General features: G+C 62.5%; 89 protein-coding genes, 2 pseudogenes and 1 riboswitch. Of the genes and pseudogenes, 39 read left to right on the top strand and 52 right to left on the bottom strand.

Features of this window, described 5'->3' with window-relative positions; genetic code table 11:
• The first annotated feature begins 80 nt into the window (after positions 1 to 80).
• From QD408_RS20830 to QD408_RS20820, 3 genes and pseudogenes are all read left to right on the top strand, one after another.
• Positions 81 to 833, top strand: a pseudogene (locus QD408_RS20830) (IS5 family transposase).
• 49 nt (positions 834 to 882) lie between these two features.
• Positions 883 to 1,215 (top strand): GIY-YIG nuclease family protein, encoded by a 333-nt coding sequence (locus QD408_RS20825; RefSeq protein WP_414140606.1) that lies wholly within the window; start codon positions 883 to 885, stop codon positions 1,213 to 1,215.
• A 1-nt stretch (position 1,216) separates the two neighbouring features.
• Complete coding sequence (locus tag QD408_RS20820) at positions 1,217 to 1,678, top strand: hypothetical protein (protein WP_414140602.1); 462 nt, start codon at positions 1,217 to 1,219, stop codon at positions 1,676 to 1,678.
• Between the two features lie 39 nt (positions 1,679 to 1,717).
• Here QD408_RS20820 and QD408_RS20815 read toward each other — a convergent pair whose 3' ends face one another.
• Positions 1,718 to 1,975 carry a YjhX family toxin gene (locus QD408_RS20815; protein WP_088680908.1) on the bottom strand — a complete coding sequence of 86 codons (258 nt, stop codon included), beginning with the start codon at positions 1,973 to 1,975 and terminating at the stop codon, positions 1,718 to 1,720.
• A gap of 311 nt (positions 1,976 to 2,286) precedes the next feature.
• Between QD408_RS20815 and QD408_RS20810 the strand changes: the two genes are divergently transcribed.
• On the top strand, positions 2,287 to 2,796 hold the full coding sequence (locus QD408_RS20810) for an N-acetyltransferase family protein (protein WP_414140601.1): 510 nt from the start codon (positions 2,287 to 2,289) through the stop codon (positions 2,794 to 2,796).
• Between the two features lie 4 nt (positions 2,797 to 2,800).
• Here the strand turns inward: QD408_RS20810 and QD408_RS20805 are convergent, their stop codons facing one another.
• Entirely contained in the window at positions 2,801 to 3,112 is a 312-nt protein-coding gene (locus QD408_RS20805) for a DUF1294 domain-containing protein (protein ID WP_414140600.1), read from the bottom strand.
• Between the two features lie 147 nt (positions 3,113 to 3,259).
• On the opposite strand from QD408_RS20805, the gene gatB reads away from it, so the two are divergent.
• The 5 genes from gatB (at position 3,260) to QD408_RS20780 (ending at position 6,800) form a co-directional block, all read left to right on the top strand.
• Positions 3,260 to 4,762 carry an Asp-tRNA(Asn)/Glu-tRNA(Gln) amidotransferase subunit GatB gene (gatB, locus tag QD408_RS20800; protein ID WP_088680905.1) on the top strand — a complete coding sequence of 501 codons (1,503 nt, stop codon included), beginning with the start codon at positions 3,260 to 3,262 and terminating at the stop codon, positions 4,760 to 4,762.
• A gap of 3 nt (positions 4,763 to 4,765) precedes the next feature.
• Entirely contained in the window at positions 4,766 to 5,269 is a 504-nt protein-coding gene (locus QD408_RS20795) for an N-acetyltransferase family protein (RefSeq protein ID WP_414140598.1), read from the top strand.
• A gap of 4 nt (positions 5,270 to 5,273) precedes the next feature.
• Positions 5,274 to 5,747: a GNAT family N-acetyltransferase gene (locus QD408_RS20790; protein WP_414140597.1), complete on the top strand. Its 474-nt coding sequence runs from the start codon at positions 5,274 to 5,276 to the stop codon at positions 5,745 to 5,747.
• Positions 5,748 to 5,850: 103 nt separating this feature from the next.
• Positions 5,851 to 6,249 (top strand): NADH:ubiquinone oxidoreductase subunit NDUFA12, encoded by a 399-nt coding sequence (locus tag QD408_RS20785; RefSeq protein ID WP_088680902.1) that lies wholly within the window; start codon positions 5,851 to 5,853, stop codon positions 6,247 to 6,249.
• A gap of 110 nt (positions 6,250 to 6,359) precedes the next feature.
• Positions 6,360 to 6,800 carry a DUF2155 domain-containing protein gene (locus QD408_RS20780; RefSeq protein WP_414140596.1) on the top strand — a complete coding sequence of 147 codons (441 nt, stop codon included), beginning with the start codon at positions 6,360 to 6,362 and terminating at the stop codon, positions 6,798 to 6,800.
• 113 nt (positions 6,801 to 6,913) lie between these two features.
• Here QD408_RS20780 and QD408_RS20775 read toward each other — a convergent pair whose 3' ends face one another.
• From QD408_RS20775 to QD408_RS20750, 6 genes are all read right to left on the bottom strand, one after another.
• Positions 6,914 to 7,843, bottom strand: a complete 930-nt coding sequence (locus QD408_RS20775; protein WP_088680900.1) for a DUF2167 domain-containing protein — start codon at positions 7,841 to 7,843, stop codon at positions 6,914 to 6,916.
• A gap of 77 nt (positions 7,844 to 7,920) precedes the next feature.
• On the bottom strand, positions 7,921 to 8,535 hold the full coding sequence (gene aat / locus QD408_RS20770; RefSeq protein WP_414140595.1) for a leucyl/phenylalanyl-tRNA--protein transferase: 615 nt from the start codon (positions 8,533 to 8,535) through the stop codon (positions 7,921 to 7,923).
• Positions 8,536 to 8,542: 7 nt separating this feature from the next.
• Positions 8,543 to 9,898 (bottom strand): acetyl-CoA carboxylase biotin carboxylase subunit, encoded by a 1,356-nt coding sequence (accC, locus tag QD408_RS20765; protein WP_190237374.1) that lies wholly within the window; start codon positions 9,896 to 9,898, stop codon positions 8,543 to 8,545.
• A 4-nt stretch (positions 9,899 to 9,902) separates the two neighbouring features.
• On the bottom strand, positions 9,903 to 10,373 hold the full coding sequence (gene accB, locus QD408_RS20760) for an acetyl-CoA carboxylase biotin carboxyl carrier protein (protein ID WP_088680898.1): 471 nt from the start codon (positions 10,371 to 10,373) through the stop codon (positions 9,903 to 9,905).
• Between the two features lie 20 nt (positions 10,374 to 10,393).
• Positions 10,394 to 10,831 (bottom strand): type II 3-dehydroquinate dehydratase, encoded by a 438-nt coding sequence (gene aroQ / locus QD408_RS20755; RefSeq protein ID WP_088680897.1) that lies wholly within the window; start codon positions 10,829 to 10,831, stop codon positions 10,394 to 10,396.
• 159 nt (positions 10,832 to 10,990) lie between these two features.
• Positions 10,991 to 11,749, bottom strand: coding sequence for a DsbA family protein (locus QD408_RS20750; protein WP_414140594.1), 759 nt, complete (start codon positions 11,747 to 11,749; stop codon positions 10,991 to 10,993).
• A 204-nt stretch (positions 11,750 to 11,953) separates the two neighbouring features.
• Here QD408_RS20750 and QD408_RS20745 point away from each other — a divergent pair, with 204 nt between their 5' ends.
• Positions 11,954 to 13,111, top strand: a complete 1,158-nt coding sequence (locus QD408_RS20745) for a pyridoxal phosphate-dependent aminotransferase (protein WP_414140593.1) — start codon at positions 11,954 to 11,956, stop codon at positions 13,109 to 13,111.
• A gap of 41 nt (positions 13,112 to 13,152) precedes the next feature.
• Here the strand turns inward: QD408_RS20745 and QD408_RS20740 are convergent, their stop codons facing one another.
• Together QD408_RS20740 and QD408_RS20735 are read right to left on the bottom strand one after the other, a co-directional pair.
• Positions 13,153 to 14,490, bottom strand: coding sequence for a tlde1 domain-containing protein (locus QD408_RS20740; protein WP_414140592.1), 1,338 nt, complete (start codon positions 14,488 to 14,490; stop codon positions 13,153 to 13,155).
• 208 nt (positions 14,491 to 14,698) lie between these two features.
• The gene (locus QD408_RS20735; protein WP_414140591.1) at positions 14,699 to 16,546 is read right to left on the bottom strand and encodes a PHA/PHB synthase family protein; all 1,848 of its coding nucleotides are present in this window, start codon (positions 16,544 to 16,546) and stop codon (positions 14,699 to 14,701) included.
• A 149-nt stretch (positions 16,547 to 16,695) separates the two neighbouring features.
• On the opposite strand from QD408_RS20735, the gene QD408_RS20730 reads away from it, so the two are divergent.
• The 3 genes from QD408_RS20730 (at position 16,696) to QD408_RS20720 (ending at position 19,939) form a co-directional block, all read left to right on the top strand.
• Complete coding sequence (locus QD408_RS20730; RefSeq protein ID WP_088680892.1) at positions 16,696 to 17,109, top strand: hypothetical protein; 414 nt, start codon at positions 16,696 to 16,698, stop codon at positions 17,107 to 17,109.
• A gap of 222 nt (positions 17,110 to 17,331) precedes the next feature.
• Entirely contained in the window at positions 17,332 to 18,549 is a 1,218-nt protein-coding gene (locus tag QD408_RS20725; RefSeq protein ID WP_088680891.1) for an LL-diaminopimelate aminotransferase, read from the top strand.
• Between the two features lie 64 nt (positions 18,550 to 18,613).
• A complete protein-coding gene (locus tag QD408_RS20720) occupies positions 18,614 to 19,939 on the top strand; it encodes a homoserine dehydrogenase (protein ID WP_414140590.1) in 1,326 nt (441 codons plus the stop codon).
• A gap of 33 nt (positions 19,940 to 19,972) precedes the next feature.
• On the opposite strand, the gene QD408_RS20715 is transcribed toward QD408_RS20720, so the two are convergent.
• The 6 genes from QD408_RS20715 to QD408_RS20690 are packed head-to-tail and all read right to left on the bottom strand — an operon-like array spanning position 19,973 to position 29,172.
• The gene (locus QD408_RS20715; RefSeq protein WP_414140589.1) at positions 19,973 to 21,124 is read right to left on the bottom strand and encodes a glycosyltransferase family 2 protein; all 1,152 of its coding nucleotides are present in this window, start codon (positions 21,122 to 21,124) and stop codon (positions 19,973 to 19,975) included.
• Positions 21,125 to 21,128: 4 nt separating this feature from the next.
• Positions 21,129 to 22,880, bottom strand: coding sequence for an ABC transporter ATP-binding protein (locus tag QD408_RS20710; RefSeq protein WP_088680888.1), 1,752 nt, complete (start codon positions 22,878 to 22,880; stop codon positions 21,129 to 21,131).
• Positions 22,877 to 23,962 carry a glycosyltransferase family 2 protein gene (locus QD408_RS20705; RefSeq protein WP_414140588.1) on the bottom strand — a complete coding sequence of 362 codons (1,086 nt, stop codon included), beginning with the start codon at positions 23,960 to 23,962 and terminating at the stop codon, positions 22,877 to 22,879. Before QD408_RS20705 ends, QD408_RS20710 begins: the two co-directional genes overlap by 4 nt.
• Positions 23,959 to 26,961: a glycosyltransferase gene (locus QD408_RS20700; protein WP_414140587.1), complete on the bottom strand. Its 3,003-nt coding sequence runs from the start codon at positions 26,959 to 26,961 to the stop codon at positions 23,959 to 23,961. The genes QD408_RS20705 and QD408_RS20700 overlap by 4 nt, the downstream gene beginning before the upstream one ends.
• Complete coding sequence (locus QD408_RS20695; protein WP_088681034.1) at positions 26,955 to 28,133, bottom strand: glycosyltransferase family 2 protein; 1,179 nt, start codon at positions 28,131 to 28,133, stop codon at positions 26,955 to 26,957. Before QD408_RS20695 ends, QD408_RS20700 begins: the two co-directional genes overlap by 7 nt.
• 13 nt (positions 28,134 to 28,146) lie before the next feature.
• Complete coding sequence (locus QD408_RS20690; RefSeq protein ID WP_414140586.1) at positions 28,147 to 29,172, bottom strand: NAD-dependent epimerase/dehydratase family protein; 1,026 nt, start codon at positions 29,170 to 29,172, stop codon at positions 28,147 to 28,149.
• Positions 29,173 to 29,260: 88 nt separating this feature from the next.
• Between QD408_RS20690 and QD408_RS20685 the strand changes: the two genes are divergently transcribed.
• A complete protein-coding gene (locus tag QD408_RS20685) occupies positions 29,261 to 29,608 on the top strand; it encodes a hypothetical protein (RefSeq protein ID WP_414140585.1) in 348 nt (115 codons plus the stop codon).
• 258 nt (positions 29,609 to 29,866) lie between these two features.
• Here QD408_RS20685 and QD408_RS20680 read toward each other — a convergent pair whose 3' ends face one another.
• A complete protein-coding gene (locus QD408_RS20680) occupies positions 29,867 to 32,650 on the bottom strand; it encodes an EAL domain-containing protein (RefSeq protein WP_414140584.1) in 2,784 nt (927 codons plus the stop codon).
• A 256-nt stretch (positions 32,651 to 32,906) separates the two neighbouring features.
• On the opposite strand from QD408_RS20680, the gene QD408_RS20675 reads away from it, so the two are divergent.
• The gene (locus QD408_RS20675; RefSeq protein ID WP_414140583.1) at positions 32,907 to 34,940 is read left to right on the top strand and encodes an AAA family ATPase; all 2,034 of its coding nucleotides are present in this window, start codon (positions 32,907 to 32,909) and stop codon (positions 34,938 to 34,940) included.
• A gap of 280 nt (positions 34,941 to 35,220) precedes the next feature.
• Here the strand turns inward: QD408_RS20675 and QD408_RS20670 are convergent, their stop codons facing one another.
• The 5 genes from QD408_RS20670 to QD408_RS20650 all read right to left on the bottom strand — a co-directional run bounded on the left by QD408_RS20670 (position 35,221) and on the right by QD408_RS20650 (position 41,913).
• Positions 35,221 to 37,353, bottom strand: a complete 2,133-nt coding sequence (locus QD408_RS20670) for a beta-galactosidase (RefSeq protein WP_414140582.1) — start codon at positions 37,351 to 37,353, stop codon at positions 35,221 to 35,223.
• Between the two features lie 17 nt (positions 37,354 to 37,370).
• Positions 37,371 to 38,516: an ABC transporter ATP-binding protein gene (locus QD408_RS20665; protein ID WP_414140581.1), complete on the bottom strand. Its 1,146-nt coding sequence runs from the start codon at positions 38,514 to 38,516 to the stop codon at positions 37,371 to 37,373.
• A 37-nt stretch (positions 38,517 to 38,553) separates the two neighbouring features.
• On the bottom strand, positions 38,554 to 39,405 hold the full coding sequence (locus tag QD408_RS20660) for a carbohydrate ABC transporter permease (protein ID WP_414140580.1): 852 nt from the start codon (positions 39,403 to 39,405) through the stop codon (positions 38,554 to 38,556).
• Positions 39,405 to 40,289, bottom strand: a complete 885-nt coding sequence (locus QD408_RS20655; protein ID WP_414140579.1) for a carbohydrate ABC transporter permease — start codon at positions 40,287 to 40,289, stop codon at positions 39,405 to 39,407. The genes QD408_RS20660 and QD408_RS20655 overlap by 1 nt, the downstream gene beginning before the upstream one ends.
• A gap of 349 nt (positions 40,290 to 40,638) precedes the next feature.
• Positions 40,639 to 41,913, bottom strand: coding sequence for an ABC transporter substrate-binding protein (locus QD408_RS20650; RefSeq protein WP_088685301.1), 1,275 nt, complete (start codon positions 41,911 to 41,913; stop codon positions 40,639 to 40,641).
• Between the two features lie 203 nt (positions 41,914 to 42,116).
• Here QD408_RS20650 and QD408_RS20645 point away from each other — a divergent pair, with 203 nt between their 5' ends.
• From QD408_RS20645 to QD408_RS20635, 3 genes are all read left to right on the top strand, one after another.
• Positions 42,117 to 43,328: an ROK family protein gene (locus tag QD408_RS20645; RefSeq protein WP_414140578.1), complete on the top strand. Its 1,212-nt coding sequence runs from the start codon at positions 42,117 to 42,119 to the stop codon at positions 43,326 to 43,328.
• A gap of 679 nt (positions 43,329 to 44,007) precedes the next feature.
• Positions 44,008 to 44,274, top strand: a complete 267-nt coding sequence (locus QD408_RS20640; protein ID WP_088685303.1) for a DUF2277 domain-containing protein — start codon at positions 44,008 to 44,010, stop codon at positions 44,272 to 44,274.
• A 120-nt stretch (positions 44,275 to 44,394) separates the two neighbouring features.
• On the top strand, positions 44,395 to 44,781 hold the full coding sequence (locus QD408_RS20635) for a cupin domain-containing protein (RefSeq protein ID WP_414140577.1): 387 nt from the start codon (positions 44,395 to 44,397) through the stop codon (positions 44,779 to 44,781).
• 12 nt (positions 44,782 to 44,793) lie between these two features.
• Here QD408_RS20635 and QD408_RS20630 read toward each other — a convergent pair whose 3' ends face one another.
• Positions 44,794 to 45,600 carry a dienelactone hydrolase family protein gene (locus QD408_RS20630; protein ID WP_414140605.1) on the bottom strand — a complete coding sequence of 269 codons (807 nt, stop codon included), beginning with the start codon at positions 45,598 to 45,600 and terminating at the stop codon, positions 44,794 to 44,796.
• 471 nt (positions 45,601 to 46,071) lie between these two features.
• Positions 46,072 to 47,703 (bottom strand): globin-coupled sensor protein, encoded by a 1,632-nt coding sequence (locus QD408_RS20625; RefSeq protein WP_414140576.1) that lies wholly within the window; start codon positions 47,701 to 47,703, stop codon positions 46,072 to 46,074.
• A gap of 483 nt (positions 47,704 to 48,186) precedes the next feature.
• Here QD408_RS20625 and QD408_RS20620 point away from each other — a divergent pair, with 483 nt between their 5' ends.
• On the top strand, positions 48,187 to 49,617 hold the full coding sequence (locus QD408_RS20620) for a hypothetical protein (RefSeq protein ID WP_414140575.1): 1,431 nt from the start codon (positions 48,187 to 48,189) through the stop codon (positions 49,615 to 49,617).
• A 61-nt stretch (positions 49,618 to 49,678) separates the two neighbouring features.
• Entirely contained in the window at positions 49,679 to 50,293 is a 615-nt protein-coding gene (locus QD408_RS20615) for a 3'-5' exonuclease (protein WP_414140574.1), read from the top strand.
• 78 nt (positions 50,294 to 50,371) lie between these two features.
• On the opposite strand, the gene QD408_RS20610 is transcribed toward QD408_RS20615, so the two are convergent.
• Both QD408_RS20610 and QD408_RS20605 read right to left on the bottom strand, forming a co-directional pair.
• Complete coding sequence (locus QD408_RS20610; RefSeq protein ID WP_088685363.1) at positions 50,372 to 50,821, bottom strand: DUF4168 domain-containing protein; 450 nt, start codon at positions 50,819 to 50,821, stop codon at positions 50,372 to 50,374.
• A 173-nt stretch (positions 50,822 to 50,994) separates the two neighbouring features.
• Positions 50,995 to 51,858, bottom strand: coding sequence for a DMT family transporter (locus QD408_RS20605; RefSeq protein WP_414140573.1), 864 nt, complete (start codon positions 51,856 to 51,858; stop codon positions 50,995 to 50,997).
• 162 nt (positions 51,859 to 52,020) lie between these two features.
• Between QD408_RS20605 and QD408_RS20600 the strand changes: the two genes are divergently transcribed.
• Entirely contained in the window at positions 52,021 to 53,433 is a 1,413-nt protein-coding gene (locus QD408_RS20600) for a PLP-dependent aminotransferase family protein (RefSeq protein WP_414140572.1), read from the top strand.
• Between the two features lie 220 nt (positions 53,434 to 53,653).
• Here the strand turns inward: QD408_RS20600 and QD408_RS20595 are convergent, their stop codons facing one another.
• From QD408_RS20595 to QD408_RS20580, 4 genes are all read right to left on the bottom strand, one after another.
• A complete protein-coding gene (locus QD408_RS20595; protein WP_088685310.1) occupies positions 53,654 to 54,055 on the bottom strand; it encodes a response regulator in 402 nt (133 codons plus the stop codon).
• Between the two features lie 10 nt (positions 54,056 to 54,065).
• A complete protein-coding gene (locus QD408_RS20590) occupies positions 54,066 to 55,811 on the bottom strand; it encodes an ATP-binding protein (RefSeq protein ID WP_414140604.1) in 1,746 nt (581 codons plus the stop codon).
• A 334-nt stretch (positions 55,812 to 56,145) separates the two neighbouring features.
• Positions 56,146 to 56,778, bottom strand: a complete 633-nt coding sequence (locus QD408_RS20585; RefSeq protein WP_414140571.1) for a PQQ-binding-like beta-propeller repeat protein — start codon at positions 56,776 to 56,778, stop codon at positions 56,146 to 56,148.
• Positions 56,779 to 56,804: 26 nt separating this feature from the next.
• Positions 56,805 to 58,025 (bottom strand): helix-turn-helix domain-containing protein, encoded by a 1,221-nt coding sequence (locus QD408_RS20580; RefSeq protein WP_414140570.1) that lies wholly within the window; start codon positions 58,023 to 58,025, stop codon positions 56,805 to 56,807.
• Positions 58,026 to 58,139: 114 nt separating this feature from the next.
• Here QD408_RS20580 and QD408_RS20575 point away from each other — a divergent pair, with 114 nt between their 5' ends.
• The 4 genes and pseudogenes from QD408_RS20575 to QD408_RS20560 all read left to right on the top strand — a co-directional run bounded on the left by QD408_RS20575 (position 58,140) and on the right by QD408_RS20560 (position 61,935).
• On the top strand, positions 58,140 to 58,934 hold the full coding sequence (locus QD408_RS20575; protein ID WP_414140569.1) for a DUF899 domain-containing protein: 795 nt from the start codon (positions 58,140 to 58,142) through the stop codon (positions 58,932 to 58,934).
• 5 nt (positions 58,935 to 58,939) lie between these two features.
• Positions 58,940 to 59,262, top strand: a pseudogene (locus QD408_RS20570) (hypothetical protein).
• Between the two features lie 358 nt (positions 59,263 to 59,620).
• Entirely contained in the window at positions 59,621 to 60,643 is a 1,023-nt protein-coding gene (locus tag QD408_RS20565) for an LLM class flavin-dependent oxidoreductase (protein ID WP_414140568.1), read from the top strand.
• 383 nt (positions 60,644 to 61,026) lie between these two features.
• Positions 61,027 to 61,935 carry a LysR family transcriptional regulator gene (locus QD408_RS20560; RefSeq protein WP_414140567.1) on the top strand — a complete coding sequence of 303 codons (909 nt, stop codon included), beginning with the start codon at positions 61,027 to 61,029 and terminating at the stop codon, positions 61,933 to 61,935.
• On the opposite strand, the gene QD408_RS20555 is transcribed toward QD408_RS20560, so the two are convergent.
• Positions 61,932 to 63,164 carry an MFS transporter gene (locus QD408_RS20555; RefSeq protein WP_414140566.1) on the bottom strand — a complete coding sequence of 411 codons (1,233 nt, stop codon included), beginning with the start codon at positions 63,162 to 63,164 and terminating at the stop codon, positions 61,932 to 61,934. The genes QD408_RS20560 and QD408_RS20555 overlap by 4 nt on opposite strands.
• Positions 63,161 to 63,811, bottom strand: coding sequence for a helix-turn-helix domain-containing protein (locus QD408_RS20550; RefSeq protein WP_414140565.1), 651 nt, complete (start codon positions 63,809 to 63,811; stop codon positions 63,161 to 63,163). Before QD408_RS20550 ends, QD408_RS20555 begins: the two co-directional genes overlap by 4 nt.
• Before the next feature lie 153 nt (positions 63,812 to 63,964).
• Between QD408_RS20550 and QD408_RS20545 the strand changes: the two genes are divergently transcribed.
• The gene (locus QD408_RS20545; RefSeq protein WP_088685319.1) at positions 63,965 to 64,648 is read left to right on the top strand and encodes a class I SAM-dependent methyltransferase; all 684 of its coding nucleotides are present in this window, start codon (positions 63,965 to 63,967) and stop codon (positions 64,646 to 64,648) included.
• A 19-nt stretch (positions 64,649 to 64,667) separates the two neighbouring features.
• Here QD408_RS20545 and QD408_RS20540 read toward each other — a convergent pair whose 3' ends face one another.
• The 6 genes from QD408_RS20540 to QD408_RS20515 form a co-directional block, all read right to left on the bottom strand.
• The gene (locus tag QD408_RS20540) at positions 64,668 to 65,753 is read right to left on the bottom strand and encodes a trypsin-like serine peptidase (RefSeq protein WP_414140564.1); all 1,086 of its coding nucleotides are present in this window, start codon (positions 65,751 to 65,753) and stop codon (positions 64,668 to 64,670) included.
• Positions 65,754 to 65,835: 82 nt separating this feature from the next.
• Positions 65,836 to 66,645 carry an ABC transporter ATP-binding protein gene (locus tag QD408_RS20535; RefSeq protein WP_414140563.1) on the bottom strand — a complete coding sequence of 270 codons (810 nt, stop codon included), beginning with the start codon at positions 66,643 to 66,645 and terminating at the stop codon, positions 65,836 to 65,838.
• 7 nt (positions 66,646 to 66,652) lie between these two features.
• On the bottom strand, positions 66,653 to 67,645 hold the full coding sequence (locus QD408_RS20530) for a FecCD family ABC transporter permease (protein WP_414140603.1): 993 nt from the start codon (positions 67,643 to 67,645) through the stop codon (positions 66,653 to 66,655).
• Positions 67,646 to 67,686: 41 nt separating this feature from the next.
• A complete protein-coding gene (locus QD408_RS20525) occupies positions 67,687 to 68,691 on the bottom strand; it encodes a FecCD family ABC transporter permease (RefSeq protein WP_414140562.1) in 1,005 nt (334 codons plus the stop codon).
• Positions 68,692 to 68,710: 19 nt separating this feature from the next.
• The gene (locus QD408_RS20520; protein ID WP_414140561.1) at positions 68,711 to 69,700 is read right to left on the bottom strand and encodes an ABC transporter substrate-binding protein; all 990 of its coding nucleotides are present in this window, start codon (positions 69,698 to 69,700) and stop codon (positions 68,711 to 68,713) included.
• A gap of 99 nt (positions 69,701 to 69,799) precedes the next feature.
• Positions 69,800 to 70,897, bottom strand: coding sequence for an adenylate/guanylate cyclase domain-containing protein (locus tag QD408_RS20515; protein ID WP_414140560.1), 1,098 nt, complete (start codon positions 70,895 to 70,897; stop codon positions 69,800 to 69,802).
• A 186-nt stretch (positions 70,898 to 71,083) separates the two neighbouring features.
• Between QD408_RS20515 and QD408_RS20510 the strand changes: the two genes are divergently transcribed.
• Complete coding sequence (locus QD408_RS20510; RefSeq protein WP_088685325.1) at positions 71,084 to 71,308, top strand: hypothetical protein; 225 nt, start codon at positions 71,084 to 71,086, stop codon at positions 71,306 to 71,308.
• An 80-nt stretch (positions 71,309 to 71,388) separates the two neighbouring features.
• On the opposite strand, the gene QD408_RS20505 is transcribed toward QD408_RS20510, so the two are convergent.
• Together QD408_RS20505 and QD408_RS20500 are read right to left on the bottom strand one after the other, a co-directional pair.
• Positions 71,389 to 71,700 (bottom strand): GCG_CRPN prefix-to-repeats domain-containing protein, encoded by a 312-nt coding sequence (locus QD408_RS20505; protein WP_088685367.1) that lies wholly within the window; start codon positions 71,698 to 71,700, stop codon positions 71,389 to 71,391.
• Positions 71,701 to 71,884: 184 nt separating this feature from the next.
• A complete protein-coding gene (locus tag QD408_RS20500; RefSeq protein WP_414140559.1) occupies positions 71,885 to 72,331 on the bottom strand; it encodes an SRPBCC family protein in 447 nt (148 codons plus the stop codon).
• Positions 72,332 to 72,827: 496 nt separating this feature from the next.
• A riboswitch (FMN riboswitch) is annotated at positions 72,828 to 72,970 on the top strand.
• A gap of 80 nt (positions 72,971 to 73,050) precedes the next feature.
• Between QD408_RS20500 and QD408_RS20495 the strand changes: the two genes are divergently transcribed.
• On the top strand, positions 73,051 to 73,485 hold the full coding sequence (locus QD408_RS20495) for a 6,7-dimethyl-8-ribityllumazine synthase (protein WP_011425937.1): 435 nt from the start codon (positions 73,051 to 73,053) through the stop codon (positions 73,483 to 73,485).
• Positions 73,486 to 73,597: 112 nt separating this feature from the next.
• Here QD408_RS20495 and QD408_RS20490 read toward each other — a convergent pair whose 3' ends face one another.
• Positions 73,598 to 74,374, bottom strand: a complete 777-nt coding sequence (locus tag QD408_RS20490) for a DUF1194 domain-containing protein (RefSeq protein ID WP_088685327.1) — start codon at positions 74,372 to 74,374, stop codon at positions 73,598 to 73,600.
• A gap of 413 nt (positions 74,375 to 74,787) precedes the next feature.
• Positions 74,788 to 75,327: a Pycsar system effector family protein gene (locus QD408_RS20485; protein WP_088685328.1), complete on the bottom strand. Its 540-nt coding sequence runs from the start codon at positions 75,325 to 75,327 to the stop codon at positions 74,788 to 74,790.
• 129 nt (positions 75,328 to 75,456) lie between these two features.
• Between QD408_RS20485 and QD408_RS20480 the strand changes: the two genes are divergently transcribed.
• Both QD408_RS20480 and QD408_RS20475 read left to right on the top strand, forming a co-directional pair.
• Positions 75,457 to 79,227 carry a FecR domain-containing protein gene (locus QD408_RS20480; protein WP_414140558.1) on the top strand — a complete coding sequence of 1,257 codons (3,771 nt, stop codon included), beginning with the start codon at positions 75,457 to 75,459 and terminating at the stop codon, positions 79,225 to 79,227.
• Positions 79,227 to 81,194, top strand: a complete 1,968-nt coding sequence (locus QD408_RS20475; RefSeq protein WP_414140557.1) for a CHASE2 domain-containing protein — start codon at positions 79,227 to 79,229, stop codon at positions 81,192 to 81,194. Before QD408_RS20480 ends, QD408_RS20475 begins: the two co-directional genes overlap by 1 nt.
• A gap of 445 nt (positions 81,195 to 81,639) precedes the next feature.
• Here the strand turns inward: QD408_RS20475 and QD408_RS20470 are convergent, their stop codons facing one another.
• Positions 81,640 to 82,221, bottom strand: a complete 582-nt coding sequence (locus tag QD408_RS20470; RefSeq protein ID WP_414140556.1) for a TetR/AcrR family transcriptional regulator — start codon at positions 82,219 to 82,221, stop codon at positions 81,640 to 81,642.
• Between the two features lie 140 nt (positions 82,222 to 82,361).
• Here QD408_RS20470 and QD408_RS20465 point away from each other — a divergent pair, with 140 nt between their 5' ends.
• Both QD408_RS20465 and QD408_RS20460 read left to right on the top strand, forming a co-directional pair.
• Positions 82,362 to 82,919, top strand: a complete 558-nt coding sequence (locus QD408_RS20465; protein WP_414140555.1) for a DUF308 domain-containing protein — start codon at positions 82,362 to 82,364, stop codon at positions 82,917 to 82,919.
• 148 nt (positions 82,920 to 83,067) lie between these two features.
• Positions 83,068 to 84,048, top strand: a complete 981-nt coding sequence (locus QD408_RS20460) for an SDR family oxidoreductase (protein ID WP_414140554.1) — start codon at positions 83,068 to 83,070, stop codon at positions 84,046 to 84,048.
• Positions 84,049 to 84,447: 399 nt separating this feature from the next.
• Here the strand turns inward: QD408_RS20460 and QD408_RS20455 are convergent, their stop codons facing one another.
• The gene (locus QD408_RS20455) at positions 84,448 to 85,200 is read right to left on the bottom strand and encodes a nucleotidyltransferase domain-containing protein (RefSeq protein ID WP_414140553.1); all 753 of its coding nucleotides are present in this window, start codon (positions 85,198 to 85,200) and stop codon (positions 84,448 to 84,450) included.
• Between the two features lie 377 nt (positions 85,201 to 85,577).
• On the opposite strand from QD408_RS20455, the gene QD408_RS20450 reads away from it, so the two are divergent.
• Together QD408_RS20450 and QD408_RS20445 are read left to right on the top strand one after the other, a co-directional pair.
• Positions 85,578 to 86,273 carry a fumarylacetoacetate hydrolase family protein gene (locus QD408_RS20450; protein WP_414140552.1) on the top strand — a complete coding sequence of 232 codons (696 nt, stop codon included), beginning with the start codon at positions 85,578 to 85,580 and terminating at the stop codon, positions 86,271 to 86,273.
• 10 nt (positions 86,274 to 86,283) lie between these two features.
• Positions 86,284 to 86,814: a gamma carbonic anhydrase family protein gene (locus QD408_RS20445; protein WP_414140551.1), complete on the top strand. Its 531-nt coding sequence runs from the start codon at positions 86,284 to 86,286 to the stop codon at positions 86,812 to 86,814.
• Positions 86,815 to 87,066: 252 nt separating this feature from the next.
• On the opposite strand, the gene QD408_RS20440 is transcribed toward QD408_RS20445, so the two are convergent.
• The 5 genes from QD408_RS20440 to QD408_RS20420 all read right to left on the bottom strand — a co-directional run bounded on the left by QD408_RS20440 (position 87,067) and on the right by QD408_RS20420 (position 90,958).
• A complete protein-coding gene (locus QD408_RS20440; RefSeq protein WP_414140550.1) occupies positions 87,067 to 87,768 on the bottom strand; it encodes an isoprenylcysteine carboxylmethyltransferase family protein in 702 nt (233 codons plus the stop codon).
• A 163-nt stretch (positions 87,769 to 87,931) separates the two neighbouring features.
• Positions 87,932 to 88,333 (bottom strand): hypothetical protein, encoded by a 402-nt coding sequence (locus QD408_RS20435; protein WP_088685339.1) that lies wholly within the window; start codon positions 88,331 to 88,333, stop codon positions 87,932 to 87,934.
• Positions 88,334 to 88,801: 468 nt separating this feature from the next.
• Positions 88,802 to 89,200, bottom strand: a complete 399-nt coding sequence (locus QD408_RS20430; protein ID WP_004679676.1) for a Fur family transcriptional regulator — start codon at positions 89,198 to 89,200, stop codon at positions 88,802 to 88,804.
• Positions 89,197 to 90,009 carry a zinc ABC transporter permease subunit ZnuB gene (znuB, locus tag QD408_RS20425; protein WP_414140549.1) on the bottom strand — a complete coding sequence of 271 codons (813 nt, stop codon included), beginning with the start codon at positions 90,007 to 90,009 and terminating at the stop codon, positions 89,197 to 89,199. The genes QD408_RS20430 and znuB overlap by 4 nt, the downstream gene beginning before the upstream one ends.
• Positions 90,002 to 90,958, bottom strand: coding sequence for an ATP-binding cassette domain-containing protein (locus QD408_RS20420; RefSeq protein WP_414140548.1), 957 nt, complete (start codon positions 90,956 to 90,958; stop codon positions 90,002 to 90,004). Before QD408_RS20420 ends, znuB begins: the two co-directional genes overlap by 8 nt.
• Before the next feature lie 101 nt (positions 90,959 to 91,059).
• Between QD408_RS20420 and znuA the strand changes: the two genes are divergently transcribed.
• The 3 genes from znuA (at position 91,060) to QD408_RS20405 (ending at position 93,601) form a co-directional block, all read left to right on the top strand.
• Positions 91,060 to 92,112 (top strand): zinc ABC transporter substrate-binding protein ZnuA, encoded by a 1,053-nt coding sequence (gene znuA / locus QD408_RS20415; protein ID WP_414140547.1) that lies wholly within the window; start codon positions 91,060 to 91,062, stop codon positions 92,110 to 92,112.
• Positions 92,113 to 92,225: 113 nt separating this feature from the next.
• A complete protein-coding gene (zigA, locus tag QD408_RS20410; RefSeq protein ID WP_414140546.1) occupies positions 92,226 to 93,431 on the top strand; it encodes a zinc metallochaperone GTPase ZigA in 1,206 nt (401 codons plus the stop codon).
• Positions 93,428 to 93,601 carry a hypothetical protein gene (locus tag QD408_RS20405; RefSeq protein ID WP_414140545.1) on the top strand — a complete coding sequence of 58 codons (174 nt, stop codon included), beginning with the start codon at positions 93,428 to 93,430 and terminating at the stop codon, positions 93,599 to 93,601. The genes zigA and QD408_RS20405 overlap by 4 nt, the downstream gene beginning before the upstream one ends.
• A gap of 248 nt (positions 93,602 to 93,849) precedes the next feature.
• On the opposite strand, the gene QD408_RS20400 is transcribed toward QD408_RS20405, so the two are convergent.
• Positions 93,850 to 94,173, bottom strand: coding sequence for an RcnB family protein (locus QD408_RS20400; RefSeq protein WP_414140544.1), 324 nt, complete (start codon positions 94,171 to 94,173; stop codon positions 93,850 to 93,852).
• A 344-nt stretch (positions 94,174 to 94,517) separates the two neighbouring features.
• Here QD408_RS20400 and QD408_RS20395 point away from each other — a divergent pair, with 344 nt between their 5' ends.
• Complete coding sequence (locus QD408_RS20395) at positions 94,518 to 95,849, top strand: hemolysin family protein (protein ID WP_088683318.1); 1,332 nt, start codon at positions 94,518 to 94,520, stop codon at positions 95,847 to 95,849.
• Here the strand turns inward: QD408_RS20395 and chrA are convergent.
• Positions 95,846 to 97,267 (bottom strand): chromate efflux transporter, encoded by a 1,422-nt coding sequence (gene chrA / locus QD408_RS20390; RefSeq protein ID WP_414140543.1) that lies wholly within the window; start codon positions 97,265 to 97,267, stop codon positions 95,846 to 95,848. The two genes, QD408_RS20395 and chrA, sit on opposite strands and share 4 nt — an antisense overlap.
• Before the next feature lies 1 nt (position 97,268).
• Positions 97,269 to 98,084 (bottom strand): chromate resistance protein ChrB domain-containing protein, encoded by an 816-nt coding sequence (locus tag QD408_RS20385; protein WP_414140542.1) that lies wholly within the window; start codon positions 98,082 to 98,084, stop codon positions 97,269 to 97,271.
• A gap of 608 nt (positions 98,085 to 98,692) precedes the next feature.
• Here QD408_RS20385 and QD408_RS20380 point away from each other — a divergent pair.
• Positions 98,693 to 99,007 (top strand): hypothetical protein, encoded by a 315-nt coding sequence (locus QD408_RS20380; protein ID WP_088683315.1) that lies wholly within the window; start codon positions 98,693 to 98,695, stop codon positions 99,005 to 99,007.
• Positions 99,008 to 99,249: the final 242 nt, after the last annotated feature.

Genomic DNA, 99,249 nt, shown 5'->3' with positions numbered 1-99,249 from the left:
CGATCGACATTCAGGATTCCCAAATCAGTTGATGACTGATTCATAGCGCACCGTGTTGAGCACGGAGACCTTTGATGGGTGTGAAGCGATACGAGTTGAACGAGGCGCAGTGGTCGAAGATTGTYCTTTTGCTGCCGGGCAAGGCCAGCGATCCAGGTCGGACAGGTGCGGATAATCGTCTATTCGTGAATGGTTGTCTGTGGGTTCTACGCTCAGGCGCACATTGGCGGGACCTGCCTGAGCGCTACGGCAAATGGAAAACAGTGCATCGCCGCTTCAGCCGCTGGTGCCATGCCGGCGTATGGGAGCGGGTCTTCGACGCACTCACAGCGGACCGGGATAACCAGTATCTGATGATCGACAGCACCATCGTCCGCACTCATCAGCAGGCGGCGAGCGGAAAAGGGGGGCCAAGGATCAGGCGCTGGGGCGTTCCAGAGGTGGATTGACGACCAAGATCCATATGCTGGCCGATGCGCTCGGCCGCCCCCTGCGCTTTGTCGTGACGGCCGGCCAGGCCGGTGACATCACGCACGCCCCGGCTCTGCTCGATGGTCAGATAGGAAAGGCTGTGCTCGGCGATAAAGCCTATGACGGCAACGCCTTGCGCGAGACGATCAAGGCTATGGGCGCCGAGGCAGTCATTCCATCAAAACGCTCCCGCAAGATCATCATTCCGCATGATCCTGTCGCCTACAAGCATCGCAACCGCATCGAACGCTGCTTCAATCGGCTCAAGGCACTTTCGACGCTTCGCCACCCGCTACGAGCGTCGAACCATTCATTTCACTGGATTCATCCAACTCGCCGCTATCATGATATGGCTACAATGAATGTCGATCGGCCCTAGTTGGCGGGCCAGAAGGTAAGGTTGCCGGAAAGCTGGCGCTTAAAGCTGGTGAAAATCTTGTTTATCGTGCGGTGAATTTGGCTGGAGAGGTGAAGTACGTTGGCATCACAAACAATCTGGAGCGGCGGGCCGCCGAGCACTTGAGTTCCAAAGGCATTGCCATTGAAGCGATCCCAGGGCTGAGTAACCTTTCTAGGATAGATGCCAAGGGTGTTGAGCAAGTTCTTATTGAGAAGTACGGTTTGGCCAAAAATGGTGGATTGATGAACGTGATTAACAGCATCGCAAAATTAAACCCCGCATCTGCTGGAGCATCGCAACGCGGGGCCGATCTGTTGAAACAAGTTGGCTATCCGGGGTACTAAAATGGCGACGCTGAGAATCGGCGATATTATCGAGATCAACACTGCGAAAGGACTCGCTTACGCGCATTACGCGCACAAGCATAAGCAATATGGTGCGTTGCTTCGGGTGTTCGGGAAATTTTTTGATGCTCGGCCCGACAGTTTTGTCGATTTAGCAAACAGCCGGCCGGTGTTTATGTGTTTCTTTCCGCTAAGCGCAGCGGTGGATCGAGGTATTGTGTCAATTGTTGGCAATGTGCCGCTGCCATCTGACGCCACGAAATTCCCGACGTTCCGCGCCGGTGTCATAGATCCGGCTACGCGGAAGGTGGGCGTTTGGTGGCTGTGGGATGGTGAAAAGGAATGGCGGATCGGACAGTTATCCGCTGAACAGCGTCAGCTGTCGATTCGTGGGGTGTGGAACGATACGTTGTTGGTCGAGCGGATTGAATCTGGTTGGACACCGGAAACAGATTCGGCCTAACCGCGCCGTTGAACGCGCGATCAGGGTTGGTTGCCCGAACTACCTATTGTCCAGCTGTGATCTGACCAGCCTCAGCCCCCGTTCGGTGATCCGGTAGGGCTGGCCGCTGGAAGACTTGATTGCCTTGAGGCGCTTCAGCCTGCGGAAGAGATCGAGGCCGACGCCGGGATAGAGCCAGCCGTCGCGGGTGAAGCAACTGACGTTCTCGATCTTTCTGTTGTCGTCGCGGGTAATTTCGATGCGGCCACCTTGGGCCATGAGATGCAGGATGCGCTGCTCCGTGCGGGAAATATCCATGTTGTGAGATCCGGTATCGCGCCCGGCAGGGCGCACAAAAACGATCTGGCGCTCGTTCGAACGTCAGGGCTTCGTTTTTTCGGGCCCGCGCGCGCAAGAAAACTTGCGGGCAGGGCCTTTACCGGGTCTCAGGCAGGCTCAACATAAAACACCTCGATAAGACTTATTATTCAGCCCGGAAAAAGCGGTCAAGAGCGTGGCTACCGCTCAAAACCAGTCGAAAACCGCGCTTTCGTGCCCATCATCCCTTTGGAGGCACTGGTAAATTCCGCGACTCAATGGTCTAGTTGAGGGGTAACGCGGAGGTGTCGTTGATCCACATGCGCAATGCCCGCGACGGGGAAGCGGAACTGTTGAGCGAGATCGGGCTGAGGGCCTGGCAAATTGCGATGGCGTCGATCGGCGAATCGGACGCGATGATCGACGCGGCGCGCAGCGCTTTTCGCAACTTCGTGGAAAATGACTGGCTGACCATCACCGTCATCGAGCAGAACGGCCAGGTCGCAGGCTGGGCGGCGCGCGAGGGATTGGATGAAACCATCTCTGACTTCTGGATCGATCCCATCTTTACGCGCCAGGGGCTTGGTTCGGCTCTTCTCGAACGCATCGAAAAGGATATCGCCGAACAGGGCTTCGAGAAGGCGGCAATGCAGACCCATTCCGGCAACAACGAGGCGATCGGCTTCTTCCGCAAGCATGGCTATGGCATCCACTGGCTCTCGGTCGCCTATAATCCGAAGCTCGATCGCGACGTGCCCTCTGTCGGGCTGACGAAACAGCTCATTTCGGACGGCCAAGGCGGATATGGGCAGGAGTTCTGACGTTTCAGAAATCCTGAAGGAGGTGCAGGCTCCATTGCGGCGCGAATGCCAGCACTGTCGCCAGTGCGCCGTGCAGAACCAGGATACCCGCCAGGATTGACCGGAAAGGCTCCTTTCTCGTCTTGTGCCGCAGGATCTGCTGCGCTGCCACTGCGCCGAGGCTGCCGCCTACCAGCGCAAGTGTCAGAAGCGTGCGCTCGCTGATGCGCCGCCGGCCGTCGCGCGCCGCCTGCTTGTCGAGGAAGTAGATGGAAAAAACGAAAAGATTCAGCGCCAGAAACAGCGCGGCCAATGTGATGATACCAAGCGTCGTCATTCGCGAACCCTATCGGGCCTGCGTTAACGGGTGGCAAATGCTGCCGAAGGCCTCAAACGGCGATGCACCCCATGGCGAAAGTCTTGCACCGGCACGTCATTTCCTTTACCTCACGGGTGGAAAAGAACAGCCTGCAAAGAGCATCAGATGACCCTTGTCGACGTCCGCACGCCCGATCCGAAACGCTTCATCCCCGGCGCCACCGGCGACTGGGAAGTCATCGTCGGCATGGAAGTCCATGCCCAGGTCCTGTCCAATTCGAAGCTCTTCTCCGGCGCCTCGACGGAATTCGGCAAGCCGCAGAATTCGAACGTGTCGCTCGTCGATGCCGCCATGCCCGGCATGCTGCCCGTCATCAACGAGGAATGCGTCAGGCAGGCCGTGCGCACCGGTCTCGGCCTCAAAGCCCAGATCAACAAGCGCTCGCTCTTCGACCGCAAGAACTATTTCTATCCCGACCTGCCGCAGGGCTATCAGATCTCGCAGTTCAAGGATCCGATCGTCGGCGAAGGCAAGATCGTCATTTCGCTCGGCCCGGACCGCCAGGGTCAGTTCGAGGATATCGAGATCGGCATCGAGCGCCTGCACCTGGAGCAGGATGCCGGCAAGTCGATGCACGACCAGCACCCGACCATGTCCTATGTCGACCTCAACCGTTCTGGCGTCGCGCTGATGGAGATCGTCTCCAAGCCCGACATGCGTTCGTCCGACGAAGCCAAGGCCTATATGACCAAGCTACGCTCGATCGTGCGCTATCTCGGCACCTGCGACGGCAACATGGACGAAGGTTCGATGCGCGCCGACGTCAACGTCTCCGTTCGCCGTCCGGGCGAAGGTTTCGGCACGCGCTGCGAGATCAAGAACGTCAACTCGATCCGCTTCATCGGCCAGGCGATCGAATACGAAGCCCGCCGCCAGATCGGCATTCTGGAAGATGGCGGCGAGATCGAGCAGGAGACGCGCCTCTTCGACCCGAACAAGGGCGAGACGCGCTCCATGCGCTCCAAGGAAGACGCGCACGACTATCGCTACTTCCCCGATCCGGATCTGCTGCCGCTCGAATTCGACGATGCCTTCATCAAGGCGCTCGAAGCCGATCTGCCGGAATTGCCTGATGACAAGAAGGAACGCTTCGTGCGCGAGCTCGGCCTGTCGGTCTACGATGCCTCCGTGCTCGTCTCCGAAAAGGCGATCGCCGATTATTTCGAGGCCGTGGCCGCGGGCCGCGACGGGAAGACTGCGGCAAACTGGGTGATCAACGACCTGCTCGGCGCGCTGAACCGCACCGGCAAGGACATCGAGCAGACGCCGGTCTCGCCGGCACAGCTCGGCGCCATCATCGACCTCATCAAGGCCGGGACCATCTCCGGCAAGATCGCCAAGGACCTTTTCGAGATCGTGCTGACCGAGGGCGGTGATCCCACAGAGATCGTCGAATCGCGCGGCATGAAGCAGGTGACGGATACCGGCGCCATCGAAAAGGCCGTGGACGAGATCATCGCCGCCAATCCCGAACAGGTCGAGAAGGTCAAGGCGAAGCCGACCATGGCGGCATGGTTCGTCGGTCAGGTGATGAAGGCGACCGGCGGCAAGGCCAATCCGCAGGCCGTCCAGGCGCTCGTCAAGGCGAAGCTCGGCATCGAGGAATAAGCGGTGTATTTCGTCCGCACCGCCGGAGAGCGCGACCTGGAGAAGGTGCGCGCCCTTCTGGTGGAGAGCTTTCACGCCACTTATGACGGCCTTCACGGCAAGGCCAGGGTGGACGAGCTGATCGCCCATCTTCTGTCGCCGGCGGCGTTGAAGGCGCGGCTGGCGCGCAAGGATGCGGAATTTCTCGTCGCCGACGACGGCCGCAACATCGGCGGCATGGGCTACGCGGTGAGGTCGCAGGAATTGACGAAAACCGTCATGCTGCATCTGCTCTATGTCAGCCCGGCGCTGCAGCGCCAGGGCATCGGCCGGGATATTTTCGCCGAACTCGAAACCTGCTTTTCCGATGCTGAGATCATGCGTCTCGAGGTCGAGCCGCGGAATGCGACGGCGATAGCCTTCTATCAGGCGCATGGTTTCACCGAGGTCGGCCGCAATGAGAACAGCGCGCCCGGGCAATCCGGCATACCGGCGCTGATTTTCGAGAAACCGCTCGAAGGCCATTGAGGTCGTGACGGTCGAATTGCCTGATATTCTCATTCGCGAGGCGCGCAGAGACGATCTGCAGGCCCTCGTGGCGCTGTTTGCCGCCGACGCGCTCGGCGGCCACGGCGATACGACGGATGCCGGGGCTTTTCCCGATTATGCCAGGGCCTTCGCCGTCATCGAGTCCTCGCCAGAGCAGACGCTCTATGTCGCAGAGCGCGGCGGCGAAGTCGTCGGCACGTTCCAGACGATGCTGACGACCTCTCTGACCGGCCGCGGTTCCTCGGCGATGATCATCGAGGCCGTGCAGACCCGGGCCGACATGCGTGGACAGGGGATCGGCGCGCTGATGATCGAATTTGCCATTGCCGAGGCAAAAGGCCGCGGTGCGCGGCTGTTGCAGCTGACCTCGAATGCGGTACGCAAGGATGCCCAGCGTTTCTATGAAAGGCTCGGCTTCAAGCCCTCGCATCTGGGCTTCAAGATGGTTTTGAAATGACCTGCTCTTCTCGTGGAATCGCTGGACAATTCGGCTTGGCGACGGCATAAGCAGGGAAAGAATTGTGGTTTGGCTCGCGTCCCGGCGAGCGCAAGGAAAAGACATGTGGAATCTTCTGGTTCAAACCTTCACCTGGTGGAACAGTCAGACGATGGGCACGCGTTTTGCGACCTGGCGTTTTGGCAAGCGCGTCGGCGAGGATGAATTCGGCAACGTCTATTATGAAGGCGGGATGTCTTCCTACGGCCTGCCGAAGCGCTGGGTGATCTACAAGGGTTATGCCGAAGCCTCCGCGATCCCGCCGGGCTGGCATGGCTGGATGCATCACCGCACCGATGTTCCGCCGTCCAAGGAAAACTACACCGCCAAGGAATGGCAGAGGCCGCATCGTCCCAACCTCACGGGTTCGCCGCAGGCTTACCGCCCGCCGGGCTCTCTTGCCGCTTCGGGTGAGCGGCCGCGTGTTACCGGCGATTACGACGCCTGGACGCCGGGCAACTGAGACGGCTCGACCGGGTGATCCCAAGCCCGGCTTTTGGCCACAATTGACCTTTACCCGCAGGTTGGCCGCGCTTGACCGCGGCCGTAGTTGAAAATTCTGGAGACGGGTACATGAAGCTCTTCACGCGGAACATCGTCCTGCGTGCCGCCGGATCGCTGCTGGCGCTCTCGGCCCTGCTTCCGACGGTTGCGGCAAATGCCGCCCGCATCGACAATCCGGTTGCCGTCTTCTCCGGCCTCGACAAGATCACCGGCCGCATCACCACTTTCGACGTCTATGTCAACGAGACGGTACAGTTCGGTGCGCTGCAGGTGACGCCGAAGGCCTGTTATTCCCGCGATCAGGCCGAAGCGCAGAAGATCGACGGTTTCGTCGAGGTCGACGAAATTACCCTCGACCGCAAGATCCGCCGCATCTTCACCGGCTGGATGTTCGCAGACAGCCCCGGCCTCAACGCCGTCGAGCACCCGATCTATGACGTCTGGTTGAAGGATTGCAAGACGACCTCGGACGTCCCGGCTCCAGGTAGCGCCAAAGCGCCAGCCCGCTGAGCACATCACCCAAAGGTGACGCGGAATCGACACGACGATAGGCATGCAGCCAATATTGGCAGCGCGGCGCACTAAGCTTGACCGGTGCGACGCGCCTCGGCTTGGCCGCGAGCCTATGCCGCGGGTGTTTTATTCCTGTTGAAAAGGCCTTTGGCGAAACGGAGCACAGCGGCGAACGCGACGAAGACGAGGATGCCGGCCTTTTTGAAGAAGGCGAGGGCAAGGGCCAGTAGCCCGACTTTCGCGGCAACCTTGGCGCCCGCGCCGGCCGCAATCATTCCCGCCATGCCATAAGCGGCGATCTTGTCGCCTTCGACATAGTCGGTATAGGCCACTCCCTTGTCGAACTGCACGAGCTTCGTGACGGTGGGAATGACGTCCTTGATCTCGTTCAGCTGCTCGAGCCCGGCAACGAAATTGAATTGAAAAACGCCCTCGCGGCCGAGCACGCGCACGGAATAGTTCAGCGTGTGCGGCACCTTCGGATCGTCACCGAACATCAGGTCGCGGGCCCAATGCAATGCATGCGCAGATGTGTCGTAATGCGGGGGCGAAGCCCAGCCGACAAGCGTGATCTTCTCGAAACCCTGCTTCTCGCGTTCGACGTTATTTTCCCGGATCGCATCCTTGATGCTCTGCAGCAGTTCGTCGTAATCCGTCGTGGCGGCGTCGGCGTCCGAGACGTAGCCGTCGGCGCTGTATCCCACGATGGAACCCCAGGACTCCGCATCGGTCGGCGCATATTTCGCCGGGAAAATCATCCCGAGTGTGCCTTCCGCCGTTTCCGCCGGATTTCCCCAGATGTCGACGAGCACCTTCTTCGTGTCGGCGGGATTGAGATAATAGAAGTCGGCGGGCACATTCAACGTCGCCCTCGCTTCGGGCAGCTTGATCGCACCCTGCTGAAAATCGAGTTTTTCCAGCAATGGCTTTTCCGCCTCGGAAAAATCGGTCCGGTTCGCAAACATCTCCTCGTAAGGACGTGCGTCGGCCTGAGCCGTAAACAAGGCGAGAAGGATCGCCGCGGCAAAATATCGTTTCAAAATTCTATCCCCCGTTGCATTTTCGATCCCTATTGAAATCGGTCAGAAAAATCAACGTACGGGCGAAACGATCGTGTTTAAAACTTAAGATGTGGTGATTCGGCCGCCGCCGCCAGCATCACGGCATAATCGGCCTTCGGAACGTCGATCGCCCCGAATGTCTTCAGGTGCTCGGTGGTGAACTGCGTGTCGAGCAGGGTGAAGCCCCTTTCCCGCAGCCGGCCGACGAGATGCACGAGGCAGATCTTCGAAGCGTCCGTCCGCCGCGAAAACATGCTCTCGCCGAAGAAGGCCGAGCCGAGCGAGACGCCGTAGAGGCCGCCGACCAATTCGTCGCCGTCCCAGGCCTCGACGGTATGGGCGTGGCCCATGTCGAAGAGCGTCGAATAGAGCGACCGGATCGTACTATTGATCCAGGTGCTCGGGCGACCCGATGTCTCTTCGGCGCAGGCCGCGATGACCGCATCGAAGGCGTGGTCGAAACGGATCTCGAAGGGCTGCCTACGCACGGTCTTGGCCAGGCTTTTCGACACATGGAAATGATCGAGCGGCAGCACGCCGCGCAGTTCCGGTTCGACCCAGAAGATCTCCGGGTCGTCTGCGGATTCGGCCATCGGGAAGAGGCCGATGGAATAGGCGCGCAGGAGGATTTCAGGGGTAATGCCTGGTGACTTCCTGCGCGGTCCTGCCATTCCTGTCCTATGCCGCCGGTGTGTTGGCGAGATGATGTTCCAGCCAGTGGATATCGTAATCGCCATTGGCGATATCCTGGTTGGAGACGAGTTCCTGGAACAACGGCAGCGTCGTCTTGATGCCGTCGACCACGAATTCGTCGAGCGCGCGGCGCAGGCGCATCATGCATTCGACGCGGGTGCGCCCGTGCACGATCAGCTTGCCGATGAGGCTGTCGTAATAGGGCGGGATCTTGTAGCCCTGATAGGCGCCGGAATCGATGCGCACGCCGAGGCCGCCCGGCGCATGGAAATGCGTGATCGTGCCGGGCGAGGGCACGAAGGTGCGCGGGTCTTCCGCATTGATGCGGCATTCGATGGCATGGCCGGAGAAATGCACCTCGTCCTGCGTCACCGAAAGACCGCCACCGGAGGCGACGCGGATCTGTTCGTGCACGAGGTCGATGCCGGTGATGGCTTCCGTGATCGGATGCTCCACCTGCAGGCGAGTGTTCATTTCGATGAAATAGAACTCGCCGTTCTCGTAGAGGAATTCGATCGTGCCGGCGCCGCGATATTTCAGCTTCTTCATGGCGTCGGCGCAGACCTGGCCGATCTTCATGCGCTGCTCGACGTTGAGCGCCGGCGAGTTTGCCTCTTCCCAGACCTTCTGGTGGCGGCGCTGCAGCGAGCAGTCGCGCTCGCCGAGATGGATGGCATTGCCTTCGCCGTCGCCGAACACCTGGATTTCGATGTGGCGCGGCTTGCCGAGGTATTTTTCCATGTAGACGGCGTCATTGCCGAAGGCGGCTGCCGCTTCCGTGCGCGCCGTCGACCAGGCTTCGATCAGGTCGGCTTCGCTCTTGGCGACCTTCATGCCGCGCCCGCCGCCGCCGGCCGTCGCCTTGATCAGCACCGGATAGCCGATTTCGGCAGCTGTCCTGAGCGCATCCTCTTCGGTCTTCACTTCGCCGTCCGAGCCCGGAACGACGGGAATGCCGAGTTCCAGGGCTGTCGTCTTGGCGGTGATCTTGTCACCCATGATGCGGATGTGATCCGCTGTCGGCCCGATGAAGGTGATGCCGTGGGCTTCGAGGATATCGGCGAACTTGGCATTCTCGGACAGGAAGCCGTAGCCCGGATGCACGGCGTCGGCGCCGGTGATCTCGCAGGCGGCGACGATCTGGTGAATGTTGAGATAGCTCTCGCGCGAGGAGGGCGGGCCGATGCAGACACTTTCGTCGGCAAGGCGCACATGCATGGCATCGGCGTCGGCGGTGGAGTGAACCACGACGCAGGCGATGCCGAGTTCCTTGCAGGCCCGGAGCACGCGAAGGGCGATTTCCCCGCGATTGGCGATGAGGATTTTCGAAATCATGGGCATCGGCCTATTCGATGACGACGAGGGCTTGGCCGTATTCGACGGGATGACCGTCATCGACGAGGATCTCGGTCACCTTGCCCGACTTGGGCGAGGGGATCTGGTTCATCGTCTTCATCGCTTCGATGATGATGAGCGTCTGGCCTTCCTTGACCGTCGCGCCGACCTCGATGAAGGGACGCGCGCCCGGAGCCGGCGCCATGTAGACGGTGCCGACCATCGGCGCGTTGACGACATTGGCCGGGTTGCGGCCGGGAGCCGCGGCCGGGGCGGCTGCTGCCGCCGGAGCGGCGGCTGCGGGCGCGGCATAGGCCGGTGCTGCGATCGGCGCCTGGACATATTGCGGCGTGCCGGCGCGGGATACGCGGATGCGCAGGTCGTCCTGCTCGACCTCGATCTCGGTCAGATCCGTGTCGTTGAGGATATTGGCGAGATCGCGGATCAGTGCCTGATCGATACCCGATTTCTTTTCAGCCATGGTGTTGCCCTGTCTTCTTCTTATGCCGTGATGTTCTTCAGCGCGTGGAGCGCCAGGATGTAGCTGTGAGGCCCGAAGCCGCAGATCACGCCCTTGCATGCCGGCGCGATCATCGACTTGTGGCGGAATTCTTCCCGTGCATGCACGTTGGATATGTGGAGCTCGACGACGGGAATTGATATAGCGCGGATCGCATCATGCAGCGCGACCGATGTATGCGTATAGGCGCCCGCATTGATGGCAACGCCGGCAGCCTTCTCGTCCGCCTCATGGAACCAGTCCACGAGCGTGCCTTCGTGGTTGCTCTGGCGGAAGTCGATATCGAAGCCGAGTTCGCGGCCGGCGGCCTTGCAGTCCGTCTCGATGTCCTTGAGAGTCTTGCCGCCATAAATGCCGGGCTCTCGTTTACCCAGCATGTTCAGGTTGGGGCCGTTCAGGACAAAAATCGTTTGCGTCATCGAATGTTCCGTAAAATGCACGACGGCAACCTATAGACTCCGCGACGGCCGAATGAAAGCCCTTACGACTGGCCAGCAGGAATCGCGCCACATTTGTCCACATGGCTGAAACGCTTTGATTTTGTCGATTTGATGAGCGGCCGGCCGGCGCCCGCTTGCTCAGCAGGCGGTCTTGCCGCAACTGCGCATGTTCTTGACCTTGGCTTCGAGGTCATCGATCCCAACGGCGCCCGGCACCAGTTCGTTGCCGATCACATAGGAAGGCGTGCCGCTGATGCCGAGGCTGGAGGCGAGCTGGTAGGTCGTCTGAACGATCCCATCGTTCGGGCTCTTTGCCATCTCGGCGCGGATCTTGTCTTCGCTGACGCCGAGAGAGCCTGCAACCGTGATCGCGCTTTCTTCCGAGGCGCGGCCTTCACTGCTGAGAAGGGCGACGTGGAAATCGGCATATTTCTCGGGGGCAAGCTTGCGGAAGGCATCGGCGACCTTGTGGGCGGCGACCGAATCCGGCCCGAGGATCGGGAATTCCTTGAGAACGAAGCGGACGTTCTTGTCCTTCTTCAGCATCGCCTGCATGTCGGGAAGCGCATGACGGCAATAGCTGCAATTATAATCGAAGAACTCGACGACGGTGACATCGCCCTTGGGATTGCCGAGCGTGACGTCGTCCTTCGATTCGAAGATGCCGGCGCTGTTTTCTTCGATTGCCATATTGGCCTTCACCAGGCGCTGGGCTTCCTGCTTCTTCTGCAGGGCATCCTGGACATCGAGCATGATCTCGGGATTTTCGATCAGATATTGCTTGATGAACTCGCCGAACTCCTTCTTCTGCTGGTCGTCGAGCGCTGCCGCCGGAAAGGGAAGGGCGATCGAAGCGGCAAGCGCCACTGCGGTGAAGGTTTTCGAGAAGAAGGCCATGATATCCTCGTCATCGGCGGTGCGGTCCTGGTCGCAAAGACCGTCGCCGGGTTATGGACTTGAACGCGTTGCGTCAAGGTACGGCGCGTCGGGTTCTGCTCAAACAGGAATTTTCATCCCCGCGCGACCCTCGCGGGATTGTGATGAGCCGATTAATGCGGCAATTGTCTGGCCGTCATCGAAGAAGCCGAGCGAGAAGCAAACTTGTTTTCCATATCGAAACGCAGCGAAGTCGAGCCTTTTCACGCCATGGATGTCCTGGCGGAGGCGACGAAGCGGCGGGCAGGCGGCCATCCCGTGATCTCCATGGCCGTCGGCCAACCCTCCCATCCTGCCCCCGAGACTGCCCTGAAGGCGGCCCGCGAAGCGCTTGCCGAAGGCAGGATCGGCTATACCGATGCGCTGGGGACGGCGCGGCTGAAATCGGCGCTTGCCGGGCATTACAGGGATCGGCACGGCCTGGAGATTGATCCCACGCGCATCGCCGTCACCACAGGTTCCTCGGCCGGTTTCAACCTCGCCTTCCTCACGCTGTTCGATGCCGGCGATGCCGTGGCGATCGCAAGACCCGGCTATCCCGCCTACCGCAATATCCTCGGCGCGCTGGGCTTGAAGGTTGTCGAAGTGCCTGTGACGGCCGACACCCATTTCACGCTGACGCCTGAAAGCCTCGAGGCGGCACAGAAGGAAAGCGGTGTCAGCCTGAAAGGCGTGCTGCTCGCAAGCCCCGCCAACCCCACCGGCACTGTGACCGGCCGTGATGGGCTGAAGGCGCTTGCAGACTACTGCGCTGCCCACTCCATCGCCTTCATCTCGGATGAAATCTACCATGGACTGACCTTCGCGGGAGAAGAGGCAAGCGCCCTGGAGCTGACTGACGAGGCGATCGTCATCAACTCCTTCTCCAAATATTATTGCATGACCGGCTGGCGGATAGGCTGGATGGTGCTGCCGGACCGCCTGGTGCGGCCAATAGAGCGTGTGGCGCAGAGCCTCTATATCTCCCCGCCCGAGCTTTCCCAGATCGCCGCCACGGCCGCTCTCGATGCAAGCGAAGAGCTCGATCGCGTCAAGGCAACTTATGCCGCAAACCGCGAACTGCTGCTCGACAGACTGCCCAAGATCGGCCTTGCGCCCGCTTCGCCGATGGACGGCGCGTTCTACGCTTATGTCGATGTTTCGCGCTTCACCAATGACAGCATGGGTTTTGCCAAACGCCTGCTTGCGGAAATCAATGTCGCGGCAACGCCGGGCCTGGATTTCGATCCGCTGGAAGGGCACCGAACCCTGCGTCTGTCCTATGCGGGATCGCAAGGAGAGATCGCCGAAGCGGTGGAGCGAATCGCAGCCTGGTTGAAGTAGGGCTTCGCGGGCAGGCGGCTGCTGCCCGCCTGCTAGTTAAGTCAGCTTCGCGATGAAAATAGCGAGGCGAGCGTCGAAGCCGGCTTGTTGTTCAGCCGTGGCACCACCACGAGCTGCTTGATCTCGCCGCGCTTGAAGGCGGCCAGGAAGCGCTTGTAGTCCTTGAAGGAGACGCAGCCGTTGGAATCGCCGTTCTTGCCGAGCATGTAGGTGTGGGCGAGCAGGCCGACGCGATCGAAGATGGCGTCCGAACCCTCGAGGGGCGTCAGCCGGATCGCCGCGACGCCATGGAAAAGGCTTTCGCGCATGGTGAGGGCGTAGGTGTGTGGCGGCGTCGGTCCGCGCATCTTTTTATCCGCGAAACGCGGCTTGTCGCGCATCTTGCCGAGGCCGGAATGGGCTTCCAGCCGTTCGCCGTTCGGCAGGTAGACGGTGCTGTTCTCGATGTCGTAGATCGCCACACCTGCGCGCAGCTTCGGCGAGAAGACCGGCTTGTCGTAGCGAGGCACTGCATCGTCCTCGTCATCCTCGATCGGCGAATTCGGCTGGGCATAGGCAAGCGCCGGCTCGGCCGAGCGCTGCGCGCCCTTGGCGACCGGCGCGGGTTTGCCGACCAGTCCATCGGGACGCGCCATCGGCAGCGGAACCGATCCGGCGTCCGGCGCCAGCACGAGATCGAAGGGCTGCTGCTCTTCGGCCTCGGCCACTTCTACAGGCGCGGTTTGCGGCAGCGACGCCGTCTTGGGGGCGGGTGCTGCCGGCTCGACCGGGGTCGGCGCAATCTGCTGCGGCCCGGCATCGGCAAGTGCGAGCAGGGCAGGGAGTTCGACGGCCGCGACGGTCTCCTTGGAGGGAATGATGATGCGGTCGTCGCTCTCTGCTTCCGTCTGCGCCTGGGCAAGCTCGACCGGCGGCGCGACGATATCGTCCTTGGCGAATTTGGCGGTGTCGGAAGGTGCGGCGGCGGCAACGGCGACCGGCGTTTCGTCAGGCGCGACGAGACGATTGTTTTTTGCAAGCGCCAGCGATGCCGCGGCGGCAGCATTGGTCTTTCTCGCATGCGAATGGATGAGGTCGGCCGTCAGGATGACGACCGGCTTGGCATCGAAAGCCGTCAGGCGATCGGCCTTGCCGACATGGATCAGCCGTTCAGGCTTCGCCGCCGGTTTGGGCTTCATCGACACGACCTGCGTGAAATTGTCGGATGGGGAAGCGGACCCGCCCATGGAATGCATCGTCGCAAAGGTCGCGACAAGCCATGTGGAGGTCAGAAGTCCGGCGCCGACGACACCGTAAAGAAAACCGCGAGATCTGCGCGAACGCAGAGCAGATCCGCTAAGAGGGGCGACGTTATCCAACGTCCCGACCGCAAACGCCATACTACACTCGTCTTTCAAACTCGCTACGCAGGCCGGCGGCACTGACTGACTAAACTTCGCCGGGGCCGGTAAAGGTGCAAATGGGCCGAATTTGGACCAAGTGCGACTTGCCGACTGTTTCGCAAGGATGACGAATTATGGTTTCTAATTTGTTTACGCGCGGACGCTGTTTTTCCCAGCGTCTCAAAAAGAGACGCGGACGCGTTTGTCAGGCGCGTTCCATCACATAACTTCCCGGTGCTTCCTCGATCGCGTTCAGCGCATCGCCGCCGGGTTTGCGCGCCGGCACGCGCCTGCCGTCATGCGTCTCGATCCAGGCCTGCCAGTGTGGCCACCACGATCCCGGCGTCTCGCTCGCCTGCTCGATCCAGGTCTCGTAATCCCCCTTGGCCGGGCCGCCCGTCCAGTATTGATACTTCTTCTTATCGGGTGGATTGACCACGCCGGCGATATGTCCCGAGCCGGTGACGACGAATTCCACCTTGCCACCGAAGAACTGGCTGCCGACGAAGACGGACTTGGCAGGGGCGATGTGATCCTCACGGGTGGCGAGGTTGTAGATCGGGATCTTCACATCCTTCAGCGACACGGATTTGCCGTCGAGGATCATCTCGTTCTGCGTCAGCGCATTCCGCAGATAGCAGTTGCGCAGGTAGAAGGCGTGGTTGGCAGCCGCCATGCGGGTCGAATCGGCGTTCCAGAACAGAAGGTCGAAGGGCAGGGGCTCCTGGCCCTTGAGATAGTTGTTGACGAAATAGGGCCAGATCAGTTCGGAGGCGCGCAGCATGTTGAAAGCCATCGACATCTTCGAGCCGTCGAGATAGCCGGCTGCCTTCATATGCTCTTCGAGCGCTGTGAGCTGCTCCTCGTCGACGAACACCTTGAGATCGCCGGCATGGGTGAAATCGACCTGGGTGGTGAAGAGCGTGGCCGTCTTGATACGCTTGTTTTTCTCCTTGGCATGCAACGCCAGCGTTGCCGCGAGCAGCGTGCCGCCGACGCAATATCCGACGGCATTGACTTCCTTCTCGCCGGTTGCCTTCTCGATCGTCGCAAGCGCGAAGTCGATGCCCTCGCGGGCATAGGCGGCCCAGTCCTTCTCGGCGTGACGCGCATCCGGATTGACCCAGGAAATGACGAAGACGGTCTGGCCCTGGTCCACGCACCATTTGATGAAGGATTTCTGCGGGTTGAGGTCGAGAATATAGAACTTGTTGATCCAGGGCGGGCAGATCAGCAGCGGCCGCTTCAGCACCGTTTCGGTCGATGCCTCATATTGGATGATCTGGCAGATATCGTTCTGGGCGATCACCTTGCCCGGCGTCAGCGCCATGTCCCGGCCGACGGCGAATTTCGTCATGTCGGTCTGGCGCAGGCGAAGATCGCCGTTTCCGGCAGCGATGTCCTCGGCAAGCATCTTCATGCCCCGCACCAGGTTTTCGCCGCTGGTTGCGATCGTCTCACGGTAAAGCTGCGGATTGGTGGCGACGAAATTGGTCGGTGAAAGTGCTGCGGTGATCTGCTTCACATAGAAACCGGCCTTGTGTTTGGTATGCTCGTCGAGGCCATCGGTCTCCGACACCAGCTTTTCGGCCCAGTCTGATGTGACGAAGTAGGCCTGGCGCAGAAAATCGAAGAACGGGTTCTTCTGCCAGTCGTCGTCCGCGAAACGCTTGTCCTTGCGGGTGTCCGGCTCGGCAGGCGTCGGCTCGCCTTGCATGCGCTGCATCGAGCGCATCCAGATGCCGAAGAACGATGACATCAGCTGCGTCTGCGCCTCGAAGGTCCGGCGAGGGTCGGAAATCCAGTATTCGGTGACCTTGGAGAGCGTCTTGACCATATCGGTCATCGGATCGACCACCGTGTCGGTGATCTCGCCGCGTTCGCGCGGCTCGAGCCATGCCGAGGCGGCCTTCCCGAGATTTTCGAGCGCTCGGGCAAAGTTCACCGTCATGGCCTCGGGATCCTTCAACAGATAAGGATCGAGATCGGTTGTGTCGAAACCGGTCTTGCCGCCATTTTTCTGGCTGCCACTCTCCTGCTTGCTGTCGGTCACCATTTCCTCCGGCGGCAGCACTGTTTTTATCCATTCGTTGTACATCGTGATCGAACGAGAAAACAAGTTCCACCCGCATCGGCTCGTGCTATTGCTTTGTGGCTGCGACAAATTTAACAGTCGACGCAGTCAGAATTGGATTTTGAGGCATGACGAATAACGGCATCCGGCGCATCGCAACCTTCAACCGCACCGCACTGATCTGCGCCGCGGCAGCGATGGCGCTTGCCGGATGCAACCTGACGGCGGAAGAGAAGGCCGCAGCCGCCGCCAAGCGAGCGGCGCCGACCGCCGTCGTCATGCCCGCCACGAAGGGCGAGGCTGTCGAAGGCGGCCTGGCGAAGTCGCCGGACGGCTATCCGAATTTCGGCGCGCCGCTGACGGCCGCCAATGTCCAGATGAGCGACGAGCAGGCGGCAGAACTGCAGCATCAGCTGACGGCCCTTGCCGCCCGGCGCAAGGCTGGTACGATCTCGGACGCCGAATATCAGGCGAAGGTCGCCGAAATGCGCCGCTTGGCCGCCGAGCATGGCGCACAGACGCTCTCCGAAATCTCCAAATAAGCCTTGCCTTTCAGGCAATTTGGACGCAAAGCCTTCCGGATGGATCGGAAGATGCGATTTTCCCGATAATGCGTGGTTGCACGGCCTTTCCGTCAAAGATTTGCCGTGTCGCTTGGGTCTGATGAATACGGCGCTGCGATTCTGAAGTTCGTGTCGCAGCCGCCGGGAGACGGAACGAACTTCGACTGCGGCCCAAAATGCCGCCTTTCCATGGGGAATTAAATGGAAGAGTTTCACAAAGTCCGGCGTTTGCCGCCTTATGTTTTCGAACAGGTCAACCGTTTGAAAGCAAGCGCGCGAGCGGGCGGCGCCGATATCATCGATCTCGGCATGGGAAACCCTGACCTTCCCACTCCCCAGGCGATCGTCGACAAGCTGTGCGAGGTCGTGCAGGACCCGCGCACGCACCGTTATTCCTCCTCGAAGGGCATTCCCGGTCTGCGCCGCGCCCAGGCCGCCTATTATGCCCGCCGTTTCGGCGTCAAGCTGAATCCGGATACGCAGGTGGTCGCCACCCTCGGCTCCAAGGAAGGCTTCGCCAACATGGCGCAGGCGATCACCGCGCCCGGCGACGTGATCCTCTGCCCAAACCCGACCTATCCGATTCACGCCTTCGGCTTCCTTATGGCGGGCGGCGTGATCCGCTCGATGTCGGTGGAGCCGGACGAGACCTTCTTCCCGCCGCTTGAGCGCGCGGTCCGGCATTCGATCCCGAAGCCTTTGGCGCTGATTCTCAACTATCCCTCGAACCCGACGGCCTTTGTCGCGACGCTCGATTTCTACAAGGACGTCATTGCCTTCGCCAAGAAGCACGACATCATCGTGCTGTCCGACCTTGCCTATTCGGAGATCTATTTCGACGACACTCCGCCGCCGTCGGTTCTCGAAGTGCCTGGTGCAATGGATGTGACGGTCGAATTCACCTCCATGTCGAAGACCTTTTCCATGCCCGGCTGGCGCATGGGCTTTGCCGTTGGCAACGAGCGGCTGATCGCTGCGCTCACCCGCGTCAAGTCCTACCTCGATTACGGCGCCTTCACGCCGATCCAGGTGGCGGCGACCCACGCGCTGAACGGCGATGGTTCCGACATTGCCGAAGTCCGCAACGTCTACAAGCGCCGCCGCGACGTCATGGTCGAAAGCTTCGGTAAGGCCGGCTTCGAAGTGCCGCCGCCGGCCGCCACCATGTTCGCCTGGGCAAAGATCCCGGAAAAGTTCCGTCATCTCGGTTCGCTTGAGTTCTCCAAGCTGCTGGTCGAGAAGGCCGACGTCGCCGTTGCTCCGGGCATCGGCTTCGGCGAGATGGGCGACGACTACGTTCGTCTGGCGCTCGTCGAGAACGAACACCGCATCCGCCAGGCTGCGCGCAACATCAAGAAGTTCATGTCGACGGCTGACGAGACGATGCACAACGTCATCTCGCTCAACGCCCACCGTTAATTTCAACCTCGAAGACAGCCGCAGACCTGCGGCTGTCTCTCATCAGACATTTCAGGATCGATCCATGGCAGATGCCCTCAAAATCGGCATTGCGGGCTTGGGCACCGTTGGCGCTTCGCTCGTCCGCATCATTCAGCAGAAGAGCAACGAGCTTGCCGTCACCTGCGGGCGTCCGATTACGATCACCGCGGTCTCCGCGCGCGACAAGACGCGGGACCGAGGCGTCGATCTTTCTGCCGTCACCTGGTTCGATCGGCCTGAGGAACTGGCTGAAAAGGGCGATATCGACGTCTTCGTCGAGCTGATGGGCGGCGCCGAAGGGGCTGCCAACGTCTCTGTGCGCGCAGCGCTCCAGCGTGGTCTCCATGTGGTGACAGCCAATAAGGCGCTGCTTGCCTACCACGGCGTCGAGCTTGCGACGATCGCGGAAGAGAAGGGCTCGCTGCTGAATTTCGAGGCGGCGGTCGCCGGCGGTATCCCCGTCATCAAGGCGCTGCGCGAATCGCTGACGGGCAACGCCGTCTCGCGCATCTACGGCATCATGAACGGCACCTGCAATTACATCCTGACCAAGATGGAGAAGGAGGGGCTTTCCTTTTCCGAATGCCTCAAGGAGGCGCAGCGGCTGGGTTATGCCGAAGCCGATCCCGCCTTCGATATCGAAGGCAACGATACCGCCCATAAGCTCGCCATCCTGACGACGCTCGCCTTCGGCAATCGCATCGCGGCCGACGACATCTATCTCGAAGGCATCACCAATATCTCGATCGAGGATATCCACGCCGCAGCCGAACTCGGCTATCGCATCAAGCTGCTCGGCGTTGCCCAGCGCACCGATACCGGCATCGAGCAGCGCGTGCACCCGACCATGGTGCCGGTCGATTCGGTCATCGCCCAGGTCGACGGCGTCACCAATGCGGTGGCGATCGAATCCGACGTGCTCGGCGAACTGCTGATGGTCGGTCCCGGCGCCGGCGGCAATGCGACGGCTTCGTCGGTACTCGGTGATATCGCTGATATCGCCAAGAGCCAGCCGGGCGCCCAGCGCGTTCCGGTGCTCGGCCATCCCGCCAAGGCGCTGGAGCCCTACCGCAAGGCGCAGATGCAGAGCCATGAGGGCGGTTATTTCATCCGCCTGACCGTGCTCGACCGCACCGGCGTCTTTGCAAGCGTCGCGACCCGCATGGCCGAAAACCACATCTCACTGGAATCGATCGTCCAGCGCTCCAAGCAGCACCTGGCGCCGTCTCACCACCAGACGATCATTCTCGTCACCCACGCGACGACGGAAGAATCAGTGCGCAAGGCCGTGGCCTCGATCAAGTCGGAAGGTTATCTCTTCGGCGAACCGCAGGTGATCCGGATCGAGCGGCCGAAAGAGGAAGGCTGAGTCCAGTCGGAAGCGGACGAACCCGCCCCGACGTCAAAGGGCGAATGGGTCGCCGTTTCCAAGCGGCGCGTTATTGGTAAAAGACATCTCGCTTCTCCGTTGGTGATGCGAGATGTCGAGCGCCCGATCGACTTCGGACAGCCGCTTCAACAGCTTTTCCGTTCGAAAGCTCGACAGGCCGCCGCCCAAGGGCGCCTGCGGATCCACCTGTTCAAATTTCATCAGATTATTCTTGGTCGTTACCAGCTTCGACCATGCTCTGCGTGCGGCTCTGCGCAATTTGGACAGGATTAAGCCGAAGAAGACGATGCCGGCGAGACGCGGGCTGAAACGGAAGATTTGCTTCAGTGAATTGGCCGCGTTTTTCCAATTTTTCGCGGCGATAAATTTCGAAAAAGCGTAGAGATGGACCGATGCGAGCGCGCAGTCGACGACCCATCGGGGAAGCTGCAGATTGCGGGCTATGGCGCCTTCATATACCGCGAGGAGCGATCGAGCCATTCTGGAACTGTCGGAAGACATGGCGGCCGAATGGATCCGGTATCCCACCAGACCAAGTGGGACAGCCTCGATCTTGAACGCCTCGGCGACCCGCAGCTCGTAATCCAGATCCTCACACCCGCCGATCCCGTGTTCTGCATAGGCAGAATCATAACCGCCGATCTCGTCATAGACCGCGCGGCGGATCATCAGGCCGCTGCCGTTTCCGACAAAACGAAAGATGAGGTGACGGGCAAGCACCGTCCCTCTCGCACTCAGGCCGGAGCTGGCTCTCGTGCAATAGCCCTCGGAATCAATGATGCGGTGAAGCGCATAGACGGCGCCCCAGTCGGGGGGCAGGGGATGAAGCGCCGACAGCAAGGTCTCGACATAGGAAGGATGCCAGAGATCATCCGCGTCGACGAAGGCGATATAATCTGATGTCGACGCCTCGATCCCGATGTTGCGCGCCGCGGCCACCCCTCGATTTCCCATGGAAATGATGCGGATTCTGGGATCGTCTGCTGCGATCCGACGACAGATATCGGGGGTTTCGTCCGTAGAACCGTCGTCGATGATCAGAATTTCGAGATTCGCATGTGTCTGCCCGGTGACCGACTGAAGCGTAGAGGCAATGTAGCGGCCCGCGTTATAGGCGGGAATGATGACCGAAACCTGTACTTCCGAGAGAGAGGTATCGCCCATCGCACTACTCCTCCCCAACCGCAGTCGGATGAAGGCGGATCTGGTTCTTCATCAATGCGGTGGTTGCCGATCTGTGGCTGACGATGATCAGTGTACGGGATTCATATTCCTTGAGCAGGAGGGAAAGCACGCGCGCTTCGGTCGGTTCGTCGAGCGCGCTGGTGGCTTCGTCCAGCAGCAGGATCTCCGGACGGCCCGCGAGCGCACGGGCCAGGCCTATCCGCTGCCGCTGGCCGCCTGAAAGCCTTATCGCCTCATCTCCCAGCCATTCGTCGAAACCATAAGGCAGATTCTCGATGAATTCGGTGGCGCAGGCCATATCCGCGGCCCGGCGGACCTCCTCCTCGGAAATATCGCGACGGAAGCGGATATTATCGAGGACGGTGCCCTCCATGAGCTCGACATCCTGGCCGGCGACCGCGAGCAGCCGCAGCCAACTGGAGCGCTCGATTGTCGAGAGAGCCTTGCCGTCAATCGTGATGTGGCCTTCGGTCGGCTGAATGAGATCGAGAAGCATGTTGATGATCGTCGTTTTACCGGAGCCACTAGGTCCGGTCAGAGCCGTCGTCTCGCCGGCCTTGATCGAGAAGCTGGCATGGTTCACGGCCGGCATCTTGGCTGCCTCGTAGAAGAAGGACACATCATGGAAGACGATCTCCCGCTTGAGATGCGAAACGTCGTCTCCGCCTGCGATGTTCCTGGCGTCGTCCTGTTCAGCAGTCAGCGCCAGCACGTTTTGCAGAGAGGCTTCGATTTCATGCAAGCGCAGCAGCTGTGAATCGAACTGCTTGATATGCGGCTGGAGCCTGTAAAGAAGGATGGTGGCCGACAGGGCGGCCTGGAAATCCACCGGCAGGACCTGCGAGGACAGGATGATCGTCAGGATCACGCCGAATGTCAGCGTCTCGCTCAAGAGCGAGGTCGCTGCCCCCATCCGGTCGGAGCGGCGCCAGGTTTCCCCCACCTTCCTGGACAAGGTCTCGAATAGACCCTTGTAACGATCTTCCAGCCCGAAACTCTTCACCGCTTTCATCGTTTGCAGCGTGGTCCAGGTCACATGGGTAAGCTCTTCCACTGCTGAAAGGCTGGTGGCCCCGAGACGCCGATAGGCGGCGGCAAACAAGCCGAGGCTCAGATTGTGGATGACGCCGAACACCACCGCGAGCACGGCGATCGGCCATGCCATGACAAGCATTCCAATCCCGAAGATTACAATGGTGCCGAGATTGACGCCAAGCCGCACGAGACTGGCGTGAGCCGAGGCCACCGAATAGGATTCGGTTGCGATCACATTGATCAGGTCGCTGCGCTCATAGTGCTGAAATCGCTGGAAGGGGATCGTCAGGATCTTTGCATAGAGCCGCTGACGAATGCTCTCGCTGATCTGATGGCTGACGGTGCTTGCGACGATCTCGTTGACGAAGCCGAGAACGATCCTGAGGATGATCGCGCATACGAGGATGGCGACCAGCATCGGTTTCGTCAGGGAGGATTCGAATCCGCCGAAGACGGCCGGAAGCCAGGCGACGGCCGAGCCGGAAAAAGGACCTTGCTGACTGAGCACGAAAACCAGGCTGACCAGCAAGGTGATCCCCACCATTTCCGACAGGCCGGTCAAGATGCCGGTGACGATCAGGATCGAGGTCTTCAGCCGGAGCGAGGGAACGAGTTCCAGAAGCTCGCGAAACCGCGCCGCGACAATGATGTTGAATGCGCTCGCCGATCTGCCGCCAATGGGTTTCCGTAGCTTCGTCATAAACGATCCGCCCGGGGCTCGCTGAAATGGCCGGCCCGTCCGGCTGACTTCGCTGCGACAAGCTCATAAAACGACGTGCCGCTGGCGGGGAGCGCAATGCTCATCGGTACCGCCCCTTTCGGCGGGGCGGGCGATTTGCCGGAGATACGCTTGACCAATCGCCTGCGTTGGCGTTTTGCCGCCCGCCAGAGATCCCTGGCCGTGCGGATGGCGAGCGTTGAAGGAAACCTCCTGATGAGGAGGGGCGCGAGTTGCATGGCCTGTGCGTAATCGCCGCCGTAGAACGACTTCTTGAAATACCAGCGTGCCGTATCGAATTCCGCCAGGGTCGCCGTTTCGGCGAGACCGGGATGGCGCTGCTTGATATCGGCCATCACAAGGCCGTGCGATTTCAGCATACGCGAGGCATTGCTCGACATGTTGCCGGCGGTGAAGCGATATCCGGTCAGGAAATCAGGAACCAATGCAAAGGGCAACCTTTCTGCCAATGCCAGATAAAGCTTCAGGTCCTCGCATCCTTCGGCTCCCTGGTCGCGCAGGCCGGCATCATAACCGCCACACGCCAGCACCTCATCACGCGGCATAAGCGGCGTGCTGCCATTGCCGATGAAATTTTCCCTGACCATCGCTTCGAAGACGTCACCCTCATGGATCACAGGTCTCGAATGGCCGAAAATCACGTCGCTGCCGTCAATTGCCGCATACCAGTTGTAGGCGACGCCGCGGCCCATGGGGAATTTCCCGAGCGCCTGAACCTGCATCTCGATTTTTCGGGGGTGCCAGAGATCATCGGCATCGATTGGTGCGACGTAGCTGCCTCTTGCCTCTCGGACGCCGTGGTTGCGTGCGCGCGCAACGCCTCCGTTCTCCTGGCGGAGAAGGCGGACGCGGGGATCGGAAAGGCCGTACTCCTTTGCCAATTCGAAGGTTCCGTCCCGGGAACCATCATCCACGACGAGTATCTCCAGCTGTTCATAGGTCTGGGCCGACACGCTTCGCAGCGTTTGCGCCAACGTCTTTTCCGCGTTGTATGCGGGGATGACGACGGTAACCAAAGGGGAACTGGTGGTCATGGCGCTCATCCGATGAAGGCGTCGGGTTGACCCATCATTTCGGCAAAAGCCTTGATGGGTAAGTCGCCGCGAACTTCCAGCCGCGGAAGGGAGAGCAGCTTGTCCGAAAACTCCGCCTTGGCCGGCTTCGTGGTAAAGCCGATCTCATAACCAGCCTCCGCCAGGATGCCCGGAACGCGGAAATCCGTACTGCCGTAGGGAAGTGCGATGGAGGTCGCGGCAGCGCCGAGACGGTTCTCCAGCGTGTTGCGGGAAAGGACCGCTTCGGTGAGCAATGTGCGGTTATCAAGCGCGCTTGCTGGCCGGTGAGACGCCAGATGAGAGCCGAACCGGATGCCTTGTCGATGGAGATCCTCGATATCCTGCCACGACATCAAAGGCGCCGGCTCACCGTAGGAGGCATCCCAGTCCGATCGGCCCCCCACCTTGTCCGTCACCACGAAAACATCAGCCCCGAAGCCGTTCTCGGCAAGGATGGGAGAGGCATGGGTGAGGAAGTCGACATAGGCGTCGTCGAACGTCAGCACAACAGGTCGCCCCTGGATTGGTTTTCCGGCCCGAAGCAGTTGGAGCAGAACATCCGTCGTCAGCGTGTAATAGCCCTGCCGTCGCAGAAACTGCATCTGCTGGCGGAATATGTCAGGTGCGATCCGGTAACGCCGCAGCCGATCCGGGCCGTCGCCAGCGACCCTGTGATACATCAGCACCGGAATCGACGTCGTCGTCTCATTCGACCACGCCGCCTGTCGATCGACGCCGGCGGGTCCCCAGATAATGTGCTTGGCCACATCGGTTTCCAAAGGAACCCCATGCTTTTCGACCCGCATCGTGTGGGCGGATGTCTCGCGCTTGCGGAACCGGTGAATGGCGTAAAGCTCGGTCTCGATCGTTTCTTCCAGCGTCAGTTCCGGCAGGTTTGAAAGCACTTTCCTGATCGTGCCGATGCCGAACGGATTGCTCCAATCGAAACCGGTTCTATCAGGCTCGTCACGCCGAAGATGAGCGTGAGCGGAGATCAGATATCCGTCCGGCTTCAAGGCCGCGGCGATCTTTCGGCAGACCCGTTCCAGGGCTGCTTCGTCATCCATGTAATAGAGGACTTCCGAGCACACGATCAGATCCTGCCCGCCCGGAATGTCGTCGCCTGCGAAATCAAGGACACGAAACTCGGCGTTGCGGCTCTCCCGGCATCGTTCGGATGCCCTTTCGATTGCGCGCCTGGAGATATCCGTGGCCGTCAGCATCCCGACCTTCTGCGCGAGCTTTGCGGAGAATATTCCCTCCGCACAGGCAAGCTCCAGGGCCTTGCCTATGCCATCAGGCACCAGGCTCAGCGTCTGCTCGTATTTGACCTGTTCATAGATGGAGAGATAATTCCAGGGGTCAGGGTGCTCGAAGACGCGCTCCCAATATTCTTCCTTGGAAATGGCCTCGGAGGGAACGGCTTCTTTTCCAGTTTGTTTTTCGCGGTGCTCGGCCGCGACGGCGTTATGCAACGGCTCACTGCCCGGCTCTGCCTTCGAAAAGGAGGGGCCATTGTTTTTCCCGCCGTCCGCGGACGATTTTACAAGGGCATTCTCGCGTGTCGAGCGCACGAGGCGGCTGAGCCGCCCCCGCCGCCTTCCTCCCCGCCGAAGGATTCCAAGAAAGCCTCTGTAGTTGCGCAGCGCTTCGGAAGACCAACGGCGCGCATAGGCGAATGTCATTGGCGTGGGCAGCCGGTCGCCCGCATACATTTCCCTGACGATCAGATGCACTTGTGCGCCGATGGACAGATCCCCCCAGAGCGGCCCGACATGGGTGCCGACGTGCTCCTGACCGGCCGAAAGCTGGAAGAGCAGCGTATCGGCTTCGGCTGCCTTAGTAATCCCGGCGAGCCGGTTGACGTCGACGCCGGCCGTCTGAACACGCCCGAGTTTGAAAGAACGCGAGACCGCTTCCGACGACAATCGCCAGGCAAGAAGCTGCTCTATCTTTCGTGCGGTTCCGGGAAGCGAATGGCGTTCGATAAGGCTGAGGAGGTGAGAAACTGCCGGCGCCCAGGAGTCGATGACGTCAATCAAGTCGGCGGTATTCTGGACCAGCCGCCCCGTCCTCAACCCATGAAGGATCACCAAGGCCATAAGATCTTCGGAGCCTGAAGCATCGGGAAATTCCGGCAGAAGTTCGGCCAGTTTCGCGAGATCGGCTTCCGGGCAAAGATTTGCCGAAGCGACCCAGACCAGCATGCGAAGCTGGCTGAGGGCCGGGGTCAGCCAAGCGGCGTCCTCATGCTGCGTCGGCAAGCCGCGCTCCGATTGCAGAGCCTCAGCCCTTTTGGTGACGAAAACCGCATCCCGCACCATCTTAATCGGGTCAGCCGACAGGGAGCCCGCTTTCATGCGGTAGAAGGCGAGGCATTTGCCCACTCGTTCGAAACGGGCTCCGGCAAGCGCCATGCGAAGCCAGAGATCCCAATCCTCGCAGGTTTGCAGCGCGGCATCCATACCGCCAACCTGCTTGAAAAGGCTGCGCGGAAAGACCGCCGTGTGAATGGCCAGCGCACAGAAAGACGACAACTCCTGGATTGCGCGATCGCCCATGAGATCGGGCGCGTCCTCGATCTTCAGCATCCGGCCATCTGATGTAACGCGGCGATAGCTACAATGGGCTATGACAGGCTGAGACTGGTCCTTGGCGACCGGCATCATGCTCGCGATGAATGTGGGGTCCAGCCAATCGTCCGCATCGAGCATGCAGAGCAGGGGGGCAAGCGCAAGCTCGGCGGCGGCGTTGCGCGCCGCGGCGGCGCCGGCGTTTGGCTGGCGGTGGATCGTGATGCGGCTGTCTGCCCCGGCAAGGCTTTCGAGCACCTCCCAGGTTTCGTCGCGCGAACCGTCGTCCACCACGACCGCCTGCCAGCTTGTGACCGTCTGATTTTTCAGGCTGCCCAGGCAGTCTTCCAGCGTGGCAGCGGCATTGAAGGCCGGGATGAGAAATGAGATTGCAGGCTTCGGCGCAGTCACCATGGCTGCATTTTCCAGCGGCTGAGAAGATAAAAAGCGCCATGTAGGCTGCCGAGAACCTCTTCCTTCAGAAAGAAGTCGTGCGAAGTCGCTCCCTTTCTCAGCCGCTTTTTCCACCTTTTGAAATAATACTGGGGAAGTGCGACCAGGATGCGGCGCAAATTGCCTCGATTGCCGGTGTTCTGGTACTGGACCAGCAGCGCCGCCACATGGCCGCTCATATATTGATGGATCTGCTTCGCCAGTCCTTCCATCTCCTTACGATGGAAATGCCACGAGACCGCCGTCGGTTCGTAACGACAGGTCTGGCCGTGATGGAGGAGGCGATTCCAGAATTCGGAGTCGCCGGAACAGCCGGCCGCTCCCATGTCCAGCCGGACATCGAACAAGCCGGAATCATCGAATACCTTCCGGCGAAACGCCTGACTTGCTCCCGCACCGACCAGCCAGACCGGTGCTCCATATCGTTCGTTCTGGCGATAGAAGTGCTGATCGAAGTCCTTGCGGCGATAACCCCGGCCGAACCCCCAATGGGTTTCGAATATCAGCTGAGCGGGCGTGGAAAGCTCTCCGGGAAGGACAAGGCCGGTGACACATCCGATTTCGGGCGCATCGAACGCTTTCATCAGATTTTCGAGCCATCGTTCGTGAAGCACCACGTCATCATCGGTGAATGCGACAAATTCGGTCTTTGCAGCGCGCACGGCAGCATTGCGGGCATAATCCAGCCCGATCCTGTCTTCTCGGACATAGGTGGCGCCGGCCGCCTCCACGACGCGACGCGTGGCATCGCCGGCCGATGCGTTGTCGACCACGATGATTTCGACCGGAGGAAGGGATTGCTTCGGCACGGATGCCAGGCACCGGGCAAGTTCCTCTGGCCGATCCTTGGTGCAGATGAGAACGCTGACATCGCGGTTCACGATCGGCGCCTGCGTGACCCGCCGCGCATGTTCGATAATGTCAGGCTGCACGGTCTTTGCAGACAATGCAGCCGGATCTTCGGTCGTTTCGACATAGGCCTGGCCCATGGGAAGACCTTCGGACATGAAAACCACGAGCCCGGCGCCGATCGCCGGAGCATCCGCACCGGCATCATACGAGGAGAGATCCAGGTAGTGGGTGGGCATGGGAAAGACGACGTCTTTCATGTCGCGCGGGATCGTTCCCCTCATCGGCACGCTCATCTCATAGGCTGGAGAAACCGCTCAGTTGCACGGATTTACCCTGGCGCGCGCGGTGGGCGACGATTGAACTGGATTTCGGAGCGCGCGGCTTCATCTCCTCCCTGAACCAGTCGAGGGTCTTGGCGACGCCTTCCTCATAGCTGATCTTGCAGGACCATTCCGGCATCACATACTTGGCGTTGGTCAGGTCCGGCCGCCGGTTCGTCGGGTCCTGCGGGGGCGACGGCTTGAAGACGATCGGCACGCCGCCCATCAGGCTGGAGACATATTTGGCGACCTCGAGCACCGAGATCTCGCGGTCGTTGCCGACGTTGAGCGGTCCCCGGTAATCGGTCTCGTTCATCCAGAAATAATGGGCAAAACCCTCGGTGATATCGTCGATATAACCCCAGCTGCGCGATTGCAGCCCGTCGCCGAAGACGGTGATCGGCCGGCCGCTCAGCGCCTGGGTGATGAAATTGGAAACGGCGCGGCCGTCATCCGGCCGCGTGCGCGGCCCATAACAGTTGAACGGACGCACGACCCTGACGTCGAGGCCTTCGGTGCGCTGCAGCTCGAACAGCAGCGATTCGGTGCAGCGCTTGCTTTCGTCATAGGAAGAGCGCGGCCCGGTGCAGTCGACCTGGCCCTTGTAGCTTTCCGGCTGCGGCGAGACCAACGGATCGCCATAGACTTCCGAGGATGAGGTGAAGCAGAAGCGGCCGCCCTTCTTCAGGAGGTCGAGCAGGCGGAAGGCGCCGAGCAGGTTTGCGGCAATCGTCCGCTTCGGTTCTTTCATGTACCAGGGCGGCGAGGCCGGAGAAGCGAAATGGTAGATCTCGTCGAATTTCTCCGATGTCTGAAGAGTTTCGGCGTCGGAGCGGACGAAATGGAACCGCGAATCCTTGATGTGCGATAGATTCTCCGCCCGGCCGGTCCAGAGATTGTCGACGACGACGAGCTTTTCAATATTGTTGCGGCGCAACAGCTTGTCGCACATGTGCGAACCAATGAAACCAGCCCCGCCTGCTACTAGAACTCTCTTCATCACGTGCCCCTGTTCCTCATCTGCATAGCCTCATGCAAATATAAAACAATGTCGAACCAAACAGTCCACGCCTCATGATTTAACTACAATGTGGTATAATTCCGTACCTGATAATTTTTCTTCACGGGATATCTACAACCACTGCAAGATCAAATCAGACGATCAGGAAATGCTTAACCGGGCGCGACCATATTATTATCGTCTCACGCTGTCGTCAGACGTTAGTCTGATATCGATACGATTGGAAGACTTGTTTGGTTCTTGGAAGATCGGACCAACGGCTGATGCGAGTTTGGTTGGGGCAAGGGTTGCCGTCGCTATTCCAAGCAAGGACAGGCACGTATTGTTGTATGAGAAAATGGGCTACCGCGACATCAAACCGTCGTCATCCGATCATGGTGGGATGCAATGGCATGAGATGATGACGGAGCTTTGAGGGCGCGGCGGGCGGAGGCAACGGTGTGCCGTGCAGCCCCCTCATCCGACCCTGCGGGCCACCGACCGGGGTCGAGCCGCGGGTCTCGACCCGTCCTTCGGACCCCCGCTGGGGAGAAGAAGGGAGCAAGCCGCCTGTCCTCGTTTCCAAAAGAGACCTTCAAGAAGGACGAGACGTTGCCACGAGTCTCTTCTCCCCAGCGGGGAGAAGGTGCCGGCAGGCGGATGAGGGGGCCACACGGCAAACCCTCTCGAACCCTCAAGCCGCCTTCTCCACCACCACCTCACCCATCGCCTGCGGCCTGCCCAGCAAATACCCCTGCGCCTCATCACACTGCTCTTCGAACAGCGTATCCAGCTGCGCCTGCGTCTCCACGCCTTCCGCCAGCACCGGCACGTCGAGGCTGCGGCCGAGGGCCAGGATCGCCCTCACGATCGCCTTCGATTGGGCGTTGCTTTCGACCTCGGCCATGAAGCTCTTGTCGAGCTTGATCTTGTCGAAGGGGAAGGAGCGGAGCGTTTCCAGCGAGGAGTAGCCGGTGCCGAAATCGTCGATGGCGATCGAGACGCCGAGCGACTTCATCTCCCGCATGGTGGCGAGCGCCTTGTCCTTGTCGATGATGATCGAGCTTTCGGTGATCTCGATTTCCAGGCGGCGCGGGTCGAGGCCGGTTTCGGCGAGGATGGCTGAAATCACCGCCGCCATGTCGGCATGGCCGAGCTGGACGGGCGAGAGGTTGACGGCGATCTTGTGGCCGTTGTTCCAGCTCGCGGCCTCCCGGCAGGCTTCGCGCAGCACCCATTCGCCGATCGGCAGGATGGCGCCGCATTCCTCGGCAAGGCCGATGAAATCCATCGGCGGGATGTTGCCGCGTTCGGCGTGGCGCCAGCGCAGCAGAACCTCGTAGCCGGTGATTTCTCCCGTCCGCACCGATTTCTGCACTTGATAGTGCAGATGCAGCTCGTTGCGGTCGATGCAGGCCCAGAGATCGTTGGCGAGCGCGCGGCGGCGGCGCGCGGTCTCGTCCATCGCGGCCTCATAGAAGCAGACCTTCTGCAAGAGCGATTGCTTGGCGCGGTACATGGCGAGATCGGCATTGGCGAGCAGCCCGTCGACGCTCTCGGCATCGCTCGGATAGATCGCGACACCGAGGCTCGCGCCGGTCTTGATCTCGAAGCCGTCGACGGAGACGATGCCGCCGAGCGCGCCTTCCAGGCGGGCGATGAAATCATGCAGCGCGCTCAAATCATCGAAGCGCTTGGTTGCGGCGAACTCATCGCCGCCGAAGCGGGCGATGAACTCGCCCTCCTGCAGCGCCTCGCCGAGACGGCGCGTCAGCTCGACCAGCACCATGTCGCCGGTGCCGTGGCCGTGCTGGTCGTTGACCTCCTTGAACTTGTCGAGATCGATGCCGATCACCGCGACCTTGCCCCTCACCCGGTCCGCGACCATCAATTCCTCGGCGACGCGCTCGCCGAATTGCAGCCGGTTCGGCAGGCCCGTCAGCCCGTCATGCTTGGCGAGGAAGGCGACCTGCTCCTCGGATTTCAGGCGATCGCTGATGTCCTCGAAGGTCACGACCCAGCCGCCATTCGGCAGCATGTTGACATGCTGCTGGATCGACGTGCCGCTCGGATATTTGTGCACCGCGCTGCCGGCCTCGCCCCGGATCAGCGCCATGTTCCTGATATAATGCGCCTCGGCGCGCGCCTCCGCTTCCGCCGCGTCGTCGGTGTTGGCGGCATAGCCGATCTCGACGATCTCCCTGTAGTGCATCCCCGGACGCACCGCCCCTTCGGGAAAACGGAAGATTTCGAGGTAGCGCTTGTTGCAGAGCACCAGACGCTCGCCCGCATCGAACATGCAGATGCCCTGCCCCATGTTTTCGAGCGCGACGTCGAGATTGCGGGTGACCTCCTCGATCCGGTCGGCATCCGCCTTCTGCTTGCTGTTGTCCTTGGTGATCTTGGCATAGCCGATCAGCGCGCCGGTTTCGTCACGGATCGCATCGATGACGACATAGGCCCAGAAGGAGGAGCCATCCTTGCGATAGCGCCAGCCCTGGGCCTGGAACTTGCCTTCCCCGCGCGCGATCGCGAGCGCCCGCTGCGGAATGCCTTTCCGGCGATCTTCCTGCGAATAGAACAGCGAGAAATCCTTGCCGACGATCTCATCGGCCGTGTAGCCCTTGACGCGCTCGGCGCCCGCATTCCAGTTGCTGACCTTGCCATTGGGATCGAGCATGTAGATCGCGTAATCGGTCACGCCCTGGACGAGCAGCTTGAAATTGCGCTCCACCTTGGCGGTCTTGGCCTCCGAGCGCACGGCGAAGATGGCCGCCGCAAAACCGGCCGCCAGCAGCGAAAAGGTGACGGCAGCAATCGTCACCACCATGATCGCGGGCGAAATCAGCGTCGCGGGATCGAGCGCCTCGACGCCTGGCGTGACCGTGACGCCCGCCATCGCCGTGAAATGCAGGGCGACGACGCCTGACGTCAGCAGAACCGTCGGCGCAAGCCCGCGCAAAAACGACCGCTCGCCGCTCCCCGCAAAGCGAAAGGCGGCGACCGAAAAACCGATGCCGAGAACGACCGACGCCGCCACGAACTGCCCGTTCCAGGCGATCTCTCCCGGGAATTCGATCGCCAGCATGCCGGAAAAATGCATCGAGCCGATGCCGGCGCCGAAGAGCACGCCCGCCAGAATATTCGCCATCCACCTGTCATAGACGATCTTCGCCGCCACCGCCCCCGTCACCGCCACGACCGCGACCAGCAGCGAAACCAGCGTCAGCCCGGCATGATACCCCACGACGACACCGGGATCATAAGCCAGCATGGCAACGAAATGCGTCGCCCAGATCCCAAACCCACCCGCCGCCCCCGCCGTCAGCAGCCACACCCACCGCGCGACACCGCCTGAAGACATCGCCCGATCGAGCAGAACCATCGCGCAGTGGCTGGCGAGAAAGCAGATCAAACCCGCAAGCCCGACCAGCGCGAGATTATGCTGCTCGGTGATGCATGTCAGAACGGTGAACATGGAATGGGGACCCTCGATTTGCGAGGGTGACGGTATGGGGCGGGCGCTTAAGGAAGGTTGAAGTGGATGGGGTGTGGGGTTGGGAATGGCGTGCCAGTTCGGCGGGTTGTGGGATTAGGGTTTATGCTGGGTGTGTTGGTATGGTGAATGGATTATGCGGTGGTGATGGGCGAGATCAGCGTCGCAACAGAACACTTCTACTAAAGGTTGATTACGAATCAAAACAACTTTAGCTTCCGACTAGGGGGGAAGTATTATGCTCATCAGTCAGATCGAAGTCGCCAATTTCCGAAAATTAGAAGCGGTTCGAATAGACCTATCTCAGAAACGGACGGTTTTTGTCGGTGCCAACAATAGCGGGAAGACGTCGGCTATGACAGCGCTCCGCCGATTCCTAGTGGAGCCGCGGGAATTCGTTGTAACCGACTTCACGTTATCAAATTGGATAAAACTGAACGCTATTGGCAAGGCCTGGGAAACGGAGCAGGCTGCAACAGCGTTGCAAGGCAATCCCATCGGCGCATCTCAAAATACTAGCGCCCAAGCGACGGTAGACATCGCAGCTTCCCCACAATCAGTTATAACTGAGGAGGTTCCACTAAATGGTTCAGTCGCTGAAATAGATTCGCTGCAGGCTGTCTCCCAACCGCCACAACAAGAGCCTACACCGGATTTCTTTGCTCTGCTGCCGCAGATTGATATCTGGCTCGACGTCAAAGACGGCGAGATGCACTACGTTAAACCACTAATCCCAACCTTAGACTGGGAAAAAGGCCTTCTCGGCGTTCGCCTCCGGTTTGAACCCAGCGATTTCAATTTGCTGCAGAATGAATATTGCGCCATTCGAGCCCAAAATGCGACTACGCTTAAGGAGGCAGTGCAGGCCGGCGGGAATCAGTTAGACCTCTCGCTGTGGCCCAGCAATCTGATGGATTTTCTGGAGCGAAGACTTCAGCGATTTTTCAGGTTGAAGGCGTATCTCCTTGACCCCTCAATGCTTGTCGTTCCTATCGACGGGTTGGCGTATCCACAAGTCTTGCCTACATCGGCGGTACCGCTCGAAAGCAATCCACTTGAGGGACTCATCAAGGTCAATGAGATTAACGCGCAGCGTGGCCTAGGTCAGCAAATAGCGGCTAGAATGAGCGGGGATGGCGTCGGCGACGCGGTCGAATATCGAGGTGGTCGCAGACTTTCTGGGCAGCTACGCAGCTATTTCGACAAGCATTTGGACCCGACGGAGTCGCCTGACGTACGGATTGTGACATTGCTCAACAAGATTAGGGAGGCAACTGATAGTCAGAAGCAAATTCCCTGCAGTAAGGCGGAAGAGGGCTTCGTCCGATTGTTTCTGCTGCACCCCGATACCCACGATAAACCCGCCGCCGAACAAAGAATTGCAGGTTTGATGGCTGATGAGAGCGGCGATGCCCTGTGGCGGAATCCAGAAGAAATAAAAAATCTCATACTCGAACATAAAATGGCCGCACGGCGTCTTGGCTTCTTTGAGTTGTATGAGCCGTTGTATAGCTTCGAGCCTTTCAGAACCGGCTTGCGAGACGGGACGCTTCCCCTTTTGAATTTCTTCGCTTCGCGCATTGTTCCACTAGTGGATGCAAGGGCAGATAAGTTCGCGGTTATGAGAATAGTGAGCAAGTTCTCACCGCTTATGACGCCTGAGACATTGAGAGCCATAACCGATGAAAGGGCGCACCTAAAAAAAGTTCAAAAGGCGGTTGATTCGTTGGTCAACTTGGTCGCCGAAGACGCATCGCCAACCTTCCTCGATATGTTGAATTCTGTCGATCAGAGCCACCTTTTTGCCATTCCGGATATCTTGCGACCTGCTTTGGCAGGCGCAGCAGTTTCCGAATCCGACGATGACTTGGAAGAGGACAAGCGGTCTGAGCGAGATATCGCCATTTCAACCTTCCTGAACGCGCCCTTCAAGCAAATACGGCCGTATCTGAAATATTCATCTGGGCTGGCCCAATTCGACACTCATCAAGGGGTGAAGGGTCTGGAGTTTCCACGTGTGATGGTAATCATGGACGACACGGAAGCTGCGGGGTTCGCGTTCAAATATGACAAACTTTTCACACCTGACACCGCCGAAGACGGTGTTGCGGCTGCTACCCGTCGGTTATTTTACGTTACCTGTAGCCGCGCCGAGCAATCACTTTGTTTGGTCGCCTACTCTAAAAACCCAGATGCGATAAGGGAGACGCTACTTAACCGGGGCTGGTTCGAAGAAAGAGAAATATGCATCTTAGACGCACCAGCTAGTTAGCTGCCGGTGCCACATCTCGTCGAAAGGGTTTGTCCGTTCGGCAGCGTGCATCGACTGAGAGACGCAAGCTTGGCCGCTGGCGTGCCGTGCAGCCCCCTCATCCGGCTGCCGCCACCTTCTCCCCGCCGGGGAGAAGGGGTTGTGGCCACGCCTCGCCCGGCTTAAAAACTCTGCTATAGAACGACGGTCGAGCGGCTTGCTCCCCTCTTCTCCCCAGCGGGGAGAAGGTGGCCCGCAGGGTCGGATGAGGGGGCCACACGGTACGCCCTTCCTTATCCCCTCACCCCTCCAACTCCACAATCGCACACCCATACCCCTGAAGCTCCAGCCTCCCCGCCACCAGCTTCTCCCCATCCAGCAAATCCCGCCCGGCCGGCACCCCGCCCACCGTCACAGCCTGATCCATATAATTCTGCACGAACAGCAGCCGCCTTTCCTCATTCATCCGCATCGTCACCTCCACACCTTCCGGCAGCCCGCCCACCAGCGGCTCCACGCCCGCCGGCGCGAACAGCCGTTCCGTCAGCGCTTCCGTCAGCTCCGGCGTCAGATACGTCCCGAGATAGACCACCTGCCCCTTGCCGACCTTGCGGGAGGTCGCCATCGGTTGGCCTTCGGCGTAGCGGTTGGACCAGGCGGCGATCACCTCGACGTCGGGGGCGATGGTGAGGTTTTCGTAGAAATGGCCGGCGGCCAGTTCGCGGTTGCCGATCTTGAAGCGGCGGACGCGGCGGTGGCTTTCGGCCGGTTTGTTCGGCGGGATGACGAGGCCGCCGGAGCGTTCCATCACGTCGAAGAGGCCGTTGGCGCCGGGGGCGGCGAGACGGCCGAAATCTTCGACGCGCACGCCGGTCAGTTTCGAAAGCGCAGTACCCGGCGCGGTTTCGCGGATGACGTGGTTGTCTTGCGTGCGGGTGCCGGTGCGCGCGCCGATGACGACGGTGCCGCCGGATGCAGCGAAGGCTTCGAGGCTGGCTGTCCATTCGTCCTTCCACATCACCCAATGGGGGACATAGAAGAGCTTCAGCTTGGAAAGATCGTCCTCCGGATGGATGAAGCCGCAGGCGATGCCGCGGTCGTAGCAATGCTGATGCAGCAGGATCGCGTCGTCCTGCGGGCTCGGCAGACCGATCGGATAGGTCTTGTGGGCTTCCTGATTGTCGAAATCGGAGCCGGCGATGCCGACATCCATGCGCACATAGGTGCCGAGGATCTTCGGCTGCAGCGCCGTCATCTCGGTCGCGAAGCGCGTGGCCTCCTCATAGCGGTGGCGGCCGATATCGTCATGGTCGATGATGCCCATCCAATAGATCTCGGCGCCGAAATGGGCGGGCCGCCAGCGGAAAAACATCAGGCCGTCGGCGCCGTGGGCGACCGAGGAGAGCGCCATGCGGCGCAGTTCGCCCGGCTCCGGCGTCAGCGTGCAGAAGCCCGGCTGGCTGCCAAAGCCCGATTGCTGTTCGGGCACGATGTAATTGCCGGAAAAGCCGCGGCAGATATCGAGGTGCAGCGCCTGCACCTTGGCGTGGTTGCCGAGCCGCATGAACTCGTCATAGAGCATGGGATAGATGTCGTAGCCGACGAAATCGAGATCCTTGCTGAACTGGCCGCGGAAATCGATATCCCGGAGGCCCCCGAGATTGTGGAAGACGAACCAGGAGGATTTCACCTCCCTGAGTATCTCCACCTGGTCGTGCTGGAAGCGCGCGGTGGAGAAGGCGAGGAAGCGGTGATAATCCTGCAGATGACCGGGGCTTGGGAAGGTCGGGCCGAATTCGATCGGCAGCACCACCTGATCGAAGCTGTCATAAGCCGTCGCCCAGAAATCGCCGCCCCAGGCGGCGTTCAGCTTTGATATCTCGCGGTATTTATCGGCGAGGAAGGCCTGGAATTCGCTGAGCGTCGCCTGGGAGAAGCTCTCCGGCATGCTGGTGTTGAGCTCATTGTCGGTCTGCCAGCCGACAACATGCGGATTGCCGCGATAATGCTCGGCCATCGCCCGGGTAATGCGCTTGCTGTGCTCGCGGAAGACGGGGCTTGCCGTGTCGCAATGCTGGCGCGAGCCGTGGCTCATCGGCCGGCCCTTGCCGTCGACCCTTAAAATTTCAGGGTGCGCTGCCGTCAGCCAGCGCGGCGGCGTCGCAGTCGGCGTGCACATGATCGTATCGATGCCGTGGCGCCCGAGGATTGCTATGGCGCGGTCGAAGAGATCGAAATCATAGGTGCCGAGCTTCGGCTCCAGAATGTGCCAGGCGAATTCGGCCATGCGCACGACATTGAAGCCGGCTTTCGCCATGCGCTCGGCATCGCGCTCCCAATAGCTTTCGTCGACATGCTCGGGATAATGCGGCACGCCGACGAGGAAGCGGTCGGTCTGGACGGTGTTCCATGCGGAGAGGGTCTTGTCGGACACGGGCGGTTCTTTCCTGATTACTTGTCGAGAATGGTCTTGCGGGCGCTGATCGTGCGGCCGCCATCTGGGGAGAAGAGATAGAGCTCGTTCGCATCGAGCTTCAGCGCCACCTTCTGGCCGGCGGCGAAGGGCGCGACGTAGGAGAGCTGCGCGGTGATGTTGCCGGTGCCGCTTTCCGACGCGATGGTGCGGAGATTGCCGGCATCGACATAGAGAATGGTCTCGCGGCCGAGATGCTCGACGAGGCGGACTTCGCCATGCACGGCCCCGCCCTCGCTGCCCTCGGCGACGACAGAGATCGCCTCCGGCCGCACGCCGAGCGTGAGAGCCGCGCCTTTCGAGAGCGCCGTCGGCTGGGCAAGCTCCACCGTCAGCGGTGCAAGGCCGGGCGCGGAAACGGTCACGCTGCGGCCAGAGACCTCGTCGAGGGTGACGCCGAGGAAATTCATTCTGGGCGCGCCGAGAAAGCCGGCGACGAAGAGATTGTCGGGGTTGCGGTAAAGCTCCAGCGGCGAGCCGACCTGCTCGATGATGCCCTTGTTCAGCACGACGATGCGGCTTGCCATGGTCATCGCCTCCACCTGGTCGTGGGTGACATAGACCATGGTGGCGCCGAGCTCGGCATGCAGGCTGCTGAGCTCGACGCGCATCTGGGTGCGCAGCGCGGCATCGAGGTTCGACAGCGGCTCGTCGAACAGGAAAACCTCAGGCGAGCGGGTGATCGCCCGACCGATCGCCACGCGCTGCCGCTGGCCGCCGGAAAGCTGCTTCGGCCGCTTGTCCAGCTGGTCGTCGATGCGCAGGATCTTGGCGGCGCGGGCGACCGCCGCATCGATCTCTGCCTTCGGGCGCTTGGCCATGCGCAGACCAAAGCCCATATTCTCCGCCACCGTCATGTGGGGATAGAGCGCATAGGACTGGAACACCATGGCAATGCCGCGATCGCCCGGCTCCTGCCGGGTGACATCCCGGCCGTTGATCAGGATCCGGCCCGAGGAGATCGCCTCCAGCCCGGCAATGCTCTTCAACAGCGTGGACTTGCCGCAGCCCGATGGACCGACCATGACGATGAACTCGCCCTGCGCCACGGAAAGATCGATGCCGCGCAGCGCATGATAGGCGCCGTAATTCTTGTTGATCTCACGAAGTTCGAGACTGGTCATGTCCTGGCCCTCTCTTGTTGAAACGGAAGACGCCGGCTCATCCCTTCACCGCGCCCATGGTGAGGCCGGCGATGAAATGCCGCTGCATCAGGAAGAACATCACGACGGGCGGCACGGCGACGACGATCGTGCCTGCTGAAACCAGGTTCCAGGCCGAGACCCACTCGCCGCGCAGATTGGCAAGGCCCGCTGTGACAGGCTTGACGCTGTCGCTGACGGTCAGCACCACGGCCCAGAAATAATCGTTCCAGACGAAGGTGAAGATCAGGATGGCGAGCGCGGCAAGTGCGGGCCGCACCAGCGGGATCACCACATGGATGAGCGTCTGGAAGGGCGAGGCCCCTTCGGCGCGCGCCGCCTGGAACAGCTCATCGGGCAGTGCCGCGATGAAATTGCGCATGAAGAGTGTGGCAAAGCCCGTCTGGAAGGCGACGTGGAAAATGATCAGCGCCACCGTCGTATCGATCAGGTCGAGCCGCACCATCAGGTCGCGCACCGGGATCATCATGATCTGGTGCGGCAGGAAATTGCCGCCGACGAAGAGCGCGAAGATCAGCATATTGCCGCGAAAGCGGTAGCGCGACAGCACGAAGCCCGCGAGCGTCGACATGACGAGCACACCGATGACCGAGGGAATGGTGATCGTCAGGCTGTTGAGGAAATAGCGCGCCATCGGCGTGTCGGTGAAGACGGCCCGGTAATTGTCGATGACGCCGATCTCGGTCGGCCAGCCCCAGAGATTGCCGCCCATCACGTCAGCCGTCGAGCGGAAGGAGGTCAGCACGATGGCAAAGAGCGGGCAGAGCCAGAGGATGAGCACGAAGACGACGGCGAACACATAGAAGCGGCGCTGCCAGATCGCGGTTTCGGGTATCGGACGAGGATACATCAGCCTCCCCTCTCTTCGCTGCGGATGATGTGGGTGAGATACCAGGCGATGAACACGGCCATGATCACGAAGAGCACCGAGGCGATCGCCGCGCCGTAGCCGAAGCGGTAGGAAAAGATCGACTGCTCGTACATCTGGTAGGCGAGCACCGAGGAGGAGCCGAACGGCCCGCCCGCGGTCATCACCGAGATCATGTCGAAGGAGCGCAGCGCGCCGACGACCGTCACGGCGATGGCGATGAACGTGACCTGCGTCAGCTGCGGCAGCACGATATGGCGCAGCATGTTCCAGCCCCTCGCCCCATCGACGCGGCCCGCGCCGATCAGCTCTTCGCTTAAGTTATTGAGCCCGGCGAGATAGAGCACCATGCAGAAGGTGATCTGCGGCCAGAGTGCGGCGATGACGATCGCGAAGGTGACGAAATGTTCGTCGGAAAGCACGGCCGGCGCCACTGCCCCGAAGGCCCGGAAGATCAGCGCCAGCAGCCCGAACTCAGGCGTATAGACCCAGGTGAAGACGACGCCCACCGTGACCGAGGCGAGCACCAGCGGAATGAAGAACAGCGATTTCAGGAAGCGCATGCCTGCGATTTTCTGGTTGACCAAGAGCGCGATGGCGAGCCCGATCGGCGGTGCGGCCATGAACATGACGAGCCAGATCAGATTGTTCTTCAGCGACACGTAGAATTGCGGATCGTTATAGAGCTCGACGTAATTGCCGAGCCCGATCCACACCATCGGCCCGAAACCATCCCACTCGTGAAAGCTGATCCAGACGCTCTTCACCGCCGACAGCAGGATGACGGTGAAGAACAGCGCGATCGCAGGCGCGATGAGCAGAGTCGGAGTCAGCCACCACCGCTGGCGGCGCCATAATGTCTGCATGTCGAGAACCTCGTATTATTCGTAGGGGCGTTGCCGCCCCTCAGCTTCTCACAAAGGCCGCCCCCCTCTTTTCGTCATGCTCGGGCTTGTCCCGAGCATCTAACCCCGTTCGATAGGGCAGCAGATCCTCGGCACAAGGCCGAGGATGACGTCGAGTTAAAGGCGGGCGTCGCCGGGAGTAAAGCGACGCCCTCTGTCTACCGACAAAGCCCGCCACCCCTTCCTTCGTCATGCTCGGGCTTGTGCCCCGAGCATCCAACCCCGGACCGATAGGGCAACAGATCCTCGGCACAAGGCCGAGGATGACGTCGAGTAAGGAGCGCGCTTCGTCAGCAAACCGGCAGCAAGCTCAGATCTTATAAATCCGCTTCCGCGTCCCCTCGAGCCGCGTCAGGATCGCCTTGCGCCGATCGGGCTTGGCCATGAACTCCTGGAAGCCGACCAAGCCGGCCTGGGCCATGTCCGGATCGCTGTCGCGGTCGTAATATTGCGAGGCGCCCTGCACCGTCTTCATCGTCTCCACGGCGACGTTGACGAGCGGGTCCTTGCTCGCAGGCAGGTCGTGGCGCGGCGGCACGTTGCCGCCCGGCTCCAGATAGGCCGCCAGGTTTTCCGGCTTGTAGAAATAGGCGAGGAAATCGCGTGCGCCCTGCTTGTTCTTCGCCTTGGCGGGAATGTGGACCGAATTGACCGAGAATTCCTCGAAATGGCCGATCTTGGGATCGAGCACCGGGAAAGTCGCGTAGGCAAGCTGCGGCAGGTCGGCTTCGGTGAAGGCCGAGCGCAGGAAGGCGCCGAGGTTCATCATGCCGGCCTTCTTCTGCGCCAGAAGTGCTGCGGCCTCCTGCCAGCCGAAGGAGGTGTGGTTCGGCGTGAAGAAGCCCTTTGAAATCATCGCCTCCCACTGGTCGAAGACGGGGGTCAGCGCCGGATCGAGATAGCTCATCTCGCCGTTCATCAGCGCCATGTGCCTGTCGAGCCCGTTGATGCGCAGGTTCATTTGGTCGAACCAGCCGGCCGCCGGCCACAATTCCTTGGTGCCCATCGCAACCGGGGTGATGCCCGCCGCCTTGCACTTGTCACCATAGGCCATGAAGTCCTCGGCGGTCTTCGGCACGGTCAGGCCGTATTGATCGAACACGTCCTTGCGGTAGAACATGCCCCAGAGCGTGCCGCCCGTGGGCAGGCCGTACTGCTTGCCGTCATCGGTGACGGCGCCGGCCGTCGCACCCAGCACGTCCTTGTATTTTTCCTTCTCGAAAAGATCGGAAATATCGTCGAACAAGCCGCGCTTGACGAAGGCGCGCATGCGGTTTCCGGAAAACCAGAAGCAGATGTCGGGCGCGCCGGCGACGAGATAGTTGCGGATCGCCGTCTTGTGCGCCTCGTGGTCCATATTGTTGACGACCACGTTGACGCCGGCCTCCTTGCCGAAGCCCGCCGCGATCGATTTCAGCGCATCGAGTGCCGCACCGTTGTTTTCCGAAGAGATGATCGTGACTTCCTGCGCCTGCGCGATCGCAGGCATCGGAAAGCTGCCCGTCACCGCCGCAGCGGAGACGAGGCCCGCTCCCTTGAGAAAGGTTCTGCGGGTGGTTGCAGGAAATTGCTTCGAATATGTCATTGAATTCCTCCCGGTTGATCGATCAACACCGCCCTCTTCCAGCGGCTCCTCCTTGAAGCCCGCCCGATCAGGCGCTCGACATGCCGACCCTCCACGATGCAACGCCCCTAATCCGTTTGGCTCGTTCTGTTGATCGGCGGGCAGACTTATGCATAAATCAAACCGACCCGCAATAATTAATTTACAAAATTAAGGAATGCAAAGTGAAGCTGAAAGGCGACCAGACCACGGCGAGAGCCATGAACCGACGCCTCATCCTCAACCTTCTCAGACGCGAAGGGCCGAGGAGCCGCGCCGATATCGCAACCGTGATCGGCTTGAGCCCCGCCGCCGTCACCTTCGTCGTCGCCGATCTCCTGGAGGAAGGCATCGTCACCGAGGGCAAGGCCGTGCCCGGCCCGGCCGGCCGCCGGCCGATACCGGTCGAGATCAATTACGAGCATTCGCTCGCGCTCGGCTTCAAGCTGATGGTGGATTCGGTGGAGTGCGTGGCGACCGACCTCGCCACCAATCCCGTCGCCGCCATGCGCGTCGATCTGAAGGGGCATGATCCGGATTATGTCGCCGATCTCCTGGCGGCCACCGTGCCCGAACTGGTGAAGCTTGCCGGCCGGCCGAAAGCCAAGCTCGCCGGCATCGGCATCTCCATGCCCGGCGTCATCAACCACGAACAGACCGCCTGCGTGCGCAGCCACCGCTTCCAATGGGACAACGTTCCGCTGGCCTCGCTGCTGGCTGCCCGCGTCCATGTGCCGGTCTGGCTGGAGGACGACACCAACGCCTACGCCATCGCCCAGCAGCTCTTCGGCCTCGGCCGCCAGCACCGCAACATGGCCGTGCTCGCCGTCGGCGTCGGCATCAGCTGCGCGCTTGTTATCGACGGCAAGCTCTATCGCGGCGCCAATGGTGCGGCCGGCAAGTTCGGCCACACGCTGTTCGAGGAGAACGGCCGCCTCTGCGAATGCGGCAAACGCGGCTGCCTGATGGCCTATCATTCCGAACTCTCGATGCTGCGCCGCTGGCGTGAAGCCACCGGCCGCGGCGAGGAACTCGGCCTCCCCCAACTCTGCGAAGCCCTTGCCGCAGGCGACGCCACCGCCACCGCCCTCGTCGCCGCTTCCGGCCGCGGCATCGGCACGGCACTCGCCAACCTCGTCAACATCACCGACCCCGAAGTCATCGTCGCCGGCGGCGAAGCCGTCTCCCTCGGCGATCCCTTCCTCACGCCCCTGCGCGAAGCCCTCGCCGCCCGAACCTTCCGCACCGCCCCGCCGCTGCTGCCCGACTGGGAGGACAACTCCTGGGCCAGAGGTGCGGCCGCGCTGGTGACCCAGAAGATATTTGATTTCGAGTCATCAGGTGGCGTGACGGATATCGCGACGTTGGGTGTGAGAGGTTCGACGTCAGCGGCTTGATGAGAAGGCGACAGAGTTTCCCCCGACGGGTCCTACCAAGCAGCCCCCTCATCCGCCTGCCGGCACCTTCTCCCCGCTGGGGAGAAGAGATTCGTGGCGAGGCCTCGCTTTTGATCTACCGCCGATGCTTGAATGTGCATTCGACAGCGCCGCAAGTCTCTTCTCCCCAGCGGGGAGAAGGTGCCGGCAGGCGGATGAGGGGGCCGCGATTGCCGTCGAATCTTATACCAGCATACCAACCCATTCTTGACGAATGCGTCTAGACACTCATTCTGTAGACCTGAGTGGTAGCTATCTCTTGGTGAGCTTAAGGGTACCTTGAAGGGATCGCTAGTTGGGAAGTTTTTTGGGGACTGTACGTTCTGTCGCGGCAATGTGTGTGATCGGGCTGATTACGCCCTTGATTGGCGGCTGCGCCTTTCCCTATCCGGCAGTTTGGTCGAAATGTCCTCACTCCCAACATCTCGTCATTGACGGAGAGTTTCGATGCGGAGGCCCGGAGCTTCCTCCCACTCCGGCACAAGTGGCGACTCTTAAGCGGCTTCCGGTCGTGGATCCCTGAAAGCGCTCAAATCGGCGCGCCACTTCCGCAGGCCTCGTTGCAATTCGCGCTCACGCGACTACCTTTCATGCGAGACTACTCCTCCCTGTGGCAAAGAGAAAATCACGCGAGCAAACCATGTGCCGAAACATAAAACCTCTGTTCAATTTCGATCCGCCGGCGACGGACGACGAGGTCCATGATGCCGCGCTCCAGTTCGTGCGCAAGCTCAGCGGAGCGACCAAGCCGTCGAAGCGCAATGAGGCCGCGTTCGAGCGCGCGGTCAGTTCGATCGCCGCCTGCGCCCGCGAACTGATCGATTCATTGGAGACCTCTCAACCGCCGCGCGACCGCGAGGAAGTCGCGGCGAAGGCGCGGGCGAAAAACGCGGTCCGGTTCGCCTGACCCGCGGATACAAAAGCTTACAAAAACCTAGGTTTCCCGACACATGCCTGGTTCATTCATCGGCTGAAATGTCATCGCGGCCAACGAGCCGGCAATGGTCAGTTCAGGAAGGATGACACGATGAAAATGATCCAGGCGATAACACTCGCCCTTCTCCTCGGCACGGCTGCGGCAGCGCATGCGGAACAGCCGCTGCAGCGCACCGATCTCGTCAGCGGCGATATCGACGTGCCCGGCCACGAAGCCGTGCAGGTGCGTGTCGATTTCGCGCCCGGCGTTCTCGCGCCGCGACACGCGCATCCGGGCGAAGAGATCGCCTACGTTCTGGGGAGCGTGCTGGAATACAAGCTCGACGGCAGGAAGCCGGTAATCCTCGAGGCCGGCCAGTCCCTGTTCATTCCCTCAGGCGTGGTCCACTCGGCCAGGAACGTCGGCGACGGCAAGGCATCCGAGCTGGCGACCTATATCGTGCGCAAGGACGAGGCGCTGGTCGCGCCCGCCAACTGAGCCTTGCACTCTCTAGAGATACTTTCGCAGGAAGGTGCGAACGCTGCCGATGGATTTTGCGGCGGCGTTCGGATTGTACTTTTCGATATGACCCAGCACCCTCCTTCCGGCGCGGAATTCCGGGGCGTCGAAATTGTGGTAGGTGCCCTGATAGATGTCGAGCTCGATGGGCGCGCCATCGTCACCAAGGGAGGCGAGCCTTTTCCGGCATTGGTCGGCGGGGCTCCAATTGTCTCGATCGCCGGTCAAGATCAGGGTCGGCACCGTCGCCTCGCCCTGAGTTGCCGCGCAGCGCGGATAGTAGGCGACCGCCGCCTTGAACTTACGGTCCATGAGCTGTTCGTTGCCTTGGATTTTCGTCCCGTCCAGCGTTACGGTGCCGCCCGTCGAAAAACCCATCAAGGCGACGCGCCTGATATCGACGAAGCTCGCTTTCGACAGATAATCCAGGGCTCCATAGGCGTCGAAGACACGATCGGGAAGAGAGCGCTGGCAGGCGTCCATGATGTTGCGGGTGGTGAAGCTGTCGACGACGAGCACGACGTAACCCCAGGAAACCAGCCGTTTCGGCCAAAGGTCTTTGACGCTCGAACGCATGCCCTCGCATCCATGCAGGAGAACGACTGCCGGGAAAGGGCCATCTCCCCGCGGGCGAGACACGTAACCGAGCAATGGCGTCCCTTGCGGTTGAGGGAGAGTTTCCGCCTGTTCTTTCGCCTTGCGTATTCGAAAGGGGCTCAGCTTGACCGGCGCGCTTTCGAAGCGCACCAGTTCGTCGGCATAGAGCGGGCCAGCATGTGGCACGATGCCGAGACAGATGGCAAAACAGAAGCAAAATCTCGCGATTTGCACTGAACTACCCTCGACCGGATTGTATCACGTGGCGAGCGGACTTGCGTTCTGCATCGCCTCGAGGCAGGTTAGCCGAATATCGGCAAATGCGCCATCGGCTGGCGACTTATGTCGTGCGCAAGGGCGAGGCGTTGCCAAGTGAGGCTGCGTCGGAGGGTGTCGCGACCTGCGAAGGTGTGCCGTGTGGCCCCCTCATCCGACTCTTCGGGCCACCTTCTCCCCGCTGGGGAGAAGGGACTTGCGGCACTGCCGCATTCACATTCAAGCGACGGTAGATCGAAAGCTGGACGCCGCCACGAAATCTCTTCTCCCCAGCGGGGGTCCGAAGGACGGGTGAGACCCGTGGCTCACCCAGGTCGGTGGCGGCAGCCGGATGAGGGGGCCTCGCGGCACACCCTACCCTATCTCAACTCACGCCACGCGACAGGTCATACACCCTCAAAACTCATCCCACTGCCCGCTCGCCAGCGCCGCATTGCCCTGCGTCGGATACGCCCTGGCCACCTTTGCCCGGAGATCGCGCGCCGGAGAACCGGTTTCGGCCGGCCTTGCGGGCGCCGGTCTGCGGGATGCGCTTCTCTTGTCGATGTTGAATTCGGCGAGCATGGCGGCGATCCGGCTGATCTCGCGCACCAGCGCGTGGCTTGCGGCGGTGGATTCTTCCACCATGGCGGCGTTCTTCTGGGTGCCCTGGTCCATGGCGTTGACGGCCATGTTGATCTCGGCGAGCGCGGTCGCCTGTTCGCGGGCGGCCTCGACGATCGAGCCGATGTGGCGGTCGATCTCCTTGACCTCGTCGACGATGACGCTCAGCGCCTCACCCGTCTCGCCGACCAGCGAAACACCCGTCTTCACGTGCTCGCCTGATGTGTTGATCAGTTCCTTGATCTCCTTTGCCGCCTTGGCCGAGCGCTGGGCGAGCTCGCGCACTTCCTGGGCGACGACGGCAAAGCCCTTGCCGGCCTCGCCGGCGCGCGCGGCTTCCACGCCGGCGTTCAGCGCCAGCAGGTTTGTCTGGAAGGCGATCTCGTCGATCACGCCGATGATGCTGGATATTTCGCGCGAGGAACTGTCGATCGCGCCCATCGCAGTAACCGCCCGCTCGACGATCTGGCCGGATTTTTCCGCGCCCGTGCGTGCCCTCGCGACCAACTGGCCCGCCTCTTCCGCGCGCCGGCTGGAATCCTTGACTGTCGTGGTGATCTCTTCGAGTGCGGCTGCCGTCTCCTCGATGGAGGCCGCCTGCTGCTCCGTGCGCTTGGCAAGGTCGTCGGCGGCCGAGCGGATCTCCTGCGAGCCGGCATTGATCTGCGAAGCGGCGCCATCGATCTCGCGGATCGTGCCCGTCAACTGCTCCAGCGCATGGTTGAAATCATCGCGCAGCCGGTGATAGGCGGCGGGCAGCTCGTCGGTGATGCGGTAGCTGATATCCTTGGCGACGATGGCGGCCATCGCCTTGCCGAAACAGTCGCTGACCAGCTTCTGTTCGCTGGCAATCGCGTCGGCCTGCGCCTTCTGCTTGGCGACCTCGGCCTCGTCGATATAGACCGAAATGGCAAGATCCATATCGAGCATCGCGGCCTTGACCAGGCTTGCCAGCGCCTTGCCGAACTCCGCCGGTTTCATCGTCTTGCGGGAGAACATCCCCTGCGGAAACATCTCCTCGACCGCGCTCCGGATCAGGTGATCGACGATGATCGCGTAGCCGCCGATATACCACCTCGGCTCCAGGCCGATGCGCGCATGAACGGTGCCGATGGTGCGGACCTTGCCGACATAATCCTCGCTGAAATTGCCGTCCGAAATATTGGCCCAATGCCCCATCTGGGCGCCCTTGGCCCGGGCGATGTGCTCGTCGGAGGAAAAGAAGCGCTTGACCTCGGGGCTGTTGCGCAGCTGCGCATAGAACTTGTCGAGACCACGCGGCAGCTCGCGCTCGATCAGCGCTTTCAGCGAACGGATGCCGGCGCGCCCCTGCTCGTCGAGCTCCATGAATTCGAGGCGGCGCTCGATATTCTGGTTTTTCGACTGAGCCTGATCACCCCTATGCGCATGGGAAAAGTTCTGCATGAATCCCTCTTGAAACAGAATTTCTCGAACGATGCGGCGCGGGCTCCAGCTTCCAATCCAGTGCCCGCGCCTCTCGAACTAAAGTCGAATTGATGGCCGCATGGTTGACAAAGGGTAAACGGCCTTGGCAGACCGCAATGATGCGGCGCTAAATGGATAGAAGTGCGGGTTTTGGATGCCGCCTCGATGTAAGTGTGGCCGCGATAGCGGACGAGTGTCCGGCCTCGTGGATGGCGACGTTTTTGGGATTCAACGGCTTAAGTCCATGCCAGCAACGCGTCGTTCGATGTGCGTGCGGCCCCGAAGGGTCGGATGAGGGGGCCACACGGCACGCCCTTCTTAATTCGAGGAGCGCAAGATCAATCAAAACCCACCACTTCCCCGTGCCATCCCCTTGCCGCGCACGCAGCAGCCGCCTATCCTCCGGCCGGCGGTCGCGCCCCATGTCAGGGGCTGCATTTGGGGAACCGCAAGGATTTGACGATGCTTCGCATATTGACCGGATTTTTCAGCCTTCTTTACTTGTCCTGCCTCGCCTCGCCGGCTCTTGCCGCGGATAAATTCTGCCAGCAGAGGGAAACGATTCTCGCCTTCAGCGACATCGTGCTCAATGGCCACGACGCCTTGCCGCCGGCGGCCGTGGATAAGTACGGCCCCGAGGCGGCCTATCTCAAGATCCGCTATGCGGGGCTTGGCGATGAGGAGACCCGCATCCTGCTCGCCGCAGTGCTTCAACGGAGTCCCATATCTCAGGCTGCCGATGACCTCGTCTCTGCCTGGTATCTCCATCGCTTCGGTCACAAGGCGTTCCGTGGCGCGGCCAGCGCCGAAAAATTCGATGAAATGATGTCGGGACTTCGCATATCGGGCATCCGCGCGTTGCTGCTGGACGGTGGCGAAGATCTGCTGACGAAGCGGCTCGCTGCCTTTCCCTTCATACCGCTCGACACCACGGCCGGCGCATTCACCAAAGGCGGCGGCGTGATTTCGGCGTCGATCGTCGATCAGTCGGACGAATTCAAGGAGAAGATCGTCCGCACGGCGGAAGCCAACGGTGTGCCCGACATAGCAAACTATCTGGCAGCCAGCGAAAACGACCTTTCGGCATGGGGCCGCTTCATTGCGCGCGGCAGTACGAAAGGCAGTAAGGTTCGGCCGGATTTCGATGCCAATTTTGCGCGAGCCATGGTCGGGCATCCCAGAGTGAGTGGGAAAAGCCCGGAGCAGGAACAACTCCAGCATATCTTCATCGGAATGGCGTTCGAACCCGAGGAAAGCTTTTTGGAGAGCGTGACTGTGGTCGACGGTGAGTACAAGATCGGCGCTCTCGTTGCTCAAAGGCTGACGCAGCAAATCCAGAGCGGCGCGATCCAGAGAAGCGGCACGATGGATGCCGGCTGGCTCTTTGGCTATCGAACCGCCATCGATCTTGCCGGGCGATCGCAAATCGAGACCAATCTGGAGAAGAGAGCTTATTACGGCAATCGTTACGTCAGAACGTCAGGTGCCTTCACCGTCCGCGACGTCATAGATCGCCTGCTCGCCGTCGAGGCTCTGCAGCCTTACGTGACGGGCAAGGCGGATGCCGTGCCACCCAGACCCGAGGACTTATCCAACAAGATCAACTGGCCGCGCTGGACCGAGATGGCGACCAAGGTGCGCGATGACGCCATCTCGCCGATTCTCGTCGCCGATCTCGAAACCTTCGGCATCGTGACCGAACTGCTCTTCGCCAAGGGCGATCAGGAGGCCTTGCGGGCCTTTATACGGCAGGCCCCGAGCGGTGAAGCTCGCCTCTCCGTCGCCAATGATTTCGCCATGCGCCTCGACCGCGCCTGCGCCGCCTATCTCTACCATCCGGGGGAAGCCTTCACGCTCAACGGCCGGCCGATCTTCAAGTTCGATACGGAGTGAGACGCGATAAAATCAGCGCCACAATGGCCGCATTGGACAGTCCGTTTGGGAGCCGCAGACAATGAAAACCGCCATCATATTCGACTGTGAATTTCTCTGCCTCGAAGGCTCGCAGCGCCGGTTCTGGTGTGGGGCGCATGATCCCGATCCGGTCATCGCTGAGATCGGCGCCGTCAAGCTCGGCCTCGAAGGCGAATTCCTGATTCTCGATACGCACAAATCCTATATCAAGGCGGTCGACCGCTTCGGCAGACGGTATCCGCTCGATCCCTATTTCACCGATCTCACCGGCATTACCGAGGCGGATATCGAGGCTCATGGCGTTGCCTTGCAGGAGGCGCTTTCCGCTGTCGACAGCTTCTCGGGCGGCGCCCGGTTCTGGTCCTGGGGCAAGGACGAGATGAACATGATGGCGATCAGCTGCTATGTCGCCGGCATCGAGCCGCCCATCCCGGCCCGCCGCTTCGACAACGCCGCCAAGCTTCTCCTTGCCGCAGGCATGCCGATCGAGGATCTGGCAAAAACGCGAAGCAGCAAACTCGCCGACTATTACGGCGTCGAACATCCCCCATTCCAGGCGCATGACGGGCTCGACGATGCTCTGTCGATATCCTACACGCTACAGCATCTGATGCGGATCAGGAAACTGGATCCCGAGCTTTTCGACCGGCCCTGAGGGCCAAAGCTCTAAAGCAGTGCCCGGCCAAATGGCAGGCACCGCTTCTCCCACGAACGGCGCGGCGTTCGTGACGTCTTACTGCTGCGGCTGCGCCGGCGGCGGGGTGCCGATCTTTTCCAGAACCTTCTTGGCGAGAGCCGGGTCGCTCTGCGCGGCCGTCAGGATCGACGAATATTCCTCGACCGAGATGTCGTTGGAGGCCTGGACGGTTTCGACCATCTGCTTCTTGGCTTCGTCCTGCAGCTTCTGTTTTGCGGCCTGGTCCTTCGTCGCATCGATCTTGGCCGAATATTCCTGCCGGACCTTGTCGACCTGCACATAGGCGACGGCGAAGGCTTCAAGTTTCTGATCGCTGACGGGGGCCGCCGCGCCGCTGCCGCCGCCCTGTCCCTGCATCGGCGCCTGGCCCTGCGCGGCCGGCTGCTGTTGCGCCTGGGCAAGCTCCGTCGCATATGCCGGGCTGAGAGCAAGAAGGCTGAAGGCCGCGGCGGTCATCGTTGCGAGGGATGTGTAACGAGTGATCATTTTCATTCCTTTTCCGGTGATTTTGGACGGCAGCAAGACCGCCTCGGTCGATCGCTCAGCCGCTCGAAAAGGCTGGCGAGGTCGCAACGATGAAGCCTGAAAAGGGCTCGATGCGGCGATAACGGGGCCATTTGCTGACGATTGAGCGGCGGCTTTGTGGCATCAGCCCGAGTTCAGCGCGCAAACTTCCGCGCTCCGGCCACGCAGAAAATGACGGCCACCGTCACGCCGAGCATCGTCCATGTCACCGGCTCGTGCAGCAGGGTGGCGGCGAGCGCCAGGCCGAAGAAGGGTTGGAGCAGCTGCAGCTGGCCGACGGCGGCGATGCCGCCCTGGGAGAGGCCGCGATACCAGAAGATGAAGCCGATCAGCATGGAGAACAGCGAGACATAGGCAAGGCCGATCAGCGCCGGCGTTTCGATGCCGGAAAACGTCGCCGGCCGGTAGGCGAAGGCGACCGCGATCATGATCGGCAGTGACAGCACCAGCGCCCAGGAGATCACCTGCCAGCCGCCGAGCGTGCGCGACAGCCGGCCGCCTTCGGCATAACCGAGGCCGCAGGCGAGGATGGCCCCGAGCATCAGGAGGTCGCCGACCGGCGAGGCCGTCAGGCCCTGCGCCAGAGCGAAACCCGCCACCACCGCGCTGCCGAGAATGGAGAAGAGCCAGAAGGCCGGCTTCGGCCGCTCCCCGCCGCGGATGACGCCGAAGGTCGCGGTCGCGAGCGGCAAGAGGCCGATGAAGACGATCGAATGGGCCGATGTGACGTGCTGCAGCGCCAGCGCCGTCAGCAGCGGAAAGCCCACCACGACGCCGAGCGCCACGACGATAAGGGAGAGAATGTCGCGCCCGGCCGGCTGCTTCTCACGGAAGACGATCAGCAGGCAAAGCGCCAGAATGCCGGCGATCGCCGCGCGCGCCACCGTCAGGAAGACCGGATCGAACTGCGCCACCGCCACGCGCGTCGCCGGCAGCGAGCCGCTGAAGATCACCACCCCGATCAAACCATTGATCCACCCTGCCGTCATGCGCTCCATATGCATCCCTTCCCGATGCATGCCGCCCTGTGCGGCATGCATAAAAACAATGACCTAAGCCGCGTTTCCTGAATCGAATTCGCAAGAACGGGCCATTCACCCTTATCCGCCGATACCGATAGCCATGACAGTGACGGTCTGATACGGTTTGGCAAAACTGTTATGGTGCGGAAGGCAGTACGGATGAACGAAGAGCTGGCGGGACGCACCCGCGTCGAGATGGTCATGGCGACGATCCGGCAGCGCATCGCCGGGCGCAGCCTGACGCCGGGGGCAAGGCTGCCCTCGGTGCGCGGTCTCGCGGCCAGCATGAAGCTCTCGACCTCGACCATCGTCGACGCCTATGAGCGCCTGGTCGCCGAAGGCGCGATCCTGTCACGGCCGGGCTCGGGTTTCTATGTCGCCAATCAGGCCGCCCCCTTCGCGCTCGCCGAAGCCGGGCCGAAGCTCGACCGCGCCGTCGATCCCTTCTGGATCTCGCGGCAATCGCTGGAGGCCGATGAAGCCGATCTCAAGCCCGGCTGCGGCTGGCTGCCGCCCTCCTGGCTTCCCGGCGACGGCATGCGCCGGGCGCTCAGAACCCTTGCCCGCGCCGAGGGGCCGGCCCTTGCCGATTACGGCTCGCCGCTCGGCCTGCCGCCGCTGCGCCAATTGATTTCGCGGCGCATGGGCGAGCACGGCATCGGGGCCTCACCGGATCAGGTCCTGCTTGCCGAGTCCGGCACGCAGGCGATCGACCTCATCTGCCGCTTCCTGCTCGAACCCGGCGACACCGTGCTGGTCGACGATCCCTGCTACTTCAATTTCCATGCGCTCTTGCGCGCCCACCGGGCAAAAATCGTCGGCGTGCCCTATACTTCAGCCGGCCCGGATCTCGAGCTTTTCGCGCAGACCCTCGCCGAACATCGCCCGCGCCTCTACATCACCAATTCCGCCATCCACAATCCCACCGGGGCGACACTCTCCCCGGTCACGGCCCACCGCGTCCTGAAGCTCGCCGACCAGTTCGACCTGACGATCATCGAGGACGATATCTTCGCCGATTTCGAATATACGGCCGCACCCCGCCTCGCCGCCTTCGACGGGCTGGAGCGCGTCATCCATATCGGCAGCTTTTCGAAAACGCTCTCGGCGTCGGCCCGCTGCGGCTTCGTCGCCGCCAGGCCCGAATGGATCGACGGCCTCACCGACCTCAAGATCGCCACCTCCTTCGGCGGCGGCCGGATGACGGCCGAACTGGTGCTCAACGTCTTGAGCGACGGCAGCTACCGAAAACATATGGAAACGCTGCGGCAGCGGCTGGCGCGCGCCATGGCCGAGGTCTCCGCCCGGCTGAAGAGCCTCGGCATCATCCCCTGGCTGGAACCCCAGGCCGGCATGTTCCTCTGGTGCCGCCTGCCCGACGGCATCGACGCGGCCGATGTGGCCCGCGCGGCATTGGAAAAGCGCATCGTGCTGGCGCCGGGAAACGCCTTCAGCCTGTCGCAATCGGCGACGAATTTCATGCGGTTCAATGTGTCGCAGACGCTGGATGCGCGGGTGTTTGCGGTGTTGGGGGATGTGTTGGGGAGGTAGGATTAGTTCGAGGGCCTCATCGCACGCCCAATCATGCCCTTCGCTTACGCTTCGTGCATTCGCCCCAAAGGCGGGATAGACCCCTCCCCACAAGGGGGAGGGACTAATCTGGGGCACCGCCTCGCTCCTCCCGAAACGTCGAAGATTTGGAAAGCCGGTGCGGCAAGTTAAGCCCCTCCCCCTTGTGGGGAGGGGTTTGGGGCGGGGTCTTTTACCCCAATCAAAACGACCGATTGACCGCCTTGTCGTTCTCCAGCCGCGTCACACATCCCTCCAGCTTCGCAAGCAGCAGATCGAAATCGAGCGGCTTCGTCAGATAATCCGCAGCCCCGGCGCGCAGGCCCGCCAGCGTGTTTTCGCGGTCGGTCAGCGCCGTCAGCAGGATGAAGGGGATGTTGGAGAATTGCGGATGGTTGATCTGGATTTCCGCCAGCAGCTGGTGGCCGTCCATGACCGGCATCGAGATATCGCTGATGACGATGTCGGGCCATTTCGACAGGATCATTTCCAATCCCTCGGCGCCGTTTGCGGCCTCAAGCGTCCTGTATCCGGCTTCGTTCAGCTCCTCGACGAGGAGGTTCCGGATCTCGACTTCATCTTCTATGCACAGGACAGTGACCATGAGATTTTCCTTAGGCTGCAAATTGTTGGCCCTGCGATAGGCGCTCTATCGGCAGGAGAATCGTAAACACCGTGCCCTTGCCGAGCTCGCTTCTCACCTCGACCCTGCCGCCGTGCAGTTCGACGACCTGCTTGACGACGTTGAGGCCGATGCCGGTTCCGGCAATGCCGGTGGCGCTGCGGGCGCGGAAATAGGGCTGGAAGAGTTTCGGCAGATCCTCGGCATCGATACCGATGCCGCTGTCGGCGACCGAAATCTCCACCGTCTTTTCGTCGGCCCGGGCGCGAATATGAATATCACCCGCATGGGGCGAATATTTGACGGCGTTCGAGATCAGGTTGGTAAACACCTGCTCCATCGCGCTGCGGTCGAATGTCAAACGGTCCGGGATCGGCTCGATATCGAGATGGAGCACATGCGAGCGGCTGAGCGGGCGCTGCCTCTCGCAGCACTCGGCGAGCAGCGCTTTCAGATCGCCTTCGCTGCATTTCAGGGTAATCTGCCCGGTTTCCAGCCTGCCGCTGGCAAGGATGCTCTCCATCAGGCCGACCATGCGCACGACGGCGCTGCGGATCACGCCGGCTTTCTCGCGAACGTAATCTCCGCTGACATTGGCGGTGGAGCGGCAGAGCCGCTGGGCGGCCGCATCGATGATGGCGAGCGGCGTGCGGAACTCGTGCGAGGCCATGGCGACGAACTGGCGCTGCAGCGCATTGACGTGGCGTTCATGCGCGAGCAGCCGGTCGAGCTCTTCCCTCTGCCTTTCGATTTCGGCGGTGCGATCGGCCACCATCTCTTCCAGATGGTTGCGGTGGTGGGTCAGCTCGGCCTGGCTGTCGAGCAGGGTCAGCGAGGTGCGGTGCAGCCCGCGCCCGAGCCAGAAGACGGCGGTGATCAGGATCACAAGGCAGCCGAGCCCGGCCGGCGCGATCTGCTTCAGCAGCATGAAGCCCGGCCGGATGGGCGGCCAGACGAGATAGCCGATCGTGCCGCCGTCATGCGAGGCCACCGGCACCTGCGCCCGCTCGTCCGGGCCTTTGACAAGCGCGAAACGCAGCCCTTCGAGCCGGGCATAATGGGCGATGTTTTCGGCGACTTTGCCATCGATGAATTTGACCGAGACGGCGATGAACTCCTGGCCCGGCTCGATCTGCATCCTCGTCGAGCTCGGCAGCATGGGACGCGCGCTTATTATCGCCGGCCGGTTGCCGATCATGATCGTGCGCACCTGCGAGAGCTGGCCGAGCGGCGCGGCGCCGGGCTTTGCGGCACTTTCGGCAAGGGCGGCGCGCATCTCACCGGCAAGCGCCGTCATCTCCTCGCCATCGTCACTGCCGAGCCTCGGCGGCATGGCATCCGTCCCGTCGCGGAAGGCGAACATCAGCCGGTTGCTATCGTCGAAAATATAGGTCCTGTCGTGCCCGAAATACTGGCTGGTCCACCGCCCGACATTGTCGAGCAGCCACTCATGGTTCCGCTGCTTGGCATAGAGAAAGGCGTCGTCCCATTTGGTGACGCTGTCCTGTTCGCGCGGAAGCGCCTTGATCTGCTCTTCCAGCCCCTGGCCGACGAAATCGGCCTGCCGCCGCAGGGAAATGTCATCGACCTTCACGGAAGCAAGCCAGGCAAACCCGCAAAACAACACCGCCGCCGCCGAGGTGAGCGTCACCAATACGAACGTGATGTGCGATGTCAGCCCGACCTTCAATACCCGCAACCTTTTGACGGCGTCCGCTGCCGAGAAGTTGACACGCAAAAGTTGACGGACGGTGAATTGCGCCTGGCGAGCAATTGTCGCGGGCGTCAACATCCAGGAGAGCCTCATCCTGAGAGCTTGTGAATGTTTGGTGGCGTGCCGTGTGGCCCCCTCATCCGACCCTGCGGGCCACCTTCTCCCCACTGGGGAGAAGGGGATGAGGCGCCGTCGCGCATCTCTTTAACGTAGCGATAGAGTAAGACGAGGCGGTGGCCACGAGTCTCTTCTCCCCAGCGGGGAGAAGGTGCCGGCAGGCGGATGAGGGGGCCACACGGCACGCCTTTCAATCCTGGTGCCCCCGCGCTCAAAAAAATGTATGGAGTAGCAAGCCCTCCTACCCAGGCCGCCGCACCGCGCGGATCTTGCCGCTGCCGCCTCCACCGCAGAAGAAGCAGCCGGCGCCGTCGGATTCGAGGCCTGAGACGCCGGTGCCTTCGGGCATGTCGAGCCGCTCCAGCACCTCGCCCGTTTCGGGGTCGATGCGCCTGACGTCGCTGTCGTCGCCTTCCCAGGTGCCGTGCCAGAGCTGGCCGTCGACCCAGGTGACGCCCGTCACGACCCGGTTGGATTCGATGGTGCGCAGGATCTTGCCGGTTTCGGGATCGATCTGGTGGATCCTGCGGCCGCGATGCTGGCCGACCCAGAGCGTGCCCTCCGCCCAGGCGAGGCCGGAATCGCCGCCATTGCCGGGGGCCGGGATGGTGGAAAGGATCTTTCCGGTCTTCGGGTCGATCTTGTGGATGACGTCCTCGGCGATCTGGTAGAGGAATTCGCCGTCGAAGGCCGTGCCGGCATGGGAGGCGACTTCGATGGAGCGCACCACCTCGCCGCTGTCGGGATCGAGCGCGTTCAGCCTGTCGCCCGAGGCGAACCAGACGTGCCGGCCGTCGAAGGTGACGCCGTTGACGCGCTCGGCGTCCGGAAAGGGTCCATATTCACGCAGGATGGTCGCGGCAGATTTCTTCATCTCTTCCTCCTTGTGGATGACCCATACTAGTCGCTCGGCAGCGGCCCGGGGAGTAACAAGATCGTCGGGAAAGAGGAGAGCGGCGGGCTCATCCAGCGGCGCGCCCGCCCACGACCGATCGCCTGCGCCCTGCCCTCGCCGGCGAGCGAATCCAGCGCCCGCTGCACGGTGCGCGGGCTGGCGCCGAGCGCGATCGAAAGCGCCGAACTCGCCCACGCTTCGCCATCGGCAAGGAGGGCGAGCACCGCCGCATGCGGCCCTTCGACGAGCGGGGCGAGCACGGCGATCTCGGCCGCGCCGCCCGGCGACAGCGCAAAGCCGCGCTTGGTCGCCGAGACCTCCGCCAGCCCGGCCAGTTCGGCGCGCAGCCGGCCGATCTCGACGCGCAGCCGGGCGCGGTGGGATTCATCGGCATGTTTGCCGCGAAAGGCCCGCGCAATCAGCGCGCCACGCGCCACATCCGCCGGCCAGGCTTCGGCAAGCGCCCGGGCGAGCGCGAAAAGCACCGGCCGGCTGGCGAGCGGCACGACCGCACCGCCCGCGCGCACGACATGGCGACAGGCATCGACGACGAGCGTGCTTCCGGAAAACAGCGCCTCCACCTCGGCAAGCAGCAGCGGCCGTTCGTCCCCGCGGGAGATCAGCCGCGCCGCCGGCAGATCGAGCACGCGGGCGGCGGTTTCGACCTCCGCCGTCAGCACGGGCATGCCGGCCTGCCGCGCCGCAAGCCTCGCCCGGTCGAGTGCGGCGCGCGCCGCCTCCGTCCGCAGCCGCCGGACCGCGATGCCCGATGCCACCAGCTCATGGGCGGCCCGCAATGGCGGCGGCAGCGGCGTCGGGTCGAGCGCGGCCAATGCGCGCTCAGCTTCATCGAGCCGGCCGATCAGCACCATCCGGCGAATGGCGATATTGCCGGCATGGGCGGCGTTGACCCGGTCGCCATGCGCTTCCAAAACCCTGCGCGCCGTCTCCAGCGCCTTCGTCGGCCATGTCAGGTCGCGCGAGACGAGCGCGATTTCAGCCTCGGCGACCACGCAGCGCGCCCGCGCCACCGCCTCGCGCGGCCCGAAGGCACGCGCCGCACTCTTCAACAGCGCCTTGGCGCGGACGAGATCGCCGAGCTGCGCCATGGCAATGCCGCGCAGCGCGAGCGCCGGCGCATCGTCGCGCAGCGCCACCCGCTTCAAGGCACCCAGCGCATCACCCGATGCCAGCGCCCGCGCGGCGGCCGTGATCAGCGAGTCCATTCAAATCCCGTCACACTTGTCACTCCCGCCATTCGCCTGCCCGGCCGTAAGCTTCATCCAACGGCCGCAACCGAGCCGGATGCTACGACGAGAGACAGGCAAAGGAGAAGACCCATGACAGTGCCGAACGCAACACGCGAAGAATGGCTGGCCGCAAGGCTCGATCTGCTCGAGGAGGAAAAGGAACTGACGCGGCAAAGCGATGCGCTGGCGGCCAAACGCCGGCAATTGCCCCGCGTCCGGATCGACAAGGACTATCGCTTCAACACCGAAGGCGGCGGCGCCTCGCTGAAGGATCTCTTCGGCGGGCGCTCGCAGCTTCTGGTCTATCACTTCATGTTCGGGCCGGATTACAGCGCCGGATGCCCCTCCTGCTCCTCGATCGCCGATGGCTTCAACGGTTTCTTCGTCCATCTGGAAAATCACGACGTCGCCTTCTGGGCCGTCTCGCGCGCCCCGCTCGAAAAGCTCGAGGCCTTCAAGCGGCGCATGGACTGGAGCTTTCCCTGGGCGTCGTCGGGAGGCAGCGATTTCAACGCCGATTTCAGCGTCTGGTTCAGCCCGGAGCAGCAGCGCCAGGGCGAGATCGAATACAACTATCGCCGCGAACCGCCCGCTCCCGAGCCGGCGGCGGGCAAGACAGTGCCGGAATGGCAGCCGCGCGGCAGCGACGAACCCATCGTCCAGATCGCCTCCATGACCGGCACCGACGTCCCCACCTACACCCGCGACCGCCCTGGCGTCAGCGCCTTCGAACTGATCGACGGCGCCGTCTACCACAGCTATTCCAGCTATGCGCGCGGGCTGGACGGTCTCTGGGCAATGTACCAATGGCTGGACCGCGCGCCGAAAGGCCGCAACGAAACCGGCATCTGGTGGCGCCACCACGACCGCTACGGCAAGGAGTGACGACAATGGCGCTCTTCGCTCACGCCTCGAAACGGGCTGACGACGCCGGCCCCTCCCTCGACGCCGCCAACTGGCTGTCGCTCGCCGCAGCCGGCCCCGCCGCCGAGCCACGCAAATCCGCCCCCTCCGTCGCCGATTTTCTGTCGCTCGCCGCCGCCCCGACCTTCGCGTCATGGCGCTGCTGACGGCCGGGAGCCCGGATATGATCTGCATGACCATGCCCGATGCCTTTCCGCTCGCCGGGATGGCGCCGATGTACCTGCTGATGACCGGCTTCCACCTGGCACCGTGGTTGCGGCTTGTTGGTGGGCGGGGCATGAAGCGGTGATGAAGGTTCACCCGCCTCTCTGTAAGACACGAGGATACTGGAAGAGAGGGCGTGCCGTGCAGCCCCTCATCCGACCCTACGGGCCACCTTCTCCCCGCTGGGGAGAAGTGGGAGCCAGCGGCGCACGGCTGTAACCATATGAAACGCTTCGATTGGGAGCGAGGCCTTGCGGCAACATCCCTTCTACCCAGCGGGGAGAAGGTGCCGGCAGGCGGATGAGGGGGCCGCACGCGATACGCGGGCAAGAATCCAACCACGCGCGCTCAAGAAAGCCGCATCCCTCCGCTCCCGATTGTCTTGCGGCCCCAAACCATGCCATGACCGATCCACCACAAACCCAACGGATAAAGGCCTGGCCATGAAGAAGATCGGTTTTCTCTCTTTCGGGCACTGGACGCCCTCGCCCCAATCGCAGACGCGCTCGGCGGGTGACGCGCTGCTGCAATCGATCGACCTTGCCATGGCGGCCGAAGAGCTCGGCGCCGATGGCGCTTATTTCCGCGTGCACCATTTCGCCCGGCAGCTCGCCGCCCCCTTCCCATTGCTGTCGGCCGTCGGCGCCAGGACGAAGCGGATCGAGATCGGCACCGCCGTCATCGACATGCGCTATGAGAACCCGCTCTATATGGCCGAGGATGCCGGTGCGGCCGATCTCATCGCCGGCGGGCGGCTGCAGCTCGGCATCAGCCGCGGCTCGCCCGAGCAGGTGATCGACGGCTGGCGCCATTTCGGCTACGGCCCGCCGGAGGGCGAGAGCGATGCCGACATGGCCCGGCGCCACGCCGAAGTCTTCCTCGAAGTGCTGCGCGGCGAAGGTTTCGCCAAGCCGAACCCGCGGCCGATGTTTCCGAACCCGCCGGGCCTGCTGCGCCTCGAGCCGCATTCCGAAGGCCTGCGCGAGCGGATCTGGTGGGGCGCAAGCTCCAACGCCACCGCCGTCTGGGCGGCCAAGCTCGGCATGAACCTACAGAGCTCGACGCTGAAGGACGACGAGACCGGCGAGCCCTTCCACGTCCAGCAGGCCGATCAGATCCGCGCCTATCGCGAGGCCTGGAAGGCGGCCGGCCATACGCGCCAGCCGCGCGTCTCGGTCAGCCGCAGCATCTTCGCGCTGGTCGATGAGCGCGACCGCGCCTATTTCGGCTATGGCGGCGACGAAGGAGACAAGATCGGCTTCATCGACGAGAAGACCCGCGCAATCTTCGGCCGCAGCTACGCCGCCGAGCCCGACGTGCTGATCAGGCAGCTCGCCGAAGACGAGGCGATCGCCGAAGCCGACACGCTGCTGCTCACCGTCCCCAACCAGCTCGGCGTGGAGTACAATGCCCATGTCATCGAGGCGATCCTGACCCATGTGGCGCCGGCGCTCGGCTGGCGGTGAGCTCGGCGGCGATATTGATGGCTTTATCGAAGGACGGGTTTTGGGCGCGGGCATCACCCGGCCTATTCCCGTGCTTATCAAAGAGCGAGGATGGAGAATGCCTTGTGTCCAGCCGGACGAAGACCCCTCCCCAACCCCTCCCCACAAGGGGGAGGGACTAAGCTGAGGCACCGTCTCGCTCCTCCCGAAACGTCGAAGATTTAGGAAGCTGGTGCGGCAAGTTAAGCCCCTCCCCCTTGTGGGGAGGGGTTTGGGGCGGGGTCTTCTACAAGCATGCCGCCAACAGTCGGCGCCCCCTACCTCAAGCAGCATCAACGCCCCAAGCCTTGAACCATCGCATGGCTGACCGAGTTATGGCTGTACCGAACCGCTCGAGTTGCCTCATGCCACGCACGAACCTCAACGATATCCTGATCTTCATGGCCGTCGTCGATGCCGGAAGCTTTGTCGGCGGCGGTCAGGCCATGGGGCTTTCGCGTTCGGCGGCGGGAAAGGCCGTGATCCGCCTGGAGGACCGGCTGGGTGCGCGCCTGCTCACGCGGACGACGCGGAGCCTCAGCCTGACCGAGGAAGGCCGGCTGTTCTACGAGCGCGGGCTGCAGATCCTCGCCTCGGTCGACGAGGCGGAGGCGAGTGTCGCAGGCAAGAGCGGCACGCCGCGCGGGGTTCTCCGGCTCACCGTTCCCGAGGCCTTCGGCCGGCTCGTGGTGCTGCCCTTGCTTGAAAAATATCTGCGCGCCTGGCCCGATCTCCAGGCTGAGGTGAGCTTCACCGACCGCCTCGCCGACATCGTCGAGGAAGGCTTCGATCTCGCCATCCGGATCGGCGCGATGCCCTCGGCTTCGGACAGCCGCCTCGCCTCGCGCGTCATCGCAAGCGAAAAGCTGCGGCTCTGCGCCTCGCCCTCCTATCTCGCCGAGCGCGGCGAGCCGCGCGATCTCGAAGATCTCGCCGCCCATGACTGCCTGTTCTTCACCAGCCGCAATCAAAGGCAGGGCTGGCGCTTCCGCGGCGAAGGCGGCGCCCTCGTCAAGGCGCCGGGGCGCAGCCGCCTGCGGCTCGACCGCGGCGAAGCCATCCGCGACGCGGCGCTGGCGGGCTTGGGCGTCGCCCTCCTCCCCGATTTCCTGATCGCCGCCGATCTGACCGCCGGCCGCCTTCGCCACGTCCTGCCTCACCTCGAAACCGAAGACGCCAAGATCGTGGCGCTCTACCCCGACAAACGTCTGCTCGAACCACGCGTGCGCGGCTTCATCGACCTGATGGCTGGGGAGTTCGGGCGTCGCGGCTAGAATTGCACAGCCTTATCGAAACCGCGAAAGCTCCTCAGCGCCAGCGGCGCAAGGGTGGCGGCGAGATAGGCGAGCCCGGTGAGGAACAGTGCTCCGGCAAGGCCGATCGTGCTGATCAGCGCGCCGCCGACGAGGCCGCCGAAGGGGATGAGGGCAAAGCAGAGGGCCGCGTTCATCGCCGTAACGCGGCCGGTCAGCGGTTTGGGGATGCGCTCGAAGATCACCGCCGACAGGATGGGGTTGAGGAAGCCGGAGGCAAAGCCGGCGATGGCGAGCGTCGCGAAGACGGAGCCGAGCGGCGCATCGACCGCCAGCACCAGAAAGCGCGGAAATCCGGTCAGCAAAAAAGCCACGGTATAGACGATCAGGCGCGGCAAGCGCTCGCCGATGCCGGCGGCAATCGCCGCCCCCGCGATCGAGCCGCCGGTGAAGGCGGCAAACATCGCGCCGAGCAGCTCCGGCCCGTGACCGGCATCCCGCGTCCAGACGGGCAGCAGCACGGCATGATAGGCCTGATCGAGCAAATTGGTGATCGCCACCATGGCGACGATGCTGACCAGAACGGCATCGCCGCTGAGAAAGCGCCAGCCCTCGCGGAGATCGTCGAGATAGGACGAGACCTTGCCCGGCGAAGCCTGGGATAGCTCGGGAATGCGCGGCATGCCTGTTATGCCCAGGCTGACGACCAGCGCGGCGGCGGCGAAGGTGACGGCGTTGACGACGAGCGCCTGGCCTGGGCCGATGAGCCCGATCAGCGCGCCGGCGCCGGCCGCGCCGACCGTCGAGGCCAGCCGCTCGATGGCGCTGGCAACACCTGTCACCCGCTCGAGCGGCACGTCCGCCAGCGCCGCGATATCGGGCACCATCGCCTGCTTGGCGGCATCGGACGGCCCGCGCAGCACGCCCATGGCAAAGACGAGAGGCAGCAGCACCGGCACGGTCAAGAGACCGAAGAGATCGAGAAGCGGCACCAGCCCGACCACGACAACCGAAGCAGTGTCGCAGAGGATGGCGATGCGCTTGGCGCCGACGCGGTCGATCAGCGGCCCGCCGAGCGCCTTGGCCAGCACATAGGGCAACATCTCCATCATCGCCGTCAGCCCGGTCAGCACCGGGCTGCCTGTGGCGCTCAGCACCAGCCAGGGAATGGCGATGGTCGAAAGCCGGGTGCCGGAAAGCGAAAGCGTCTCGGCGGCGGCAAGCGCCAGGAAGGGTCCGCCCCTTCTCACGGCTCGTCCTCCCGCTCGCGGTGCGGAACACGGCCCGGATAAGGGAAGGCATGCAGCATGACATAGAAAGGAACGACGTCAGGATTTTGAGAGGCCGCCTCTCCCAGCGGCGGGGCGGCTTGCATCGCTTCGAGAATGATGTTCCTCAGCCGTTTCGTCAGGGCCTCCGCCTGTTCGGCCGTCATCGGGATGATGACGTCGTCGGCGGCCGTCGCCTTGCGCCATTCGGCCGGCAGATCGGCATATTCCTCCAGCGCCTCCTGCATCTGGCCGACCTGCAGCGAAAGTGCGGCCTGGTTGAAGGCGATATCGAGATCCAGCGCCTCCCCCTCGGCTTCGCTCGGCGGCACCGAGGTCAGCTCATGGCTCGCGCGCCACCAGCGGTCGCGCCGCGAGGCATGCGGCACCTCCTCGATAAAGCCGTATTGGGCGAGCTGGCGCAGATGATAGCTGGTCGCGCCGCTGTTCAGGCCAAGCCGGGCGGCAAGCTGCGTCGCCGTGGCCGGGCCGTCGATCCTGAGCATGCCGAGCATGCGCAGCCGGACCGGATGCGCCAAGGCCTTCAGCGCGGTCGGTTCGGGCACGACCCGGCTGACGGTACGGGAGGCGGCGGCATCTGCGGCAGGGTCAGAATCCTGTTCTTTCATGATCTAAGCATACATTGCAAACATATCTTTGCAAAGATTTCTTTGCAAAATTCATTGAGCTGGAAAGGCTCTTGAAAACCGGCATCGCACCTAGCCAAGCATGATTCCGCCCCCTAAGACCGTCGCCATGATCCGCATGAACGAGGGTACGGGATGGCTGAGGAAGCGCAGAAAAACATCGGCACGTGGTACATCGACCCCAATGCCGAAGACAGGATGGCCGATGGACATGCGCCCATCTGGCGCCACCTGATCGATCTGATCCTCGAGCGCGACCTCTCCGAAAAAAGCGTGCTCGATTTCGGCTGCAACCAGGGCGGCCTGCTGCGCCATCTCTATGCGATCCGCCCGTTCCGCAAGGCGCTCGGCGTCGACATCGCCGAAACCTCCATCGCCAAGGCCGAGACGCTGAAAGGCAATTTGCCGATCCAGCATCAGGTCGGCGGCAGGCTGGACGGCTGGAGCGAGGAATTCGATCTCGCCCTCAGCCACGAGGTCATTTATCTCGTCCCCGATATCGACGCCCACGCCGCCGACATCCGCCAGGCACTGAAACCGGGCGGCGTCTATTACGCGGTGACCGGATGCCACACGGACAACCCGCTCTGGCCGAAATGGCGCGAGCTCGTGGCCACACGCACCAACACCGTCGTTCAGGATCGATCGATCACCGATTACGGCCGCGCCTTCGAAAAGGCGGGCTTCGACGTCTCCGCCCGCAAGCTCGAATATGACGGCTTCATCCCCTTCGTGGCGGACGGCTGGACGCCGGACTTTGCCGATGCGCTCAACTATTACACCCAGACCAAGATCGTCTTCAGGCTGGTGAAGCGCTGAGGCGGCCAGGAGATCGCATCTACAGCAGGTCTGACGGATTGACGCGGATGCCGAACCGTGCCTTTTCGCCGGACCAGGAATGGATGCCGATCACCTCCCCCGTCGCGAAGGAGACGAGCGGAGCGCCGGCCGCGCCGACATCGCCGTCGCAGCGATAGGCAATGACGGATTGTTCGTCGATCTCGCTGATGCTGCATTCGGCATCCACCGAGGCGCTGAAATCGGCGGTATCTCCCTTGAGGAACGGCATGATCAGCCGGTCGCCAACGACGGGCGCATCTGGCCTTATCTTCAGGATCTGTTTTCCAGAGACGGGAGCCGTCAGCCTCAGCAAAGCGATCCGGTGATCGGAAGACCCCTCGCCGCGCAGAACGACACTTTCGACCCGTGGCTCGGCCCCGGCTGCGGCGACTCCCTGCAGCTTTATATCGCCGAGTTTCGGTGAGCCCGCAGCAATGTCGCCCGGCACGCAATAACCGATCGTCGCTATCGTCCGCTCGCCGATCAGGAAACCGGTGCATTTCTGCCATTCCCGAACGCTCTGCCGGATCATCACGAGCACCAGCGATTCCCCCGCATTCTGGACGCGTTTCAACACGCCGCCATCCAGTATGTTGTTGCCGCCGAAGGCCCGCCAATTATCGGCCGCCGATGCGGTCGCGGCGGAAACCGTCTGCGGGGCGAGTGCAGGATCCTTCTTCAGATATTCCGAAACCGGGCCGCTGTAGTTGGGAATGAGGCCAGAATCGACGAGAAAATGAAGATTGGCAATTCTGGCGGCGCTGTCCGGCACTTCCAGATATTTCTTGATCAGCTCCGACTGAAGCTTTTCCCGCTCCAGCGTGATGGTGTTCTCGCTCTTCTCTCTTTCCAGAGCGATGGTGTTCTGGTTGGAGTAATAAGCCGTGATGGAATTGACGAATATCGTGATGATGCCGCCGAATATTGCCAGCAATAACGGTGATTTGAGGAAACCGAACCGCTCTCGCATCATCTCGATGCGCGACGTCTCCTGCTTGTACTTGAATTCCTTGTCGAACTTCTCTTTCTCGAATTCGAAAAGCTCGCGCTTTGAAGGTTCTTCCGTTCCCTTGATACCAGTCATCTTATGCCCCCCGCCCCCTGCAACAAACGCAGTCGATGCAACTAGAATATAGGTGTCGAGCTGTATTGCAATCTGATGACGGTTATACCTGGATCACGCCTGGCACCGACTGAAGTTTCACCAGCTCGACATCGAAATGCGGCGGACTATCTGCAGTGACCTGGACGAAACGCCCCCTGACGCGGAAGATTTCCTGGACGAGGTTGCGCTCGGCAAGCTCACGCGGGGCGCCGTCGAACCTGAGGTGCCCCTTTTCGAGCAGTGAAATGCGGTCGCTGACCGCGATTGCCTGGTTGATGTCATGGATCGCCATGACGACGGTCACGCCCTTTTGGCGGCTCAGCCGATGCACCAGATCGAGCACCTCGACCTGATAGCCGATATCGAGGAAGGAGGTCGGCTCGTCGAGCAGCAGGATCTCCGCTTCCTGGGCGAGAGCGGCTGAAATCCACGCCCTCTGCCGTTCGCCGCCGGACAGTTCCCGCAGGCTGCGGTCGGCCAAATCGGACAGCCCGGTACTTTCGAGCGCCCATTCGATCGCCTCTTCGTCGCGGCTGTCATAAGAGCGGAACAGGCCGACATGCGGATATCGGCCCTGGCGCACGAGCTGGGCGACGGTCATCTCATCGGGTGCGGTCGGCTGCTGTGGCAGGAAGGCGAGCCGCTTCGCCAGCATCCGGCGCGACATGGAGGCGACAGCAATGCCGTCGAGCGACGCCCTGCCCTCGGCCGGGCGGATGAGCCCGGCCAGCGCATGCAGCGCCGTGCTCTTGCCCGAACCGTTCGGGCCGATCAGCGCCCGGATCTCGCCCTTTTCGAGCGAAAGGCTGAAGCTGTCGAGAGCTTTGCGCTTGTTGTACGTCACCGAGAGGTCGGAACAGGACAATGGCATTTCGGCCTCACATGGTTTTGCGCAGCAGCGCGAGCAGAAGCGGAACGCCGAAGACGGCTGTGACCACGCCGATCGGAATTTCCTCGGCCTGCCCCAGCAGCCTGCCGATGAGATCGCCGAGCGTAACGATGACGGCGCCGAGCACGATCGTCAGCGCAAGCGACAGCATGAAATTCCGTCCCGACAGGAGGCGCGCGAGATGCGGCACGATGAGGCCGACGAAGACGATCGGGCCGACCGCGCCGACGGCACTCGCCGCAAGCGCGCAGGAGACGATCAGCACGATCGAGAACTGCCTGCGATAGCCGAGGCCGAAGGAGCGTGCGACAGGCGCATCGAACCGCAGCAGCGTCAGCGGCCGGTAGATGACCGGCAGCATGGCGAGCCCGGCGATGGTGAAGGGCAGCAGAAAGAGCGCGTGATCCCAGCTGCGGGCGTAAAGACTGCCGGACAGCCATTCGAGAATGATCTCGATGCGGGCCGATCCCCATCCGGCGATGAGGCCGATCGCCATCGCATGCAGCACCGCGCCGACCGCCACGCCGCAGAGCGTGATGCGCAACGCACTGAGCCCGAGGCGGAAGGCGAGCAGATAGATGACGCCGCCGGCAAGCAGGCCGCCGGCAAGGCCTGCCGCAGGCAGCCATGCGACCGGCAGTTCGGCCAGCGTGTTCGAGCCCGGCTCGAAGATATAGACGGTAAAGAGCAGGAAGATCGTCACCGACAGCGTGGCCCCCTGCGACACACCCATCAGCGATGGGTCGGCGAGCGGATTGCGGGTGATGGTCTGCAGGAGATATCCCGCCAACGAAAAATGGATGCCGGCGAGAATGCCGGTGGCGATGCGCGGCAGCCGGATATCGAGGATGATCAGCCGCGCTTCCGCCGAACCGCCGCCGGTCAGGACGGCCGCGACGTCACCCATGGGAATATCGGCGACGCCGAGGAAGACCGCCGCCGCTAGCGACAGGAGCGCGAAGACGCCAAGCGCGAAGGCCATGCCGAAACTTGTTGAATCGGCCGATATCGATGCCGGCGCGCTCATCGCGTCTCACCCGCAAGGCTCAGCCGTCCGCGCTGGACGAGATAGATGAAGATCGGGCCGCCAAGCAATGCGGTGATGATGCCGACCGGCAGCTCGCGCGGAATGGCGATGCTGCGCGCGAAAACGTCTGCGACCGTCACGATTAGCGCGCCGAGAGCCGCGCTCAACGCGATCTCCCATCCGGTGCCGCTGGGCTTGAGCAGCCGGGCGATGTGGGGAGCGGCAAGCCCGACGAAGGCGACCGGCCCGGCGATCGGCGCGATGCCCGCGACCGGGACGACGGCCAGAATGAGGATGAGCGGCTTCCACAGGCCGAGCTGCAGGCCCATTCCGGCCGCTGCATGATCGCTGAGCGTGAACATGCCGATGACGCGCCGCAGAACCAACGCCCCGACGACGCCGGCGATCGTCCAGGGCAGCATGTAGAAGAGATGAGACCAGGTGCGCCCCTGGAAACCACCGGCAAGCCAGAAGAGCAGCGATGCCGATTGCGGCCCGGTCAAGAGCAGCACATAGGTGGTGATCGCGCCCAGAAACAGCGAGACGCTGACGCCGCCAAGCGCAAGCTGCAATGGCCGTCCCTGCCCGCCGCGCGACACCCAGAACGTCATGGAAGCCGCGGCAAGCCCTCCGGCAAGGCCGATGAAGGGATAATAGGCTGGCGAAAGCCAAGGCAAGAAGACGAAACAGCAGACGATCGGCGCGACCGCGCCCGAGGTCACGCCGGTAATGCCGGGATCGGCCAGGGGATTGCGCGTCAGCGTCTGCAACACGTAGCCGGAAACCGCAAGGCCCGCTCCGCCGGCCGCCGCCGCTAGGCTGCGCGGCAGGCGCAGCGTCCAGACGAGAATGGATTCGAGCTTGCCGTCGGGCGCCAGGAGCACGCGCAACACGGTCTCCACTGAAAGCGTCTTGGCGCCGACCAGCAGGCCGAGCATCGCCGCCAGCGTGGCGGCGACGGCGATGAGCCCTATGGCCAGGAATGATTGCCGGGGGCTCATTGCAAGCCTTGTCCCGGAATTAGTTCTGCAACTCGGCCGGGATCAGCTTGGCGGCTTCGGCCTTGACGTCGACGGCCGGGAACGTATCGGGGTAGAGGTAGTGCGCGGCCTCGCGCAGGACGATTTCGCGGGCGATCGGGCCATTGGTCTCGACCCACTGGTCGCCGACATAGAAGACGCGGTTGTTCTTCACCGCCGACAGCTGCGACCAGATCGGGTTGCCTTCATGTGGGCGATCCGGGCCGGAATCATAAACGAAGATGACCTCCGGATCTTTTTCCAGCATGGTTTCCAGGCTGAGGTCGATGCCGAACTCGCCGCCAACGGTCTTCGGCCCGGGAACATTGTCGCCGCCGATCGCAGCCACGATCGAGGCCGAGGTATTTTCCGTATGGAAAGCGAAAGGCGTCGCACCGCCCCACATGATCAGGAAGCGCGGATGAACATCCTTAGGCGCCTTGGCGGCGAACTCCGCCAGATGCTTGCGGAAATCGGCGTTCAGTTGCTCGCCGCGCTCGGGCTTGCCGAGCAGCTTGGAAAGGGCGGCGGTCTCGCTGTAGCTCTCTTCGAGCAGCTCCATATTGTAGGCAACGTAAGGCGCGATGTTCTGAAGCTGGGCAGCATTGCCGGCCGTGTAGCGGCGGATGGCGATGATCAGGTCCGGCTTGGCTTCGGAGAGAAGTTCGAGATTGGGCTTGGCGCGCTGGCCGATCTGCTTCATCCCGGACGTCAGGCCGAGCAGGAAATCGGGCTCGCGGCCTGAAGTCATATAGGTGCTTGCGACCGGCTTGATGCCGAGCGCGAGAGCCACGTCGTCGGCGAAATAGGAAATCGAGGCAATGCGCTTCGGCTGCGCCGGGACTTCGACGGTAACGCCGCGATCATCGATGATGACGCCGCGATCATCGACGATCGAAACCTTCTTGCCATCATCCGCCTGGGCGGCACCTGCCACCAGCATTGCGGACAGGCCCAGGACCGAGAAAAATCTACCTGCGTATCGAGTCATATCTGACAACTCCCCTCTGATGCGCAGAGGCTTTAGCCAAAAAAGAGGAGTTTAACAATCAGGATTCTTTCGCGCGCTTTCTGAGAAAACACGGCTGTCTCAATCCTCCGGCAGGGCAAAGACGGCGCAGGACTCGGCGATGCCGCGCAGCACGTGTTCGCCGAGCGGCGTCAGCGGGCCTTCGGTGTTATTAGCCACGGCGCCCGAGATCAGCACGCTTCGGCCGAGCGGCTTGCAGAGCCCTTCCAGCCGGCTGACCAGATTGACGGCCGGGCCGATGGCTGTGAAATCAAGGCGGTCGGCGGCGCCGATATTGCCCCAGAGGATCTCGCCGAAATGGAGCGCCGCGCCGAAGGGCAGCGGCGCCAGCCCCTGGGCCTGGCGCATCTGGTCGAGATGAGCCATGCCGGCGCGGCAGGCGGCGACGGCCCGCAGCGCCGCCTCGCAGGCTTCCCGATCGGCCCGGGCTTCGTCGCCGGAAGCCTTCGCGACGGGAAAGATCGCCAGCACGCCGTCGCCGATGAATTTCAGCACCTCGCCGCCGAAGGCGTGCACCGCGCCGGCGACGCGGTCGAAATAAGCGTCGAGCGCCGATATCATCGCCTGCGGTTCCGTCACTTCAGAAAGCGCGGTGAAATCCCGCAGATCGGCGCAGAGAAGTGCCGCGCGAATGGTTTCGCCGGTGCCGCGGGCAAGCGCGCCGGACTGGACACGCGCCGCACTGCGCCGGCCGAGATAGGCTTCGAGAAGAGCCGCCCGCGCCTCCCGTGCCGCCAGCGCTGCCAGCGGCGCGGCGGCAAAACGCGCGACCTCCTTCAGCCGCGCGGCTTCATCGGAAGCGAATTTACCCGCCCCTGCCCCCTTGCCGATGCCAGCCCAGCCGAGCATGGCGCCGTCCTGCGAAGGCCCGATCCTCTCCTCCCAAACCGGCCCGAGCCCGGCCAGCCACTCGCGCCCGGCATCGCTTCGCGGTGCGGCGGCAAAAGCGAGCGCCTCGATGACCGCCCCGGTCTCGGCCCGCCACAGCCAGGTGCGCCGCGCGATGATCGGATGCGGCACCGAAAGCGTCAGCGCCCCGCCGGAAAGCGCCAGGCCATCGGCCAGCAGCCGGCGCCCGAGCTCGGCCAGGAAGCGCTCGGGACCAGGCGACGCCGCGGCCTCGTCAATCAGCCAGGCAAGGGAGGGAGGCAGATCCATGTGTTGAGATTGGCATCGCCCCGAGATGTTCGCAAGCGAACGTTCCACAATCCTGTCAACCCCACCGCCGAACAAGCCTGTGGAAAACCGTTCACCACGGTGGAAAACAACCAGATAAACACCTTTAAATTGCGCGACATTGATTCGGTTATGTGCCAGCTTGTCATTAGCGATTGAGGGGTTGCTATGGGCACGACATATTGGCCGAAAGATCCGCTTGACGGGAATGACATGACGCTGCTGACGTCGATCCTTCGGCGCTGGTGTGCGCGTTATGGGATCGAATTCACGGCGGAAGAGAGCAAACGGAAGGCCAGGGAACTCGTCGAGTGGTTCGAGTTCGGGGTCAAGGACCCGGCCGAGCTCGAAGAGCTGATCGACGGAAAGCACTGGCTCGTCAGCCGCATCTGAGCGCAGCCGTCATTTCCAAGAAATAAAGGCCGGGCGAAACATCGCACCGGCCTTCGTTCGTCTGCCTCTGTCCAAGGATTTTAGTAATCGTCCCGCCAGCGGCGTTCGCGATCCCAGCGCCGCTCCTCGCGCCAGCGCGGGCCGTCCCAATGGCGGTGATGCCGCCGTTCCCAGCCCCAGCGCGGCGGACCGCCGTAGAAAGCCACCGGCGGCGGGCGGCGCCAGTTGCGCCGGCATTCGCCCCAGCGGGTCAGGTGCCAGCCGCGGCCACAGGCGTAGTCGACCTTTGTGACAGTGCTCTCAACCTTGATTGTCCCTACCGGCATCGCCTGCGCTGTGCCGATCGAGAGGCTGCCAGCGAGCAAGGCAGCCGCGATAGAAAGTGCCTTCATCGAAAACTCCATTTCATCCAGCCGCAACCACCTTAGGAGCGCCAAATTGAACTGGAGATGAACTGCACGTTCATGTTTGCAGGCAGGAAAACAGCGCTTTTGGACGCCCGGCCGCAGCGCCGGCAAGCCGTTCCTCCCGCAGCGTCAGGCGCTTGAGGAGCGTCCCCCGCCTGCCGAAAACCGTTCATGTCCTGCCGTAAAAAGGATCCGGACCGGGGTTCCGTCCGGCCGCGACTTCGGTCAGCCGGCCGAGATAATGCGCCCAGCCTTCCTCATGGCCGGCGCATTGTTCCGCACTCGGCAGACCGCTGTGGGTGAGCCGCAGAAGCGTCCCGCCGCCCTGCTCGATCAGGTCGATCTCGACCAGACTCGATCCCGGCGGCACCACCTCGCTGCCGTCCCAGCCGAAACTGTAGGCAAGCCGATGCACCGGCACCACCTCGCGAAACGAGCCGCGCGCAAAGCGGGCGCCGGTGACGTTGACGAGATAAAGCCCGCCCGGCTCCGGCTCGATCTCCGCCTCCGTCCCCATCCAGCGCAGGATCTTCTCCGGATCGGTCATCAGCGCAAACACCGCCGCCGGCGGCGCCGCAATATGCGCCTCGCGATGGACGACGAAAGATTCTGGCATCGCTCTCTCCCATGGTTGCTGCCCTGCCCCTTATGACGCCGAGCGGCATGCTTTTTCGACATGGATGTCCTCAGCAGGAGCATGTAGGCGGAAGGGCGTGATCAGCAAGGGTGGTGGGGTATGCATCTATCGTCTGTCAGAGCACTCCCCTCGCCCTTCGAGGGGGCACCACCTCTCCTCCTCATTCCTGTGCCTGTCACAGGAATCCAGCCACGGCGCGTCCGCGCCGTGAATGACTCACGAATGGCTCACCTGGAATGAAGAGAGTCTCCCGTGCCCGAGGACTTAGGCGCGCTGGATCCCTGTGACGAGCACAGGGATGAGGGAGGTTGGAGCAGCGTGCAGCATCCCGCAACATCCCTCATCCCGCTCAGGCCAGAGGCCGGAGCCTCGAAGGACATGCTGCAACGGTGCTCCTTGTATCCATCAGCCGCCAACCCCACCCACGAAACCATCTTCCCCCTATTGCCAGCCCGCCGCCTTGCCCCTATTGTCGCGCCGTTCTCAGGGCGGGGTGAAAGTCCCTACCGGCGGTATGCAGTTTCGATTGCGAGCCCGCGAGCGCCTTCTTCGGAAGGGTCAGCAGATCAGGTGAGATGCCTGAGCCGACGGTCATAGTCCGGATGAAAGAGAACGCGCGTTGCTGCTGCCCTCCCGGGCCGGCGGCGGACGTTCGTGATCGCCTTGGGTGACGTGTCTGTACGCCAAAGGAGATGACTATGACACCCACCCGTTATGCCTTCGTCAAAGCCGGCTGGCACGCCGATATCGTCGACCGTGCGCTCGAAGGTTTCCAACAGCTCGTTCCCGCCGAGCAGATCGACGTGTTCGATGTTCCCGGCGCCTTCGAAATGCCGCTCCTGTCGCGCGATCTTGCCGCCACCGGCCGCTACGCCGCCGTCATCGCCGCCGCCTTCGTCGTCGATGGCGGGATCTACCGCCACGAATTCGTCGCCCAGGCCGTGGTCGATGGCCTGATGCGCGCCGGCATGGATACAGGCGTGCCTGTTCTGTCGGTCTCGCTGACACCGCATCACTACCAAGAAACCGAGCATCACACGCAGATCTACCGCGCCCATTTCGTCGAGAAAGGCCGCGAGGCGGCGCGCGCCGCTCTGATGATCGGGAAAACGCGCGCGGCTCTTGCGGCATAGAAGCCCGCGCAATTGACGGCGGGATTGGCCCGCCGTCCCTCGCCGGAGGACCTTTACCGGCGCGCCGTGTGGCACCCCTCTCGTCCCAAGACGCTGACCGTCGCCCACCACCTCACCGGTAGAACATATCCCGCCACTGCTTCTCGCCGATCAGGCAATCCGTCAGCGGCCCGGCGCCGGCGACCCTCTCCACCGTCGGCGGCGGGGACAGGCCGCTGATCTCCAGCACCAGCTTGCGGCGCACGGCGATGGCGAAATCCTCTATTCTGTGGACCGGCAGCACGAAGGCGCCGGGGCCGCCGATGACGCAATCGGCGTAATATTTGTCGAGCCCGCCGGGCGCATCGGAAGGACGCAGCATGATGGCCAGCCCATTGATGATCATGCCTGACGCCACCGTCTTGTCGCGGACGGGCGTGACTGGATCGCCCGAGTTGTTCGGGCCGTCACCGGAAACGTCGATCACCTCGCGTCTGCCCTGGAAGGGACCGGTGGCGATCATGCTGGCGCCCTGGTCGATGGCGGTCGAGATCGAGGTGCGCCGCTGCGTGCCGATCGGCCGGGCGTCGAGCTTGTCGGCAAAGGCGATCGCATCCGCTTCCGTCTCGATCACCTGCCAGTCGATCATCGAATCCTGGACGACGTAACCGGCCCATTCGAAATAGCTGATGGCGATGCGGCCGGTGAGCCCGCCTTTCACCGCATCGATGAATTCCTTGTGCTTGAGCGCCTCGACATAACCCCGGCGCTGGATGCTGATCTCCTCGAAATCCATCGACCGGGAGGTATCGACGGCAAGCACCAGCGTGACGTCGACTTCGTTGCCGCCGGCGCCTGCGGCCGGAACGAGACCGGAAAGACCCATGAGCACCGCAATCGTCGTCAACATCGACAAATCCCCGCGCCATCAAGCGGGGAAACTGTAACACAGCTTGGCCCGCGCAGGACGCCCGGCCGCGCGAGGGGCTTCAATTTTCGGTGATATCAGCAACGCCTGCCTCGCCCTTCGAGGTTCCGGCCTGGACTCTTGGTTGCGTGATCTGCGCGGCCTCTCCACGATGCTTCATTGGGGCACTGCCTTCTCCTCCCTCATTCCTGTGCCTGTCACAGGAATCCAGTGCGCCCAAGTCCTTGGGCGCGAGAGACTTTTCAACTCTCGTATTGAGTCATTCACCGCGCGGACGCGCGGTGGCTGGATTCCTGTGACGAGCACAGGAATGAGGGAAGGAAGGTTAACGCATCATCTCGCTTCTCAAGGCCCCTACGAGCACCTTCGGGGAGGCTCTTCCGAGAACCTCACCCTCACCCCGCCACCAAAAGCAGCACATAAGCAATCACGCTGACCATCAGCCCGCGAAACGCAAACGTAACGCAGCGGTATTTGTTACGGGCGATGGCGGAGAGGATGTTGGCGTTTTCGAAGTATTGGTCGAAGAGGTAGCGCTCGTCGCGGCGAAGCGCGGCGTCGAAGAACATGTCGCGATGCTTGGGCCAGGCGCCCCAGAACAGCGAGGTGGAAGCGCCGAGACGGCGCGGCAGCACGACGAGGATCGCCGACAGGATGGAGAAGACCGAGGCTGCGGCCAGCAGGCCGGAGAACAGCATGCTGCCCGGCGCGCTGCCGGTGTAGCGCGCCAGGCTGAAGACCGCCCTCACCTCGCTGGAGCTGACCAGAAAGGCGAGCATGAAAGTAAAGATATAGGCGGCCTTTTGATCGGATATCTTGATCTGATCGTAAAATATGTCGTTGATTTTCTTGATATGATCAAAATATTCGGTGCTGACGTCCCCGCTCGAGGGATTGCTCAGCATAACCTCAGTGGCATTTTCGAACTCGCTCACGTCAATACTCCACCCCAAAAGTGTTTCCCTGATAGTACACTTTGGAACGAAAGCAAGAACACGTGTGCAACGTGCTTGACTTTTTCACTTTACACGGACAAAGGGGAAGCGGGGTATGGGGTCGAGGACATGCGGGGTTACTCCAATAACATCTGTCGCGTCGGGATGGCGCTTGCGTTTGCCGTGCCCAATTTCGGGCTGCCGGCAATGGCCGATCCCGTGCAGCGCGCAACGCCGGTCGCCGGCTCCGTCATCGCCCGCAAAACCGGTGAGGAAGTCCGCTTCATCGACGTGTCGGACTGGCGCGTCGTCGACATCAACCAGGATCTTTTGACCGGCGACGTGCTGCGCACCAATGCCAACGGCCAGCTCGCCATCGTCTTTTCCGATCACACGCAGGTCCGCCTCGGCCGCAATTCCTCGCTGCAGGTCAAGAAGATGGCCGCGAGCGGCGATACGGTGCTCAATCTCCAATCCGGCACCATCTGGGCGCGCGCCGAGCGCGGCGGCCAGGGCCTGACCGTGGAAACACCTGCCGCCGCAGCCGCCATCCGCGGCACGGACTGGACGATGACCGTCGAGGGCGCCAAGACCTCGATGATCGTGCTCGAAGGCCGCGTGGCGCTCAGCAATCCGCAAGGCAGCGTCGAGGTGAGCGAGGGCGAAGGTGCGGTCGCCACCATCGGCCAGGCGCCGACCAAGATCATCAGCGTCAATCCCGACGACCGCGAGCAGATGCTCTTCTATCTCGACCTGCGCGACGGCTTCGACCTGATGCCGACCTCACCGCTGCGGGCCGACCGCATGGCGACGGAGCGCCGCCGCCTGCTGGCGCTGCCGCCGGAGCGCCGCACGAGCGAAGACTGGCTGGAACTTGCCGAAGTGCAGAGCGCCTTCGACGGTCGCCAGGCCGCGGCCGCGACGCTGGAGAAAATCCGCGGCCGCAAACTGACGGCAGCCCAGCAGGCGCGCGTCGACCTGATCGACGCCACCATTGCCGGCTCCGAAAAGCGCTATGGCGATGCAGCCAGGCTCTTCCAGAAGGCCCTGCCGCATCTCGACCCGACACGCCGCAACATGGCGCAATATGGCGGCTATTTCGCCCGTTCGCTCGCCGACCCCGCCCATGCCGAACCGCCGCCGGCCAACAGCGCCGGCCCCTACGGCGCGATCATGCATGCCTATACGACGGGCTTCCTGGAAAACCCGCGCGCCGCGCTCGAGATCATCAAGAAAGCCGAACAGCGTTATCCGGACGATCCGACCCTGCCGGCGGTGCGCGCCCAGCTGGCGGAACTCACCGACGACCGTGAGCAGATGAAGGAAGCGATCGAACGCTCGCTGGCGCTCGACCCCGATCATCCGATGGCGCTCGCCGCCCGCGCGGGCTACAAGGCAAACTATGAGAGCGACATCGACGGCGCGCTTGCCGATCTCAATCGTGCGATCGAACTCGCGCCCGGCGGGTCGAGCACGTTGAATTCACTCGGCCTGCTGCAGAGTTCGCGCGATGCCAACGGCGAGGCGGAAACGGCCTTCAAGAAGGCGATCGAGCTCGATCCGCAGGACCCGCTCCTGCACGCGAACCTCGCGATCCTCTATCTCGACCAGGCGCGCATGAAGGAAGCCAAGCGCGAGATCGACACCGCGATCGCCCTCGACCCCTCCTTCGATCTCGCGCTGCTTGCCCGCGGCCGCTACTATCTTCAGACCGGCGAGCGCGACAAGGCCCTGCAAGACCTGCTCGCCGCCAGCACCGCCAATCCCGCGCATTCGCAGTCGCAGTTCATGCTGGCAGCCGCACACTACGAAAAGGGCGACCGGCTTCCCTCCGAGCAGGCGCTCGACAACGCCAACCGTCTCGACGATGACGATCCGGTCATCGCGGCGTTCCGCACCGCGATCGATATCGACGATTACGATTCAGATGGCGCCATCCGCAACGCGCAGGAATTCCTGCGCCGCTCGCGCGCCCGTGGCGGTGATTACAGCGGCCTCGGCGCCAATGCGAGCGCCGGCTCAACCCTGAACAACGCCTTCCGGCTACAGGGTCTGGATGCCTGGGGCCGCTATTATGGCGATGCGGTTTTCGATCCCTTCAAAGGCAGCGGCTATATCGATCAGGCGATCAAGGGCAGCATCTTTCCTTTCGTCAACGCCACGAATTTCAGCGACGACAATATCATCCAAAACCGCGGCAACGCGTCGAGCTATTCATCCTTCATCCAGGGCCTGCTGATTTCTCCGCACATGCTCTCCGGCCGTTCGCGCTCGGCATCACTCTTCGACGTGCCCTTCATCGAAGGCTCGCTCGGCGGCGGCATCAACAGCGTCGACGGCCATACGAGGCGCACCGGCGAGGCCGATATCCAAGGCTATTCCAATGAGACCATCCCGATCAGCTTCTACGGCAACATCAGCTGGGAAGAGATTGCCCGCGACGGCAACTATACGGATTTCGGCGGCTTCTCCACCGACAACAAGATCCTCGGCGGCAATGGCTATCTCACAGCGACGATCACGCCGGACGACCGCGTGGTGAGCTTTGTCAATCATGGCAAGGCGTACGGGTCGCTGGCTGCGCTGACCAGGAGCACCGCTCTGACTGATCGCCTCAACGACGAATTCTTCCTACCCCTTTTTGGCATTACCATACGGACATTGGACCTGCCGCTCTACCGCAATCGATATGACGAGACGGAAAGAACCAATGCGGGCTTGGGTTGGAGCCACACTTTCGCGTACCGAAATGTGCTCAACACCGCGCTTCTCTATTCGGAAAGCAGGGTGAAAACGAATTACGATCTCACATTTGACGCCTCGGATTTCACCCGCGCTCCCGCCCCGGATATGGTTCCGTTTGCGGAATCAAGCGAAGAAACCCAATCGAAGACGTATATTGCGGCGGTCAGCCACAGCATTGGCGACGATACACTGACTTGGCGATACGGCATCGAGGGTGGCTGGACCGACGTCAGCAGCAGGGATTTCTTTCATTTCGATACCCTCGTACCGGGCTTTGTCGATGAAGCTACGATTGGCCCGACAGAAGCAAGCAGCCACGTCAACATCGCCCGCGCCTATGTCGACGTGCTCCATGAGATCACGCCTGACCTGAAGGCCGAATATGCGCTGTTCGGCACGCGCCTCTCGGGCGACGGCATTGATGTCAGCCGGCTGGAGCCGCGTTTCGGTCTTGCCTGGGCGCCCAACCAGAACCACTGGCTGCGCGCCGCTTTCATGCGCCAGAGCGTCAATACCGGTGTTCCCACCCTTGCCCCGATCGGCATCCTCGGCCTTCAGCCGAACCAGTTTTCCGTCGGCACTGAAGGTTACGCCGATACGGCCGCGCTGGAATGGGATGCCGAATGGACCGACAACTTCTTCACCTCGGTCGAGTACCAGCACCAGGAGCTGCATGATTTTTCGATCGACCTGCCGATGATCGCGCTGCCGGCGGTTGATAGCCTGCCCCTGTCGCGCGGCAGCATCGACCGCGCCGCCGTCACCGCCAACGTCGTGCTCGGCCACGGCTTCGGCCTTTCGGCCACCTATGCCTATATGGAATCGGAGAACAAGGACCCGCTGGAGCCGAATTACGGCGGCTCCCTGCCCTATATTCCGAAGAATTCGGGCCAGATCGCACTGACCTGGGTCAACGAAGCCAAGGTCAAGGCAACCGTTGCCGCCAACTATATCGGCGAGCGCGATGGCGATCGGTTCGGCACCAAGCTCGACGACTATTGGAGCCTCGACGCCCACCTGGTCTGGGAACCCTTCGACAAGCGCATGGAGCTGGAGGCGGCCGCCTATAACCTGCTCGACGAGGACTTCGAGATCACCCCCGGCGTGCCCGGCTGGGGCCGCGCCTTCAAGGGCACGCTCAAAGTCCGCTTCTGATGCAGGTGCGGGACAAGCCCCGGCAGGCCAGGCAGATCAGGAGCCGTCATCTCCGGCTGCTGGTGCTGTCGCTGACCACGCTGATCGCCATCTCGCTGCTGTCGCGCCTGCCTGCCTGGTCGCTGCTGGAGCTCAGAAGCTTCGACTATCTCTCGACCGTCGACGATCCCCGCCCGCCGCAGGGCGGGCCTGTCATCGTCGCGATCGACGAACCCTCGCTAGCCGATATCAACGCGCAATGGCCCTGGCCGCGCAGCCTGCATGCCGAACTCGTCAGCCAGTTGCGCGCCGCCGGCGCCCGCGTCGTCGGCCTCGACATCATCATGGCCGAGCCCTCGAACCCGGATAATGACGCGGCGATCGCCGCGGCGGTCGGCGCCGATATCGTGCTGGCGGGCGACGAGACGCTGATCGAGACGCCGCAGGCCTCGCAGCTGATCCGCGCCACACCGCTGCCGCAGCTAACGCAAGCGGGGGCCGTCACCGGCATCGCCTCGATCGATCTCAGCGGCGACGGCATCTTCCGGCGCATTCCGGGTTACGAGGACGGCTTTGCCGCCATGCTCGCGAAGACGGCAGGAGCGGCACGCGCCTCCGTGCCGGCCGGCCAGTTGATCCAATCCTTCGGCCCGGCCCGCAGCTATCCCACCGTTTCCTATTACCAGGCGCTCGACCCGAAGAACCTGCTGCCGCCGGATTATTTCAAGGACCGCGTCGTGCTGGTCGGCCTCAGCCTGCAAAATGCGCCCGCCATCGACAAGGGCGGCGTCGATGCCTTTGCCACACCCTATACCGTCCACACCGGCAAACTCGTCTCCGGCGTCGAGATCCAGGCGACGATCTACGACAATATCCGCAATGGCCTGTCGATCGCCGAAGCCCGGCTGCCGACGGTTGCCGCCTGCATCCTGATATCGGTGCTGCTTGCCGCCGCCACCGTCTGGCGCTCGACGGGATGGCTGACGGTCGTGACCAGCGCGGCCGCCCTCCTCGCTTTTGCGGCCGTCAGCTTTGCCGGCATCCGGCTGGCCCATGTCTTCGTCTCGCCGCTCGGGCCCACAGTCGCCTACATCTCCGTCGTCTTCGGCCAGGCCGCCTTCGATTTCGCCGAGGAGCGCCGCAACAAGCGCCAGATCACCCGCGCCTTCGCCCAGTATATCTCGCCGGATCTCGTCCGGCGCCTGTCGAACGACCCCTCGCAGCTGAAGCTCGGCGGCGAGCGGCGCACGCTCTCGGTGATGTTTTCGGACGTGCGCGGCTTCACCACCATCGCTGAGACGCTGAAGGACGATCCCGAGCAGCTGACCGGCCTGATCAACCGGCTGCTGACGCCGCTTTCCGACGTGGTGATGGATCACGGCGGCACGATCGACAAATATATGGGCGACTGCATCATGGCCTTCTGGAACGCGCCGCTCGACGATCCCGACCATGCGCTGCATGCCGTGCGCGCCTCGCTCGCCATGCAGGCCGCGATTTCGAGACTGAATACCCAATTGGAGCGGGAGGCGGCCACCCTTGGCCGAAAGCCGCACGTCCTGAAGATGGGCGTCGGCATCAACACCGGCGAATGCATCGTCGGCAACATGGGCTCGAACCGCCGCTTCGACTATTCCTGCCTCGGCGACAGCGTCAACCTCGCCTCCCGCCTCGAAGGCGCCTCGAAGAATTACGGCGTGGCGCTGCTGCTCGGCGAAGAAACCGCAAGGCTCGTCGCCAACACCTACATCATCGTCGAACTCGACCGCATCATCGTCAAAGGCCGCACCGTCCCCTCACCCGTCTTCACCGTCGTGCACAAGGCCGACACCGAAGCCCTCACCGCCCACCAGGCCTTCATCGACGCCAAATACGCCGCCACGCTTGCACCGTCCGACCCGGTTTTCGACACGCTGGCTGCGGATATACCGGAGCTTGCCGGCTATTATGCGATGGTGCGGGATGGGCTTGCGGAAGGCGGGGAGTGATCGCGCAGCGACTTGAGCTTCGGCGCGGCAGTGCGACGGGGACGCGTATTTCAGGATGAGAGTGGATGGGGGTGCCGTGGATCACCCCCCTCTGCCCTGCCGGGCATCTCCCCCACAAGGGTGGAGATCGGCTGGGCGAGATGGCTTCCCCAAACAACTAAAGCATAGTGATTGTCGCTGCCGTTCGAGAGAGGGCGATGGTCAAGCCTCTTGCCGATCTCCCTCCTTGTGGGGGAGATGTCCGGCAGGACAGAGGGGGGTGCCACACGGCATGCCGGTAAAGGAAAAAGAAACTGTCTCGCGCCCAAGAGAGCCTCATCCTTGCTGAGGCGCGCAGGCCAGAGGCCGGAGCCTCGAAGGACACGCCGCAGCGCTGCGCCTGCATCCATCAACCAGTGCGCTCGCCTCGCCCTTCGAGGCCCGCAGCGCGCCATTGCTCAGATCGTTATGCTACCCGCAGCCTCGCAATCTCAGGCCCCACGACCGCAATGAACAGCCCGGGATCGCCGAGTGCCCTCGCCGAGAGCATCGCCCCATGGACCGAGGCCATCAGCATTTGCGCCTGCTCTTCCGGCCGCTTGTCCAGCCGGAAGTGGCCTTGCTCGACGCCTGCCTGCAGCACCGAGGCCAGCCATGCCGCGAGGCCCTGGAAATGGGCGCGGACGCGGGAGGCGACCTCTTCCGGCAGCATCTGCATTTCGCTCGCCAGCATCGCACAGACGCAGAAGGGCCGCGAGGCGTCGCGGATGCATGTGTTCCAATAGTTTATGTAGAGATGCAGCTGATCGGCGGGGCTTGCAGCCTGCCCGCGCAGCGACTGCAAACCCGCCTCCGCCTGCTTGATGTAACGATCCACCAGCACCGAGACCAACTCGGCCTTTGTCGGAAAATGATGGTGGATGCTTGCCTTGCGGATGCCGATCGCGGCTGAGATATCGGCATAGCTGAAGCCGTTGTAGCCACCCGCCACGATGAGCGACTGTGCGATGTCGAGGATTTTGTCGGACGTCGAAGCCATTGATTTCATAGCGTCACCTACCTTCTGGTAGGCAGATTGTCAAGCCTCGAGCTGCATCGCTTGCATCACAAGAAGGTGTGCGGCCGCGGCGTTGACTCCTATTTTTAACCTACCTACTAGTAGGGAGGAAATTACAAAGGAACCTGCCGATGCAAACTCGATCTTCCCTCCAGTCCGACTGGCTGAGAGCCTATTATTTCACCCGCGCCGCCTTCTCGGTGATCTGGATCGCCGCCGCCATTCTCCTTGCCGGGCAGCCAGGCGCCGTGGCCTTTCTGCTGGTGGTCTATCCCCTGTGGGATGCGCTCGCCAATCTGATCGACGCCAGGGTCAATGGCGGCCTGCAGGCCAACCCGTCCCAGACGTTGAATGTCGCCGTCAGCACCGTCACGGCGCTTGCCGTCGCCATCGCGCTCGGCCACAGCACCTATGCGGTGCTGGCCGTCTTCGGGGCCTGGGCGATCCTTTCCGGCCTGTTGCAGCTCTATACCGGCGTAAGGCGCTGGCGCATCTACGGCGCCCAATGGGTCATGATCCTGAGCGGCGCGCAATCGGCCCTTGCCGGCGGCTACATGATCAGCCAGTCCTTTGCCGCCGCCGCGCCGACGATCCTCGATATCGTGCCCTATGCCGGGTTCGGCGCCTTCTACTTCCTGCTGTCCTCGATCTGGCTCGTCGTCGCAGCCCGTCGCAAGGCACATGCATAGGCGCTGCCGGTCCGCGCGGCGGCGATCCGAAGTATTGCCGCCGCCGCTCATTCCCAGGCCCTCGGCGGAGAATTGCGGGAGACGACCACCTTCTTTCGCGCTATGAAGAGTGGTCAGAACTCCCGCCCATAGACCCCGAGGTCACTCCATGGCTTTGAAAGTTCTCTTCATTGGCGGCACCGGCCAAATCTCCCATCCATGCGTCGAACGCGCCGTTGCCGAGGGCCACCATGTCAGCGTCTTCAATCGCGGCCTGAGAAGCGCCGCCTTGCCCGCCGGGACGACCTCGATCGTCGGGGAGCTCGGATCGGACGCCTATGCCGATCTCGCCAGGGCCAATTATGATGTCGTCTGCCAGTTCATCGCCTTCACCCCAGACCAGGTGGCGCGCGACATCGAGGTCTTCTCGGGCAATTGCGGCCAGTACATCTTCATCTCCTCGGCCTCGGTCTATGAAAAACCGCCGCGTCATTACGTGATCACGGAGGAGACGCCGGCGATCAATCCCTACTGGCCCTACAGCCAGGCCAAGATCGCCTGCGAGGAACTGCTGAAGAAATCCGGCAATCTCGCCTGGACGATCATCCGCCCCAGCCACACCGTCCGCACCGGCCTGCCGATCATGATGGGCGACAGCGACATCATGGCGAGACGCATGCTGGACGGCGAGCCCATCATCGTGGCCGGCGACGGCCACACTCCCTGGACGCTCACCCGCTCGGTCGATTTCGCCGTGCCCTTCGTCGGCCTTTTCGGCAAACAGGCGGCGCTGAAAGAGATTTTCCACATCACCTCCGACCGCGCCCATATCTGGAACGATATCCAGAAGACGATCGCAAGATTGCTGGGCGTGGAAGCCAAGATCGTCCACGTGCCGACGGACACGCTGATCAAGTACAATCCGGAATGGATCGGCCCCCTCCTCGGCGACAAGGCATGGACTGCTATTTTCGACAATTCCAAGGTCAAGCGCGTGGCCGGCGATTTCACCTGCACCGAGAGCCTGGACGAAATCCTCGCCGACTCGATCATGCACCTCAAGCAGCGCCTGGCGAAGAGCCGTCCGCCGAAGGGGGAGCTGGATGCGCTGATCGACAGGATTTGCGCGGAGCAAGGTGCGCTGGGCTAGGATAGACGGCAGGCATGGAGTGATGGCGACAGCGCACCCGCGGACGCGCCATCGCCTCGTTTGCCGATGAGAATGACCGGCTGGAAATAGTTTGGGAACGGCCTGACTCTATTTCTTTATTACATTGATGTTGACCGTAACGTCCTTGATCGTTCCCTCACCGTAGGACACCCGCACCTGATCCACCAACCTCTCCTCATCCCTGTGCTTGTCACAGGGATCCAGCGCGCCCAAGTCCTTGGGCGCGGGAGACTCTCTTCATTCCCAATTGAGTCATTCACGGCGCAGACGCGCCGTGGCTGGATTCCTGTGACGGGCACAGGAATGAGGGAGTTTGGAGCGACGTTCTCGCACTTGCTCGTCACCTCTCGCTGGAACGCGGCATTCTCCCACTCGCACCTATTCCAGCCGCCGCGCCTCCAGCGGAGCCTCCTGCCTGAAGCCGTCGAAAAAGCGGCCGCCATGCAAGGCAAGCTCTCGATCGGCCAAGGCAAGAAATCGGCCGCCGTCACCCTGCGCCGCCAGCCTGAACGCGGCATCGAATTCCGTCGCCAGTTCCACATCGAGCTCCCTCAGAACACGCGGCGCCCACTTGCCGCGGCCGGCCCATGCGCCGCGTCCGAGCAGCATCAGGTCGGCGAGCTTCTGGTGGAGAGCCGCCGCGATGGCGGCGATCTCTTCGGGTGGGCGGTGGCCGCGCAGGTCGTCGGCGAGATCGGTGACGTGATAGCGCAGCATGTCGTAGCTCGGGCCACCGAGAGGCTTCGGCCCTGCGGCAAGAACGCTCGCCACCTTCGCCTGGATGAGGCGCGCACGCTCGATGTCAGGCCCGACGATGCTGCCCGTCGCAACCATGTTGACCATGACCGGACAACCGCTCTCCGCATCCTGATGGAGATAATGCGCCAGCGTCTGCGGATCGTGGACGAAGGCCTCGACCGGAAAACCGTCTTCGGTGAAGGACTCCCGCCAGGCCCTGTCGAGCGACGGGAAGACGACGACGAGATCGATATCCGAAAACCCGGTCCCCTCGCCGCGCATGATGGAGCCGGAGACATAGGCGAAGGCGGCCCCGGCATAGCGGCTGGCGAGAGAGCGGCGGGCGGCGGCAAGCGCCCGCTCGGCAACAATCTGTTTCTCGATATCGTCCATGTTCTCGTCCTCGAATGCGGGAGACGAGCGGCAACAAAAAACCCGCTCGTTTCCGGCGGGTTGGTGTCTTCTGCAATGAACGGAATTCAGTTCACGCGTCTGCCACCCACCGCCAAACGGTGGTCGTAGACATCGTGGAGACTGCGAAAATCCTGCTCATGGACGGAAGTTATCGCCCGCCGGCAACAGCGTCAATCCGCCAAGCACGCTTCCCCGCCGCACTGTTTTCCGTCTAAAGCGCGTCGCGATCTTTCAGATTCGCTCCTTGCGCTTTAGGTCTTTGTTGCTACGCATGTCGTTATCGCAAAACCGCCGCACACTTTTGCGCGACATGCTCTAAGATGAGCCCAAAGACTCGTTGAACAGGAAGGCCCGCCATGCCCCATCCCACCACCGTCATTCCGCGTCCCGCGCCGGTTCTGCTGCCGGTCGAAGGCAGCGATGAGCGCTTCCCGGTGCGCCGCGTCTATTGCGTCGGTCGCAATTATGCCGATCACGCGATCGAGATGGGCCATGATCCCTCGCGTGAGCCGCCCTTCTTCTTCCAGAAGAACGCCGACAATCTGCTGCCGGCCGGCAACGCCTTCCCCTATCCGCCGCTGTCATCAGACGTGCATTACGAGGTGGAATGCGTGCTGGCGCTGAAATCGGGCGGCGCGGGCATCAAGGCCGAGGATGCGCTCGACTGCATTTACGGCTATGCCGTCGGCATCGATTTCACCCGCCGCGACCTGCAGGGAGAAGCCAAGAAGCTCGGCCGCCCCTGGGAGCTCGCCAAGGCCTTCGAACATTCCGCCCCCGTCTCGGCGATCGTGCCGGCAAGCCGCCTCGGCCATCCCGCAAACGGCCGGATCTGGCTGGAGCAGAACGGCAGGCGCGCCCAGGACGGCGACCTCAACCAGATGATCTGGAAGGTGCCGGAGATCATCGCCGAACTGTCGAAGCTCTTCGTGCTGGCGCCCGGTGACGTAATCATGACCGGCACGCCCGCCGGCGTCGGCGCGGTTGCGAGGGGCGACCGGATCACCTGCGGCATCGACGGCGTCGCGACGCTGTCGGTCGACATCGTCTGAGGAGAGGCCCATGCCCGTTTACGCGCTTGACGGACTGACCCCGAAGCTGCCGCCCGCCGGCCTCCACTGGATCGCGCCGGATGCGCATGTGATCGGCGACATCGAACTCGGCGAGAATGTCGGCATCTGGTTCGGCTCGGTGCTGCGCGGCGACAATGAGAGGATCACCATCGGCGCCGGCACCAACATCCAGGAAGGCGTCATGGCCCATACCGACATGGGCTTTCCGCTGACGACGGGCAAAGGCTGCACCATCGGCCACCACGCCATCCTTCACGGCTGCACGCTCGGCGACAACGTGCTGATCGGCATGGGCGCCACCATCCTGAACGGCGCGAAAATCGGCAACAACTGCCTGGTGGGCGCCAATGCGCTGGTGACGGAGGGCAAGGAATTCCCCGACAATTCCCTGATCGTCGGCGCTCCCGCCCGCGTGGTGCGGGTGCTGGATGAGAAGGCGGTGGAAGGTATTCGCCGCTCGGCGGAAAATTATGTGGCGAATTGGCAGCGGTTTGCGCGGGATCTTAAGGTGATTGGGTGAATGAGGCCGAAGAGAGGTGATGGTGTGCCGTGTGGCACCCCCCTCTGCCCTGCCGGGCATCTCCCCCACAAGGAGGGAGATTGGCTGGGCGCAATGGCTTCCCCAAACAACCAAGGTTCAGCAAAGAGGAACGGCAGATGTGTAGGAAGCGCAAGCCTCCTGCTGATCTCCACCCTTGTGGGGGAGATGCCCGGCAGGGCAGAGGGGGGGCCACACGGCACACCTGTAAAGAAAAGAAGCGAAGTCTCGCCCTCACCAAACGCCCGGAACCCACCGCCAGCGCACCCGCGCCATATACTCCGCATATCCCGCAAGCCCCTTGCTCAACTCCGCCTCCTCTCCCAGCGTCCGGCCGAACAGCGTGACCACCAGCAGCCCCACGGGGATCAGCGCGTAGAGCGAGCCGAGCGACAGCGCCATGCCGGCGGCAAGCACGATGGCGAATGCGTATCCCGGGTGGCGGATGGTGGCATAGGGGCCGGTGTCGATGACCTTGCGATCGCAGTCGGTCTGGATGCGCACCGTCGGCTCGAAATGCCGGTTGACCGACTGCGCCCAGGTAAGGCCGAGATAGCCTGACGTCATCAGGACATAGCCGATGACAACGACCCAGTCTGGCTGCGGCGCCCAATGAAAGCGGCCGTCGTCGAAGGCGCCGACCGGAAGAATGGCGGCGAAGAGGATGATCGTCAGCGTCGCGACCACGGCATCCCAGGCCTTCGTGCCTTTCTGATAGCGGCTGCGCGCCGCAAACAGCTCCGGATTCGTCCGCCAGATCCAGAGGATCGCGATCGCCGTCAGTGCGAGAAACAGGCCGAGGAACATCCAGCCGCGCGGCCAGTCGAGCGTGCCGGCCGGCCAGAACAGCGCCGCGAACATGACGATGATGGTGATGCCAAGCGACCCGAGCGATGGCGCCAATGCGCGGCCGGGTCCGGTTTTCAGCTGTGTCATGGCCATTCTCCGCTCCCAAGCCTGGAGCGTCGTGCATCCTCACGAGCGCGCATCGGCCCGAAAATCGATGCCGATTTTCAGACCGATGCCCAGCAGCCCCCCGCTGAATTTAGAAGGTGAAACGCGCCCGACAACGCATTGTTCGAGCGGTCGATGAGCCGCCCTACTCGGCGGCCTCCAGAAACTGGCTCTGCCCGGAAGAAGCGGCAAGCGCCCGAACTCTGGCTTCCGTCTTGGCGATCAGCTGATAGAATTCGTCCTGCGCCTCGACATCGAGCTGAATGACGGCGTTGACGTCGTCGGGCGTATCGCAAACACAGGCGACCGCCGAGATGGGACAAATGCCACCGGGATAACGCTTGCCGGTCCCGGTATAGGCGCGGCGGCCCCAACGCTCGGAATGGACCGTCTCTTCCCGTTCGAGATGGAGGATCGTCCCCTTGCACGCGGTCACGATGGCCGCTTTGCCATAAGCGAACCAATGATAATTGAGCCTGCGGAGAATATATTTGCCAGTGATGTCTTCCCCGGCGAGCTCGGCCGGGTTTTCTATCATTCGGATCATGACAGCGTCCTCAACATGCGAGCAATATCCGTCATCTCTACTTTCCTCGCAAGTCGAAAAGTGAAGCTTTTGTAGTAACTTAGTCACAAAGTATTTCTGATTCTTACATCCTGCACGGGTCGGGCAGCGCTTGGGGGGCGTACAATTCGTCGTCGAATTTACTGCCGTTGCACCTGGTTTTGCCTGTTCTGGAGGGCGGCCGTACGCCGATGCTTCGCGTTACAGGCAGTGCTCGGGGCACCCCCTCTGCCCTGCCGGGCATCTCCCCCACAAGGGTGGAGATTGGCAAGAAGCTTGACCATCGCTCCCTCTCTAACGGTAGCGACAATCACAATGCTTAGTTGTTTGGGGAAAGCGGCGCTTCCAGCCAATCTCCCCACCTGTGGGGGAGATGTCCGGCAGGACAGAGGGGGGTGCCACACGATACACCCTCTCCATCCTTCCCGCCCCTAGGCGACACTCCTCCGCTTACGCCGCGCAGGCCTCGCACAATCCGCGGATCTCGATCGTGGTTTTCTCGGGCTTGAACTTCTGCCCGCGCACCCAGGCCATCAGCCGGTGGTCGACCTCGTGGTCGTGGAATTCCATCACCTGGCCGCAGCTTTCGCAAATGGCGAAGGCGACGATGCCGTGGCTGTGGCAGTTTTCGCCGGGATGGGCGCAGGCGACGAAGGAATTGATGCTTTCGAGCCGGTGGACGACGCCGTATTCGAGCAGCTTTTCCAGCGCCCGGTAGACCTGCAGCGGCGCGCGAAAACCGTGATCGCGCAGCTTGTCGAGGATGGTATAGGCGCTGAGCGGCCCCTCGGCCTTTTCGAGCACGTCGAAAACGAGCGACTGGTTCTTGGTGAGTTGCGGTGTCGTCATGAGCCTTGTCCTTGCGTGACCGCGCGGCGCCTGACGGGGAGCAGGCTGAGAATGAAGAGGATCAGCGCCGCGACCACGATCGACGGGCCGGACGGCGTGTCGTAGGTGAGCGAGCCGAACAGCCCGCCGACGACGGCGGCCGCCCCGATCAGCGAGGCGAGCACGGCCATGATCTCCGGCGTGACCGAGAAACGGCGTGCCGCCGCTGCCGGTATGATCAGCAGCGAGGTGATCAGCATGATGCCGACGATCTTCATGGCAATCGCGATGACGACGGCCATCAGCAGCATGAAGAACAGCCGCGCCCGCTCGGGCCGCAGCCCCTCGGCCTCGGCCAGTTCGGCATTGACGGTGGCCGCCAGCAGCGGCCGCCAGAGCCAAGCGATGGCGGCGAGTACGAAGAGCCCGCCGCCCCAGATCAGGGCGATATCAGATGCAGACACCGCAAGGATATCGCCGAACAGGAAGGCGATGAGATCGATCCGGACCCAACTCATGAAAGCGACCATGACGAGACCGATCGCCAGCGTGGCATGCGAAAGGATGCCGAGCAGCGCATCGGCCGACAGCGCCTGGCGCTTCTGCAGGAAGAGCAAGAGCACGGAGACGAGCGCGGCGACGGCGAAGACCGCCAGCGTCAGGTTGAGTTCGAAGAGCAGCGACAATGCAACGCCAAGCAGCGCCGAATGGGCGATCGTATCGCCGAAATAGGCCATGCGCCGCCAGATGATGAAGCAGCCGAGCGGCCCCGTCGTCAGTGCCAGCCCGACGCCGGCAAGGATGGCGCGCACGAAAAAATCGTCAAGCATGGCGGCCCTCCCCGCTGCGGGAATGGGCGTGTTCATGCGCATGATCGTGCCCATGATGATCGTCATGGGCGTGCTCATGAGACCCATGTGCGTGATCATGCCCGTGCTCATGCGCGGCATGAGCGTGCTCATGGGCACCATGAGCGTGATGCCCATCTTCGGGATGACAATGATCCGTCACCGTGCCGTCGGCGTGTTGCACGCGCCCATCCGGCAGGTGCGTATGATCGTGGTGATGGCTGTAGACGGCGAGCGTCTGGGCCGCCCGGCTGCCGAAAAGGCGCACATACTCCGGGCTGCGGCTGACGGCCTCGGGCGTGCCGCGGCAGCAGACGTGGCCGTTGAGGCAGATCACCGTATCGGTCTCGGCCATGACGACGTGGAGATCGTGCGAGATGAGCAGGATGCCGCAGCCGCTGGCATTGCGGATCGATTTGATGAGGTCGTAAAGCGCGATCTCGCCGGAGAAATCCACCCCCTGCACCGGCTCGTCGAGCACCAGCAGGTCGGGCTTGCGGGCAATGGCGCGCGCCATCAGCGCCCGCTGGAACTCGCCGCCGGAAAGGTGCTGCACCTCGGCGCCGATCATATGGGCGATGCCGGCAGCTTCGAGTGCGGCCTGCATGTCGCGCTCCGGCAGCGGCCCGGTCAGCGTCATCAGCCGGCGCACCGTCAGCGGCAGCGTCCAGTCGATCGAAAGCTTCTGCGGGACATAGCCGACGTTGAGGCCGGAGAGCCGCTCCACCCTGCCCTCATCAGGCTTCAGCACACCGATCGCGGCCTTGGCGCTCGTCGATTTGCCCGAGCCGTTCGGCCCGATCAGCGTGACGATCTCGCCGCGCGAAACGGAAAATTCGACGCCGCGCACCAGCCAGCGGCCGCCGCGCAGGACGCCGACATTCTCGAGCGAAACCAGCCGTTCGCCCTTGGCATGTGCGGGAGAGAGCATCAAATTTTCCGACAGCGCTGTTGCATCCTGCTATTGCACACGTTATAGCATAACGCAATTGATGTAATAACATAACATTTGCAATTCAAGCGGAGCATATGATGAAACGCGCCTTGGGGCCTGCTCTGAACAGCCTGGCCCTCAGAATTCCGGCCGCCCTCGCCATTCCGGCTCTTGCGATCCCCGCTTTGCTTTTTGCCGGCGCGATGCGGGCGGCCGATGCACCCGTCGTCGTCACCTCGATCAAGCCGATCCATTCGCTGGTTTCGGCGATCATGCAGGGTGTGGGCGAGCCGGAACTGATCGTCGACGGCGCTGCCTCCCCGCACACCTACAGCATGAAACCCTCGAATGCGCGGGCGCTGCAGGATGCCAAGGTCGTCTTCTGGGTCGGCCCGAACCTGGAGGCTTTCCTCGAAAAACCGCTCGAAGCTTTGGGCTCGAATGCCAGCGTCGTCGAGCTCGACAATGCGCCCGGCCTGACCAAGCTGCCCTTCCGCGAAGGCGGCGCCTTCGAGGCGCATGACGACGGGGACCATGAAAGCGCTTCCGCCGATGACCACGATCATGCGGCTGAGCAAGCACATGATGGTGAGCATGCACATCGCGATGATCATGAAGAGCACGGCCACGGCGCCTTCGACACGCATCTCTGGCTCGACCCGATGAATGCCAAGGCGATGGCCACCGTCATCACCACGACGCTGGTCGCCGCCGACCCCGCCAATGCGCTGACCTATCAGGCCAATGCCAAGGCGCTGGACGATAAGCTGACGGCGCTGGACGAGGAGATCGCCGCCACCGTCGCCCCCGTCAAGGACAAGCCCTTCGTCGTCTTCCACGACGCCTATCAGTATTTCGAGCACCGCTACGGCATCCGCGTCGCCGGCTCGATCACCGTCAGCCCGGAAACCATTCCCGGTGCCGAGCGCGTCTCGGAAATCCACCGCAAGGTCGGCGAACTCGGCGCAACCTGCGTCTTTGCCGAACCGCAATTCGAGCCGCGCCTCGTCAAGGTCGTCATCGAGGGCACGAGCGCCAAATCGGGCGTGCTCGACCCCGAAGCCGCAACCCTCAAGGCCGGCCCCGATCTTTACTTCACCCTCATGCGCGGCATCGCCGACAGCATGAAGGCTTGCCTCTCCAGCGCATGATATTCATGCGACATACTGGAAAGAGCTGAGGCGGAAAGAGGCGGATGACCCCGTTCCGCCTTTTTTCGTCACCATTAATGTAATGATATAACATTAATATCAATGAGGTTCCCATGGACAACAGACTTCCGGTCACGGTGCTCTCCGGCTTTCTCGGCGCCGGCAAGACGACCCTGCTCAACCACGTGCTCGCCAATCGCGAGGGCCTGCGCGTCGCCGTCATCGTCAACGACATGAGCGAGGTGAACATCGACGCCAGTCTCGTGCGTGATGGCGGCGCCAATCTCTCGCGCACCGAGGAACAGCTGGTCGAGATGACCAATGGCTGCATCTGCTGCACGCTGCGCGACGACCTGTTGAAGGAGGTGCGCGACCTCGCCGATCAGGGCCGCTTCGATTACCTGCTGATCGAATCCACCGGCATCGCCGAGCCCCTGCCCGTCGCCACCACCTTCGAATTCCGCGACGAGAAGGGCCAGAGCCTTTCCGACGTCGCAAGGCTCGATACGATGGTGACGGTCGTCGACGCCGCCAATCTGCTGACCGACTATGCCTCTGCCGATTTCCTCGCCGACCGCGGCGAAACGGCCGGCGACGGCGACAACAGGACGATCGTCGACCTGCTGGTCGAGCAGATCGAATTCGCCGATATCGTGGTGCTGAACAAGATCGGCATGGCAAGCGAAGAACAGCGCGACGCCGCGCGGAAAATCATCATCGGCCTCAACCCCGATGCGAAGCTGATCGAGGCCGATTTCGGCAAGGTGGCGCTGAAGGAGGTGCTCGGCACCGGCCGTTTCGATATCGACAAGGCCGAGACCCATCCGCTCTGGTACAAGGAGCTGCACGGCTTCCGCGACCACGTGCCGGAGACCGAGGAATACGGCATCCGCTCCTTCGTCTATCGCGAGAAACGGCCCTTCCATCCGGCGAAACTCCAGGCCTTTCTCGACAGGACATGGCCGGGCGTGGTGCGCGCCAAGGGCTTCTTCTGGCTGGCGACCCGGCCGCACCATGTCGGCGAGGTCAGCCAGGCCGGCGCAATCGTGCGCACCGGCAAGATGGGCCTGTGGTGGGCTTCCGTGCCCCGCGAGCAATGGCCCGACGAACCCGGCTTCCTCAATGCCATCAGCCCGTACCTCGACCCCGTCTGGGGCGACCGCCGCCAGGAAATCGTCTTCATCGGCGCCGATCCGATGGACGAAGCCTGGATCAGAAGCGAACTCGACGCCTGTCTGGTGGAAAGCAACGCCTTCACCCCCGAGCGCTGGCGCAACCTGCCCGACCCCTTCGCCAGCTGGAACAGGCAGGCGGCATGAAGGCGACGGCAATCAAACGCTACCGCTGCATCTGCGAGGAATGCGATCCATTGCCGCCGATCGAGGGGCTGCATCCGCTGACGCATGAGGGTGTGGAGGAAACGGCGCGCAAGGCGAAGGGATTGCTCGGCATTGTCGCGGAGCGGGTGATGCCACGCCGGCAGGGGTGATGAGGAGATGTTTCCGACGGGAAACGGAATGACCGGAGGGTGGACAATCGGTAAGACACTGGCCGACACCAGCCACGACCAGACGAGGTTCGCCAACTCTTCTTTCGTCATGCTCGGGTTTGTCCCGAGCATCTGCTTCCGGTCGATAGGGCAGCAGATCCTCGGCACAAGGCCGAGGATGACGTTGAGTAAGAGCGAAGCTCATCAACGAACGAAGGGCGGCCTCCGCCGCCCTCACCCACTCCCAATCAGCGCCCGGCAATGATGCTGGAGATCACCCCGCTGGCGACACCGATCAGCAGGAAGTCGTTGTCGGCGCGGACCCAGTGATAGCCGCGCGGCGGAGGCGCCAGCCGGTAGCGGCGGTAATCATTGACGTCATGAAACCGGCGGCGCTCGCTGGCATTGACGCGATAACCCTTCTTCCAGTGCGACCGGATGACCGTTTTCTTGACGATCACCTTCCTCTCGACGACAGGCGGCCGACGAAAATCATCCGCGCTGGCCTGGGAGGCGACGATCGGCGAAAGAAGGAAGGAGGCGGAAAGAAGAGCTGCAAAGATCTTTTTCATGTTGGGGTTCCTTGTGTGGGGCACGGGATAAAACTAGGCCCGAAAACATGAACCGAAACTGAAATTTAAATTAAACTTTCGTAATGGAATCCGAGGCATGCGAAGCCAAGTTTATATTTTAGATTAAACTTATAAATCAGCCCAAAGAGCGCTTTGCGAAGCACGCGCTCGGCGTTGCTTTTCCATTCTACCGCGCTCGCCTCACCTTGGAGATGGCCAACGGGCTCCATCTTTCCTCCCTCATTCCTGTGCTCGTCACAGGAGGAAAGAATACCGGCTGCGCCTTGCCAGCATTGTACCAGCGTGTAGTTTCGGACTCGCGTCAATTCAGAGGTAAGGAAAACATGTCCGAATCCGCGGGTGGGCTCCTCGACTATGTCGGGATATTCGCCGTGTTTTTTCTCGTGGCCGCCAATGGCTTTTTCGTCGCCGCCGAATTTGCGATGGTGTCCGTCAGGCGCAGCCGTGTCGCCGAGCTCGTCGCGGCGGGCCGGATGAATGCCAAGGCCCTTCAGCGCGCCGTCGACAATCTCGACGCCAATCTCGCGGCAACCCAGCTCGGCATCACCATCTCCTCGCTGGCCCTCGGCTGGGTGGGCGAGCCGGCGCTTGCCCATCTGATCGAGCCCCTGCTCTCGTGGCTGCCCGGGCAATGGGCGACGACGGGCGCCCATACCGTCGCTATCGTCATTGCCTTCGTCATCATCACCGCGCTGCATATCGTGCTCGGCGAACTCGCGCCAAAAAGCCTGGCGCTCCAGCGCAGCGAAGCCACCTCGCTTGCCGTGGTGCGCCCGCTCGGGCTTTTCCTGGTGCTGTTCAAGCCGGCGATCTTCACGCTGAACGGCATGGGCAATCTCGTACTGCGCGCCGTCGGCCTTCGCGCCGGCACCGGGGAATCCTCCTTCCATTCGCCGCAGGAGCTGAAGCTGCTCGTCGCCGAGAGCCAGGAGGCCGGCCTGTTGAACCCGGTGCAGCAGCAGCTCGTCGAGCGGGTGTTCAACATCGGCGACCGGCCGATCTCCGACATCATGACGCCGCGCCTCGATATCGAATGGTTCGACGCCGACGACAGCGAGGCCGAGATCCTGAAGACGATCCGCGAATGCGGCCATGAACAGCTGCTGGTCGCCCGCGGCTCGATCGACGAGCCGATCGGCATGGTGTTGAAGAAGGATCTTCTCGACCAGGTGCTCGACGGCGGCAAGGTGCGGCCGATGGATGTGATCAGGCAGCCGCTGGTGCTGCACGAGGGCACCAAGGTCGTGCGGGTGATCGACAGCTTCAAGGCCTCGCCCGTGCGCCTCGCCATCGTCATCGACGAATATGGCAGCCTCGAAGGCATCGTCACCCAGACCGACCTGCTGGAAGCCATCGCCGGCGATCTGCCGGGGGCCGACGAGGAACCCGACATCATCGTCCGCGAGGACGGCTCGCTGCTGATCGACGCGATGATGCCCGCCTTCGACGCCTTCGAACGGCTGGGCCTCAAGGACCGCCCGGATGCCGATTTCCACACGCTTGCGGGCTTTGCGCTGCACCAGCTCCAGCACATCCCCGAAACCGGCGAAACCTTCCTCTTCGAAGACTGGCGCTTCGAGGTGATCGACATGGATGGCATGCGCATCGACAAGATCCTGGCGACGCGCGTCCCGGCGAACGGCATGGAAGGTTAGCTCACCGCCAGCGTCCAGAGCATGCCGGCGGTCGCGCAGGCAAAGAGCGTCGTGATGACGGAGGTCTTGAAGCGGAAGATCGCGATGGCGGCGGCGGCCGAGAGCGCGATGGCCGCCGGCACGGCCGATTGCAGCACGGGAACATCGAGCCGCAGGCTGCCGAGGCTGACGGTGGCGACTTCGGCAAACAGCGTGTGCAGGCCGAACCAGATGGCGAGGTTGAGAATGACGCCCACCACCGCCGCCGTGATCGCCGACATCGCACCGGCGAGCGCCACATTGCCGCGCAGCTTTTCGATGAAGGGCGCGCCGAGGAAGATCCAGAGGAAACAGGGCACGAACGTTACCCAGGTCGTCAGGATCGCGGCGAGCGTGGCCGCCAGCATCGGATCGAGCGAGCCGGGATTGCGGAAGGCGCCCATGAAGCCGACGAACTGGAGCACCATGATCAGCGGCCCCGGCGTCGTCTCGGCCATGCCGAGGCCATCGAGCATCTCGCCGGGTTTCAGCCAGCCGAAATGCTGCACGGCCTCCTGCGCGACATAGGCGAGCGCGGCATAGGCCCCGCCGAAGGTGACGACCGCCATCTTGCTGAAGAACAGGCCGATCTGGCTGAAGACGTCGCCCGGCCCGAAGACCGCGTAAAGTAGGGCGACGGGCACGAGCCAGAGGGCGAGCAGCGCCGCCGAGATGCGCAGCGACCAGGCGAGATTGGGACGTGCATGATCAGGTATGCCCTCGCCGAGCGCCGAGTCGGAATCCGACAGCACCGCGCCGCTTGCGGCCTTGTGGCCGCCGCCGGGGCTGAAGGCTTCGAGCCCGAAGCGGCCACCGAAGAAACCCCCGATGGCGGCAGCCAGCACGATCAGCGGGAACGGCACATGAAAGAAGAAGATGGCGATGAAGGCCACGGCCGCGATCGCCAGCATGACGCGGTTCCGGAGCGCCCGGCCGCCGATGCGGATGACGGCCTGCACGACGACGGCAAGCACGGCCGCCTTCAGCCCGAAGAACAGGCCGGCGACGATGCCGACACTGCCGTAAGCGGCATAGATATAGCTGAGGGCGAGGATCGACAGGAAGCCCGGCAGCACGAAGAGCACGCCGGCGACGAGGCCGCCCAATGTGCGGTGCATCAGCCAGCCGATATAGACGGCGAGCTGCTGCGCCTCCGGGCCGGGAAGCAGCATGCAATAATTCAGCGCATGCAGGAAACGGTGTTCGCCGATCCACCGCTTCTCGTCGACGATGATCCGATGCATGACGGCGATCTGGCCGGCCGGGCCGCCGAAGCTCAAGGCGGCGACGCGCAGCCACACCCGGAAGGCCTCCCCGAACGAGACGCCGTGATGATGCCCCTCGCCCGCATCCTTCTTCCCCGCCTGGCCGGCGGGCGCATTCTCCGTCATCTCGACCATCTCACGCCCTCTTTTTCGGCGCGGGCCAGTTGTGGGTTTCCTCGGTCGCATCGCGGCACCAGCGGAAGAAGGCATCGTAGAGAAGCATGCCGGCCTCGAGCTGCTCCAGATCGTCGGAATACATCCTGGAAAGGCCGAGCGAGGCGGCAAGCAGGCCGGATGCCTCGGGCGCGAGATCGAGCCGTGCGGTATCCGCCGCCCTGACGATCTTCGCGAGGTGCAGGAGCGGTTCGGACGCCAGCCCGAACTCCTCGACCATCACGTCGAAGGTGCAGAACTCGCCGCGATGGCTCCAGAACACGTCCTCGATATCGAAGGGCGCGGCCCCGAAGCGCTCGCCGACGGCGATGACTTCAGGCGCCGGCACGAACAGGAAGACGGCGTTGGGATCGACGAAGCGCCGGATCAGCCAAGGGCAGGCGATGCGGTCGATCTTCGGCCGCGCCCGTGTCACCCAGACGGTGCGCCCCTGCGCATCGCGGCGCGGCAGCTTCGCCTCGGGCACGACAGGCCCCGCCGCGACCCAGGCTTCGAAGCCGCCTTCGAGGGTTTCGGCCTCGATCCCGGCATGCCTGAGATAGGCGGCGACACCATGGCTGAGCTTGGCGCCCCTTTGGCAAACCACGACGACGGCATCGGCATCGATGCTATCGGCCCAGGAACCAACGTCGGCATGGCCGTGCCGGATCGAGCCTGGCACCAGGCGCGGATCGAGCGCGAAATCCTCGTCGGTGCGAACGTCGATGATACAGGGCGCACCGGGGGTTCCGATGAGGCGGTTGAGCTTGTCGGGAGATATTTCGAGAAATGACGGCATGACGCGTCCCTCCGTTGATCGGTTTTACCGGACGCGATTCTTCAGCATGTCGCCTCGTGGGGTGATCGCGACCCCAGACCCAAAGCATTGGCAAAGAGACCCCGTCCTGTCAAGGACGACGCTTACGCTGCGGTTACGACTGTCTATACGGCGGCTGTGCTGTGTGTGTGACAGCCCGGTGGTCTCTTCGGGTGTCATCCTCCGCGATGCCTTTCGCTTGCCGCTCAAGGCGATCGTCGCTAGCGCTCCTCACCCCCCTCATCTGCCTGCCGGCACCTTCTCCCCGCTGGGGAGAAGGGACCAAGCCGCACGGCCGCCATTCACACAGCCAAAGTTCCAGAGGGACCGAGGCGCTGCCACGATTCCCTTCTCCCCAGCGGGGGCCCGAAGGACGGGCGAGACCCGTGGCTCGCCCCGGTCGATGCCGGCAGGCAGATGAGGGGGCCGCACGGCAGGAGCATAAGCGAAGGGCAATACCGGAGTATATCACCGACGCCCAAGGAGCCCCTCCAGCCCCAAAAACCCCGCCAACACAAGCACTTCGGCCCCAGAATGGAACAAAATGCCCACTCGGCCATTTCTCTCTCACCGAAAGAGGAGAAAGTACCATGACGTACGACCCCAATAATGCCAACGATCCGAACCGCCCGCTGAACCCGAATCTGGACTTGCGCACGACGCCAACGGCGCGCAACAGCAATACGTGGGTTGTTTGGGTTGCTGCATTGGCCGTGATCGCTGTTGCTGCATTCGCCTATTCGCAGTGGAGCAGCACACCTCCGGGCACTTCGCCGGATACGACGGCCTCCACGACCCAGTCCGAGCCGGCGCCGGCCACGCCGATGGCTCCGACCGATAACAGCGCAACGCCTGCTCCGGCACCCGCACCGGCCACTCCGCCGGCTGCCCCTGCCCAGCAGTAGCCGCTGCCCGGTCTTGCGCGCTACAGCAATTCCAGCAAAAGTGTGCAGCGGTTGTCTAATCGCATTGCCTTAGTCAAGGCTGTTTTGTCATCAGGCATCGACGCCGCTTTTGGGGACGGCGTAGCGAGGGGGATTCGAATGTTTGGGCGATGTTGTCTTCAAAGCTGTCCAGCGCCGGGAGCAGGGTTGTCTGCGCGGTCGACACACGGTCGCCGCATGATGGGTCTTCGCAGGCAGGACCT

Origin of the sequence: Rhizobium sp. BR 249 (genome assembly GCF_047445895.1) — a bacterium.
Taxonomy (GTDB): Bacteria; Pseudomonadota; Alphaproteobacteria; order Rhizobiales; family Rhizobiaceae; genus Rhizobium.
Note: the sequence above shows the minus strand (reverse complement) of the source record. Positions and strands in the feature narration are given on the sequence as shown.

What these genes read in the sequence shown, in the direction of transcription:
- zigA (WP_414140546.1), top strand. Translation starts at nt 92,226, where the DNA reads ATGGACAACAGACTTCCGGTCACGGTGCTCTCCGGCTTTCTCGGCGCC.
- QD408_RS20575 (WP_414140569.1), top strand. Translation starts at nt 58,140, where the DNA reads ATGACAGTGCCGAACGCAACACGCGAAGAATGGCTGGCCGCAAGGCTC.
- QD408_RS20585 (WP_414140571.1), bottom strand. Translation starts at nt 56,778, where the DNA reads ATGAAGAAATCTGCCGCGACCATCCTGCGTGAATATGGACCCTTTCCG.
- QD408_RS20530 (WP_414140603.1), bottom strand. Translation starts at nt 67,645, where the DNA reads ATGGCCTTCGCGCTTGGCGTCTTCGCGCTCCTGTCGCTAGCGGCGGCG.
- QD408_RS20605 (WP_414140573.1), bottom strand. Translation starts at nt 51,858, where the DNA reads ATGGAGCGCATGACGGCAGGGTGGATCAATGGTTTGATCGGGGTGGTG.
- QD408_RS20740 (WP_414140592.1), bottom strand. Translation starts at nt 14,490, where the DNA reads ATGGCGTTTGCGGTCGGGACGTTGGATAACGTCGCCCCTCTTAGCGGA.
- QD408_RS20445 (WP_414140551.1), top strand. Translation starts at nt 86,284, where the DNA reads ATGCCCGTTTACGCGCTTGACGGACTGACCCCGAAGCTGCCGCCCGCC.
- QD408_RS20785 (WP_088680902.1), top strand. Translation starts at nt 5,851, where the DNA reads ATGTGGAATCTTCTGGTTCAAACCTTCACCTGGTGGAACAGTCAGACG.
- QD408_RS20690 (WP_414140586.1), bottom strand. Translation starts at nt 29,172, where the DNA reads ATGAAGAGAGTTCTAGTAGCAGGCGGGGCTGGTTTCATTGGTTCGCAC.
- QD408_RS20580 (WP_414140570.1), bottom strand. Translation starts at nt 58,025, where the DNA reads ATGGACTCGCTGATCACGGCCGCCGCGCGGGCGCTGGCATCGGGTGAT.
- QD408_RS20695 (WP_088681034.1), bottom strand. Translation starts at nt 28,133, where the DNA reads ATGAGGGGAACGATCCCGCGCGACATGAAAGACGTCGTCTTTCCCATG.
- QD408_RS20710 (WP_088680888.1), bottom strand. Translation starts at nt 22,880, where the DNA reads ATGACGAAGCTACGGAAACCCATTGGCGGCAGATCGGCGAGCGCATTC.
- QD408_RS20655 (WP_414140579.1), bottom strand. Translation starts at nt 40,289, where the DNA reads ATGCAGACATTATGGCGCCGCCAGCGGTGGTGGCTGACTCCGACTCTG.
- QD408_RS20565 (WP_414140568.1), top strand. Translation starts at nt 59,621, where the DNA reads ATGAAGAAGATCGGTTTTCTCTCTTTCGGGCACTGGACGCCCTCGCCC.
- QD408_RS20600 (WP_414140572.1), top strand. Translation starts at nt 52,021, where the DNA reads ATGGTGCGGAAGGCAGTACGGATGAACGAAGAGCTGGCGGGACGCACC.
- QD408_RS20635 (WP_414140577.1), top strand. Translation starts at nt 44,395, where the DNA reads ATGAAAATGATCCAGGCGATAACACTCGCCCTTCTCCTCGGCACGGCT.
- chrA (WP_414140543.1), bottom strand. Translation starts at nt 97,267, where the DNA reads ATGGTCGAGATGACGGAGAATGCGCCCGCCGGCCAGGCGGGGAAGAAG.
- aroQ (WP_088680897.1), bottom strand. Translation starts at nt 10,831, where the DNA reads ATGACGCAAACGATTTTTGTCCTGAACGGCCCCAACCTGAACATGCTG.
- QD408_RS20660 (WP_414140580.1), bottom strand. Translation starts at nt 39,405, where the DNA reads ATGTATCCTCGTCCGATACCCGAAACCGCGATCTGGCAGCGCCGCTTC.
- QD408_RS20685 (WP_414140585.1), top strand. Translation starts at nt 29,261, where the DNA reads ATGTGGTATAATTCCGTACCTGATAATTTTTCTTCACGGGATATCTAC.
- QD408_RS20515 (WP_414140560.1), bottom strand. Translation starts at nt 70,897, where the DNA reads ATGGATCTGCCTCCCTCCCTTGCCTGGCTGATTGACGAGGCCGCGGCG.
- QD408_RS20665 (WP_414140581.1), bottom strand. Translation starts at nt 38,516, where the DNA reads ATGACCAGTCTCGAACTTCGTGAGATCAACAAGAATTACGGCGCCTAT.
- QD408_RS20595 (WP_088685310.1), bottom strand. Translation starts at nt 54,055, where the DNA reads ATGGTCACTGTCCTGTGCATAGAAGATGAAGTCGAGATCCGGAACCTC.
- QD408_RS20495 (WP_011425937.1), top strand. Translation starts at nt 73,051, where the DNA reads ATGACACCCACCCGTTATGCCTTCGTCAAAGCCGGCTGGCACGCCGAT.
- QD408_RS20470 (WP_414140556.1), bottom strand. Translation starts at nt 82,221, where the DNA reads ATGAAATCAATGGCTTCGACGTCCGACAAAATCCTCGACATCGCACAG.
- QD408_RS20615 (WP_414140574.1), top strand. Translation starts at nt 49,679, where the DNA reads ATGAAAACCGCCATCATATTCGACTGTGAATTTCTCTGCCTCGAAGGC.
- QD408_RS20500 (WP_414140559.1), bottom strand. Translation starts at nt 72,331, where the DNA reads ATGCCAGAATCTTTCGTCGTCCATCGCGAGGCGCATATTGCGGCGCCG.
- accB (WP_088680898.1), bottom strand. Translation starts at nt 10,373, where the DNA reads ATGGCTGAAAAGAAATCGGGTATCGATCAGGCACTGATCCGCGATCTC.
- QD408_RS20480 (WP_414140558.1), top strand. Translation starts at nt 75,457, where the DNA reads ATGCGGGGTTACTCCAATAACATCTGTCGCGTCGGGATGGCGCTTGCG.
- QD408_RS20550 (WP_414140565.1), bottom strand. Translation starts at nt 63,811, where the DNA reads ATGAAAGAACAGGATTCTGACCCTGCCGCAGATGCCGCCGCCTCCCGT.
- QD408_RS20610 (WP_088685363.1), bottom strand. Translation starts at nt 50,821, where the DNA reads ATGATCACTCGTTACACATCCCTCGCAACGATGACCGCCGCGGCCTTC.
- QD408_RS20405 (WP_414140545.1), top strand. Translation starts at nt 93,428, where the DNA reads ATGAAGGCGACGGCAATCAAACGCTACCGCTGCATCTGCGAGGAATGC.
- QD408_RS20620 (WP_414140575.1), top strand. Translation starts at nt 48,187, where the DNA reads ATGCTTCGCATATTGACCGGATTTTTCAGCCTTCTTTACTTGTCCTGC.
- QD408_RS20715 (WP_414140589.1), bottom strand. Translation starts at nt 21,124, where the DNA reads ATGGGCGATACCTCTCTCTCGGAAGTACAGGTTTCGGTCATCATTCCC.
- QD408_RS20780 (WP_414140596.1), top strand. Translation starts at nt 6,360, where the DNA reads ATGAAGCTCTTCACGCGGAACATCGTCCTGCGTGCCGCCGGATCGCTG.
- QD408_RS20490 (WP_088685327.1), bottom strand. Translation starts at nt 74,374, where the DNA reads ATGTTGACGACGATTGCGGTGCTCATGGGTCTTTCCGGTCTCGTTCCG.
- QD408_RS20705 (WP_414140588.1), bottom strand. Translation starts at nt 23,962, where the DNA reads ATGAGCGCCATGACCACCAGTTCCCCTTTGGTTACCGTCGTCATCCCC.
- QD408_RS20750 (WP_414140594.1), bottom strand. Translation starts at nt 11,749, where the DNA reads ATGGCCTTCTTCTCGAAAACCTTCACCGCAGTGGCGCTTGCCGCTTCG.
- QD408_RS20640 (WP_088685303.1), top strand. Translation starts at nt 44,008, where the DNA reads ATGTGCCGAAACATAAAACCTCTGTTCAATTTCGATCCGCCGGCGACG.
- znuA (WP_414140547.1), top strand. Translation starts at nt 91,060, where the DNA reads ATGAAACGCGCCTTGGGGCCTGCTCTGAACAGCCTGGCCCTCAGAATT.
- znuB (WP_414140549.1), bottom strand. Translation starts at nt 90,009, where the DNA reads ATGCTTGACGATTTTTTCGTGCGCGCCATCCTTGCCGGCGTCGGGCTG.
- QD408_RS20680 (WP_414140584.1), bottom strand. Translation starts at nt 32,650, where the DNA reads ATGTTCACCGTTCTGACATGCATCACCGAGCAGCATAATCTCGCGCTG.
- gatB (WP_088680905.1), top strand. Translation starts at nt 3,260, where the DNA reads ATGACCCTTGTCGACGTCCGCACGCCCGATCCGAAACGCTTCATCCCC.
- QD408_RS20805 (WP_414140600.1), bottom strand. Translation starts at nt 3,112, where the DNA reads ATGACGACGCTTGGTATCATCACATTGGCCGCGCTGTTTCTGGCGCTG.
- QD408_RS20520 (WP_414140561.1), bottom strand. Translation starts at nt 69,700, where the DNA reads ATGACTCGATACGCAGGTAGATTTTTCTCGGTCCTGGGCCTGTCCGCA.
- QD408_RS20540 (WP_414140564.1), bottom strand. Translation starts at nt 65,753, where the DNA reads ATGACTGGTATCAAGGGAACGGAAGAACCTTCAAAGCGCGAGCTTTTC.
- QD408_RS20385 (WP_414140542.1), bottom strand. Translation starts at nt 98,084, where the DNA reads ATGCCGTCATTTCTCGAAATATCTCCCGACAAGCTCAACCGCCTCATC.
- QD408_RS20625 (WP_414140576.1), bottom strand. Translation starts at nt 47,703, where the DNA reads ATGCAGAACTTTTCCCATGCGCATAGGGGTGATCAGGCTCAGTCGAAA.
- aat (WP_414140595.1), bottom strand. Translation starts at nt 8,535, where the DNA reads ATGGCAGGACCGCGCAGGAAGTCACCAGGCATTACCCCTGAAATCCTC.
- QD408_RS20505 (WP_088685367.1), bottom strand. Translation starts at nt 71,700, where the DNA reads ATGAAGGCACTTTCTATCGCGGCTGCCTTGCTCGCTGGCAGCCTCTCG.
- QD408_RS20720 (WP_414140590.1), top strand. Translation starts at nt 18,614, where the DNA reads ATGGCAGATGCCCTCAAAATCGGCATTGCGGGCTTGGGCACCGTTGGC.
- QD408_RS20400 (WP_414140544.1), bottom strand. Translation starts at nt 94,173, where the DNA reads ATGAAAAAGATCTTTGCAGCTCTTCTTTCCGCCTCCTTCCTTCTTTCG.
- accC (WP_190237374.1), bottom strand. Translation starts at nt 9,898, where the DNA reads ATGCCCATGATTTCGAAAATCCTCATCGCCAATCGCGGGGAAATCGCC.
- QD408_RS20440 (WP_414140550.1), bottom strand. Translation starts at nt 87,768, where the DNA reads ATGACACAGCTGAAAACCGGACCCGGCCGCGCATTGGCGCCATCGCTC.
- QD408_RS20460 (WP_414140554.1), top strand. Translation starts at nt 83,068, where the DNA reads ATGGCTTTGAAAGTTCTCTTCATTGGCGGCACCGGCCAAATCTCCCAT.
- QD408_RS20475 (WP_414140557.1), top strand. Translation starts at nt 79,227, where the DNA reads ATGCAGGTGCGGGACAAGCCCCGGCAGGCCAGGCAGATCAGGAGCCGT.
- QD408_RS20535 (WP_414140563.1), bottom strand. Translation starts at nt 66,645, where the DNA reads ATGCCATTGTCCTGTTCCGACCTCTCGGTGACGTACAACAAGCGCAAA.
- QD408_RS20380 (WP_088683315.1), top strand. Translation starts at nt 98,693, where the DNA reads ATGACGTACGACCCCAATAATGCCAACGATCCGAACCGCCCGCTGAAC.
- QD408_RS20430 (WP_004679676.1), bottom strand. Translation starts at nt 89,200, where the DNA reads ATGACGACACCGCAACTCACCAAGAACCAGTCGCTCGTTTTCGACGTG.
- QD408_RS20395 (WP_088683318.1), top strand. Translation starts at nt 94,518, where the DNA reads ATGTCCGAATCCGCGGGTGGGCTCCTCGACTATGTCGGGATATTCGCC.
- QD408_RS20700 (WP_414140587.1), bottom strand. Translation starts at nt 26,961, where the DNA reads ATGGTGACTGCGCCGAAGCCTGCAATCTCATTTCTCATCCCGGCCTTC.
- QD408_RS20545 (WP_088685319.1), top strand. Translation starts at nt 63,965, where the DNA reads ATGGCTGAGGAAGCGCAGAAAAACATCGGCACGTGGTACATCGACCCC.
- QD408_RS20560 (WP_414140567.1), top strand. Translation starts at nt 61,027, where the DNA reads ATGCCACGCACGAACCTCAACGATATCCTGATCTTCATGGCCGTCGTC.
- QD408_RS20455 (WP_414140553.1), bottom strand. Translation starts at nt 85,200, where the DNA reads ATGGACGATATCGAGAAACAGATTGTTGCCGAGCGGGCGCTTGCCGCC.
- QD408_RS20420 (WP_414140548.1), bottom strand. Translation starts at nt 90,958, where the DNA reads ATGCTCTCTCCCGCACATGCCAAGGGCGAACGGCTGGTTTCGCTCGAG.
- QD408_RS20525 (WP_414140562.1), bottom strand. Translation starts at nt 68,691, where the DNA reads ATGAGCCCCCGGCAATCATTCCTGGCCATAGGGCTCATCGCCGTCGCC.
- QD408_RS20675 (WP_414140583.1), top strand. Translation starts at nt 32,907, where the DNA reads ATGCTCATCAGTCAGATCGAAGTCGCCAATTTCCGAAAATTAGAAGCG.
- QD408_RS20450 (WP_414140552.1), top strand. Translation starts at nt 85,578, where the DNA reads ATGCCCCATCCCACCACCGTCATTCCGCGTCCCGCGCCGGTTCTGCTG.
- QD408_RS20820 (WP_414140602.1), top strand. Translation starts at nt 1,217, where the DNA reads ATGGCGACGCTGAGAATCGGCGATATTATCGAGATCAACACTGCGAAA.
- QD408_RS20650 (WP_088685301.1), bottom strand. Translation starts at nt 41,913, where the DNA reads ATGACATATTCGAAGCAATTTCCTGCAACCACCCGCAGAACCTTTCTC.
- QD408_RS20725 (WP_088680891.1), top strand. Translation starts at nt 17,332, where the DNA reads ATGGAAGAGTTTCACAAAGTCCGGCGTTTGCCGCCTTATGTTTTCGAA.
- QD408_RS20815 (WP_088680908.1), bottom strand. Translation starts at nt 1,975, where the DNA reads ATGGATATTTCCCGCACGGAGCAGCGCATCCTGCATCTCATGGCCCAA.
- QD408_RS20465 (WP_414140555.1), top strand. Translation starts at nt 82,362, where the DNA reads ATGCAAACTCGATCTTCCCTCCAGTCCGACTGGCTGAGAGCCTATTAT.
- QD408_RS20435 (WP_088685339.1), bottom strand. Translation starts at nt 88,333, where the DNA reads ATGATCCGAATGATAGAAAACCCGGCCGAGCTCGCCGGGGAAGACATC.
- QD408_RS20730 (WP_088680892.1), top strand. Translation starts at nt 16,696, where the DNA reads ATGACGAATAACGGCATCCGGCGCATCGCAACCTTCAACCGCACCGCA.
- QD408_RS20510 (WP_088685325.1), top strand. Translation starts at nt 71,084, where the DNA reads ATGGGCACGACATATTGGCCGAAAGATCCGCTTGACGGGAATGACATG.